The sequence below is a fragment of the Paenibacillus vulneris genome, assembly GCF_039543185.1.
GTDB classification, from domain to species: domain Bacteria; phylum Bacillota; class Bacilli; order Paenibacillales; family NBRC-103111; genus Paenibacillus_S; species Paenibacillus_S vulneris.
Map to the genome: position 1 here is coordinate 57,672 of NZ_BAABJG010000029.1, position 115,343 is coordinate 173,014.

General features: G+C 49.4%; 112 protein-coding genes, 1 pseudogene and 1 riboswitch (1 of these 114 only partly in view). Of the genes and pseudogenes, 86 read left to right on the forward strand and 27 right to left on the reverse strand.

The annotated features are described in order from the left end of the window. From ABEA66_RS25085 to ABEA66_RS25115, 7 genes are all read left to right on the forward strand, one after another. Positions 1-972, forward strand: the 3' portion of a protein-coding gene (locus tag ABEA66_RS25085) for an ABC transporter substrate-binding protein (protein WP_345591833.1). Its footprint begins 345 nt before the window's first position; only the last 972 of its 1,317 coding nucleotides appear in the window; its start codon lies beyond the left edge, outside the window; it ends in the stop codon at positions 970-972. Positions 973-1,260: 288 nt separating this feature from the next. Continuing rightward, a complete protein-coding gene (locus ABEA66_RS25090) occupies positions 1,261-2,712 on the forward strand; it encodes a PTS mannitol transporter subunit IIBC (protein ID WP_079914673.1) in 1,452 nt (483 codons plus the stop codon). 67 nt (positions 2,713-2,779) lie between these two features. Further along, positions 2,780-4,828 (forward strand): BglG family transcription antiterminator, encoded by a 2,049-nt coding sequence (locus tag ABEA66_RS25095; RefSeq protein WP_345591836.1) that lies wholly within the window; start codon positions 2,780-2,782, stop codon positions 4,826-4,828. Positions 4,829-4,850: 22 nt separating this feature from the next. Continuing rightward, positions 4,851-5,288 (forward strand): PTS mannitol transporter subunit IIA, encoded by a 438-nt coding sequence (locus ABEA66_RS25100; protein WP_345591837.1) that lies wholly within the window; start codon positions 4,851-4,853, stop codon positions 5,286-5,288. Continuing rightward, complete coding sequence (locus ABEA66_RS25105) at positions 5,285-6,445, forward strand: mannitol-1-phosphate 5-dehydrogenase (protein ID WP_345591838.1); 1,161 nt, start codon at positions 5,285-5,287, stop codon at positions 6,443-6,445. Before ABEA66_RS25100 ends, ABEA66_RS25105 begins: the two co-directional genes overlap by 4 nt. Before the next feature lie 2 nt (positions 6,446-6,447). Then, positions 6,448-8,178 carry a phosphoenolpyruvate--protein phosphotransferase gene (gene ptsP, locus ABEA66_RS25110; RefSeq protein ID WP_345591840.1) on the forward strand — a complete coding sequence of 577 codons (1,731 nt, stop codon included), beginning with the start codon at positions 6,448-6,450 and terminating at the stop codon, positions 8,176-8,178. Positions 8,179-8,184: 6 nt separating this feature from the next. Then, entirely contained in the window at positions 8,185-8,448 is a 264-nt protein-coding gene (locus tag ABEA66_RS25115) for an HPr family phosphocarrier protein (protein ID WP_345591842.1), read from the forward strand. Between the two features lie 142 nt (positions 8,449-8,590). On the opposite strand, the gene ABEA66_RS25120 is transcribed toward ABEA66_RS25115, so the two are convergent. The 4 genes from ABEA66_RS25120 to ABEA66_RS25135 all read right to left on the reverse strand — a co-directional run bounded on the left by ABEA66_RS25120 (position 8,591) and on the right by ABEA66_RS25135 (position 11,795). Continuing rightward, on the reverse strand, positions 8,591-9,346 hold the full coding sequence (locus ABEA66_RS25120; protein ID WP_079914678.1) for an amino acid ABC transporter ATP-binding protein: 756 nt from the start codon (positions 9,344-9,346) through the stop codon (positions 8,591-8,593). 24 nt (positions 9,347-9,370) lie between these two features. Next, the gene (locus ABEA66_RS25125; RefSeq protein WP_345591845.1) at positions 9,371-10,084 is read right to left on the reverse strand and encodes an amino acid ABC transporter permease; all 714 of its coding nucleotides are present in this window, start codon (positions 10,082-10,084) and stop codon (positions 9,371-9,373) included. A 13-nt stretch (positions 10,085-10,097) separates the two neighbouring features. Further along, on the reverse strand, positions 10,098-10,805 hold the full coding sequence (locus ABEA66_RS25130; protein ID WP_345591847.1) for an amino acid ABC transporter permease: 708 nt from the start codon (positions 10,803-10,805) through the stop codon (positions 10,098-10,100). A gap of 111 nt (positions 10,806-10,916) precedes the next feature. Beyond that, complete coding sequence (locus tag ABEA66_RS25135) at positions 10,917-11,795, reverse strand: transporter substrate-binding domain-containing protein (protein ID WP_345591849.1); 879 nt, start codon at positions 11,793-11,795, stop codon at positions 10,917-10,919. A gap of 270 nt (positions 11,796-12,065) precedes the next feature. Here ABEA66_RS25135 and ABEA66_RS25140 point away from each other — a divergent pair, with 270 nt between their 5' ends. Beyond that, entirely contained in the window at positions 12,066-13,238 is a 1,173-nt protein-coding gene (locus ABEA66_RS25140) for an acyl-CoA dehydrogenase family protein (protein WP_345591851.1), read from the forward strand. Positions 13,239-13,379: 141 nt separating this feature from the next. Here the strand turns inward: ABEA66_RS25140 and ABEA66_RS25145 are convergent, their stop codons facing one another. Then, entirely contained in the window at positions 13,380-13,556 is a 177-nt protein-coding gene (locus ABEA66_RS25145) for a hypothetical protein (RefSeq protein ID WP_345591852.1), read from the reverse strand. Positions 13,557-13,669: 113 nt separating this feature from the next. On the opposite strand from ABEA66_RS25145, the gene ABEA66_RS25150 reads away from it, so the two are divergent. Both ABEA66_RS25150 and ABEA66_RS25155 read left to right on the forward strand, forming a co-directional pair. After that, positions 13,670-13,972: an ArsR/SmtB family transcription factor gene (locus ABEA66_RS25150; RefSeq protein WP_079914683.1), complete on the forward strand. Its 303-nt coding sequence runs from the start codon at positions 13,670-13,672 to the stop codon at positions 13,970-13,972. A gap of 146 nt (positions 13,973-14,118) precedes the next feature. Continuing rightward, complete coding sequence (locus ABEA66_RS25155) at positions 14,119-15,330, forward strand: MFS transporter (RefSeq protein WP_345591853.1); 1,212 nt, start codon at positions 14,119-14,121, stop codon at positions 15,328-15,330. Positions 15,331-15,383: 53 nt separating this feature from the next. Here ABEA66_RS25155 and ABEA66_RS25160 read toward each other — a convergent pair whose 3' ends face one another. Together ABEA66_RS25160 and ABEA66_RS25165 are read right to left on the reverse strand one after the other, a co-directional pair. After that, positions 15,384-15,785: a type II toxin-antitoxin system death-on-curing family toxin gene (locus ABEA66_RS25160; protein WP_345591855.1), complete on the reverse strand. Its 402-nt coding sequence runs from the start codon at positions 15,783-15,785 to the stop codon at positions 15,384-15,386. Further along, complete coding sequence (locus ABEA66_RS25165; protein WP_079914686.1) at positions 15,785-16,048, reverse strand: AbrB/MazE/SpoVT family DNA-binding domain-containing protein; 264 nt, start codon at positions 16,046-16,048, stop codon at positions 15,785-15,787. The genes ABEA66_RS25160 and ABEA66_RS25165 overlap by 1 nt, the downstream gene beginning before the upstream one ends. Before the next feature lie 376 nt (positions 16,049-16,424). Between ABEA66_RS25165 and ABEA66_RS25170 the strand changes: the two genes are divergently transcribed. The 5 genes from ABEA66_RS25170 (at position 16,425) to ABEA66_RS25190 (ending at position 20,810) form a co-directional block, all read left to right on the forward strand. Beyond that, positions 16,425-16,970, forward strand: coding sequence for a 50S ribosomal protein L25 (locus tag ABEA66_RS25170; RefSeq protein ID WP_345591859.1), 546 nt, complete (start codon positions 16,425-16,427; stop codon positions 16,968-16,970). Positions 16,971-17,100: 130 nt separating this feature from the next. Beyond that, positions 17,101-18,075 carry a diaminopimelate dehydrogenase gene (locus ABEA66_RS25175; RefSeq protein WP_345591860.1) on the forward strand — a complete coding sequence of 325 codons (975 nt, stop codon included), beginning with the start codon at positions 17,101-17,103 and terminating at the stop codon, positions 18,073-18,075. 159 nt (positions 18,076-18,234) lie between these two features. Beyond that, complete coding sequence (locus tag ABEA66_RS25180; protein ID WP_345591861.1) at positions 18,235-18,963, forward strand: glycoside hydrolase family 75 protein; 729 nt, start codon at positions 18,235-18,237, stop codon at positions 18,961-18,963. A 187-nt stretch (positions 18,964-19,150) separates the two neighbouring features. Then, complete coding sequence (locus tag ABEA66_RS25185; RefSeq protein ID WP_345591862.1) at positions 19,151-20,131, forward strand: CgeB family protein; 981 nt, start codon at positions 19,151-19,153, stop codon at positions 20,129-20,131. Positions 20,132-20,156: 25 nt separating this feature from the next. Continuing rightward, positions 20,157-20,810, forward strand: coding sequence for a polysaccharide deacetylase family protein (locus ABEA66_RS25190; RefSeq protein ID WP_345591863.1), 654 nt, complete (start codon positions 20,157-20,159; stop codon positions 20,808-20,810). On the opposite strand, the gene ABEA66_RS25195 is transcribed toward ABEA66_RS25190, so the two are convergent. Continuing rightward, positions 20,793-21,434 (reverse strand): polysaccharide deacetylase family protein, encoded by a 642-nt coding sequence (locus ABEA66_RS25195; RefSeq protein ID WP_345591865.1) that lies wholly within the window; start codon positions 21,432-21,434, stop codon positions 20,793-20,795. The genes ABEA66_RS25190 and ABEA66_RS25195 overlap by 18 nt on opposite strands. Positions 21,435-21,524: 90 nt before the next feature. Between ABEA66_RS25195 and ABEA66_RS25200 the strand changes: the two genes are divergently transcribed. The 4 genes and pseudogenes from ABEA66_RS25200 to ABEA66_RS25210 all read left to right on the forward strand — a co-directional run bounded on the left by ABEA66_RS25200 (position 21,525) and on the right by ABEA66_RS25210 (position 23,927). Further along, positions 21,525-22,505 (forward strand): CgeB family protein, encoded by a 981-nt coding sequence (locus ABEA66_RS25200; protein ID WP_345591868.1) that lies wholly within the window; start codon positions 21,525-21,527, stop codon positions 22,503-22,505. 47 nt (positions 22,506-22,552) lie between these two features. Next, positions 22,553-22,759 (forward strand): annotated as a pseudogene (locus ABEA66_RS36415) (polysaccharide deacetylase family protein); the annotation flags it as partial. A gap of 105 nt (positions 22,760-22,864) precedes the next feature. Beyond that, the gene (locus ABEA66_RS25205; protein WP_345591870.1) at positions 22,865-23,119 is read left to right on the forward strand and encodes a polysaccharide deacetylase family protein; all 255 of its coding nucleotides are present in this window, start codon (positions 22,865-22,867) and stop codon (positions 23,117-23,119) included. 97 nt (positions 23,120-23,216) lie between these two features. Beyond that, a complete protein-coding gene (locus ABEA66_RS25210; protein ID WP_345591872.1) occupies positions 23,217-23,927 on the forward strand; it encodes an RQC-minor-1 family DNA-binding protein in 711 nt (236 codons plus the stop codon). A 103-nt stretch (positions 23,928-24,030) separates the two neighbouring features. Here ABEA66_RS25210 and ABEA66_RS25215 read toward each other — a convergent pair whose 3' ends face one another. After that, a complete protein-coding gene (locus ABEA66_RS25215) occupies positions 24,031-25,164 on the reverse strand; it encodes a DUF4261 domain-containing protein (protein WP_345591874.1) in 1,134 nt (377 codons plus the stop codon). A gap of 241 nt (positions 25,165-25,405) precedes the next feature. On the opposite strand from ABEA66_RS25215, the gene ABEA66_RS25220 reads away from it, so the two are divergent. The 7 genes from ABEA66_RS25220 (at position 25,406) to ABEA66_RS25250 (ending at position 34,303) form a co-directional block, all read left to right on the forward strand. Next, a complete protein-coding gene (locus ABEA66_RS25220; protein ID WP_345591876.1) occupies positions 25,406-27,196 on the forward strand; it encodes a PrpR N-terminal domain-containing protein in 1,791 nt (596 codons plus the stop codon). A 244-nt stretch (positions 27,197-27,440) separates the two neighbouring features. After that, entirely contained in the window at positions 27,441-28,322 is an 882-nt protein-coding gene (dapA, locus tag ABEA66_RS25225; protein ID WP_345592305.1) for a 4-hydroxy-tetrahydrodipicolinate synthase, read from the forward strand. Between the two features lie 38 nt (positions 28,323-28,360). Then, the gene (locus ABEA66_RS25230; RefSeq protein WP_345591878.1) at positions 28,361-29,527 is read left to right on the forward strand and encodes an iron-containing alcohol dehydrogenase; all 1,167 of its coding nucleotides are present in this window, start codon (positions 28,361-28,363) and stop codon (positions 29,525-29,527) included. A gap of 127 nt (positions 29,528-29,654) precedes the next feature. After that, positions 29,655-30,941, forward strand: coding sequence for a four-carbon acid sugar kinase family protein (locus tag ABEA66_RS25235; RefSeq protein WP_345591880.1), 1,287 nt, complete (start codon positions 29,655-29,657; stop codon positions 30,939-30,941). Continuing rightward, positions 30,938-31,945, forward strand: coding sequence for a 4-hydroxythreonine-4-phosphate dehydrogenase PdxA (gene pdxA / locus ABEA66_RS25240; protein WP_192703407.1), 1,008 nt, complete (start codon positions 30,938-30,940; stop codon positions 31,943-31,945). The genes ABEA66_RS25235 and pdxA overlap by 4 nt, the downstream gene beginning before the upstream one ends. Positions 31,946-31,988: 43 nt before the next feature. After that, the gene (locus ABEA66_RS25245) at positions 31,989-32,939 is read left to right on the forward strand and encodes a phosphoglycerate dehydrogenase (protein WP_345591883.1); all 951 of its coding nucleotides are present in this window, start codon (positions 31,989-31,991) and stop codon (positions 32,937-32,939) included. A gap of 80 nt (positions 32,940-33,019) precedes the next feature. After that, positions 33,020-34,303: an MFS transporter gene (locus ABEA66_RS25250; protein ID WP_225948288.1), complete on the forward strand. Its 1,284-nt coding sequence runs from the start codon at positions 33,020-33,022 to the stop codon at positions 34,301-34,303. A 45-nt stretch (positions 34,304-34,348) separates the two neighbouring features. Here the strand turns inward: ABEA66_RS25250 and ABEA66_RS25255 are convergent, their stop codons facing one another. The 3 genes from ABEA66_RS25255 to ABEA66_RS25265 form a co-directional block, all read right to left on the reverse strand. Beyond that, positions 34,349-34,747, reverse strand: coding sequence for a hypothetical protein (locus ABEA66_RS25255; protein WP_079914703.1), 399 nt, complete (start codon positions 34,745-34,747; stop codon positions 34,349-34,351). Continuing rightward, the gene (locus tag ABEA66_RS25260) at positions 34,744-35,355 is read right to left on the reverse strand and encodes an ImmA/IrrE family metallo-endopeptidase (RefSeq protein WP_345591887.1); all 612 of its coding nucleotides are present in this window, start codon (positions 35,353-35,355) and stop codon (positions 34,744-34,746) included. The genes ABEA66_RS25255 and ABEA66_RS25260 overlap by 4 nt, the downstream gene beginning before the upstream one ends. Before the next feature lie 92 nt (positions 35,356-35,447). Next, entirely contained in the window at positions 35,448-36,452 is a 1,005-nt protein-coding gene (locus ABEA66_RS25265) for a hypothetical protein (protein ID WP_345591889.1), read from the reverse strand. A 496-nt stretch (positions 36,453-36,948) separates the two neighbouring features. Here ABEA66_RS25265 and ABEA66_RS25270 point away from each other — a divergent pair, with 496 nt between their 5' ends. The 6 genes from ABEA66_RS25270 to ABEA66_RS25295 all read left to right on the forward strand — a co-directional run bounded on the left by ABEA66_RS25270 (position 36,949) and on the right by ABEA66_RS25295 (position 40,676). Beyond that, entirely contained in the window at positions 36,949-37,320 is a 372-nt protein-coding gene (locus tag ABEA66_RS25270) for a hypothetical protein (protein ID WP_345591892.1), read from the forward strand. 519 nt (positions 37,321-37,839) lie between these two features. Continuing rightward, positions 37,840-38,268: a phage tail terminator family protein gene (locus ABEA66_RS25275; protein WP_345591894.1), complete on the forward strand. Its 429-nt coding sequence runs from the start codon at positions 37,840-37,842 to the stop codon at positions 38,266-38,268. Continuing rightward, a complete protein-coding gene (locus tag ABEA66_RS25280) occupies positions 38,265-38,453 on the forward strand; it encodes a hypothetical protein (RefSeq protein WP_192703400.1) in 189 nt (62 codons plus the stop codon). The genes ABEA66_RS25275 and ABEA66_RS25280 overlap by 4 nt, the downstream gene beginning before the upstream one ends. After that, the gene (locus ABEA66_RS25285; RefSeq protein ID WP_345591897.1) at positions 38,454-39,770 is read left to right on the forward strand and encodes a phage tail sheath family protein; all 1,317 of its coding nucleotides are present in this window, start codon (positions 38,454-38,456) and stop codon (positions 39,768-39,770) included. It begins immediately after the preceding gene. Position 39,771: 1 nt separating this feature from the next. Further along, entirely contained in the window at positions 39,772-40,236 is a 465-nt protein-coding gene (locus ABEA66_RS25290) for a phage tail tube protein (RefSeq protein WP_079914710.1), read from the forward strand. Between the two features lie 20 nt (positions 40,237-40,256). Further along, positions 40,257-40,676, forward strand: a complete 420-nt coding sequence (locus ABEA66_RS25295) for a phage tail assembly chaperone (RefSeq protein WP_079914711.1) — start codon at positions 40,257-40,259, stop codon at positions 40,674-40,676. Positions 40,677-40,697: 21 nt separating this feature from the next. On the opposite strand, the gene ABEA66_RS25300 is transcribed toward ABEA66_RS25295, so the two are convergent. Then, positions 40,698-41,288: a hypothetical protein gene (locus ABEA66_RS25300; RefSeq protein ID WP_345591900.1), complete on the reverse strand. Its 591-nt coding sequence runs from the start codon at positions 41,286-41,288 to the stop codon at positions 40,698-40,700. A 16-nt stretch (positions 41,289-41,304) separates the two neighbouring features. Here ABEA66_RS25300 and ABEA66_RS25305 point away from each other — a divergent pair, with 16 nt between their 5' ends. The 15 genes from ABEA66_RS25305 to ABEA66_RS25375 all read left to right on the forward strand — a co-directional run bounded on the left by ABEA66_RS25305 (position 41,305) and on the right by ABEA66_RS25375 (position 54,298). Beyond that, positions 41,305-43,182 carry a hypothetical protein gene (locus tag ABEA66_RS25305; protein WP_345591902.1) on the forward strand — a complete coding sequence of 626 codons (1,878 nt, stop codon included), beginning with the start codon at positions 41,305-41,307 and terminating at the stop codon, positions 43,180-43,182. 72 nt (positions 43,183-43,254) lie between these two features. Next, positions 43,255-43,992 (forward strand): LysM peptidoglycan-binding domain-containing protein, encoded by a 738-nt coding sequence (locus ABEA66_RS25310; RefSeq protein ID WP_079914713.1) that lies wholly within the window; start codon positions 43,255-43,257, stop codon positions 43,990-43,992. 13 nt (positions 43,993-44,005) lie between these two features. Then, complete coding sequence (locus tag ABEA66_RS25315) at positions 44,006-45,004, forward strand: XkdQ/YqbQ family protein (protein ID WP_079914714.1); 999 nt, start codon at positions 44,006-44,008, stop codon at positions 45,002-45,004. Then, a complete protein-coding gene (locus tag ABEA66_RS25320) occupies positions 45,001-45,345 on the forward strand; it encodes a DUF2577 domain-containing protein (protein ID WP_079914715.1) in 345 nt (114 codons plus the stop codon). Before ABEA66_RS25315 ends, ABEA66_RS25320 begins: the two co-directional genes overlap by 4 nt. After that, the gene (locus ABEA66_RS25325; protein WP_079914716.1) at positions 45,342-45,746 is read left to right on the forward strand and encodes a DUF2634 domain-containing protein; all 405 of its coding nucleotides are present in this window, start codon (positions 45,342-45,344) and stop codon (positions 45,744-45,746) included. Before ABEA66_RS25320 ends, ABEA66_RS25325 begins: the two co-directional genes overlap by 4 nt. Then, positions 45,739-46,818: a baseplate J/gp47 family protein gene (locus ABEA66_RS25330; protein ID WP_079914717.1), complete on the forward strand. Its 1,080-nt coding sequence runs from the start codon at positions 45,739-45,741 to the stop codon at positions 46,816-46,818. The genes ABEA66_RS25325 and ABEA66_RS25330 overlap by 8 nt, the downstream gene beginning before the upstream one ends. Further along, positions 46,811-47,395: a putative phage tail protein gene (locus tag ABEA66_RS25335; RefSeq protein WP_079914718.1), complete on the forward strand. Its 585-nt coding sequence runs from the start codon at positions 46,811-46,813 to the stop codon at positions 47,393-47,395. Before ABEA66_RS25330 ends, ABEA66_RS25335 begins: the two co-directional genes overlap by 8 nt. Next, a complete protein-coding gene (locus ABEA66_RS25340; RefSeq protein ID WP_079914719.1) occupies positions 47,392-47,673 on the forward strand; it encodes a ketopantoate hydroxymethyltransferase in 282 nt (93 codons plus the stop codon). Before ABEA66_RS25335 ends, ABEA66_RS25340 begins: the two co-directional genes overlap by 4 nt. 3 nt (positions 47,674-47,676) lie before the next feature. Then, positions 47,677-50,172, forward strand: coding sequence for a hypothetical protein (locus ABEA66_RS25345; RefSeq protein ID WP_345591911.1), 2,496 nt, complete (start codon positions 47,677-47,679; stop codon positions 50,170-50,172). An 11-nt stretch (positions 50,173-50,183) separates the two neighbouring features. Beyond that, the gene (locus ABEA66_RS25350) at positions 50,184-50,660 is read left to right on the forward strand and encodes a hypothetical protein (protein ID WP_345591913.1); all 477 of its coding nucleotides are present in this window, start codon (positions 50,184-50,186) and stop codon (positions 50,658-50,660) included. Between the two features lies 1 nt (position 50,661). Further along, positions 50,662-50,847: a hypothetical protein gene (locus ABEA66_RS25355; RefSeq protein ID WP_345591915.1), complete on the forward strand. Its 186-nt coding sequence runs from the start codon at positions 50,662-50,664 to the stop codon at positions 50,845-50,847. A 270-nt stretch (positions 50,848-51,117) separates the two neighbouring features. Then, entirely contained in the window at positions 51,118-51,588 is a 471-nt protein-coding gene (locus ABEA66_RS25360; RefSeq protein ID WP_179136297.1) for a phage holin family protein, read from the forward strand. 38 nt (positions 51,589-51,626) lie between these two features. Beyond that, positions 51,627-52,253, forward strand: coding sequence for a glycoside hydrolase family 73 protein (locus tag ABEA66_RS25365; protein WP_345591920.1), 627 nt, complete (start codon positions 51,627-51,629; stop codon positions 52,251-52,253). 256 nt (positions 52,254-52,509) lie between these two features. After that, complete coding sequence (locus tag ABEA66_RS25370) at positions 52,510-52,899, forward strand: GntR family transcriptional regulator (RefSeq protein ID WP_079914725.1); 390 nt, start codon at positions 52,510-52,512, stop codon at positions 52,897-52,899. A gap of 64 nt (positions 52,900-52,963) precedes the next feature. Continuing rightward, positions 52,964-54,298, forward strand: coding sequence for a DUF5808 domain-containing protein (locus ABEA66_RS25375; RefSeq protein WP_345591923.1), 1,335 nt, complete (start codon positions 52,964-52,966; stop codon positions 54,296-54,298). Between the two features lie 8 nt (positions 54,299-54,306). Here the strand turns inward: ABEA66_RS25375 and ABEA66_RS25380 are convergent, their stop codons facing one another. Further along, positions 54,307-55,497, reverse strand: coding sequence for a GGDEF domain-containing protein (locus tag ABEA66_RS25380; protein WP_345591925.1), 1,191 nt, complete (start codon positions 55,495-55,497; stop codon positions 54,307-54,309). A 160-nt stretch (positions 55,498-55,657) separates the two neighbouring features. Next, complete coding sequence (locus ABEA66_RS25385; RefSeq protein ID WP_345591927.1) at positions 55,658-56,332, reverse strand: hypothetical protein; 675 nt, start codon at positions 56,330-56,332, stop codon at positions 55,658-55,660. A gap of 206 nt (positions 56,333-56,538) precedes the next feature. Between ABEA66_RS25385 and ABEA66_RS25390 the strand changes: the two genes are divergently transcribed. The 12 genes from ABEA66_RS25390 to ABEA66_RS25445 all read left to right on the forward strand — a co-directional run bounded on the left by ABEA66_RS25390 (position 56,539) and on the right by ABEA66_RS25445 (position 70,831). After that, positions 56,539-56,931 (forward strand): YkvA family protein, encoded by a 393-nt coding sequence (locus tag ABEA66_RS25390; protein WP_345591929.1) that lies wholly within the window; start codon positions 56,539-56,541, stop codon positions 56,929-56,931. 211 nt (positions 56,932-57,142) lie between these two features. After that, positions 57,143-57,829, forward strand: coding sequence for a class D sortase (locus tag ABEA66_RS25395; protein WP_345591931.1), 687 nt, complete (start codon positions 57,143-57,145; stop codon positions 57,827-57,829). Positions 57,830-57,901: 72 nt separating this feature from the next. Beyond that, positions 57,902-57,992: riboswitch (cyclic di-GMP riboswitch) on the forward strand. A gap of 10 nt (positions 57,993-58,002) precedes the next feature. Then, complete coding sequence (locus tag ABEA66_RS25400) at positions 58,003-58,806, forward strand: transglutaminase-like domain-containing protein (RefSeq protein WP_345591933.1); 804 nt, start codon at positions 58,003-58,005, stop codon at positions 58,804-58,806. 233 nt (positions 58,807-59,039) lie between these two features. Next, positions 59,040-62,582 carry a collagen binding domain-containing protein gene (locus tag ABEA66_RS25405; RefSeq protein WP_345591935.1) on the forward strand — a complete coding sequence of 1,181 codons (3,543 nt, stop codon included), beginning with the start codon at positions 59,040-59,042 and terminating at the stop codon, positions 62,580-62,582. A 207-nt stretch (positions 62,583-62,789) separates the two neighbouring features. Next, positions 62,790-63,611 carry an ABC transporter ATP-binding protein gene (locus ABEA66_RS25410; RefSeq protein WP_345591937.1) on the forward strand — a complete coding sequence of 274 codons (822 nt, stop codon included), beginning with the start codon at positions 62,790-62,792 and terminating at the stop codon, positions 63,609-63,611. A 104-nt stretch (positions 63,612-63,715) separates the two neighbouring features. Further along, the gene (locus ABEA66_RS25415) at positions 63,716-64,651 is read left to right on the forward strand and encodes a FecCD family ABC transporter permease (protein WP_345592307.1); all 936 of its coding nucleotides are present in this window, start codon (positions 63,716-63,718) and stop codon (positions 64,649-64,651) included. A gap of 2 nt (positions 64,652-64,653) precedes the next feature. After that, positions 64,654-65,667 carry a FecCD family ABC transporter permease gene (locus ABEA66_RS25420; protein WP_345591939.1) on the forward strand — a complete coding sequence of 338 codons (1,014 nt, stop codon included), beginning with the start codon at positions 64,654-64,656 and terminating at the stop codon, positions 65,665-65,667. A gap of 20 nt (positions 65,668-65,687) precedes the next feature. Further along, on the forward strand, positions 65,688-66,596 hold the full coding sequence (locus tag ABEA66_RS25425; RefSeq protein WP_079914736.1) for an iron-hydroxamate ABC transporter substrate-binding protein: 909 nt from the start codon (positions 65,688-65,690) through the stop codon (positions 66,594-66,596). 364 nt (positions 66,597-66,960) lie between these two features. Continuing rightward, positions 66,961-67,749 carry an amino acid ABC transporter substrate-binding protein gene (locus ABEA66_RS25430; protein ID WP_345591942.1) on the forward strand — a complete coding sequence of 263 codons (789 nt, stop codon included), beginning with the start codon at positions 66,961-66,963 and terminating at the stop codon, positions 67,747-67,749. A 72-nt stretch (positions 67,750-67,821) separates the two neighbouring features. Then, entirely contained in the window at positions 67,822-68,481 is a 660-nt protein-coding gene (locus ABEA66_RS25435) for an amino acid ABC transporter permease (protein ID WP_345591944.1), read from the forward strand. A gap of 14 nt (positions 68,482-68,495) precedes the next feature. Next, on the forward strand, positions 68,496-69,242 hold the full coding sequence (locus tag ABEA66_RS25440; RefSeq protein WP_318781072.1) for an amino acid ABC transporter ATP-binding protein: 747 nt from the start codon (positions 68,496-68,498) through the stop codon (positions 69,240-69,242). 275 nt (positions 69,243-69,517) lie between these two features. After that, the gene (locus tag ABEA66_RS25445; RefSeq protein WP_345591951.1) at positions 69,518-70,831 is read left to right on the forward strand and encodes an ABC transporter substrate-binding protein; all 1,314 of its coding nucleotides are present in this window, start codon (positions 69,518-69,520) and stop codon (positions 70,829-70,831) included. Positions 70,832-70,953: 122 nt separating this feature from the next. Here ABEA66_RS25445 and ABEA66_RS25450 read toward each other — a convergent pair whose 3' ends face one another. Beyond that, complete coding sequence (locus ABEA66_RS25450) at positions 70,954-71,748, reverse strand: DUF6597 domain-containing transcriptional factor (RefSeq protein ID WP_345591953.1); 795 nt, start codon at positions 71,746-71,748, stop codon at positions 70,954-70,956. Between the two features lie 130 nt (positions 71,749-71,878). Here ABEA66_RS25450 and ABEA66_RS25455 point away from each other — a divergent pair, with 130 nt between their 5' ends. The 5 genes from ABEA66_RS25455 to ABEA66_RS25475 all read left to right on the forward strand — a co-directional run bounded on the left by ABEA66_RS25455 (position 71,879) and on the right by ABEA66_RS25475 (position 76,427). After that, a complete protein-coding gene (locus tag ABEA66_RS25455) occupies positions 71,879-72,328 on the forward strand; it encodes an SRPBCC family protein (RefSeq protein WP_079914742.1) in 450 nt (149 codons plus the stop codon). A gap of 552 nt (positions 72,329-72,880) precedes the next feature. Then, positions 72,881-73,057: a hypothetical protein gene (locus ABEA66_RS25460; RefSeq protein ID WP_179136333.1), complete on the forward strand. Its 177-nt coding sequence runs from the start codon at positions 72,881-72,883 to the stop codon at positions 73,055-73,057. A 304-nt stretch (positions 73,058-73,361) separates the two neighbouring features. Further along, the gene (locus tag ABEA66_RS25465) at positions 73,362-75,344 is read left to right on the forward strand and encodes a methyl-accepting chemotaxis protein (protein WP_345591956.1); all 1,983 of its coding nucleotides are present in this window, start codon (positions 73,362-73,364) and stop codon (positions 75,342-75,344) included. Between the two features lie 76 nt (positions 75,345-75,420). Next, on the forward strand, positions 75,421-75,696 hold the full coding sequence (locus tag ABEA66_RS25470; protein WP_345591958.1) for a GntT/GntP/DsdX family permease: 276 nt from the start codon (positions 75,421-75,423) through the stop codon (positions 75,694-75,696). 554 nt (positions 75,697-76,250) lie between these two features. Beyond that, the gene (locus tag ABEA66_RS25475; protein ID WP_179136333.1) at positions 76,251-76,427 is read left to right on the forward strand and encodes a hypothetical protein; all 177 of its coding nucleotides are present in this window, start codon (positions 76,251-76,253) and stop codon (positions 76,425-76,427) included. A 413-nt stretch (positions 76,428-76,840) separates the two neighbouring features. Here the strand turns inward: ABEA66_RS25475 and ABEA66_RS25480 are convergent, their stop codons facing one another. Next, positions 76,841-77,248, reverse strand: a complete 408-nt coding sequence (locus ABEA66_RS25480) for a hypothetical protein (RefSeq protein ID WP_079915108.1) — start codon at positions 77,246-77,248, stop codon at positions 76,841-76,843. A gap of 298 nt (positions 77,249-77,546) precedes the next feature. Continuing rightward, positions 77,547-77,861, reverse strand: a complete 315-nt coding sequence (locus tag ABEA66_RS25485; RefSeq protein WP_345591962.1) for a sensor histidine kinase — start codon at positions 77,859-77,861, stop codon at positions 77,547-77,549. Positions 77,862-78,141: 280 nt separating this feature from the next. On the opposite strand from ABEA66_RS25485, the gene ABEA66_RS25490 reads away from it, so the two are divergent. Further along, positions 78,142-79,482: a gluconate:H+ symporter gene (locus ABEA66_RS25490; RefSeq protein WP_345591964.1), complete on the forward strand. Its 1,341-nt coding sequence runs from the start codon at positions 78,142-78,144 to the stop codon at positions 79,480-79,482. A gap of 270 nt (positions 79,483-79,752) precedes the next feature. Here the strand turns inward: ABEA66_RS25490 and ABEA66_RS25495 are convergent, their stop codons facing one another. Next, positions 79,753-80,853: a PRK06851 family protein gene (locus ABEA66_RS25495; protein ID WP_345591966.1), complete on the reverse strand. Its 1,101-nt coding sequence runs from the start codon at positions 80,851-80,853 to the stop codon at positions 79,753-79,755. A gap of 187 nt (positions 80,854-81,040) precedes the next feature. On the opposite strand from ABEA66_RS25495, the gene ABEA66_RS25500 reads away from it, so the two are divergent. The 5 genes from ABEA66_RS25500 to ABEA66_RS25520 all read left to right on the forward strand — a co-directional run bounded on the left by ABEA66_RS25500 (position 81,041) and on the right by ABEA66_RS25520 (position 86,470). Continuing rightward, positions 81,041-81,712: a FadR/GntR family transcriptional regulator gene (locus ABEA66_RS25500; protein ID WP_079913771.1), complete on the forward strand. Its 672-nt coding sequence runs from the start codon at positions 81,041-81,043 to the stop codon at positions 81,710-81,712. 360 nt (positions 81,713-82,072) lie between these two features. Next, positions 82,073-83,395, forward strand: a complete 1,323-nt coding sequence (locus ABEA66_RS25505) for an ABC transporter substrate-binding protein (RefSeq protein WP_079913770.1) — start codon at positions 82,073-82,075, stop codon at positions 83,393-83,395. A gap of 66 nt (positions 83,396-83,461) precedes the next feature. Beyond that, positions 83,462-84,394 (forward strand): carbohydrate ABC transporter permease, encoded by a 933-nt coding sequence (locus ABEA66_RS25510; protein ID WP_345591970.1) that lies wholly within the window; start codon positions 83,462-83,464, stop codon positions 84,392-84,394. Then, on the forward strand, positions 84,394-85,230 hold the full coding sequence (locus tag ABEA66_RS25515; RefSeq protein WP_345591972.1) for a carbohydrate ABC transporter permease: 837 nt from the start codon (positions 84,394-84,396) through the stop codon (positions 85,228-85,230). Before ABEA66_RS25510 ends, ABEA66_RS25515 begins: the two co-directional genes overlap by 1 nt. Before the next feature lie 37 nt (positions 85,231-85,267). Then, on the forward strand, positions 85,268-86,470 hold the full coding sequence (locus tag ABEA66_RS25520) for a trans-sulfuration enzyme family protein (protein WP_345591973.1): 1,203 nt from the start codon (positions 85,268-85,270) through the stop codon (positions 86,468-86,470). Positions 86,471-86,635: 165 nt separating this feature from the next. Here the strand turns inward: ABEA66_RS25520 and ABEA66_RS25525 are convergent, their stop codons facing one another. Then, a complete protein-coding gene (locus tag ABEA66_RS25525) occupies positions 86,636-87,532 on the reverse strand; it encodes an AraC family transcriptional regulator (RefSeq protein WP_345591974.1) in 897 nt (298 codons plus the stop codon). 194 nt (positions 87,533-87,726) lie between these two features. On the opposite strand from ABEA66_RS25525, the gene ABEA66_RS25530 reads away from it, so the two are divergent. From ABEA66_RS25530 to ABEA66_RS25560, 7 genes are all read left to right on the forward strand, one after another. After that, entirely contained in the window at positions 87,727-88,902 is a 1,176-nt protein-coding gene (locus tag ABEA66_RS25530; RefSeq protein WP_345591976.1) for an MFS transporter, read from the forward strand. Between the two features lie 210 nt (positions 88,903-89,112). Further along, positions 89,113-90,561 (forward strand): M14 family zinc carboxypeptidase, encoded by a 1,449-nt coding sequence (locus ABEA66_RS25535; protein WP_345591978.1) that lies wholly within the window; start codon positions 89,113-89,115, stop codon positions 90,559-90,561. 51 nt (positions 90,562-90,612) lie between these two features. Beyond that, on the forward strand, positions 90,613-91,737 hold the full coding sequence (locus ABEA66_RS25540) for an N-acetylmuramoyl-L-alanine amidase (protein ID WP_345591980.1): 1,125 nt from the start codon (positions 90,613-90,615) through the stop codon (positions 91,735-91,737). A gap of 147 nt (positions 91,738-91,884) precedes the next feature. After that, on the forward strand, positions 91,885-92,166 hold the full coding sequence (locus ABEA66_RS25545; protein WP_079913764.1) for an ArsR/SmtB family transcription factor: 282 nt from the start codon (positions 91,885-91,887) through the stop codon (positions 92,164-92,166). A gap of 67 nt (positions 92,167-92,233) precedes the next feature. After that, the gene (locus ABEA66_RS25550; protein ID WP_345591982.1) at positions 92,234-93,424 is read left to right on the forward strand and encodes an MFS transporter; all 1,191 of its coding nucleotides are present in this window, start codon (positions 92,234-92,236) and stop codon (positions 93,422-93,424) included. A gap of 169 nt (positions 93,425-93,593) precedes the next feature. Next, complete coding sequence (locus ABEA66_RS25555) at positions 93,594-94,103, forward strand: RNA polymerase sigma factor (protein WP_345591984.1); 510 nt, start codon at positions 93,594-93,596, stop codon at positions 94,101-94,103. Further along, on the forward strand, positions 94,096-96,099 hold the full coding sequence (locus tag ABEA66_RS25560) for a TolB family protein (protein ID WP_345591986.1): 2,004 nt from the start codon (positions 94,096-94,098) through the stop codon (positions 96,097-96,099). The genes ABEA66_RS25555 and ABEA66_RS25560 overlap by 8 nt, the downstream gene beginning before the upstream one ends. A gap of 87 nt (positions 96,100-96,186) precedes the next feature. Here the strand turns inward: ABEA66_RS25560 and ABEA66_RS25565 are convergent, their stop codons facing one another. Next, positions 96,187-96,981: a YheC/YheD family protein gene (locus ABEA66_RS25565; protein WP_345591988.1), complete on the reverse strand. Its 795-nt coding sequence runs from the start codon at positions 96,979-96,981 to the stop codon at positions 96,187-96,189. A 186-nt stretch (positions 96,982-97,167) separates the two neighbouring features. On the opposite strand from ABEA66_RS25565, the gene ABEA66_RS25570 reads away from it, so the two are divergent. The 5 genes from ABEA66_RS25570 to ABEA66_RS25590 all read left to right on the forward strand — a co-directional run bounded on the left by ABEA66_RS25570 (position 97,168) and on the right by ABEA66_RS25590 (position 101,865). Continuing rightward, entirely contained in the window at positions 97,168-98,394 is a 1,227-nt protein-coding gene (locus tag ABEA66_RS25570) for a phenylacetate--CoA ligase family protein (RefSeq protein WP_256865542.1), read from the forward strand. Next, positions 98,391-99,365, forward strand: coding sequence for a 2,3-diaminopropionate biosynthesis protein SbnA (sbnA, locus tag ABEA66_RS25575; RefSeq protein ID WP_345591992.1), 975 nt, complete (start codon positions 98,391-98,393; stop codon positions 99,363-99,365). Before ABEA66_RS25570 ends, sbnA begins: the two co-directional genes overlap by 4 nt. 12 nt (positions 99,366-99,377) lie before the next feature. Then, a complete protein-coding gene (locus ABEA66_RS25580; protein ID WP_345591994.1) occupies positions 99,378-100,349 on the forward strand; it encodes a 2,3-diaminopropionate biosynthesis protein SbnB in 972 nt (323 codons plus the stop codon). A gap of 213 nt (positions 100,350-100,562) precedes the next feature. Next, a complete protein-coding gene (locus ABEA66_RS25585) occupies positions 100,563-100,937 on the forward strand; it encodes a hypothetical protein (RefSeq protein ID WP_345591996.1) in 375 nt (124 codons plus the stop codon). Between the two features lie 40 nt (positions 100,938-100,977). Next, positions 100,978-101,865 (forward strand): YitT family protein, encoded by an 888-nt coding sequence (locus ABEA66_RS25590; protein WP_079913789.1) that lies wholly within the window; start codon positions 100,978-100,980, stop codon positions 101,863-101,865. A 104-nt stretch (positions 101,866-101,969) separates the two neighbouring features. Here the strand turns inward: ABEA66_RS25590 and ABEA66_RS25595 are convergent, their stop codons facing one another. After that, a complete protein-coding gene (locus ABEA66_RS25595; protein WP_345591998.1) occupies positions 101,970-102,971 on the reverse strand; it encodes a pectinesterase family protein in 1,002 nt (333 codons plus the stop codon). Positions 102,972-103,198: 227 nt separating this feature from the next. On the opposite strand from ABEA66_RS25595, the gene ABEA66_RS25600 reads away from it, so the two are divergent. Beyond that, the gene (locus ABEA66_RS25600; RefSeq protein WP_079913756.1) at positions 103,199-104,203 is read left to right on the forward strand and encodes an AI-2E family transporter; all 1,005 of its coding nucleotides are present in this window, start codon (positions 103,199-103,201) and stop codon (positions 104,201-104,203) included. A gap of 158 nt (positions 104,204-104,361) precedes the next feature. On the opposite strand, the gene ABEA66_RS25605 is transcribed toward ABEA66_RS25600, so the two are convergent. The 5 genes from ABEA66_RS25605 to ABEA66_RS25625 form a co-directional block, all read right to left on the reverse strand. Beyond that, positions 104,362-106,986, reverse strand: a complete 2,625-nt coding sequence (locus ABEA66_RS25605) for a winged helix-turn-helix domain-containing protein (RefSeq protein ID WP_345592001.1) — start codon at positions 106,984-106,986, stop codon at positions 104,362-104,364. Between the two features lie 212 nt (positions 106,987-107,198). Next, positions 107,199-109,115 carry a hypothetical protein gene (locus tag ABEA66_RS25610; RefSeq protein ID WP_345592003.1) on the reverse strand — a complete coding sequence of 639 codons (1,917 nt, stop codon included), beginning with the start codon at positions 109,113-109,115 and terminating at the stop codon, positions 107,199-107,201. Between the two features lie 237 nt (positions 109,116-109,352). Then, positions 109,353-111,044 (reverse strand): DUF4179 domain-containing protein, encoded by a 1,692-nt coding sequence (locus tag ABEA66_RS25615; RefSeq protein WP_345592005.1) that lies wholly within the window; start codon positions 111,042-111,044, stop codon positions 109,353-109,355. Next, positions 111,025-111,594, reverse strand: a complete 570-nt coding sequence (locus ABEA66_RS25620) for an RNA polymerase sigma factor (RefSeq protein WP_079913753.1) — start codon at positions 111,592-111,594, stop codon at positions 111,025-111,027. The genes ABEA66_RS25615 and ABEA66_RS25620 overlap by 20 nt, the downstream gene beginning before the upstream one ends. A gap of 374 nt (positions 111,595-111,968) precedes the next feature. Next, on the reverse strand, positions 111,969-113,138 hold the full coding sequence (locus ABEA66_RS25625) for an oxalate decarboxylase family bicupin (RefSeq protein ID WP_345592008.1): 1,170 nt from the start codon (positions 113,136-113,138) through the stop codon (positions 111,969-111,971). A 215-nt stretch (positions 113,139-113,353) separates the two neighbouring features. Here ABEA66_RS25625 and ABEA66_RS25630 point away from each other — a divergent pair, with 215 nt between their 5' ends. The 3 genes from ABEA66_RS25630 to ABEA66_RS25640 all read left to right on the forward strand — a co-directional run bounded on the left by ABEA66_RS25630 (position 113,354) and on the right by ABEA66_RS25640 (position 115,327). Then, complete coding sequence (locus ABEA66_RS25630; RefSeq protein WP_345592010.1) at positions 113,354-114,088, forward strand: SDR family NAD(P)-dependent oxidoreductase; 735 nt, start codon at positions 113,354-113,356, stop codon at positions 114,086-114,088. 62 nt (positions 114,089-114,150) lie between these two features. Beyond that, complete coding sequence (locus tag ABEA66_RS25635) at positions 114,151-114,813, forward strand: ThuA domain-containing protein (protein WP_345592012.1); 663 nt, start codon at positions 114,151-114,153, stop codon at positions 114,811-114,813. Between the two features lie 313 nt (positions 114,814-115,126). Further along, positions 115,127-115,327 (forward strand): PspC domain-containing protein, encoded by a 201-nt coding sequence (locus ABEA66_RS25640; protein WP_345592014.1) that lies wholly within the window; start codon positions 115,127-115,129, stop codon positions 115,325-115,327. Positions 115,328-115,343: the final 16 nt, after the last annotated feature.

The following is a 115,343-nucleotide window of genomic DNA, read 5'->3' on the forward strand; positions in this document are numbered from 1 at the left end:
CTGGGTGTGTTCGAGGACCTGACGCCTCTGGCGAAAGCAGATGGGTTTGACTTAGGCCGGTTTGACCAGCAAGCGCTCGAGACCATTAAAACCATTTCTAACGACGGGAAGCTGTATGGCCTGCCTTACAACAGACAGTTTAATGCTCTTTATTACAATAAAGACATTTTTGATAAATTCGGAGTCGAGTATCCGAAGGATGGCATGACCTGGGAAGAGGTAATCCAGCTGTCCAAGAAGCTAACAAGGACGGTAGACGGCGTTGCATATCGCGGGCTGGATCCGGAGAGCATCCAAAGATTGAGCTTCCCTTTGTCCTTAAATATAGTGGATGCTGCGACAAATAAAACAACTATCAGCGATAACTACGACACGTTTAAAAAACTGTTTGAACTGGGCAAGGATGTATACGCTTTACCAGAGAACAAGCCGCCTAAATGGGGGACCAGCACAAACGATTCTTTTATCAAGGATAAAACAGTCGCCATGACGGCCACCGTCAATATGTTCCCTTACATCGCGCAAGCTCCTGAATTCAATTGGGATGTTGTCCAGTATCCGAGCTATAAGGATAAGCCTAATGTCGCCGGGATGTACGACTTACACATCATGTCCATCAGCAAAACGAGCCAGCACAAGGAAGAAGCGATGAAAGTGCTTGAGGTTCTGTTTTCGGATGAAGTGCAAATGATCGCTACGAAAAAGACCGGACGCATTTCGCTGCTGAACGATCCGAAATTCCAGCAGGCTTACGGTGCGGATATGCCTATTTTGAAAGGGAAGCATCTGGAAGGGATCTTCAAGAGCAAGCCTGCGCCTGCGCCGCGGCTATCAACCTACTATTCCAAGGCTGTCAGCATTCTCGAAAGTCACTTCAGACAATATGTTGACGGGGCAAAGGATACGAATACGGCGCTTCGTGAAGCCGAAGATGAGATTAATAAATACGTTCAATCGCAAACCGGAAAGTAATATGGCACAGCTAATCCATACTTCATATCCTCGGGAAAATCTCCCGGGGATTTTTTCTTTGCACAATAATGGGGAGTTCAATCTGGAAAATGCAACATAATTCTTGATCTCTTAGGAAATAGTAAGTCATGACTAAGCTCCGGCACCGCATTTTCATTGAACATTTTACTCTTTTAAACCGCTAAATTAAAAATTTGTCAACATTGATGATGACGAAAGGTGATTTTGATTTTATTGATCATGAAAGCGTACATCATATACCATTAGCTCATAACGAAGTAGGAGGTTATGACAGTGAGCGCATTGACAAATGACCAGCAACAGTCTTCAGTTGACGTTCGCGTACAGGTTCAACGCTTTGGGCGTTTTTTAAGCGGTATGGTTATGCCTAATATCGGTGCTTTCATCGCTTGGGGATTAATTACCGCATTATTTATTCCGACAGGCTGGTTTCCAAATGAATATTTGGCTAAGTTAGTCGGACCTATGATTACTTATCTGCTTCCACTGCTCATCGGTTACACGGGCGGGAACATGGTTCACGGTACGCGCGGCGGTGTCATCGGTGCGGTGACGACGATGGGCGTTATCATCGGTACGGACATTCCAATGTTCATGGGAGCCATGCTCGTCGGGCCGTTCGCGGCTTGGGTATTGAAAAAGTTTGATAAATCCATCGAGGGTAAGGTTAAGTCCGGCTTCGAAATGCTGGTGAATAACTTCTCCTCAGGGATTATCGGCGGGATTTTGGCTGTGCTTGCCTATGCGGTTGTAGGTCCCGCGGTTCAGGTCGTAAGCAAAACTTTGGCCGCAGGTGTGCAGATGCTTATCAATGCCGGCCTATTGCCTCTTGCGAATGTGCTGATTGAGCCGGGCAAAATCTTGTTCCTTAACAACGCCATCAATCACGGCGTACTTAGTCCTATTGCGGTTGATCAGGCCGCTACGACGGGCAAATCGATCTTGTTCATGCTGGAATCGAATCCAGGACCAGGACTTGGTATTCTGCTCGCATACTGGCTTGTCGGACGCGGCTCGGCTAAGCTTTCCGCTCCGGGCGCAGTGATCATACATTTCTTTGGCGGTATTCATGAGATTTATTTCCCATACATTCTAATGAACCCGCGCTTGATTTTGGCGGTTATCGCCGGCGGCGTAACAGGTACATTCACCTTCTCCTTATTTCATGCAGGTCTTGTGGCTCCTCCGTCACCCGGAAGTATTTTTGCCTACATTGCCATGGCGCCAAAGGGCGGCTTGCTGTCCATCTTTACCGGGGTTATTACGGCAACCATCGTCTCTTTTGTAGTGGCTGCTCTGCTCTTGAAAACAAGCAAGCAATCGGCGGATGAAGAGGATCTGGAACAGGCTAAAGCAAAAGTACAGCAAATGAAGCAAGCTCCAAACGCATCTGTACCCGCTGCTGCAGCTGTGGCGGACCATGCAGTTCAAGTGAAACCAGCTTCGGAAGTTCATAAAATCGTGTTCTCCTGCGATGCGGGGATGGGTTCGAGCGCTATGGGGGCTTCTATGCTAAGAAAGAAGCTGAACCAAGCCGGTGTGAATGTCACGGTAATCAACACAGCGATTAGCGAGATTCCAAGCGACGCTGATATCATCGTGACGCACAAGTCGCTGACAGACCGGGCACGCAAACAGGCTCCGCAAGCGGAACACATTTCGATCGATAATTTCTTGAAGAGCCCGGAGTACGACGAGCTCGTAGAACGATTAAAATAATGCCCAAATTAAGACGTCGGCTTCAGTGCCGGCGTTTATCTCCATTCTACTGATAAGGAGCATAGGCATGAGCCAGCATCACCGGCATCGTCAAATCGTGGATTTACTCCTCAGCCGTCATGAGGAGATCACCGTCGGAGAAATCGCCTCGGAAATCGGTGTAAGCACGAGAACCATTCACAGGGAGCTCTATGAGCTGGAGACAAGTCTGGCTGCATTCGGACTGACGCTGCTCAAAAAAACCGGCAAAGGCATTCAGCTCCAGGGAAAGCCTGAGCAGCTTGATGCGTTAAGACGAAGACTACAGGGCGAAGCCATGCTCGAAAACTCGGCACAGGAGCGCAAACTCTTTATTTTGTGCAAGCTTCTTACGGAAGAGGAGCCTGTAAAGCTGTTTACCTTATCGCACGAGCTGCACGTCTCTACACCGACCGTTACGAACGACTTGAATGAGCTTGAGGATGTGATCCGGAAGGCGAACCTGCTTCTTGTGCGTAGAAGGGGATATGGAGTGGAGTTAACCGGAACGGAGGCCAATAAGCGAAAGCTGATCAATCAGCTGGCAAGGCAATATCTGGATGAATCCGATATGTTCGGGAAGCATCCTCCCCCGCCCCAGTCTGCAGAAGGGAAGCTGCTTGAACTTATCGGCAAGCCTTACTTTGCCAAGGTGGAGGCTGCACTGTGGCATGCTGAGGAATCCGGCCTAAGTGAGCTTGGAGAAGAGGAATATACGCATCTGCTGCTCGGGATATCGGTCGCTATCGCCCGAATCAAACAGGGAAAGCAGGTAGCACTCCAAGCCGAGCATGCCTCCATTCGCCGCAGTGAGCTGCTTATCCGCATCATTCAGGAGCTAACGGAAGCGATACCTGTAGAATTTATAACAGCGGAGATAGCCCATCTATCCACGCTGCTTGAGCCTGAAGAGACGGTACATCCCAATCAGCTGCTTCCGGCTGAAGAGCTGAGCTATATGGAAATCGTATGGCGGCTGATCCGCAATATGGAGGACCGCATGGGCATCCGATTCAGCGAGGACCGGTCGCTTCGGGACGGGTTGCTCCATCATCTGGAATCTGCGATTACCCGTCTCCGTTCGAAGGGGAGTATACGCAATCCTTTGCTTGGGCAAATCAAGAGAGATTACGAAGAGCTGTTCGCGGCCGTTCGTCAGGCGATGGATGAGACCATGCCGGAGCTCTTCGCTCCGGATGAGGAAATCGGATTTCTGGTTATGCATTTTGGAGCTTCCATCGAAAAGCAGAAGCAATTTCGCCGCAACGTCAGAGCGATCCTGGTCTGCACGAGCGGGATCGGAACGTCCAACATGCTGGCGGTTCGCCTTTCCAATGTGCTTCCTCAAGTCGTTATCGCCGGTCAGGCCTCGTGGTTTGAAGCGGCCCGCATACCGGAAAGCGAGTACGATCTGATCATTTCCACCGTGGATCTGCCGCTGCAAGACGATCAATATATCAAGGTAAGCCCGCTGCTAACGAAGGAAGAAGCAGAAAGGCTGCGTTTGTTTATTCATAATGTAACGCTTCAACAGGAGAGAGAAAAAGAGACTCCGCGCGAAAGGATAGAAGAAGATCAGGTAGCTTCGCATAAGCTTCAACGGCTTGAACGATATACGGATGAAATCAGGAAGATTATCGACCAATTCAAGGTTTATTATCTGGAGCAGAAGTTCAAGGTCTTATCCGAAATGCTTGCGGCCATGTGTGAATATGTCAAGCAGTCCGGCACGATTGAGGAAGTGGAGCCGATTGTCGAACTGCTGCTGCAAAGGGAACGGCAGAGCAGCCAGATCATCCCTGACCTGGGCATTGCGTTGTTCCATATAAGGAGCGATAAGGTCAAGGCGCCTTCTTTTACATTGTTTCGGCTGCAGGAAGATTTGAAGCTTCTAGAGCCTTCCCCCGCGGGTGTCAGGCAGCTGCTTCTGATGCTGGGTCCGAAAGAGCTTTCCAAGGAAAGCTTGGAGGTGCTTAGTGAAATAAGCTCCTACCTGATCAATCCGGAAATGATCGAGCTGCTCAAAACGGGTGAAACAGCGGAGATCAAACAATTTCTATCGAGAGAGCTGGCTGTTTTTGTGGGAAATAAAAAATAAACGGATAATGGAGAGATCTACTATGAGCATACTGTCTGCAAACAAAGTGAAACTAAACGCACAACCTAAAGACAAATTCGAAGCGATTCGCATGGCTGGCCAGCTGCTGGTCGATGCTGGTCATACCTCGGCAGGTTATATCGAAAAAATGCTTGAGCGCGAGGCCACGCTGTCCACTTATATGGGCAATGGGCTGGCCATTCCGCACGGTACGCAGGATTCCAAATCGTTGATTCATTCCACAGGCTTGTCGATTGTACAAATTCCGCAGGGTGTCGATTTCGGAGACGGAGAAAAGGCAACGCTCGTTATCGGTATTGCTGCCGCCGGCGGTGAGCATTTGGACATTTTGACCAATGTAGCGATGGTTTGTTCTGAAGAGGAAAATATGGAGAGTATTCAAAAAGCGTCCACAGCTGAGGAAATTATCGGTATATTCGAAAGCGGGATGGAATCATGAGAGCTCTGCATTTTGGCGCCGGGAACATTGGCAGGGGCTTCATCGGGCTAGTATTGTCCCAAGCGGGTTATGAGGTTTGCTTCTCCGATGTGAACGACAGCTTGGTGGAATTGCTGAAGGAAAGAAAAGCATATACCGTTCGTTTGGCGAACGCTGCACAAGATTCGTTCCATGTATCGAACGTGACGGCGATAAATGGTAAGAATCTGGAGGATGTCGCGGAAGCCGTCGCACAGGCCGATCTTGTGACAACGGCGGTTGGGGTTAACATTCTTAAACATATTGCTGAAGGAATAGCAATAGGGCTTGCTAAACGTGCAGAACGCGGTGCCGCCCCGCTCCACATTATCGCCTGCGAAAATGCGATCGGAGGAAGCACTCAGCTTAAAGAGCATGTATACAGCCATTTAAGCCCGGAGCTTCAAGAGATCGTAGGGAAATTCGCTGCTTTTCCGGATTCGGCGGTTGACCGCATCGTTCCTATTCAGCACAATGAGGACCCTCTCGAAGTGAGGGTGGAGCCATTTTATGAATGGGTCGTGGATGAATCGAAAATGCTTCCGGGCTTTCATCGAATCGAAGGCGTACATTACGTTTCCGAGCTAGAGCCTTATATTGAGCGTAAGCTGTTTACAGTTAACACAGGGCACGGCTTCGCGGCTTACCTCGGATATCTGCAAGGCTACGGTACCATTCAAGAAGCGATGGCAGATTCCGAAATTGCGAAAAATGTAAGGAATATCATGGAAGAAACAGGAGCGCTGCTTATCCGTAAATACGGGTTTGATCACGGGGGGCATGAGCAGTATATTGAGAAAATATTAGGCCGTTTCTCCAACCCTTATTTGACGGATCACATCGAACGTATCGGCAGATCGCCGATTCGCAAAATATCCCGTAACGACCGTTTTGTTCGTCCGGCCTTGCAGGCTTTCGAGCTTGGTCTGTCCACACGGTACCTAACAATGGGCATTGCCGCCGCGCTTCTGTTTGACATTGCGTCCGACCCGGAAGCTGCGGAAATTCAGAAGTCCTTATCCGAGCATGGCTTGGATCAAACCATTACGAGCTATACTTCGATCGATAAGGAGCACCCGCTGCATAAAGCCATTATTATTCATTATGAACAGTTAAAAGCGGGTGTTAAGGAGGTATGAGCATGACTGAAATGGTAACCAATCGTCTGTCCGGTATCGCTGCCTCACCGGGTATTGCTATCGGCAAAGCATTCCGCCTGCGTCAGGAGCAGTATGTTCCTGGGGCTGACAAGGCAGCCGATGTACAACGCGAGCTAACGCTCTTTCGCGAGGCGGTAGAGCGCGCAAAGCAAGAGCTCGAACAGATTCGCAGTATGACGGAAGCTCGAATGGGTGCGGCGAAGGCGGAAATTTTTGAAGCGCATCTGATGCTGTTAGAGGATCCCGATTTGATCGATGCCATCATTGAGAAAATCGAAAACGAGGGTGATAACGCCCAATATGCGCTCCACGAGGTTTCCACTGTCTTCATCGAGGCACTGAGCGCAATGGATAATGAGTTGCTGCGGGAACGTGCGGCAGATGTGCGCGACGTATCAGGCCGTATAATGAGCCATTTGAGGGGAATCCCTCATGCATCGGTATCGGCCATCCATGAGCCGTGTGTTCTTGTTGCGGAGGATTTGACCCCTTCGGATACGGCGCAGTTAAATCTTGATTATGTGCTCGGGTTTGTAACCGAAATCGGCAGCCGCACCTCGCATTCGGCGATTATGGCGCGTTCCCTTGAGGTACCTGCCATCGTGGGGGCAGGCGAGGCAGCGGCACTCATCGAAACGGGAACGCCGATCATTATGGACGCTGTGGGCGGTACCGTAATCGTCAATCCGACCGATGAGGAGCTAGCGGCGTACCAAGCGAGCAAAGCGGCGTATGACGAGCGTAGACGCGAGCTGCGCAAGCTGCTGGATCAGCCGACTGTTTCGCAGGATGGCCACCATGTAGAGCTGGCGGCCAATATCGGCAGCGTGGAAGATTTGCAGAAGGTGCTTGAGAACGGAGCGGAAGGCATCGGCTTGCTGCGGACGGAATTTTTGTATATGGGCCGTAGTGCTCTTCCCAGCGAAGATGAGCAGTTCCAGGTATATAAACATGTGCTGGAACGAATGAAGAACAAGCCTGTTGTCATTCGTACGCTGGATATCGGCGGCGACAAGGAATTGCCGTATATGAAGCTTCCAGCGGAAAGCAATCCGTTCCTTGGACTGCGCGCGGTGCGTTTATGCCTCAGCCGACAGGATTTGTTCCGTACCCAGCTTAGAGCTTTGCTGCGTGCAAGCAGCTTCGGCAATTTAAAAATCATGTTTCCTATGATTGCGGTAAGAGAAGAGCTTCTGGAGGCGAAGCGGCTGCTGCAGGAGGAAAAGGAGAAGCTGATTGGCGAAGGAACAGCCGTATCCGATATCATCGAGATCGGAATCATGATAGAGATTCCTGCCGCGGCATTGGCTGCCGATCACTTAGCCAAAGAGGTCGACTTTTTCAGCATCGGCACCAATGATCTGATTCAATATACGATGGCCGCCGACCGCATGAACGAGAACGTGGCGTATTTGTATCAGCCGTGCCACCCTTCTGTGTTGCGATTAATCCGTATGGTGATTCAAGCCGCGGAGAAAGAAGGCAAATGGGTCGGTATGTGCGGAGAAATGGCCGGGGATGAAACGGCGGTTCCGATTCTACTTGGAATGGGACTCCATGAGTTCAGCATGAGCGCAGGGTCCATTTTGTCGACGCGGGCTCTCATCAAGCGGTTAAACCGCAGAGAGTGGGCTGATTATACGGAGCAAATAATGGCGATGAGCAGTCATGAGAGTATTCTTCAATTCGTACATCAAAAGACCAAGGAGTAACCAGATATGATAACTCAAACTTATAAAGTACTGAATCCATCCGGTTTCCATGCACGCCCTACTAAAGAATTTGTTCAGGCAGCCAGCACGTTCCCCTGCAAGATCAACGTGATTAAAGGGGACAAGAAAGTGAACGGGAAAAGTTCTCTTAGTATGCTGACCCTGGGCATTCAGCAAAATGATGAAGTAACGCTGGAAATAGACGGCGAGCAAGAAGAGCAAGCATTAACCCAATTGGGCGGACTGCTTACGAAGATATTCGAGGAGTAGCATGCTTGCAGGTTTTGGAAAAGTAGATCCTTGTCCACACGACAAACTGTACCCTATAGAGTAGACACATAAAGTAGTCTGCCTATAGGGTACTTTTTCCTGCTCGCTGGAAACTATCAGCCTATCCAAATCTGTAGCTCACTTAAATGTCATAAGAGTAATCCGCCGGCAAAACTCTCCTTAAGAACTGTTGGGTACGTTCTTCTTTTGGACTTGTAAATATGTCCTTCGGCGTCCCTTGCTCCACGATGCTTCCGCCATCCATAAAAATAACCGTGTTAGCCACATCCCTGGCAAAGGACATTTCGTGAGTAACCACTAGCATCGTTGTCCCTTCCTTCGCAATGTTTCTCATGACGGTTAATACTTCCCCGACTAATTCCGGATCAAGCGCAGAAGTAGGCTCATCAAATAGAATGATGTCAGGATTTAGTGCAAGGGCCCTCGCAATGCCAACCCGTTGCTGCTGGCCTCCTGATAATTGGCTGGGATACGCGTTGTATTTGTCTGAAAGCCCTACTTTATCGAGCATGGCCCTGCCGATTTCATCCGCCTCCTGTTTAGGTACCTTTCTTCCGATAATCAGTCCTTCGGTCACATTTTCTAACGCTGTTTTGTTGTTGAACAAATTATAATTTTGGAATACGAAAGCGACCTTTTGGCGAATGTCGTGAATTTGTTTTTTTGTTGCTGTTCGAAGGTTCACATCGACATTTCCAAACACGGCGTGCCCCTGGTCGGATCTTTCCAAAAAATTAATGCATCGGAGTAAGGTGGTTTTACCCGAGCCGCTGGGACCAAGGATGACGACCACGTCGCCCTTATCTATTTTTAGGCTGACTCCCTTTAAAATCTCCTGTTTACCAAATGATTTATAGACATCCCGAATCTCTAACACGTGTGTGGCCCCCCTTGCTCATTCTTAGGCATTTACCGTTTTGTAGGTTCTCAAATATTTCTCGTACCGCTTAAATCCGTATTCCACCAGACTGCAAATAATCAAATAGATAAGAAAAATATCGATATAAGCCTCTACGTAGTTGTAGCCGACGTTGGCCGCTACTTTAGCTTTTAATGTAATTTCTTGCAAGGACATCGCATAGCCCAAAGAGGTAGCTTTAATGAGATTGGTTGTCGCAGTACAAATATTGGGTAATGCCACGACCAAAGCTTGTGGAATGATAATCCTTCTAAAAGCTTGCACGGTAGTTAATCCGACAGACAAAGCGGCTTCCAGCTGCCCCTTGTTGACCGTGTTGATGGCCGAACGGAATACCTCGATCAGCGTAGCTGTCGTGTACAAGGAAAATACGATGAATGCGTACCAGATAGGATTCACTTTGTAAATGTCAACTTGAATATGAAGCTTGGCAAATAGATTAGTTAGCAATAAGGGCACGCTGCTGTAGATAATAAAAATTTGGACGATGATAGGTGTTCCTCTTACAAAAGAAACATAGATCTGAGCGAGCCGGTGCAAAACCGGGATTTTGTTAATTCTGGTTAACGCCCCCATAAAGCCTAGTGGAGCCGCAATCAGCAGCGCGACCACTGTAATGGCTAGCGCAGTAGGAGCACCGGATAATGCTATAAAAAAGGTTTTCACCAAAAATCCCCAATCGAGCCCTTCCGACACGTTCTCCACCTCCTTATACGGTTTTTAGAGCTTGTTTTCCTTTGCTGAATACTCGTTCCAGCTTCGAGAACAGCTGCTCAATAGCAATGGAAATTACCCAGTAAATCAGGGACAAGGCCAAATAAATTTCTAACGCATGAGCGTTGTAATTGCTTGAAATAATTAAACTTGCTTTCCCGATGACATCGATCAATCCAATCGTATACGCCAAGGAGCCTTCCTTAATCAGCGCTAGCAGGCTGTTGCCAAAATTGGGCAGTGCCACTACAAAAGCCTGGGGAAAAATGATTCTCCTGTAAGCCTGCGTGCTGCTCAATCCTACACTTACCGCAGCTTCATACTGCCCTTTATCTACAGATTCATAGGCGGTTCGGATGACCTCGGACATCGCTGCCGCGAATTGAAGCGAGAACGTAATAACCACAAATACCGATTTATCAATGCTGTTCAAGTCGATGCCAAACTGATTGAATAGGAACGGGATTCCGTAATACGTTAGAAATAGAAGCACAATGGACGGCGTGCATCGGATTATAGTGGTGTACCCATGAGCCATTTTACTAGCCCAGCGATTCTTCCCTATTTTTGCCGCCGCTAGAAGGAAGCCCAGAAGGGTGCCGAACAATACAGAGAAACCGGTAACCATAAAGGTTACTTTTAAAAACGGAATTAACACGGGAATGGAGTCAAAGATATATGTTGCATCGAAATACTGGTTCATGGTTCACCTTCATTCTGGCTTATGAATAGGTAAAAGCATTAATCGAAAAAACTTGCCACTCAAGTGACAAGCTTTTATTTGACTTTGGGAAACTGGCTAGGCAATAGGCCATTACCTTTTAACGGCATTTAATACCTCGAACAAATCCCGGCCATAAAATTTGGTGCTCAATTCATTGAGCTTCTTGTCATTTTTCAGCTTTTTAATAGCCTCATCGTAAGCATCTGCGAATTCCTGTTCCTTCTTATTGAACAACGGCCAGGTTTTGATTACGGCGAACTCATTGTAGACAATCTGATCCTTGAACTTATAATAGGGGCCGTCCGGCTCGGTGACTTGCTTTTGGAAAGGACCTTCAATCATGACTCCTCCGTCCACGCGCCCTTCATTTACCCATTGAACTACATCCACTGTGAACGAATCGCCGGCTTGCAATTTTACTTTATTATTAGGATTCGTCTTGTTGTATTCGTCAATAATGGTATATTGCGCGTTATTTGCGGCAATAGGCGCTAGCGTAAATCCGGCTGAAGCGAAATCCGACAGGTTTTTAATGTTTTCATTCTTTTTCTTCAATACAAGTCCGGTGCTGCTTAAGCCCAGAAATTCTTTGGGGAAAATAAATTTTTTGGTTCGCTCCTCTGTCCAAAAAGCATTTTTAATACCCACTTGATACTTACCTTGTTCAACGCCTAATAATAAGTCGTCGCTGGATGTTCCGACGAATTCGAATTTGTATTGAGGGAGTAATTGGCTTACTAGCTTCATAGCTTCGACATCATATCCCGTTGGATTGCCCTTGTCGTCCGTGTAGCTTATAGGCTTGGAAGCTTGATCATACGCTATTTTGACGACTCTGGCTTTGGAGTCTTTAACATCCGATGAGCCCTTCGATGCGTCTGTGGAAGCCGTTGTGCTTGAACCGCATCCCGCCAGTAGAGTGACCAACGCTAAACTAGTGACAGCCATAGATAACCATTTTTTTCTCATCACGCAAATCTCCTTTGAAATGATCTATAAAGTTTGTTAGAAACCCGGTAGAATGATAAACCAACGTGAACCTTTTTTTGATGAACCAAATATTAACACAAGAAAACCAATCAGTAAAGTAGGAATTAAAATAGATCAAAGGTGTCTTTCATTCTTGACAAATAACCGGCATTGGAAATAACATAATACTAAATAAATCCAATCGGAATTATATGATATTTTGGATCGTTAGGCAAGAGGGTACTTTTATCGCATAGAGGGGGAATCAGGATGAATTTATTTATACGGCGGGATATTCAACAAGAATGGCTGAACAAGCTATACGAGAAGGAGGCTGATTTCAAAAATAAAGCCGCGCGAATCGATGAGGAGGGGCTCTTCCCTACGGAAAATATAGTAGATTTAATCGAACTGGGCTACACCCGGTCGACACTTCCAAAAGCTTATGGCGGGGAAGGGCTAAACGTATATGATATGGTACTGCTCCAGGAAACAGTCGCGAGCTTCGATGCCTCTACTGCCTTAGCTATTGGGTGGCATTTGTCCGTGATCGGGGAGCTGTTTGAGAAAAAATTATGGTCGGATCGAGACCTGAATTTTATAGCTGAAGAAATTGCCAAGGGGGCCTTAATCAATCGAGTTGCCTCTGAGGCGCAGACAGGAAGCCCGACAAGAGGCGGCCGCCCCGAGACCAAGGCCATAAAAAAAGGGAACCATTGGGTGATCTCGGGACGTAAGGTGTTTACATCGCTTGCTCCTATGTTAACTTATTTTCTTGTTTCGGCATGGATAGAGGAAACGGAGACGATCGGGTACTTCCTGGTACATAAGGATTTAGAGGGACTTAGAATTGATGAAACTTGGGATACCATTTCGTTACGGGGAACAGGCAGCCACGATCTTGTCCTGGAACAAGTCACTGTCCATGAGGATCTGCTTGTTGAACCGGATATTCTTGGCAGAGGAAAAGAAGTGAACGGCTGGCTGCTCCACATTCCGGCTTGTTATCTGGGCGTCGCGCAGGCTGCGAGAGACTATGCGGTCCGGTTTGCCAATCAATATTCGCCTAATAGTATAAGCGGGCCGATCAGTCAGCTGGCTAACATTCAACAGCTGATAGGCGAAATGGATCTTGAGCTGATGAAAGTAAGGCATTTTTTATATAGTGCTGCCGAAGCCTACGATGATTTATCGCGAAGACCGTTCCTCACGAACGAGCTCGGCGCGGCCAAACATGCAGTCACCAATTCGGCGATTGCTGTTGTGGACAAAGCGATGAGAATCCTGGGAATCAAAAGCATCCACCGCAGCAATCCATTGCAGCGATACTATCGGGATGTAAGAGCCGGCTTGCATAATCCGCCTATGGATGACGCTACCATACAAAAGATTGCCTTATCGGCCATCGAGCAGGATAAGTTAAAAGCCGCGGCACGAGTATGAAGCCTGGTTTCTGCCTTTACGCCCGAACATCCACACCATGACGCGGCGGATCACTGATTTGCTAAACTGCAGTTCGTTCCCAATAAATGCGAATAGCATCGACGATTCAGTCGGTGTTTTTTGCATTTCGGGACATTACCGTTAGTTTTTTTCCTTCTGGATAATGTTCAAAATAAACTGTTCCTTCCAATCTTCTGCCTGTGCAGGGTCCATTTTTTCAAGGAAAGCATCTGTGCTCCAAATGTGTATGGTCAAGGTCTCATTATTCGATTCGAGGTCGTTATTCAAATCATTAATAAGTCTTTGATACTTCCTCATCCAGAATATCCCTCCCCATTTCTCCAAGGTTTGTACCAAATAATACCATAACAGGGCAAATAATAAAGTTAAGAAACCTTGACAAATCGATAATTCCCGATATGATTATATGTATGAATCCCATCGAAATTTTCAAAGCGTTGTCCAACGAGTCGAGATTGCAAATTCTACAGTGGTTAAAGGAACCCGAAAAACATTTTAAGCCCCATGAAGGGATTGATATGAGAAAAACCGGGGTATGCGTCTGTCAGGTTACTGAAAAATTAAATATGACCCAATCCACGGCGTCCCAGTATTTGTCCATTCTTCAACGGGCAGGTCTGATCAAGGCAGAGCGCATTGGCAAATACACCTACTATACAAGGGATGACGAAAAGCTGCGTGAGATTGCCGCATTTCTGAACAATGAAATATAAGCAGGGCTAAACTGAATGCTCATCTTGAGAATTCAGTTTTATTTAAGAAAAACGTATCGACATATCACGATATGTTTTTGTATGGTTCAACACATCGACAATTTATAATATATAGATGTGAATATAGTAAAGGATGGGTGATTTTTTTGTCTAGTACATGGAAGGTTTATTTTTTAGCATTGGTTAGCTTTTTAGTGGGGACGTCCGAATATGTGATCTCAGGTGTCCTGGATAAGATCTCGGACTCGATGGCAATTTCGATTACCGCGGCGGGACAGCTTGTAACTATTTTTTCATTGGTATATGGGCTGTGCACACCGGTTACAATGGCCCTGACATCAAAGCTGGATAGAAAGAACCTGCTGGTAGGAGCATTGGGAATATTCATCTTAGCCAATGTGATGTCCTTTGCTTTGCCTGGATTTGGACTGTTTATTATATCCCGTGTGATCATGGCTTTGGGAGCGGGAGTGGTGGTGGTTACAGCCTTGGATATTGCAGCCAAAATTGCGCCTGCAGGTAAGCAGGCAAGCTCAATCGCTACGGTCGTTATGGGATTTACGGCATCGTTAATTATTGGCGTTCCTCTTGGGCGAATGGCTGCTGCTGAATACGGATGGCGATCGGTATTCGGTTTCATTGCTTTAGCGGGACTGGTAGCCGTCTTTATTCTTTTCTACACCATTCCTCGAATTAAAGGGGACGCCCCCGTACCTCTAACGCAACAGTTAGCGTTGTTGAAAAACAAAAAGGTTGCAGTTGGCTTATCTATTACCCTCTTTTGGTTAGGGGGATATTCAATAGCTTATACGTACATTTCTCCCTATCTTCTTAACGTTGCAGGGGTGAATGAGGGGATGTTAAGCGGGGTTTTATTGGCATTTGGTATTGCAAGCTTAATAGGCTCCAAAACAGGGGGCTACAGCACAGATAAATGGGGGGTATCCACCACATTACTCGGCGGAATGACTGTGCACGTCGCGGCTCTCATTTTGCTTTCGCTGGCGATTGCTGTGTCAGCTAATATGTTCGTCATTGCCGCACTGTTGATCTTATGGTCTTTCTCGGCATGGTCTACCGGTCCTACGCAGCAATATAATCTGGTTCGGATTAAGCCGGAATACTCCGGGATTATGCTGGGTCTCAATCAATCTATGCTGCAGCTCGCGATGGCGGCAGGTGCAGGGATAGGAGCCATTGCCGTTGAGCAGGTATCCTTATCCTCGATCACATGGTTTGGAGCCATTGGTGTAGCTATCGCAATCCTTGCGGCTCTAAGCTTGAACAGCATGATGAAAGAAAGCAAGGGAGCTAGGCAAACATATCAGGGTGTGCAGGAACAGCCTGTTCAAGAATGAGCAGATAATTATAAAAAAGAGACATCGGCCTTCCAGGGCTGGTGTCTCTTGGTTTATTCTAACATCCTGCAGCTCCTTTGAATCATCTCAGTGAGCTCTTGAAAATCAAACTTATGATTTACCATATCTACAGTAAAATTCTCCGCGTCTTTGCTGCCCATTATGAAATGACTGCCATTATACCGCAAGAAGATGACCAGGGCAGTAAAAGCCGTTCGCTTATTTGCGTTTTGAAAGGGATGGTTTTGACCGAGGGATTCAAAAAGCGCAGCCGCTTTCTCATAAAGGGTTTCATAGGCATCTTTGCCAAAAGCTGATGATTGCGGGCGTAACACAGCGGATTCCAATAGACTGTTGTTTTTTACACCAATATGTTCTCCGGGACTATATTTTTGTATCATAGCAACGTTAATAGCTATAACCTCTTGGACGGTAATAAACCGGGTTTTGTCCATTATCTATCTTTCAGTCCTTTTAATGTTTCGTCATACTCCTCCATAACTTTGGAAAGGGTATCTAGAAAATCAGTGCTGATTCCAGTCGGCAGATTTACCTTATTGATTTTTTTAATAACGATTTCCCCATCATTTTCATGGACTTCAATACGGACGGAATCACCGGCATCCAATCCGAGTTGTTTAAGAGCGTCTGTCATCGTTAAGCCCAAGCTGTTTCCAAACTTCGAGACTTTGCGTTCCATTTCTATCACCTTGCTCATATTGTAATCAACTCCTTATCATATTATTCAACTGTTATAACAATTATACATTATTACATGATATTTTGAAATGAATGGATAACCGGGTCATATCCAATTACGAGCATAATAGAAGTATGAATTTTACATATCTAGATCAGATCGACAAAACAGGATATCTATGATATGGTAAAAGTATCCCATAGGCATTCTACTCTTTCGGAGTAGGGTGCCTTGGTGCATATTTATGGGAAATTTACATTAAATGTCTTGTAAATCGATTCGATAGGACATGGAGGTGGTGATGCTATGTTTCTCTTTGCAGCCCCGTTAAGGGGATATTGGATGACCGTGGGCAGCAGGCAAAGATCATTTGATGAGAAGGAGCGAGCATAGCATGACTACAAGGTTTCAAGCGGAACCCCGCGTACCGTTAAATTCTTCCGGACTTCGGGAACTGCGCAGATCCGGACGTCTGCCGGGCGTTATTTTCAGAAAACATGCGGAGAATGAGCGGATTCATATTTCGGCGACCCAGTTTCAAAAATGGCTGAAGCAAGGCGGGTCAGGATTTATTGAGCTGCATTTTGAAGGAGAAGGCTCGTTGACCGTACTGCTGGAGGATTTCCAGCGGGACCCGGTGACGAGGGATTTATTGCATGTTGATTTTCAGCAGGTTCAGATGGGCGAGCGCATTCGCACGAAGATTCCGGTCAAGTTCAAAGGAACTCCTATCGGAACAAAGGAAGGCGGCGTCGTGCAGATTCAATGCTCGGCTGTCGAGGTAGAGGCATTGCCTAAGCATTTGCCGGATGTAGTGGAATTGGATATTAGCACGATGGGCATTGGAGAAACCTTATACGTCAAGGACGTGGAGTTTGCGTCTGAGGTGACAGTGATTTCCGAGGCTCACGAGTTCCTGCTTTCCGTCGTTAAGCCTTAGCTTTCGTTATACCATGTAAAAAAGAGATCACGTCGTGCTTGCGATTTGCTTGCAGGCACGATGTTTTTGTTTGAACGTAAGGTCTTGTCTGATACGACAAGGATTGATATAAAAGCGTGGAGGGAATTATATGTCAATGATAAGAGTCGGGATCGTGGGTTATGGCAATTTGGGCCGCGGGGTTGAAAAGGCCATTCGGCAAAACCCGGATATGGAGCTTGCAGCAATCTTCACGAGACGTCAGCCCGAGGACATGGCCTCGACAGGGCTAATCAAGCACATCTCTGAAGCTGAACAATACATAGGAAAGATCGATGTCATGATATTATGCGGCGGTTCTGCAACGGATTTACCGGAGCAAGGCCCGTACTTCGCTTCCATGTTTCATACGGTGGACAGCTTCGACAGGCACGCCAAAATTCCTGAATATTTCGATGTGGTAGATGCATCGGCAAGAAGAGGCGGGCATGCAAGTGTGATTTCAACGGGTTGGGATCCGGGCTTATTTTCATTAAACCGTCTGCTCGCTGAGGCGGTGCTGCCGGAAGGAAACGAGTATACGTTTTGGGGAAAAGGCGTGAGCCAGGGGCATTCGGATGCGATTCGCCGAATTCGGGGCGTCGACAATGCGGTTCAATATACGATCCCCAGCATGGATGCGGTGGATAAGGTAAGAAGGGGGGAGGATCCGGTACTGACCGCAAGGGACAAGCATTTGAGAGAGTGCTATGTTGTAGTGGAGCCAGGAGAAGATTTGTCCCGAATTGAACATGAAATTACCACGATGCCGGATTATTTTGCTGATTATGAGACTCGGGTGAACTTTATTAGTGCAGAAGAGCTGCAGGAAAAGCACTCCGCCATGCCTCATGGCGGACTTGTTCTCAGAAGCGGGAAGACCGGTGACAACAGCAAGCAGATTATCGAATTTGGACTCAACCTTGCCAGCAATCCCGAATTTACGGGAAGCGTGTTGGTAGCCTATGCCAGAGCTATCAGCAGATTTGCGAAGGAAGGCTTTACAGGGGCAAAAACTGCATTCGATATTCCTTTCAGCTACTTATCCCCCAAATCGGGCGAGCAGCTTAGAAGGGAATTGCTGTAAAGCGCTCGGTATTTCCCCACCCTTATAAATAGAAAAAACATCATGGAAATGGTGTTTTTTCTATTTATAAGCCCCTTTTTTCATGCACGCTGCGAGCTTATAGGAACCATGCGCACCAAATAAAAATAGTATAGGCAATAAAGGTTCTTACCGGAAGGAATGATCCATATAAAAAAATTTAAGCCTGCAGCTGTTAAGGTGCGTAGAATCGGCGTCGTGCTGAACCGATTTAATAAAAAGGTATTCATTTATACGATTCCCGGGCATAAACCTCCGGCATTTTTCTACCGCAGCATCATGGACATTGACGCAGATGGATCCCCCCGCGCCTACAATCCCCAAAATACCGGGCTTGACGATTTGAGCCACGCTGGCAGACCCGGCCATTGGGTAGGGATTGTTACACACAACGGCAAGCCTTCGGGAAGGCCGGTCATACAAAAACGTACGGATCCCGCCCCTGGCTTTTATGTTTCCCAAACAGCCCTAAGTGATTTTAACAAGCGCTTTACCGATCCGAACGCTTATGTGAATTCGGAGAAAATACCCTTTATTGTTTTGCCCCAAAGAAGAAACTTTGGTGCAGTTTTGGGTGACATGGCCGTAGTTTATAACATAAAGAATGGAAGATTGGCTTTTGCTGTTTACGCGGATACGGATGTTGGTATTGGTGAAGGCTCCATTGCATTAGCTAGAGTGCTGGGCATCAACTCGAATCCAAGAACGGGCGGAACAGGAAATCAAGAGAATGTATTCTATTTAGTTTTTCCGAAGTCCGGAAGGGGAAATGGGCACATACCTACCCGAAGGGAGATTATAATAAAGACACAAAGGCTGTTCAGAGAATGGGGCGGGATTCAGCTTTTAAAAAAGGTACAGCAATGCTAGTTAAACATAGTATCGCCTATCGCCAGCCGGGCTTCGAAAAGCCGGCTTTTTTGTTGCCCGAATTTAGGCATCGCCCGCAGCGAACGGACAACTTTCCTTTGTATTCTGCACGCATAATCTATTTTATGGTCAAGGCTTCCTGGATACAGGCAATGACCGCGAAATATAACAACAGGGGGTTCCGACTTTGAGGGTACTTTTTTTAGAAAGCCACCCCATGTGGATTCATGGCCTTCCCAATGGCTTCCGGGATGCGGGACACCTGGTGAAAGTGTCTGGTCCTCTCACGAGAAAAAAGCTTCCTCGCTTAATAGCGGATTTCCGGCCGCATTTGATCATTACTTTGGGTTGGACGGAAGAACACAGCCCCCTTAAGCGCAAATGGATTCGGCACTATGTTGGCCGATCCGGCATTCCGCATGTCTACTGGGCAACAGAAGATCCTACGCATCACCATACGTTCACCCTCCCATACGTAAAAGCGGTCAAACCGGATTTTGTCTTTACCATCTGCCGTGACATGGTAAAGAAGTACGAGAAAATGGGCATTCCCGCTGCTCATTCAGATTTCGGCCACCACCGGAACGTTCATAGGAACGGGAGGGAGCATGCCGGGTTTCGCAGCAATATCGCCATCGTAGCCAACGGCTATTCTCGAATATTACAAAAATATCCTCGCCATTTTCGCATCAAGTCCTTGACCACTTTGATTCGTCCGCTGGTAAAAAGGAAAATCAGGGTCGATTTCTGGGGAAGGCAGTGGAATGAAGTCAAGCCTGTACTAGGCATTCGGATTCCTGAGAAGTGGATTCACGGTTATTTGCCTTATCAAGAGGCATATAAGGTTTACAACTCTGCGAAAATTATTATTGGTCCGCAGAACCAATTAAAGCAAGTAACGCAAAGAACTTATGAAATCCTCGGGTCGGGAGGATTCTTGATTACAAGCGATACACCGGAAATACGACGGCTCTTTAAGCCGGGAAAGCACCTTGTTGTCTCACGCTCTCCGGAAGAAACGGTACGGCTTGTCAGATATTATCTCAAACACCCTGACAAAAGGGAACAAATTAGAAAAGCCGGCAAGCAGGCTGTCGCCAAGCATACGTACAAGCATCGTGCCATTCGGATGATACTTGAGCTAAAGAAACGAAGCATTCTAAAATAACAAGGAAAGAAAGAGAAGATCACCCGTGAAGATAAATCGCGTTATCTACAATGTGCCGACCCGTAAACGGATCCTCGCCTTAACCTTCAATATGGCTTACGGTCATCGGGTCCCTGTCCAATTACTTTCCTTATTAAAAGCAAGAGGCGTAAAAAAAGCGACATTTTTTGTCACTGGGGAGTGGGTACAGCTCAACCCTGGTATTGCCAAGCGAATACAGCAGATGGGTTTTGACATTGCTTCCCATGGACATCGTCATGAGGATTACACCTCTCATTCGAATGCTTGGATAGAGCGGGATGTGAAAGCTGCCAAGCGGGCTATTGTTAACGCAACCGGAGCCAAGACCAATATGATTCGCACGCCAAGCGGCGACCTCGATTCGCGAGTTATTAAGAAGCTGCTGAGCATAAAGCAAACGATTGTTCATTGGGACACGGATTCGTTGGATTGGAAATACAAGAATGTAAAAAAAATCGTTCAGCGGGTGCTGCCTAATATACATCCGGGTGCGATCGTATTGCTCCACGGCTGTGACCCATGGCCCCAGACGTTGAAAGCCTTACCCATTATTCTGGATGGAATAAAAAAGAAGGGTTACACATTGGTAACCGTGAATGAACTGCTATCTGGGATTCGTCCTAAAACGAACCGAAAAAAATCATTTAACGCGCGATGAACCAGAACCGGTTCGCCCGTTTATGAGCTCGGAAACCGTGACGAACCGGAATCCTTTGGCTCTTAATCGGTCTATCATTATCGGAAGGGCCTTCGCCGTTTGGGTTGCAGAATCGCTTGCATGCATAAGAATGATGTCCCCGGCCTTAGTCTGAGAGAGTACCCGCTTGGCAATGGCATCAACCCCTGGATTGGTCCAGTCCAGGGAATCTACACTCCAATGGATCGTTCGATAGTTTAACGTTCTTAGTTTTTTTACAACCTTGGCATTGATACTGCCGTAAGGTGTCCGAATCAATCGGGTCCGAACCCCTGTCACGTTTTTTATGATCCTTTCCGCTTTTTTTACCTGGACCCGAATCCAATCTTCGCGGTGTTTGGTATAGTCTTGATGCAAAAAACCGTGCGAGCCGATTTCATAGCCTAGGGAATGAATTTTACGTGCTAATCGGGGATGTTTGGCTGCCCAGGGGGCCGACAAAAAGAAAGTTGCGTTTTTCACGTTTTTTTGCTGCAGCACCCGCAGTACGGTCCATGGTACCTGGTTCCCCCATCCGATATCAAATGTGAGCGCGATATATCGCTTATTTGTCGGGAAACGGTAAAAAGCATCACTATCGCCCAAACGGATCTCCTCCTAAAAAGTTATTCATTCGCATTATATTCCGAAAGCGGGGAAGCCTGACTGTGTGGCGGCCTGCAAAGGGGAGTGACTATGAAAATTCTCTTTTTGGAAAGCGGGCCCATCTGGTCGAGGGGGCTCCCTGATGGATTGCGTGATTTGGGTCATAACGTAAAGATTTCAGGTCCCTTGACCAAGAAAAAAATAGCTTCATTGATTTCCTCCTACAAGCCGCAGCTGCTTATGACTGTGGGTTGGGGCCCTGAACAAACAAAGGAAAAGCAGCGGTGGATGCGCCAATACGCCAGCATTTCGGGTATTCCATTGATCTATTGGTCAACGGAGGATCCCAATTTCACAGCAGAATTTACACTTCCGTTGATCCGAAGAATGAAACCGGATTTTGTATTTACCATTTCCGCCCGGACAGCCGCATATTATCGGAAGCTTGGTATCCGCGCGGCTCATCTCGATTTTGGTTTTTCTCCTAGTATTCATCGAAGGGTAAAGCCGCTTAAAAAGTATAGACATAAAATTGCCGTCGTAGCGAACGCCTATCCTCAAGTCTTAAGCAGATATCCGAAGCATTTTCGGCGAAAGGCATTGAATCTTCTGATACGTCCGCTGCTTTCTGCAGGGATTCGGGTAGATTTCTACGGGTCAGATTGGGAGAAGATGAAGCCTTACTTGGGTAAAACCATTCCACGAGGCTGGATACATGGGAAGCTGCCTTACCAAAATGCGAATCAAGTTTATAGTTCATCGCAAATCATGCTGGGTCTGCAAAATTACAGGGATATGGTAACCCAGCGAACCTATGAAATATTAGGTTCAGGGGGGTTCCTTCTTACCATCGACACACCGGGGGTAAGACGGGTCGGTAAACCGGGACGCGATTTTGCAGTGTCGACCTCGCCTAAAGATACGGTGCGGCTGGTACATCATTATCTAGAGCACCCATCAGCTCGAGAACGCATTCGTAGGCAAGGGAACCGTACGGTTTATAGGCATAATTACACGAATCGGGCAAAACGTATGCTATCGATTCTTAGGAGGACGGGCTTATTAAAGTAGCTTATCTGACTTTTGACGATGGTCCTGCCCGCTATACAGGAGCCATTCTGGATCAGCTAAGGGAGCATGGGGTTAAGGCGACCTTTTTTGTCCTTGGCAACCGTACTCCCAAAGGAATTCGCTTGTATAAAAGAATGGTACAAGAAGGCCATGCCATCGGCAATCATACGTTTTCTCACAATTATCCGGTCATTTACAGCTCTATATCGGCATTTCTAAAGGATTTCCGTAAGCTGGAGTCCCTATTGCAGCGACAAGTACATGTAAAGCCGAAGATCTTTCGATTTCCAGGGGGGTCCCAAAACGCAGTGAACCCGTTGTATGGGAATAGGGCCCAGATGACCAAGGTGAACCAAGTCATGACGAGAAGAGGATACCGGTATTTTGATTGGAATGTCGAGTCCGGCGACTCCGAAATCCCTCGTCCCACCACGGAAGCTATGATTCGCAATGTACTGCGCGGCAGCAAAAACAAACGTAAAATCATCGTCCTATTCCATGATTTCAATCCCAATACGCCCAAATGCCTGCCGGCTGTAATCAAAGGGCTGAGAAGGCAAGGCTTTAGATTCCAGGTACTGTCTAAAAAATCATTTACCGTTCGTTTTCGGTAATCAGGAACTTGAAAGTTTTTTTACCTTTCTGTGGTATTATGGTTCTAATACTTTGAATAACAGGACTGATACCAAAATGAAGCGAAGCCGCAGGACGTTGCCAGAAACGGAATACCGCGCTATTTTGCGGGCAGCAGACGATATCATTGCCCAAGGCGGAAGGACGTTGCTTGCCAAAATATTGAAAGGCTCGAAAGAGCGGAAAGTATTGGAGCTAGGACTGGATCAAAACCCTTCTTATGGTTTCTACAGAGATCTTACGTTGGAGCAGATCATGGACAAAGTGGATACTATGATAGACACGGGATTTTTGGGGACGGAAAGACAGGGTAAGCTGTCCATGATCATTTTCACACCGTATGGATGGGCTGTCGAACGAGAACAGCGCGCCCAAGAGTTTTTACAAGAGTGGGATCATTGGCTTGAGCATAACGTAACACCGGTCAGTATGGAATATTTGAAAGAACGGAACCGGGGGATGATGCTCCTGTTTCTGTATAAAGTCTTGTGCTCCGCTAATAAGAAATACATTCCTTACTTGAGATTGTGGGAGCAGGTGGAATTCAAGAAGGTTCAGAGGGAGATTCGGCATGTGATTGAAGCGTTGGAGCAACGTGAGGGAATGAATGACAAGCAGTGGGGCCAGTTGGTGGGTGAGATGGCCCAATCCTTGCTCCTTCGGTCCGACAATCCCATTATATTAGCATGCGGGAAGTGTGGGAATCCGTTCCTGTTGGACGAGTCGAATCCGGATTATTACACGAGCGAAGGACTGCAATTTCCGCAACGGTGCCCTCAATGCCGCTAGCACGAAGCTTATTCAAATAAAGATGATGTTCAGCCTGCACGGTCTGGAGCGAGCGAAGGGAGTACGGGGGATCGAAATCCTCCGCCTCCCTGACGTCTCGGGATTAATATTCGATTTTGAGGCTCTCTCCGTCTACATATACGCCTTGGGAACGGGTAATCGGCAGCTTGTGCTCCGCTGAAAAGCCGATGGTTTCCCCGTCCCTTAAAGTGACGTTGCTTTCCACGATATATGCGGAAATATTGATCAGAAAATCACGCAGATCGGCAGGAGAAGCCTGACTGTCCAGCACTTCGATCTCTTCCTTGCCGAATGGCCGCAGTCCACAGGTATATCCATTCATTCCTGAGTCCGTTCTGACAAGACCAAAGTGAACCAGATTCAATAGAGGAAACATATCATCTGACTTCATCAGCTCAGCCATTTCCACATAAAGCTCCGGCTGGAATACGGTACCCGACGAATAGAATCCGATTGCGTTCGGAAGCTTCAAGCAGCTGGCCGCAAGCTTGGTATACAGCCTGCCGCTATCCAACGGAGAGCCGGAGCGGGTAAATACAGCCAGAATGATTTGGGCCACATGGGTTTTGGTAACGTCAGCGGCCTCCCGCCAGAGATAGTTGCCTCCTGCATAATGCTCTGCCTCCCCGTCTGGAATTGGAGCATCCACAAAGCTTATAGCGGCAGTGAAGCCGTCCGTTTCAAAAACGAGGATTCCTTCCTTTTCTTCCTCAGGGCCCTCACCTTCCCCTGATGCTGATGAACAAGAGATATTCCAATCCTTCATCAGGTTCTCTTTGACCTGATCCAGATCGCATTCCGGAGAGTTCAGCAGCACGAACCCGTTAAATAAGCCTCCGGAGGGCTCGTCCTGAGACTCCGCAGCGTCCTCTTGCGTTTGAGCCGCCTCGATTGCTGCCGCCTGCTTCATCCAATACTCGCGGATCATTTCTACCATAGCTATAGCTTCCTGCTTCGCAGTAGCGGGGTCATAGGGCTGCATCTCGCTGAAGATATGGCCGCAATGCTCCGTATCCGATGGATGCTCATAGCCGCCGCAGACACCAAGGAGCCATTTTCCCAGCCATGTTTTTTTGTACTTGAAGATGTAGTAGTGCATACCATGCAAATCGAATTCAGCTGCAATTTCAATTTTGCTAGGTTTTTGGCCGAGTTCTCGTTCATCCGACAGCCAATTGATCATAGATTGCATAGCGGCTTGCTGCTGGGATGTCATTTAATCCTCTCCCTGGTCAAGTTAAGTTCTCTATTCTTGTATATACTAGCAGCAGTTGGATGTAAATGGGACTAAAAGATTAACCTTCTTTCCCGTGTTGATCGCAGGATCTCTGATGGAATCGTTGCAATAAGCCACACCAAATTGACACTATGGAGTTGAATCAGTATATTTTAGCTATAAAGTGAACGAGAATAAATTAATGTATCGTTTCCTGCGAGGTTTAGAAGAGGGGCATTCTATGAAAAAAATAAAGGCATTGGTCATCGCGCCCTACCGCGGGTTGGTGGAGCTGACCTCCAATCTCAAAGATCAACTGGATGATTTTGAAGTAACGGTGATACAAGGCGATTTGTCGGAGCCTTTGCCTGTTCATCAATATGAGAAGGAAGGCTATGACGTCATTATTAGCCGGGGCGGGACGGCCAGGCTGATCCGTAAGCTCAGCTCACTTCCGGTAGTAGAGATCAAAATATCCGGCTTTGACATTCTGCGGCTAATCACGCTGCTGAAGGAATACAAAATTCCTATTGAAATGATAGGATTCCCTAATATTATCGAGGCGGTTGTCGCCGTATCACGGCTGCTGGATGTCGATATTCCCTATACGATCATTAACGAGCAGGATGATGTGAACGAGGTCCTTGAGGCGGCACGGAGCAAAGGGGCACTTGTGATTGTCGGCGGGACGAATACGGTGCGGCTGGCCAAGGAGCAAGGGCTTCAGGGCATTCTGATCACGTCCGGTAAAGAATCCGTGCTGGAGGCGTTCGAGAACGCGAGAAATGTGTGCCAGGCCGTCAGTTGCTACAAAGCTGAGGGGCAGATGCTGAACTCGCTCGCTCAAGGTGCGGAACAGGGGATGGCGGTGATGCAGACCGGCGGCAGACTGCATTATATGAATGCTGCGTTCCGGGATATGCTGGGCATTCGCCACGATCAAGATGCGGATGTCATAATGCGGCAGAGGTTCCCCAAATTGCTGGCTCTGATGCAAAAGTCAGGCGGCAAGGTTGGTGAAGCCTCCTCCTTTGAGCTGTACGACATGACGTTCCGTCATAAGCTTACTTTGATCCGGGGGGAAGGGGAGCCGGAGGCTGCGTTTAATCTCTATGTGCGTCCGGTAACGGATAACGAGAACGATATTCAGGTTCGGCGGTTGGAGCCGTTTATCGAGACGTTTCCTCATCTGATTCGGGCCCGCTCCGATTTCCAGGAAGCACTTGCCTCAGCTGCGGAAAGGCTGCAGCGGGTACGTCCTCTCGCCGTATACGGAGAGCAGGGAACAGGAAAACGGATTTTTGCAGGCACGGTATGGCGGCAGCTGCATCCTGAAGGAGGCGAGCTGCTGGAGGTGAATGTTATACGCGGCTCCGAGGAAGCCTTCATGCACTTGAAGCATCTGCTGGGAGAGGCTCTGCCTGGCAGCATGATCTATTTGCGCGGTGCGGAACGGCTCTCGCCCAAATACCAGAGAAGGCTGGCGGAGTCGGTTCCCCAATGCGCTGCATACCTGATCTGCTCCTTCGAGAAGGCGCCCGGGCAGCTGCGGGAGGAAGGGCTTCTGGAGCCGGAGCTGCTCTCGCTGATCGAAGGGGCAGCCGTCGAGATGAAGCCGCTCCGAACAAATCCTCAGGAGCTGGAGGAGCTGATCCGTATTTTTATTTCGGAGAATAACGAGAAATACGGCAAGCAGGTTGTCGGCATTCGTCCTAAAGCGCAGGAAGCGCTCTACGAATACCCGTGGAAGGGCAATCTGATAGAGCTTCGAGATACGGTGAAAGAGCTGGTAAAAGCGGCCGAAGGCGAGTATATCGACGAAGAGCTTCTCGCCGTGCTGGAAAAGCAGAGAATCGGGCAAGGCCCGGCAAGCGGCGCCCGAACGATTAATCTGGATCAGCCTCTGCAGAGTATCCAGAAGGAGATCATTCAGCTGGTGCTCCAGGAGGAGAACATGAATCAGTCCCGTGCAGCCAAAAGGCTCGGGATTAATCGTTCAACGCTGTGGAGAATATTGAAGGATCCGATATAAAACATTAGAAGTGTGGTGTGCATTAAGCCCTATATCCAGTCCGGATGTAGGGCTATTTGTGTTACAAATCGCAACTATACATGTTGCACAATGCAACAATAAGAAAGTATATGATGCAATATACAATAAAATTGTTGATATTTAAAACTATATTATTTATAATTCATTACGAAAGACATATTGATGATAACTGTTGTGAAATAAAACGTTTTTATAGGATGGGAAATAGAAGGAGGCCTTTATGGTGGAATTAAAAGGGATTATTCCTGCTATGCTGACACCGCTTACGGAAGATCAGAAGGTTAACGAGCCCGTGGTACGCCAGTTGACGAACCGGCTTATTGAATCCGGGGTTCATGGGATTTTTATTCTCGGAACGAACGGCGAATTCCATTTGCTCTCTACGGAAGAGAAGCTGGCTATGGCTCGCATCGTGATAGAAGAGGTAAAAGGCAGAGTTCCCGTGATCGTTGGTACTGGGGGCGGGACGACGGAGGAAGTGATTGAGCTTTCCAGACAGATGGAGCAATTGGGAGCCGATGCGGTTTCGATTATTACACCCTTCTTCATAGCTCCTTCACAAGAGGAGCTCATCGTTCATTATACCCGAATCGCCGAATCGACGAAGCTGCCGATCGTGCTGTACAACATTCCTTCAAGAACCGGTGTAAACCTGGAGCCGGAGACGGCAGCCGTCTTGGCCAAGCTTCCTAACATTGTCGGTATTAAGGACAGCAGCGGCAATTTCGCCAATATCGAGAATTACATTAAGGCAACCCAAGGCGAAGCTTTTACCGTCTTCGCAGGCACGGATTCGCTGATTTTGAAAACATTGCTTGCCGGCGGCGTGGGTGCGGTGGCCGCGACAGCCAATATGCTTCCTGAAACCGTTGTATCGATCTACAATCACTGGCAGAACGGCAATATCGAAGAAGCACAGAAAGCGCAGGAAGCGCTTCAGCCGCTTCGCGATACTTTTGCTCTGGGGACGCTCCCATCCGTTTTGAAAAAGGCCGTAGAATTGAGCGGTATTCCGGTAGGACCGCCGAAATCGCCTGTATCCGTTGTTTCGGGAGAGGCGCTGAAGAAGGTTCAGGCTATGGTGGATTCCTATCAAAGCCGTTAAATCTCAGTTGTTTCAAATCCATCCAAGGGGTTGAATTCATGAAAACGCTGTACCAGTTTCAAACCGCAGATCATATTATCGCAGGACGAAACTCGCTGCAAAGCGTGGGAGAGCATCTGCACCTTACCGGCGTCGATGTGAAATCGGTGCTTATCCTTACACAGCCTTCAATTAAATCATTAGGCTTTGTCGATGCCTTGGTCAGCCAACTGGCAGCCAAGGGCGTGACTGCCGACGTTAATACAAACATTTTGCCGGAACCGACGGTAGAGAACATTGAGCAGGTGTTTGCCGGCATGGCGGACAAAGCTTACGATGTCTTGATCGGGTTCGGTGGGGGAAGCGTTCTCGATTCCGCCAAAATTTTGGCCGTTCTCGCTACGAACGAATGCTCCATCCGCGACCTGCTCGGAACGGATTTGGTCAAGAAGCCGGGAATCCCGACGATTCTGATTCCGACCACCTCAGGTACGGGGGCGGAGGTTACTCCGAACGCTATCGTTACATTGCCTGACGAAGAGCTGAAGATAGGCATCGTCAGCAAGCATATGCTTCCAAAGGTCGTCTTCCTTGATCCGATGCTGACACTGGGATTGCCAAAGCCGATTACGGCGGCTACCGGAATGGATGCGTTCACCCATTCGCTCGAATCCTTCATTTCGAATAAAGCGAATCCGATCAGCGATATGTTTGCGCTGGAATCGATTCGTCTGATTTCGTCCAGCATTGTGGAAGCTTATCAGAACGGAGCTAACGTTGATGCCAGAGAAAAGATGCTGCTTGGCTCCATGTACGGCGGGATGGCATTGACGGCTGCGGGTACCGCAGCAGTTCATGCATTGGCCTATCCGCTCGGCGGCAAATTCAAAATCGCCCATGGCGTAGCCAATTCGATGCTGCTTCCGCATGTGATGGAGTTCAATATGGATGCGATTGAGGAGCGGTTATATCAAGTGGCTGAACCTATGGGTATTCAGGTGCAAGGGTTGACTTCCTCACAGGCCGCGGCCAAAGTGGTCGAGCGTATCGTCGAATGGACGACCGTTCTGGAAATACCGCAGGATTTGAGCAGCTTCGGAGTTAAGCCGGATGACGTACCTGAGCTCGCCGTATCGGCGTCCAAAGTAACCCGCCTGCTGAATAATAATCCAAAAGAGCTCAGCCTGCAGGACATGGAAGCGATTTACCGCAAATTGCTGGCATAACTAGATACAACGAAACGAAGTCATGGAAAATAATGCGGCTTCAGGCTACTGATCAGGAAAATTGGCATGAAGTGGTCGCAGCTTGGAGCCTGCATTTCCTATTTCCATGATAAAGGAGTGAACGGGCATGAGAATATCTGTCATTTCGGATGATTTGACAGGTGCGAGCGACTGCGGCGGTCAGCTGATCCGCTATGGCTTCCAGGTATCCGTTATTTTGGAGCCGCAAGCGGAGGGCTTAAGAAGCAAGGATGCCGTCATCATCGATACGGACAGCCGATCCGTGACTCCCGAGGAGGCGTACGGCAGGGTGAAGGAAGCCTGTGAATCGCTTCAGGGCGAGCCGTTCGATATCATTTATAAAAAAATCGATTCCACAATGAGAGGGAACATCGGGCAGGAAATCAATGCGGTATATGATGTGTTCCGTCCGGATCTTGTTGTCATCGCTCCGGGCTTTCCGCAGAACGGACGTACCATTGAGGAAGGCGTCATGTACCTGGGCGGCAAACCGCTTCATGAGACCGAAGTGGCGAGGGACCCGAAGACTCCGGTCCGCGACTCGCTTATCACGCGGCTCATTCAGGAGCAGGCAGGCAGGGAGGTCGGGCACTTGTCCCGCGGCGATCTGCAGCAAACGTCGGAGCATGTGGCTGCCAAGCTCGCTTCGATGCAGGAGCGGGGCGTCGTGTACGTAGTGGCGGATTCGGCGGACGTCTCCGATCTGGAGCGGCTTGTCCGGCATATGCTGGGCACCGGTAAGTCGGTCATCTGGGTAGGCTCGGCCGGACTTATGAATGTGCTGCCTCTGGCTTATGGGCTCGAGCCGGAGCCGAAGCCGGTTACGATCCCGGCTCATGAAACGCCGGTCCTCCTTGTTGTAGGCAGCGTAAGCGCTATCGGCCGCAAGCAGCTGGAACGGCTGCTTCAGGAGCCGGACGTGGCCGGAATCGAGATTCGGTCGGAGGAGATCATCCGGGAGGAGGCTTCCAGAGAAGCTGAATGGAGCCGTGTGCTGCTGGAAGCGGAGGCCGCCCTGAAGTCGGGGCGTCATATCGCGCTGTATTCCTCCAACGATGTTGATCGAACGCAGCGGCTCGGGCAGGAGCTCGGCTACAACATTGTCGACATCAGCAATCGGATTTCTCGAGTGCTTGGGGAATGGGCGATGGCGCTTGCAGATCAATATGATCTGCGCCGCATGTTCCTGACAGGCGGCGATACGGCACGCCAAGTATTCCAGCAGCTGAAAGCGGATGAGTTCCATCTGCTAGATGAAGTCGAATCGGGGATTCCTCTTGGAGCCGTTCGTATATCGGGGAAGGATATCTATGCCGTAACCAAGGCAGGAAATTTCGGCTCGGAGTCAGCTATGATCAAGGCTGCCCGCAAGCTGCAAGGAGGAGAACTATGAAGCCAATTATCGGAATTACGATGGGAGATGCGGCAGGCATCGGCCCGGAGGTTATTGTGAAAGCACTCGGACATGCATCGGTTTATGACATTTGCCGCCCGGTGGTCATCGGCGATTACGGCATTTTGCAGCGTGCCGTTGACGTTACGGGAACGCCGGTCCAGCTTCGCCGGGTTGAGCGGGTAAGCGAAGGGGCCTTTGTTCACGGCACGATCGACTGTCTCGACATGAATCTGCTTCCGGCGGATTTGCCGTTCGGTGTGATGTCTCCGCAAGCCGGCGACGCGGCCTTTCAATATTTGAAGAAAGCGGTTGACCTCGCCAAGGAGCAGGAGATTCAGGCGATCTGCACAGCGCCGCTGAATAAGGAAGCGCTGCAAAAGGGAGGGCATCTGTATCCGGGGCATACCGAGATCCTGGCCGATTTGACAGGCACTGAGGATTATTCAATGATGTTGTCCTCGCCGAAGCTGAAGGTCATCCATTTGACGACGCATGTAGGCTTGATCAAAGCTATTGAGACGATCAACCCCGAGCGGACCTACAAGGTCGTCAAGCTGGCGCATGAGACATTAACCCGCGCTGGATATGCGAATCCGCGCATTGCGGTTTGCGGCATTAATCCGCATGCGGGAGAGAACGGTCTTTTCGGTAATGGGGAGGAAGAGGAGAAGCTGATTCCGGGCATCGAAAAGGCGGCCGCCGAAGGCATTCAGGTTACCGGCCCTTATCCTGCGGATACGTTGTTTTTCCGCGCTGTCCGCAAAGATTTCGATATCGTCGTCGCCTGCTATCACGATCAAGGCCATGTACCGATCAAGGTGCTCGGGCTTGAGGAAGGCGTTAATATTACGGTCGGCCTGAAAGGCGGCATCGTGCGCACTTCCGTCGATCACGGAACGGCCTTCGATATTGCAGGGAAAAACATCGCCGATGAACGCAGCATGCTCGCGGCGATCCAGGCCGGAGCGGATTTGGCACCGAAGACGGAAGCGACCCGTTAAACATCATAGATTATAGACAACATAGAAGGAGAGCGAGTATTCCATGAAGGTTGTATCGACATCGCCGTCCTTCGCCAAATACTCTAATGAACCGATTGAATATTTGGAGAAGTACGGCATCGAGCTTCAGCATTTGCCGGAAGATATTACAGAGGAAGCGTTTATTGATGCGATTCAGGATGTGGACGCGGCTATCGTAGCCTTTAATCAGATTACGGAGAACGTTCTCGCCCGCGCGCCTCGCCTGAAGCTGGTGTGTAAGCATGGCGTCGGCGTGGATAATATTGATTTGGAGGCGGCGAAGAAGCATCAGGTTTGGGTGACGAATGTCCCAAGCGCCAACAAGCATGCGGTGGCCGACTTCGCATTCGCCCTGATGCTGTCGCTGGCTCGGCAAATTCCGCTGGCGAACGAGCTGACGAAGAAGGGTGAATGGCCTCGAATCTTCGGCTCCGATGTATATAATAAAACGGTAGGTATTATCGGGCTCGGCAGCATCGGCAAGGAGGTCGCGAGAAGAGCGGACGGCTTTGATATGAACGTATTGGCGTATGATCCATATCCGGATCATGCCTTTGCAGAGCAGCATGGAGTGTCCTTCGTCACGCTGGACGAGCTGCTCAGCCGAAGCGACTTCGTTACCCTTCATATCGCGCTGACGGAAGAGACCAAGCATTTTATCGGTGCCGATCAGCTGAAGCGGATGAAAGAAAGCGCTTATTTGATCAACGCAGCTCGAGGTGGGATCGTTCATGAGGAGGCGCTGTATGAAGCGCTGACTGCCGGGACGATAGCCGGGGCGGCATTGGATGTATTCGAGCTTGAGCCGCTGAAGGAGCATCCGCTGTTCGCTCTGCCTAACTTTATTGCTCTGCCTCATATTGCCGGCTATACTAGCGGGGCGGTGAACGCGCTCGGCATGACTTGCGTTCGCAATATCGTGAACGTCCTGGTGAACGGGCAAAGACCTGATCACGTTATGAATGGGTTGTAATTCGTCAACATCAGTCCATCGGATTGCCATCTTCATACATTATTCTTTTACTACATCATCTAGAGACGGAGAGATACATCTTGCAAACACTGACTAAGAAATCCAATGTGCGCTGGGTCGTCGCCATTCTTATGTGGGCAGCAATAGCGATCAACTATATCGATCGAACAGTACTCTCGGCCGCAGCGCCATACATTACGAAGGAATTCGGACTGAATGCCGCCCAAATGGGCGTCGTTCTTTCCGGCTTCTTCTGGTCCTACGCGCTGCTGCAGGTTCCTTCCGGCTGGGTGGCCGACCGGATCGGACAGAAGAAAACGCTCGGCTTCGCCGTTGCCTGGTGGTCGCTATCTACAGCGGTAACCGGTCTTGCAACCGGCTTCAAGTCCATTCTTGGCTTTCGTGTCGCTCTAGGCGTCGGGGAAGCCGCGGCTTATCCGAGCAATGCGGGCATCTCGTCCAAATGGTTCCCGGATAAGGAACGCGCGACGGTAGCGGGAATTTTTGATAGCGGATCCAAATTCGGCGGAGCTATAGCGATGCCGCTCATCGTTTGGCTGATCGCCATGTTCGATTGGAAGATGACCTTTCTGATCATCGGGGGACTCGGGATCGTTTGGGCAATCGTCTGGATTCTGTACTTTAAGGAAACGCCGGAAGAGCATAAGGGCGTTAACGAAGCGGAATTGAAACATATCCGGGAAGGACAGTCCAAGCAGGAGGGACTGGACACCGAGCAGCCGATGAAATGGTATCAGCTGCTGAAGTATCGTAATATTTGGGCGATGTGTATCGGGTTCTTCATGATCAATTACAATTCCTACTTCTTCATTACTTGGCTGCCGACGTATCTCGTCAAGGAAAGAGGCATGGGCCTGATCGAGATGGGCTTCATGGCGTCGCTGCCGCTGCTGTGCGCGATGGTTGTCGAGGTTATCGCCGGATGGCTGTCCGACCGCATTTATGCCAAGGGGCTGTTGTCGCTGACGGCGACACGCAAGCTGTTCCTTGTCATCGGATTGCTGATGGCATCGTGCATCGGCTTCGCCGCTTTCGCTCAATCGGCCGTGCTGGCCGTGGTGCTCCTCTGTATCGCCAAGTCGGGTACCACAGTGGCGGCATCCCAGGTGTGGGCGCTGCCGAGCGACGTGGCTCCGAAAAATATGACCTCGGTCGTTGCAGGTATGCAGAACACGGTATCCAATATGGGCGGCGTCGTCGGACCGATCATCACCGGCTTTTTCGTAGCGACTTACGGCTCCTTTGTACCGGCTCTGCTGTTCTCCGCGGCGCTGATCGTTATCGGTATTTTGAATTATTTGTTCCTGTTAGGCAAAGTGAAGCCTATTCAAGCAGAACAATAAAGATGGGACGGAAGAGGCGCGGTTTACGCGTCTCTTTTGTGTTTTTTATGATAATACATAGAACGGCCTTACCTGCATTTGTAATACCTGCTCGATATCGTCGATTTGAATAATGAACTGTTCGATGTCCTCATATTGAAACACCAGCATATCGCGTTCCTTCATCTTTTCCATACGCTCCATCACACGAGTGAGCGAGATACCGATATGCTTTGGTTTATCAAAGCTCATCATCATGTCGTCAATTCCGATGGCAATGCTCATTAGATCTTCAAGAAAATCCTCCGAATAGTGACGGCGAAACGGGACGTCTAAGGGAATATACACCGCAGGCTTGTCCCAGAGCATCTTACCGCGGGGAAACCGCACAATAAGCTTCATAGGAACCAGGCAAACGCCGTCTAGTCCCTGATGTTCTTCATAATAGACTCGGATTTTTGTCATAGGATCCCCCACGATTTCTCTCTAATTAGTCTTTGCCGCCCCATTTCAGCCTGCTTTTGCCTTATGTAATCGGTCGTAATATAGCTGGTGTCCACCGTACGATCCCGCAGCTCCTTATCTATTTGCGCAAGGCAGAGACGATTTAGGATTTGATTAAGCCGTTTCTGAACGAACCGGATCGGAAGACAAAAGGCTTCGGCCAGCACCTTTTCAAATGCGCCCCAGCTGTACACATCATGTATAAACTCGTGCAGCATAAAGGCCGGCATGGCAGCATACAGCTGGAACTGCGCCGCTTGCTGCTCCTGAAGCTCTATAAACGTTTCGGGCATTCCATATTGATCGCCGCAATGGCGGACGATGTGCCCGAGCTCGTGAAAGAAATTTTCGCGCTGTTGTTCTTTGCTTAGCAGGGCGTGCAAATAAATTAAGGCAAAATTGCTGCTCCAGATCACTTTGGATTCGTGAGGGTGAAGCTCTACCATAGCACGAAAAATAGCTGCGATATGATCTATATCCATATCTGCCGCGTAGCAGATTCCATGTTTTTGATATATGAAGGAAATCCATTCTTCTGTTTCAGTCGGTTTGTATAAAGAAAGATCCATATATTTACCTCCTAACAGAACGTATGTTCTATTTTATTTGATAAAGAAAAGCCCTGTAGGGGCTTTCCAAATTAGCAGAGGGCAACAATAACCTAGTGTTCGCCGTTAAATTTCTCGAATAATTTCCGTTTGGCTTCAAACTCCTTGCGTTCTTGCTCGGTAAGAGGAGCCGGTTTCCCATTATAGGCCGCCTGGCTCAGATACTCTCCGGATTCCTCCGTCACAATCCCCAAGGCGCCTATAGGGTTACGAGTTGACTTTCCTGGCCGCTTCCCTTCCTGAAGGGTATGCTGCAAGCCATGGATGTTGTTATACAGCTTGTTCATATAGCGTTTCATATAGATGACGTCTTTGAGAATGTCTTCGACATATTCCGCTTCGACGCCCATATTTTCAAGAAAATCGATGTAATCGTCGGTTTCTTTCATAAGATCGCGGGCAGCCTCCAGCATGCGCCGGGTCACATCCGGATCATTCCCGGAATCTGCCGCTTTATTGTAAGAGGGAGAAGCAGCGTTTTCTGTTCGAGGAAACGGGCGTACGATTTGACCTTTATCGTCAAGATAATTGGCAAAATGGATTGTTTCGCTTCCCATAGTGACTGAAGGCGACTGCGGGAAAAAGCGGGAACGAAGGGAACCTATCAGCTGCAGAGCGGACTCGGGATCCTCTTTAAGCTTATCGAAGGGATAGTCATAATGGTAGGCTTCCCTTAGCTCATCTCCCATAGATTGAATTTCGTGCAACAAGTCTTCTTGAATTTCTTGGTGCTCGTTGTAAAACTCCATGAAATCCATCAGCTTGCGAGTCAGATGAAAGGCAAATCTATATTTTTCGGCCTCCCGGAGAGCATCCTTCACTTCCGTGGGGGCTTTATCTATGTAGGCGGCCATAACCAGAGCATCGGGGTCACCGCCTGTGACTTCGGCCAGAGCGCGGGTAATTTCCTCCGAGGCTGGGGGTTTATTGCCGTTTTTGAGCTTGCTGATATACGACTTTGTAATATCGATATCGCGATTTTTAAGCCTCAAGACAAGCTCTCCAAGGCTTAGCTTGCTTTCTTCTATATAACGGGATAACAGTTCATGGTATTTCACGGGTCTCAATCCCCTCTCTATCTTTATATTAGTAAAAGTTGACCAAAAATTCAACGGTATCACTAAAAAGTGATGAACAATCGTTGACTATAAAGTGACACGGTGGTACTATTTGGTCAATGGTTGACTGAATAGTGTCATCCATTGCTAAAAAGTGATTGATAGAAAGGGGGGAGACCAATTTTGAGATATCAGCAAATGTACTTCGTCGGTTATGCGGGCTGGGTGAAAGATGTGGAGAATGCATGACAGCAATACGAAAAAGCCGCCTGGCGGGGCGGCTTAGACGTTAGCTATGAAGCAAGATGCTTGTTTTTAGTATAGCTGTTAGTGGACAAGCTGGCAAGGAAGCGATTCCTTGCAAGAAGCTTTTGGAAGCAAGGAACCCAAGGTGTAATTATTTTGAGGCAAGCTTGGATTCGCCAAGAATAACTGCCTGTTTGTTTTTCTACAGGAAAGTACTTATTTCTATTTCATATGAAGAAGGGTGAGAAGCATGTTGCTTATGAAGAATGAAGCATTTCCGGCAGCAACGGTAAAGGAAATCAAGATCGCGAAGGAATATCTCAAGCAATACAAAGACAGAAAGAAGAAGCTGGAGCTATTTGACCAAAATCCCCCTGCTAACGACATGCAAAAACATGTTCAGCAATCTATGCTGCGGTTCACCAGCTTAATAGAAAGAGCCGTAGAGCAAATTGCGGACGAGAATATCAGGGCGGTTGTGACCTTTCGCTATATCCAAGGCCATACCCGCGCGGCGACTATTCTCAAATTCAGCGGGTGGAATTACTGTGATAAAACCATTGACCGCAAATTGGATGAAGGGGTCGTCTCCGTCGCCAATACGCTTCTCTATTTGGAATGAGGATGTCCAATTCATGTCCAAAACATGTCAACAAAATGTCTACGGTCAGGATGTACATTAGGTTCATAGAGCTACGGCTCGGGTGATTCCTACTGTACCCTGATCATCGGAGGACTCGGTCATGCTGTGGGTGGACATGATATTCCACCTTAGACGCTAGTCGTCGATGGTGTGAAGATGAGGCGGGGTTAGAAACCCCTTGGATCGCCGAGAAACACTCCGGGTTGCAGCAGCAATCACCAACACCATGAATGAAGGAGGTGTGGCATCTTCGAGCACATAGGATAGCGGATAAGGCAATTGGAGATGAACGATTGCGATAGCAGTCCGTTCACGAGGTTTCGAATCAAGAGCCGGCCGGCTGCCTTTCTAACGGAAGTAACTAGCAGCCCTATTGTTTACAGGGAAAACACAGACGAGCTTCCCAAGGGAGAGACGGCGGTTTCGGTTCAAAGCAAGGGATTCTAGCAGCGTTCGGACTGAGCTGGAACCATTATCCAACGCATTTGAGGTGGATCTATGAATTTTGAGGAAATGAAACAAGCCTTACTACAGCGGCTGCAGTCCCTGGGATTTAATCTCCCCGTTTACGATGAATATCCGGATCAGAATTGGCAGAAGCCTGCTTTACTACTTCATTTAGTGAGCAGCAAGCAAGTCAAGGAAGTCAATGGGAGGTATCGATATCCTACTTTGTTCAGGATCGAATACTACCCGGATCCGGCAGACCGGAACAGCCCATTAGGCTATCATGCGATGGCCGAACGGTTGTATGAGGAGCTGGAAACCATCGAACGGGAAGGAACCAAATACCGGGGATATGATCTTCATCATGAAATCGCGGAGGATTCGCTCCGATTTTATATCAGCTTCGATATCCGCATGATGAAGCAGAAGCCGCCTGCAGTAAAAATGATGCATTTAGAACAGGAGGAACGGTACAAATGAGTACAAGAAGTAAAAGTGATGAAGCTGCGGTATCCACATATACCAAGCAGCAGTTTTTGGAATCGAGCCGGTATACGGCGCAGCAAAAAGATGTGCTGAACGCCTTACTGCAGGAGGATGCAGCTTACACCATGGAGCAAGTAAAAAAATATATGACGGAGTTTTCAAGAAAGGTGGCTAACTAAATGGCTGGAGGAACATGGACAACGCAAAATAAAGATCGTGCAGGGGTATACATTGAATTTGTCGGTGAGGGGAAACCGGTTGGAGCCATAGGGGACCGCGGCGTGATGACCATGCCTTTATCGCTTAGCTGGGGACCGGCGAAGCAAATGCTCAAGATTCAAGCTGGCGAGGATGTATCCAAGCTGCTCGGATACGATGTGACGGCATCGCAGCTGCTGCTGGTTAAGGAAGCGCTGAAGCGGGTCAAGACGGTCCTTGTCTACCGCTTGAACGAAGGAGCCAAGGCGAAAGCAACGCTAGGCACTCTAACGGCAACTGCCCAATACGGCGGATTGCGCGGCAACGATATCTCCCTGGTTATCCAAAAGAATTTCGACGACGAAACCAAATGGGATGTGAAGACGCTGCTTGCGGGGAAAATCGCAGATAGTCAATCGGTCACCGATGCGGCTGGCCTCAAGTCTAATGACTGGGTTGCATTCAGCGGAACCGGTGCTTTAACGGAAACGGCAGGAACTGCGCTGGCCGGCGGTACGGACGGTACGGTGACCAACCAGGACCATATGGACTATTTGGCGGCTGCCGAGCTGGTCGACTTCCAAACGATGGCTCTCCCGTCAACGGACAGCACCCTCAAATCGGTATACACTTCCTTCGTGCGCCGGCTTCGGGATGATGAAGGCAAGAAGGTCCAGGTCGTGCTGGAAAACTATCCAACGGCGGACTATGAAGGCGTCATTAGCGTCAAGAACGGCGTTATTCTCTCGGATGGGACAAGGCTGAAGGCGGCACAAGCTGTGGCATGGGTTGCTGCTGCAACGGCCGGAGCGCAGGTGAACGAATCGCTGACCTATGATGCTTACGATGATGCTGTCGACGTGGAGCCCCGCTATACCAACGAGCAGATCATCACAGCCATCAATAATGGGGAATTTGTGTTTACGCCAAGCCAAGGGAAAGCCAAGGTGGAGCTGGACATCAATACCTTTACGGGCTTTTCTCCGGCCAAAGGCAAGGAGTTCCGCAAAAATCGGGTCATTCGCGTGCTCGACGGCATCAACAATGACTTCAAACGAATCTTCGAATCGTTCTTTATCGGAAAAGTGGACAATAACGCGGATGGCAGAAATCTACTGCGCGGCGAATGCAATTCGTACTTGAGCACATTGCAGGGAATCAATGCGGTTCAAAACTTCGATTCTCAAAGCGACGTAGTGGTGCTGGAAGGCAATGAGGCGGATAGCGTGTATGTGGAAGTTGGAGTACAGCCGGTCGATTCGGTTGAAAAAATTTATATGAAAGTGACGGTGCAATAATATGTCTTTCTTAAGAGCGAGCGATACGATTTCCGGTCAAGAGGGCCGGGCTTATGCCACAATTAACGGTCAGGTGGAAGAGATGTTCTACATCAAGAAGCTTGAGGGCAAGGTCGAAAAGGAAAAGTCTGAGGTGAAGACTCTGGGACGACGCGGCACGCAGCATAAGGCTAAGGGCTGGAAAGGCTCAGGCAGCATGACGATTTATTACATCACCTCGGTGTTCAGAGAAATGATGCTGGATTATATCAAGCAGGGCAAGGATACCTATTTCGATGTGCAGGTGATCAACGAGGATCCGTCCTCTTCCGTAGGAAAACAAACGGTTGTCCTGAAGGGCGTGAATTTGGATAGCGTCATTATGGCGCTGCTGGACACGGGCTCGGATGCTTTGGAAGAGGAAGTAAGCTTTACGTTTGATGATGTGGATATTCTAGACCAATTCGGAAAGCCCGTTCTGGGTTAATTAATGGAGGGTATTAAACAATGAGCGATTTGAGCGTATTCTATGCACAAAATGTTAGCGGCTTGACGGAGGAACTGGTTGTTTCGGAACGCTTTAAGGACAAGGACGGGAAGCCGGTCCCTTGGAAGCTGAGAAGTATGACGGAGGAAGAGAACGAATCGATTCGTAAGTCGGCGACCAAGCGCGTTCAAGGAAAGAGAGGTGTGGCAACGCAGGAAACCGATCCAACGGAATATATGGTGAAGCTGGCGGTTGCCAGCGTCGTATTCCCGAATCTGAAAGATGCCGAGCTGCAAAAATCCTATGGCGTCATGGGCGCAGAGAACCTTCTCCGGAAAATGCTGTTGGCAGGGGAGTATGCGGCGCTGATTGAAAAAATCCAGGAGCTTAACGCCTTCGACAAAAATATGAACGAGCTGGTCGAAGAAGCAAAAAACTAGTTATGGAGGGGGACGGTGAGGCTAATTATGCTTACTACGCCCTCCATGAATTAAACATTTTACCGCATGATCTAATGAACATGACTTCCCGTCAAAGGGCCGTGATCTATGCCATGATTGATATTCGAATCGATCAGGAGAAAAAGGCCCAGGCGAAGAAAAGCAGGTAGCCGCAGAGCGGCTTACTTGTGCAAGAAAGGAGGGAGAGCCGCTGGCAACAATAGGAGCATCGTTGAAATTGGTTAAACAATTTTCACAAGCGTCAACAATATCCAAATCGGGTATGGGCACGGTTTTCAATTCTACTGTATTGTTGAAACAATCTATACAGGCTAATATCAAGATCACTGTTGCCAACGCTGCCAATGCAGTAAAGACTGCGAATATCACAAATGCAAAAATTTCAAATGTGGCGAATGTGGCAAAAGTTGCGAATGTGGCAAATGTAGCAAAGGTTGCAAATGTCGTTAATGCCGCGAAGGCTGCGGGTGCAGCTAATCCCCCAATGAACCCAGCACCGGCAATGCCTAAATTATCAGCTGGAGGATTAACAAATATATTACGCTTATTGACGTTAATCGTCCAAACGGCCAGACTGTTTAAGCTTTCCAATACCGGAGTAAAGCAAATGCAGGAGGACCTAAAGAAAATCGCCGAGCTGGAGGAAAAGGTTAATCAGCTGCAGGATAAATTGAACGGTAAGGGCAAGCAAGGCGGGGGGGCCGGGGGCGGGCTTTTGGACAAAATCAAAGGGTTGGCCGGCCAGTATTTAAACTTCGATACGTTCAAAGAGCTCGGAGGAAAAGCCCTGTCCGGCGGAATGGAGCTGCAGAAGCTGCAAGATACGTTTAAGGCAAGAACCGGTGACGATCAAGTAGGTACTGCGATGTTTCAAAAGTTCAAGGCGGATGCTGTCAAGTCGGGTGTGGACGTCAATGAATTTTTGAAGGGAACGTTATCATTCTTTCCTCAGACCAAGAACACGAATCAACTTGAGAAAATCAATAATTTGGCGCTTCGCCTAAATGCATTCGATAACGAGGGTAAAGGACTGGGGGATAACATCTCCGTACTGAAAGAAGCGATGAGCGGAAATACCGCTTCGCTGGCAGGGCGTTACAACATGTCCGAGGCAAGCATTAAGGCTTCAAAAATTGAGGATCTCGGAAAAGCCGGCGATTTGAATGGTTTTATAAATGCTTTTGATAAACTGCTTGAAAAGGAAAATATGGGAAAGAAAGCACTTGAAACGATGTTAGCGACACCGGCCAAGCAAGTGGAGGCGTTGGGTAACCATTTCCAAACATCTCTCGCCACTGCTGGCCAAGGGGCATTACAAGCTCTGCAGCCTCTGCTCGCGACACTCAACACGGCATTCCAGGAAGGGAAATTTGACCCGTTTTTTAACGCACTACAAGCAGGCTTGAACGTAGTTGCTTGGCTCGTAACGTCTTTAGTGGACAGATTCCTGCAAGTATCCGATGCCATTCAAAGTAATTGGTCCACTGCCAGCAATATTATCCTGGCCGTTGCTGCAGCCATTGCTACCATGCTCATTCCTGTACTATGGGCCGCGCTTGTTCCCATATTGGAGCTGGCTCTCGCAAGCTGGCCCATCCTATTAGTAGCTGCTGCTGTAGGAATATTGGTTTATTATCTTTTAAACTGCGGCATTACTGCAGAGCAAATTGTCGGTGTTATAGTAGGGAGTTTCATGGTGCTATATGGAGTAGTATGGAATATTGTCGCCATGCTATGGAACGTTTTCGCGAGCTTTGGAGAAGGTCTAATCAATATATTTATAGACTCGACTTATTCCGTGAAAAAACTGTTCTACGATTTAGCTGTGACATTTGGCGGCTTCCTAATAAGCATGGCTCAGGGTGTTGAAGATTTCGCGGGCGGTTTTATGACAACCATCCTGAAGGGTATAAATGGAATTTTGAAAGGCTTTAATTGGCTGGCAGATGGAGTAAACAGCATGTTCGGACTCAATATCGGCCAAGCCAAGCTCTTTGATGAGAATAACATTCATGCCATCAGCGATAGTATGAGGGATATGATGGACCAGCTTGAGAAGCCTGTCAGTGACAAGGACGTAGCTGTCATAGGACGGATGGATTACAAGGATTTGAAGAACGAATTCGATTTTGGCTATAGCAGCGGAGCGACCCTTGTCAATAAGCTGTCTTCACTGCAAGGCTCCCTTGACCCTAACAAGCAAACCTCTATCCTGGACGGTTGGAACCAAAAAAACAATAATATCGACAGGGTTGGCGTCCTCGGCCAGATCGATGATACGGTTGACGTAACGAGCGAGGATATCAAGGTGATGCGAGACCTGGCGGAAATGCAAAATATCCAGAACTTCGTTACTTTAACCCCTACGGTTCAAGTCACAACGGGAGATATTAATAATCCGACCGATGTGAATGAGATGATTCGCCGTATTGAGGACGTTATGGTAAGAGAAATTTCTAACTCAGCCCAAGGAGTATATGGGTAATTAAGTAAAAAGTGCACCCTCCAGGGTGCCTTTCTTTTTTAATGTAGGAAATAAAGGAAAGGAGTACAGCTATTGAACAACTACAGAATATCGCTGAGCTGGAACAATCAAGCGGAAGGGTTCCAATTACCCGTAAATCCCGAGTCGTTGGATGTCAAAGAAGAAGGGCAGGGGAAAACCTACAATATTGTCGGCAGGGGCGGAGGCACGGATGAGACTCGGGCAGGCGAGATCAATGTCATCAAAAATCCGAAGCTGAAGGAAGTCAGTTTCAGCAGCTTTTTCCCCAATCAGTATTACCCGTTTGTCAATGAAGAGGTCACGTTATTTGTGCCTATGTATTATGTTAACCTGATCCGAAAATGGATGGAGAGCAAGCACCCCATCCGATTTATTTTCGCGGGAGATTACAATGCTTTGGCCAAGGCAAGCGGCGTTACGGGATTATCAGACCTCAACTTCCCTGCATCTATTGAATCCTTCGAATGGAAGCAATCGGCAGGATCCTCCGGCGATATTGAATACACCTTGAAGCTTAAGGAATATGTATTTTATTCAGCACGCGGTGTAAGCACAGTGGAATTGGAAAATGGAGAAACGGCAATAGTGCAGCAGCAGCCGATGCGCCCGGACGAGCGGGTTAAACCGGAGACGTACACTTTAAGGGCGGGGGAACAGCTGAGGGAAGTAGCAAAACGTTTGTTTGGTGATGAAAATAGATGGACTGAGCTTCAAGCATTTAACGGAATTACAAACGATAAGGTTATGGAACTACCGGCAGGTACGTTGGTAAGAATTCCACAGTACTAGGAGGTGGTCATAGATGTTAGAGATTATCCTGGATAATCGGGACGGTCATTTGTGGGATGTCTCAGGAATCATTTCTGATGCGACCTATAAGACAAGCCGAAAGGGCAGCGCTTCTACTTTTGAGTTTACACTGATTAAAGGCGGCTGGTACGAGGATAAGGACTTTAAGTACAACGTCGGCGATATAGTCCGCGTACGCAAGGATGGCGTCAAAGTATTCTATGGGTACATTTTTGTGATTAGCAGCGGCCGGGACGAGGAAGTCAAAATTACGGCATATGATCAAATGCGATACCTGATGGTCAATGATTACCTTCTAAAATCCGACATGACGGCTACGGAGGTCGTACAGCATTTTGCAGATAAATACCAGTTGAAAACAGGCACGCTGATCGATACCGAGTATAAGATTCCGAAGATATCGGAGGATGGCGTGAAGACGATGGATATTATTTGCAAGGCTATGGACAATACGCTGCTCGGAACCGGCAAACAGTTCCTGCTTCTGGATGACTTCGGCGAGCTGGTTATCCAAAACGTTGAGGATAGGGTGCTTAATCTATCCCTAGGTGACGGAAGTCTTCTGTACGATTACAAGCAAAAAGTAACCATCGAGAATTCATACAATATGGTTGTTCTCGGCCGGGACAATAAGGAGCTTGGAAAGCGCGAGCTATTTATAAAACAGGACAGCAGCAATATCGCCAAATGGGGACTGTTGATGCTGTACCAATCGGTGGACGAGAAGATGGACGATGACCAGGTGAAGAAGTCGCTGGCCAACTTGATGAATCTTAAGAATAGAGTGGGCAGAAGCTTTCAGGTGGAGGCTATTGGGGATATTCGCGTAAGAGCCGGCAGCTATTTATCTATTAACATTGCGGAAGAGGGGATTAACATGAGGTTTTTGGTCAATGAGTGTACGCATAAATTTGAAGGCAGCGACCATTCCATGTCACTCGACCTGTTTGATATCAGAATGGATGACCCTAAGGTGGTGATTGAGAAATGAGATTATTAGATTTAATCAAGCAGGCGGGGGCCGATGCGGTTCATGCCGGATATCCCGTCTCCATATTTACAGGAAATGTAACACAAGTAAATCCTCTAGAAGTGAGCTTCGATCCGCAAAGAGAGCCGCTTACGGAGGATTTTTTGCTTGTTCCGGAAAGCCTTACCCCTCTGCAATTGGATTTGAAGCATACGCATTCCATTAATGGGGGAAATACGGAAGAAGCCCTTGCCGAACCTATCGTCATTCGAAAAGGATTGGAAGCAGGCGATGTGGTGCTCCTGCTTAGAATGCAGGGCGGGCTTAAGTTCATCGTTCTGGATAAGGTGGTGGAGGGATGATTCCGCAAGGCGGCATATTAGGCAAGGTGACTCAAACCGTACGGCAGCCCGGCAGGACCTACCGGATCGATCCGGGTTTGAAGAGGATCCTGGGTATGGTAGATGGTTTGGAAGCCGTAAAGCAAGCGGCATTAAAAATACTGGCGACGGAGCGGTTTGAACATATCATCTATAGCGGAAATTACGGCAGTGAATTTTCCAATATTCCGGGACGCAGCCCGTCCTTTGTTCAAACCGAGCTGAACAGGCGAATCCGGGAAGCATTATTGCAGGATGACCGGATCAAAGACATTCAGCACTTTGAAGTCGAGATAAACGGGGATGACATTACGGCTTCCTTTACGGTTGTTTCACTGTATGGGAGTGTCGCATTAACCAAGGGGGTTGGAGAAAGTGTATGAGCATCAAACATTTCAAGCCATTTTAAATAGAATGCTGGACCGGATTCCTTCGGATATAGATAAACGGGAAGGCAGCATCATTTATGATGCGCTGGCACCGGCCGCATGGGAACTGGCAGGATTGTACACCGAGCTGGACATTAACCGTAATCTCTCCTTTGCCGACACAGCGGCAGGAGATTATCTGGAGCGTCGTACGCTGGAATTTGGAATTGAACGCAAGCCTGCTACAAAATCTCTTCGCAAAGCGTTGTTCTATGGCTCGGGCAATGCTCCCTTCGACGTGCCTATCGGCAGCCGATTCTCAGGCAGTTCACTGAATTACACCGTCATTCGAAAGCTTGCGGCCGGTGCTTTTGAATTGGAGTGCGAGACGGCGGGAGCGGCTGGAAACCAATACTACGGTACACTGCTGCCTATTAATAATTTATCCGGGCTGGCCAAAGCAGAGCTTTCGGAAGTGCTCGTGCCCGGCGAGGATGTGGAAAGCGACGCTTCGCTACGGAAGCGGTACTTTGCGACCCTGAACGAGCAGCCCTTCGGAGGCAATGTTGCCGATTATAAGAAGAAGATCGGGGATATCCCGGGCATAGGGGGAGTCAAAGTATTTCCGGTGTGGCAGGGCGGAGGGACGGTGAAATGCACTATTATTTCTTCCGACTACAGCTCACCGTCTCCCATGTTGGTTAACGATGTCCAGACCGCTATGGATCCAACCGTTAACAGCGCGGAAGGGCTTGGGTTTGCCCCTATCGGACATAAGGTCACCATAGCTGGAGTTGAGAATGTCACTCTCAATCTAGAAACAAGCCTTACGTTAGAAAATGGCATGACATTGGGACAAGTTCAAGCTGAAATCGAAGCGGTGCTCGAAGCATACTTGTTATCCTTGCGGCAAGCGTGGATGAGTGAATCACAGCTTGTTATCAGGGTCAGTCAGATTGAGGCGCGAATTCTGACCGTACCTGGTGTTACGGATGTATCCAATACGATGCTTAATGGAGCCGGTGCTAATCTGACATTAACGAGCGAGCAAATTCCGGTGCTTGGGGTGGTGAGCTTGTTTGTCTAAGCTGATTCATTACTTACCTGAGTTCTATGAGGAGATAACCGATTTCGCGGAGCTTGCTACAACGGAAGATGCGGAGCTTGACGCTCTAGCCGAAGCCGTTCAAAGGCTGCTGGATGACCAATTCGTAGATACGTCCAGCATCCAGGCTATCAAACGCAGGGAGCAAATGCTGGGGATTCGAGCTGACTCAACGACAGAGTCCCTGGATTTCCGGCGCAGAAGACTGATCAACCGCTACTCCACCAAGCCCCCCTTTACTGCGCGTTATCTACAGACCCGATTGGATGTACTTGCCGGCGAGGGGCGTGCCACCGTGGAGATCGACGAGCAAAATTATATTCTCAAAGTAACATTTGACGTTCCGGACGCCGCCTATTTTAAAGAGATCGAATATACGATTCATACGATTAAACCGGCTAACATTGTCTACCATCAATCGACCTCGTTACTCGATACTATCGTGTTACAGGAGCATGTGAGTGCTACGCCACTAATTCGCGGAACCCGGTTAGGGAGCGGCTGGAAGCTGGGTCAAACGCCATTTGCAGTAAAAGGGCAGGAGGTGCAGTTAGTATGATACCGACGACATATTTGTCTGAACTGGCTTCATTTACGAATAATCGGATTGCCAAGGTTGTTGTGAATGAGAGCTATGCGATATCCAGTTTTTCTATAAAGCAAGTGACGGCCGGCACGGTTGAAATGGAGTATGTTATCCCTTACGGCTCCGTAACGGAAGTGACGCTTATCGAGCTAAAAAGCCAAGATGACGCCGTCATTAGCTCCAACGCCGTCTATGTGCCGATTACCAGCGACACGATTATAAAGCAAACGATAGGAATCAAGGAGGTATAGAACGTGACGTATAACGCAAAAACGAATTGGAAATTTGAGGAGATTGTGACGGAACATGATATGAACCGTTTGGAGCAAGGGATTAAGGATGCTCACGCGGAAGGAATTGATAGTCCTGAGCCGACGGCTCTGAATTTACGATATGGTACCCAGGTCGTCCAGTCTGACAGGGTAGCTCCATATAATGTTACTGGTTTTAAGGGGCGTACATTGGTCAATTTGTTAGGGAGAGAAGGTAACTATGAATATAATGTTTCCAGTATCGCAACAGCCGGGTTAACTATAGCAGCAGACACCGGTAATAAGGTTTATGGGAACCAATCGTTGAAGATGACCCTTAATAATAACACTTATGGAAACATAGCTCATGCAACAAACATCAATGATTTTTCAAAGTCATACTTAATCGTAGGTGATTTGAAGAATGGGAATTCTTCAACGGGTTTAAGTCTTGGATTTATTGCTTACAATGCCGATCTCCAGTTTGTTGGTTCGAAAATGTCTTCCGTTGTTTCCAATACTACTGGATTTAGCAGCTCTTATGCCCTTTGGGCAGGAAATGACTTTCAAAATACTGCATTTATCGATGCGGTGGTGACTATCACAGGTGCGAACGGTCAATATGGTTATGTTGATGGACTGCGAGTATATGAAATTACGGTTGAAGAAAGAAATGCCATAAAAAGCGGTACCTTATCGGTTGACGAACTCGCTGCAAAATATCCCTATGTCGATGATATGAAGTCGATTACGAACCCATATGTAGTAAAGTACGGGGAAAATTTGTTGCCACCTTTTAATGAGTGGGACCTACATGCAAATGCAACAATAACAGAACCTTATAGGCTAACTTTGAACTCCACAGCATCTGGTCAAAGAAGCGGATATAAATTTACTCCTGTTAATGGGCAAAAGTACACTTTAAGTCTGACTAATTTTACTTCAAACATGAATATTTACGTTGAATTCAACGATGCTCGAGGGAACCTAATCTCAGCACCAAATTTAAGTGATTTACCTGCTATTTTTGTTGCTCCTAACAACACTGCATCCGCCACAATTTGGTTTGATTGTAAGGCTGCTGGGATGTTTATATTTGATCGACCTTTGTTAAACTTAGGCGACACGGTAAAACCATTCAAGCCGCGTGAAGACAATTACTTGTTTTTCCCTAGTCAATGGTGCTCTAATGTTGACGGCTCTGTGGCTGATCAATTATATCGAAGGGGATCGGATTATTATAAGTTCACGAAATTTAAGACGCTTGATTTGGATGGCAGTCTGGATTGGACATACTTTGTATCTCAAGTAGGGTTCAAACTCATAAAAGCCACAATTAAAGGTGCGATTGGGTCTAATATCGATTTAACAACTCACACAGCTGTGAAGTACGATGGTAAAATACTTAAATCAGTCGATTCACCTGGAGTTAATGCAGCGTCAGACAGAGCTTATTTAGATGGTAATTCTTTACTTTATCTCTCTGTTGCAGACACAGACAGCGGTTGGGGAGAAGGATACACACCTTCCCAAGATGAGATGCAGGCGTATTTTTATGGATGGGTCATGGGATATGATGATAATGGAACATTTGTAACTCCATATAACGGTTCAGGTAGTAAGAGATGGAGAACCATTGCTGATAAATCAAGTGGTGGAATTTCAACATTACCAACAACTGCAGCTGGTTCTTGGTACGTTCCTTATAAACTTCAATATCAACTCGCTCAGCCTGTTCTAGAGAAGATCATCCCAGAAGGAGAGATTACGCTTCATGAGGGGTTAAATCAGATTGAGGTTGGTAATGGGATGATTGTTAGGGAGAAGGTGAGTTCAGTTTATGTGCAAAGTGATAACGCCTATTATATTAATCGATCAGATTTAGGCAACTTGCTTAAAAATAAAATTAACCGCTTAGTTTCTTTAAATCGAGGGGTATTAAATGATACGAGCTATATTTATTACCCGTCTGGAGTTATTGGTATATTACTTCCCAACTATGACCCATTAGCAGCCTACACTGTTACTTACCTTGCTTTAGACCAATACAGCTTAACATGCAATATCCAAGCAATGCAGGGCCAGTATGATGCGAATCTTAAAACGAATGTCGGTACCCTATCAAAAAGTCACGCGGATATTGTAAAAAGGGTCAGTGTGTTGGAAACAACAAAGGCAGGGAAGGTTAAATCTCAATGGATTACACCAACGTTGTTGAATGGCTGGTCTGTCGAAACATCGGTTGGCTATATGAAAGATGAGCTAGGCTATGTTCATCTTAAAGGCAGAGTGACCGGCGGACCTGAAAATACAGATATTTTTATATTACCTTCTGGTTATCGACCCACCCAATATATTATTGTTCCCGTCATTATGTATGATGGAACAAATTATTTTTCGGGTAGAGCAACTGTTTATCCTTGGGGTATGGTTCGTTTTATTGGTTCAAAACTAAATTGGAATTCCCTTGATGGAGTAATATTCTTAGCGGAACAATAAAGGAGGATAAAATGAAGAAAGAAGCAATCATAGTCGATATAAATGGATATTTCAAAGATGTAACGCTTGTCGCCGCTGATGTGACGGGCGTTTTTCCTATCTATAAGCAACCTGAACTGGTTAATTCCGTAGACGATCACACAGCCGGAGAACTGACAGAGCAGTCGGATCTGGAAGTCATTGGTTACACTGTAGCGATTTCGGTTCCAGTTGGGTTGTACAAGCCTCGATTTGATTTGGTTGCTTGGGAACAATCAAAACAATCGACCGGAACGGAGGGTGACGGGGAGTCAAAATTAATACAAACCCTAACGTTTTGGGTAGAAGGGATAACTCCCGAGGAGTTGGCAGCCATCCGAAACCAACAACCCTCTGAAACGGATACTGAGAAAATAACAAGGCTGGAAGCAGAGAAGGAAGATTTGAAAGCTAGACTTGGAGACATGGAGCTCGTCATGGCTGAGATTCTAACGGAGAGGGGGAAATAACATGGCAATGGCTATGGAGAAGATTCGCATTATCGCAAATGCCTGCTTGATTCGCTATGACACTGGTGAAGGTTCCATAATTCAAATTGTGGATAGCTACAAGATGTCCATTGAGGATTCGGATTTGGTGGCTGAACAAATTCGTACAAAGCGTCCAGAAATTCAAGTGACACGAAGCCCTGCATAAGCAGGGCTTGAGTCTGTCGAGAAACCTAGTTTTGCGAGAACTTTGCTAAATATGGAGGTGGGGTATTCCTCGGAAGAGTTTACGTCCGCCTTTGAAACTCGTGAAAATACCACTAAATCTGATCCCTTTCACGGGTTTCAACAGCGGCTGGAGGGGCATACCCCACCGTAGTATATTAGCAATAGTTCAAGCCTTATAGGTTTCTCAACAATCTGAAGCCCTGCATAAGCAGGGCTTTCTTAAATCCAAATGGAAAGAAGGGTGTATAACATGAAGTTACTTCATTACACTACAGGCGCCTTGGGCGCTTATTTTATGACGTGCTTTCAGTTCCTTTATGGTGATGAGCCTGTAAAATACCTTGTTTTAACACTGTATGTGCTGCTTATTGTTATGGATTGGATAGCCGGGTACAGGGCTTCATTGAAAGATGGATCCTATGCTTCTGAATATGGCATAGATGGTGCATTTAGATCCTTATTTCTCCTATTTGTTCCTGCTGCAGGCCACTTGGTCGATCAAATCATAGGTATGCCGATGGTTGCTTTTGGTTTTCTAACTGGAGCGGCTGGCTTGCATATTTGGAAGAGTATGACCGCAAATACGGTCAGGGCGGGGTGGGACAAATGGGTTCCGGTTTGGGTGATGAACGCGGTGGCTGATGAAATCGAACATAAGATGGCTAGAGCAGCCAAAAGAGTAGAAGAGAAGAAGAAGTATTTGGATGGTGATGAATCATAGACAGGCACGAATTCATCTCCACTATCGCCCCCATTGCCGTGAAGCTGCGCAGGGAAGGCTCACCCCTATTTCCTTCGGTGCGGATAGCCCAGGCAATGCTGGAAACCGGCTGTGTACTGCACGAATGGAACAATCTCGTTGGCTTCAAAGTCGGCAGCGGACAGCCTAATGCCTACTGGCGTGGTCGAAGTGTTAGCACAACAACATGGGAGGTATATGACGGTATTAAAGTAGAAGGAGTGCAGGCAAATTGGCGCGCTTACGATTGCATTGAGGATTGCTTTAAAGATCAAGACTTGTTATTTAACTGGAGCCGGTATGACCGGGTTCGGGCCGCTGGCTGCCCGCAGGATCAGACGAATGCACTATATTTGTGCGGGTATGCTACGGATCCGATGTATGCCTCCAAATTGAACAGTCTCATTACCAGCTGCGGGCTTGAACATTTTGATAAGGAGGCGGAAGAGCTGATGCTAGATGCTGATGTAGCCAATACGATTATCAACACATGGATGGGGCCTGGCTGGCAAACATGCATGGACGATAAGGCGGAAGCCGCGTCGAAAGGTGATGAAGCTGCAGCGGCGCAGCACCAGCAGCAGGCAGATTATATTCATTGGCTGGCGAATCAATTACGAAGGGCCTCAGGGCAGCCAGAGGAATAAAATATCCATTCCACTGTTCGTTATTCACAGGTTATACACATTATAAACAGGCCCGAAACCTATACTGTGCATAACTTTTGGCAAAGATATAAACATATCCACAATCCTATCTATTCACAATTCTGACTTTACAGAACAAAGGTAGATAAGTGGGTAAAGAACTCAACCAGATGAAGGGGGTCATTTCTGCTATTGCAAAATTTAAGTATTATTTGTATTATAATATATAATACAAAACTCGGAGGTGATGAACCCTATGCTTATCTCCTTGCAACTAGACAGCGAAACTCCTCTATATGAACAGCTGCGCAACCAAATCGTGATCGGTATTGCGACAGGGGAGCTTGCGGCTCAAGAGAAGCTGCCGACCGTTCGTCAGCTGGCCGATGATTTGGGCATCAATACGATGACGGTGAACAAAGCCTATTCGATCCTGAAGCAGGAAGGCTATATTGTCATTGACCGGCGGCATGGAGCTAAAGTAAGTCCCAGGATGCCAGAGGACGCTGAACCATCCGCGCAATTGGAAGCACAGCTTCAATTAATTATTGCGCAAGCAACGATCCAAGGGATGGACCAGTCGCGGTTCCAGATGTTATGCTCACAGATTTTTTCCAGAATGACTTACCGGCCTTCCAACGTATAAGAGAGAGGAGAGGATTACCATACTCACGGCGATTTTATGTGGCGCAGCCATTCTCATTTTCATTGTGGTATTAACAACTTACAAGCCCCAGGCTAAATACAGCAAAGGCATGCTGTTTGCCGTTACTTTGCCCGCTCACGTGATGGACGATGCGGATATACGGGGGATTCAAGCGAAGTTCAACAAGCGGCTGAACCGAGCAAGTATAGGAATGGCCGCGTTTATAATTCCATTGGCGCTGCTCCATGATTATTCCGCATACCAAGTGATTTATTTTTTTGTATGGCTTGTTACATTCTTTTTATGGACATCCGTTCTATTTCGTCATGCTTTCCGGGAAACACTTGCATTAAAACGTGAGAGGGATTGGTTCGTCGGCGCCAAACGGGTGCTTCGAAGCGATCTGCGTGTGGCGCATTTAAAAAACCAGCGTTCCGCGCCCCTATGGCTGTTTGCGATTCCTTTTGCCATGGCTATCGGTATGCTGCTTTGGGGAAAAGGCGATCCGAATCTGCTGGGCATCACCCTAAGCGTGTCCATCCTGACTCTCCTATTCTTTCTCGCTACACTCATGATGCGCAGAACCAAGGCGAAGGTATACAGCGCAAACAGCGAAGTGAATCTCGTCTTGAACCAGGCAAGGCGCCGGTATACGTCTTACTTGTGGTTGGTAATAGCGGTTGTTGAGAATATTCACTTTTGGCTTATTGGCTTGTTTATGACTAGCAGCAATGAACCGATGGAGGGTGTATGGGTCACAGTTACCTTGCTGTTTATAGCGGTTCCTGTAGGGGTCATCTTGTATGTGTATCGCAAGATTGCATCCTTGGAGCGGGAAACATTGGAACAGGACGGCAAAATAATCTATACGGACGACGACGAGTATTGGAGCAATGGATTTACGTACCATAATCCTCAGGACCGGAGTATTTTGGTTCCGAAGCGGGTCGGGATAGGGGAAACGGTGAACACGGGCACTTGGGCTGGAAAAATTATCGTGGGAGGAAGCATCGGGATGGCGGCTGCTGTCATCATCGGAGTCTCGTTCATGCTGATCCGTTCCGAGCTGACCCCGCCTGTCCTAACCGTGACCGACGGGCAGAGAATCCAAATCGATTACCCGATGTATTCTTATGACTTTCAGCTGGCAGATATTAAACAAATGGACCTTGTAGATACGGTTCCTTCCGGGATCAAAACGAACGGGGAAGCGACGGATAAGCAGGCCCGCGGCCATTTTCGCCTCAAGGAGCTAGGCAATGCAAGAATGTATATTTTCAAAAACAATCCGCCGTATATTCGGATCAAGCTGGATGAGGGCTACATTTTCTATAATGAGAAGGATCCGTCACAAACGAAGCAGCTATTCGAGCAAATTCAGGGACAAATAAGAAAGTAATAGGTCTTTTAATCGATCGGCTGCACTTGCGTGCCAGGCTCTTCCACTCGGCCGCGATACCAGCCGTTTCTTCCGTTATTTTTGGCCATGTAAAGGGCTTTGTCGCAAGAAGTGTACAGCGTCTCCGGCAATGTGCGCGGCTCGGGAACGACAGTGAGAACTCCCATACTAATGGTGTATTTCATCGGTAAATGAGAGCTCATGGGCCCATTAAGCGTCTCTTTTATCTGCTGGGCAACCTCGTTGGACCGGGTTTCGTCTTTGCCGGGCAGCAGAATGCCAAATTCATCGCCGCCATAACGTACGAACAAATCGTCCGGACCAAGAATCTGCTTGATTCGGGCAGTAAGATCTTGAAGCACTTGATCCCCGGCGTTATGGCCGTAAGTATCATTAATGGCTTTGAACCAGTCGATATCGAACAGCATATAAGATAGCGGCTGTTTCCTCTTGGCATAATCGTTGAGATACTGAACTGCATGGGAAGTGAACGTTCGACGGTTCAGCGTGCCTGTCAAATCATCATAGCTTGCGAGGCGGATCAGCTCCTGGTCCGCTTTTTCTTTTAGCAGCAGAATAAATCCCGTGTTCCCCAAAATCATCACGATGTAGAGAGCCAGGAACGCAATCGTCTGAAAAATTCCGGGGGTAAACAGGCTGCTCTTTGGAGGGGCAAGCAGAGCAACGGTTCCTCTAACCATAGAGGAAGCAATAACAAAAAGATAAAGGTATCCCATAATCTTCATAAGCAGGGTATGGGCTTTTACGATGACCAGCCGGTAGACGGGGAATACAATAGCCGCAGTTATAAAAGAGGAGTACGCGACTCTCCAATTTTCTTTGTTATACAAGAGCACTATCAGCTGGAATCCAAGGATGCTTAGGACCGTCACGATAAAATATATCTTTCGAGTCGCTGGGCGAAGCTCTTTTTGCAGACTCATAATGGCTAAGATCTCGAAGGACGCTCCAATAAACAGGATGGAATTGGCAAGGGATATCGACAGCAAGTCGGGAATTTCTCCGCGGAATGCCTGAAGAAACCAAGTCGCGGTCTGAGCGCATTTGGCTAAAAAGAAGGCTTTGACGGTAACCTCTTTGGCGTGATCATGCCAATAAGCGCTTATGAGGATTAAGGTAAATAAATGTCCGATGCCTAGAGCGATAAAGATTGTTTTTGCGTCCAAGAGCCAATCCATTAGGAGCCACCATCTTTTGAGGGGAAATGTCCAGCCATTTGAGTATAACAAAGTCCGGGACTCTTATATACCTTTGTTTCGGGGCGGCTCCGCAACGGAAATGGATATCCCGACAAAAAAAGACATCCCTATGGATGTCTCGCAGCATCACTTATTTCGGCTACAGCTGGATGGTCCCATTCGCAGACCGCGCCGATTCCTGTAAATGATAGGTTACCGCAGAGGCGGCTGCTTTCGCTTTGAATACCGTACTCATATCGAAAATGAGCAGCTTCGCCGGTTCTCCGGGAAGTCCATACTGTATGGCCAGATACCGGCCTATCCTTTTCGTTGCTTCAGGAGTGAGATAGCCGTAGTTGTTGGACAAAATGGATTGCGTCACCGCAGCGGCCCCTGTGATTTTATATAGCGGCAGCTCAAAATATTTGTTTTTCCAATCTATAACAACCTTATCCGGTGTAACATATATTGCGGTCATCGCGGTCTGCGGAATCTGTGGAATGCCGTACTTATGAAGGCATGAAAAGCTGCTGTGTGCCCCCATTCGATACTGCTTCCCAAGCCGTTTGTTGTTCACATAGGTCATGATAAGCCATATGGCGAGAGCAATGATGAACAAACCTTGGACGACAGGGAAATCGTCGACGATAGGAATTCGAAGGCCATCCTCAATGAATCGCGACAGGACGAACGCAGCCGCAAACAAGATCGCTGTGATGATAAGGTTTTGCTTGAACCGCCCATTCCATTGGATAAGGGATAGGAGGGTTTTGAATATAAACAGCAGGAAGAAAAAAGAGAATAATCCTAAAAAGACATGAATGATAGAAAACATGATACAAACATCCCTTCGGATCCTTGGTGACATTATACTCATAATAGCAGGTTGATAATAATTGGTAAACGCTTCCTGACGGGGTAATGGATAAATTAGTTGAAAAAGAAGGAAATAGGGCGGTGGGTGTAGAAATGGAGCGTATGCTGGACCTGCGCTATGTTCGTATAAGGGTCCGGCTGATTGAGAAAAGGATGTGATCGGAAATGGAAAACTCCAAATACGAAAAGCACTATTCGGAGCAAGGATTCTGGTCCAAGCTGAAAAAGCATGCGAAGGATGCCGGGTCCAAAGTCGTTTACAGCGGGCTGCTCTTATACTATGCGCTTCAAAGTCCTTCTACGCCGACAAAAGCGAAGATTCAAATTTATGGTGCGCTCGGCTATTTGATCCTGCCGGTCGATATCGTTCCGGATATACTGCCTGTCGTAGGCTATGCGGATGATTTGGGCGCTTTGATGCTGGCCATTGGTGCCGTTGCCATGAACATAGACGATTCCGTTAAGCAAAAAGCCAAAGAGAAGCTGAAGGATCTTTTCGGAGACGATGCCGTCAACCACCAGGACATTATAGATATCGACGCTCACATCGTAGAATAGAGGATACTAAACAGGAAAGAGCACCGCACAGTGCTCTTTTTGCATGTGTAACGAATGTATTCAGCAATGCGTTTGTTAGTATACGAGTGATAGGATCCGATAGTCTGCCGAAACGGAAGCTGATAGGTTTCAGATTGGCTTCCCTTTTTTACCAAATAGAAAATGTTTATAATGAATGAGATAGATCCAACCATCACCGGAGGTAGAAGCCATGAGGATCAAAAAAATCATTTCCGCAGCGTGCATTGTCGTTGGAATTGCTGTGATGGCCTACCCGACGGTGAATGACCGTTACGAGAGCTATAAGCAGCAGCAGATTTTAGAGCAGTGGCAGGAAAGCTTGCAGTATCTAGATCAAGCCGGTTCAGATCCGGAGCCGGAGCAGGAACCGGTAACGGTTTCTTTGCCTGCGCCCGTTCCATTGAGTACGGATATGGTAGAGGTCCAGCCCGCGCCATTGAAGGCGGAACCGACCCCAGTCCCTCTATCTATCGGGCAGAAGAATGTGGAGGGCGTCCTCAAGATCGATAAGATCGACTTGAAGCTTCCTATCATCAAGAACGCAACGGCGGCGAATCTGAAGCTGTCGGTTGCCAGTATGGCGAATACAGGCAAGCCGGGTGAAATCGGCAATTATGCCATTGCGGGACATAGGAATCTTACGTACGGCAAAAATTTTAACCGCTTGGATGAAGTGACCGAGGGCGATCTCATAGAGGTAGATACGGGGAGCAAGCAGTATCGCTATAAGGTAGAAAGCAAGCAATACGTACTTCCCGAGGAAGTATGGGTGCTGAAAGGAAACGGCAAAGATCGGCAAATTACGCTAATTACTTGCCATCCTATGGAAAATCCGACACATCGCATCATAGTTAAAGGAAAATTGATAGAAGAGTGAGCATTTAGAACTAGAGAGGAAACAAATGGTATGCTATACTCATAGATAACCAAATAAGTTTTCGGTGCTTTCCACCGATAAAGGCAAACTCAGCGAAAGCTGGAGACGCAAAGCTATAGGGCCTTCCCTGGTCAATCTACCAGGATGGCAGCCAGTTACCGAAAGGAGAGTCTATGTTTCGTACATTAGGAGCATTGTTGCTGATTGCTGCGCTATTTCTGACTATGGCGCCTAAAGAAACCCATGCCGCTGCCGGACAACCCGTCCTGGATAAAAGCTCTCTGAGCAACGGGATTATTAAGGTCCATTATGCGGATCCGGAGCATAAGGCGCTTGTGCGTGTAACCAAGGGCGATGTCCAAATGGACTATAACCTGGTGGACGGGGCCTCCTATCCTCTGCAATTGGGTGACGGCAGCTACCATGTACTGGTTGCGAAACAGATTTCCGACAACAAATATCAAGTGATTTTGCAGGAAAATGTCGACGTGAAGACGGTGAATGAGCAGGCCGTGTTTTTGCAGTCCATATCTATAGCGAGCTGGAACGAGACGACCAAAGCTGTAGTGGAGGCAAAGAAACTAGCCGCGCATGCTGCAACCGATGAAGATAAAGTCAAAGCGATTTATGCTTTTTTGACGCAAAACTACAAATATAGTGAGAGTAAAGCGCAAACTGTAGACACAGGCTATATCCCTGACTTGGATAAGGTATACGAGGAATCCGGCGGAATATGCTTTGATTATGCTGCTACCTTCACGGCAATGGCCAGAAGCTTGGGAATCCCGACCCGATTGGTAATGGGATACGAGGTCCATGCCCCCGAGGTGTATCATGCGTGGAATCAAGTATATCTCAAGGATCTTCAAGAATGGGTCATTATCGACACCACCTATGACGCGTCCCGTGTACAAAGCGGGCAAGAGACAACCATGATAAAAAACAGTGCCGATTATGTTGTTACTGAGATCTATTAAGTAACTTCCATTCGCCTAGCCGGCGGGAAATCGCAGCCTGAAGAATCTGCATTTGATGCGGGTTCTTTTTTTGTGCAATCGAATGGCGGCCTGTTGTTCAGAAATTATTCAGATCGGTGATTTACAATGACTTCGGCAATGAAACCAATAGAAGGATTTATGAAATTAGACTACGTGAAAGGGGTGATAAGAAGGGTTTCATTCATAGTAAGGACGAGGGAAGGGAAAAACATATGTGGAGGAAAAAAACCAGTGCGCTGCTGATCGCTCTATTGTTTGTTATCCAGAGCCTATCGGGAGTCGGTTGTTTGACTCAGGCCTTTGCCTCAGGCACTATTACCGGCAACATCATCAACAGCGTAACCATGACGGTATACGACAAAGCAGGACAAGCCGTCACCGGCAATGTATACGAGCAGGGCTCCAAGGTCCGATTGGATTACACCTGGTCCTTGCCTGACAACCATGGTTACCACAGCGGGGATACCTTTGCCTTCACGCTGCCGCAAGCGTTCTTGCTCTTCAATGATATCAGCGGGCCATTACGGAACGGTGATGAAGACATAGGAACGTTCAAGGTCAGCAAGGACAGTCACCAAGTGCTCATGACCTTCAACAGCTATATCGAAAGTCATAGCCAGGTGCGGGGGACCCTCACCATTGACACGCAATTCGACATCAAGACAGTAACAGGAAGCACGACGCAAGTTATTAAAATTCCGGTTCAATCCGGAGAGCAGGTATTTACGCTTATCTTTAAGCCTAACGTCACATCGACCATCGGAAAAAGCGGTGTTCCTCAAGGCTTTAACCCTAAGAACATCGATTGGACGATTGATGTGAACAAGTCGCTGGATTCCGTGCAGCATGCGGTTGTCACCGACCCTATGCCGGCAGGCCTGGCGGCACCGGTAACGGTTGCCGTTTATAGCCTGAATGTAAACCTGGACGGCTCGGTAACCCAAGGCTCCTTGGTTGACGCCGGCAAATACAAGGTGGACACGGCAGGAAATGTTCTGCAAGTAAGCTTTACGGATAACCCGATCCAAAGTGCATACCGGATACAGTACACGACTCCGATCACGGATTCCGGCGTAAGAACGTTCGTGAATACGGCAACGTTTGAAGGAAGCAACAAGCCGGCCTCTCAAGCTGAGGCGACGGTGACCATCCAGCGCGTGAGCGATCTGGACAAGCATCCTTCCAAGTATGACCAGGCTGCACAAACGATCGATTGGGCCATCCAGTACAACTACAACGAGAAGTCCATAGCACAATCAGAGGCCTATTTATTCGATTCTTTCAATGACTCGCAAGAATTGGTTACCGGCTCTTTCCACGTATATCCTGTAACGTTGGATGCTACCGGCAAGGAGCTTCTGGGCACGGAGCTGCCTGCCTCGGAGTATACGGTAAGCCCTGTAGCTGCCGCCGCGGGTAAAGCAGGCTTCAAGCTGCAGTTCAAGAATCCGGTGACATCGGCCTACAAGATTACGTATCAGACGAAAGGCGTCAACCGTGTGATTGACGATACCACGATAACGAACAATGTTTATTCGGGCAGCGGGACTTCCGCAAATCCGTCCAAGCAGGATATCAAGCAAGCGGTTATCGTGAAAAGCGTTGGATCCGTGGATTATGCCGCCAAGACCGTCGCATGGAAGCTCACCATTAATGGCGACAGTCAGCCGATGAGCAGCATCAAGGTGACGGACACCTTCCCTAAAAAAGGGCTGCGCCTCATTCCTGATTCGCTCGTTGTGAAAGCCAAAGACGGCACGGTGATTCCGGCAGCCCAATATGCTGTGGACAGCAGCGTTCAACCGGATCAAGGGTTCATATTGAATTGGAAGGACCCTCTTACAGAGCCTGTCACGGTAAGCTACACGACGGAATTCCATCCTGATTGGATCAGTCCTGCGGGGAGCACGATTAGTTTTATTAATGAAGCTCAAATCGACTGGATGGACGACGCTTCAAACGCAAGGACGAAAAAGGTTACCGCAACCTTCACTCCAAGAAACGAAGTGAAGCAAAACGGCTTCAAGAATGGTTCTTATAATGCTTCGTCCAAAGAGATCACGTGGACGGTAGGTGTCAATTACAATGGGAAAGCCGTTGCGGATGCCGTGATCGAGGATCTATTGGAATCGAAGCAGAAGCTGGTTGAAGGCTCCCTTAAGCTGTATAACATGACGATTCCTCCGAACGGAAACCCGTCGAAGGGGACGGTAGTCGATAGCACGTATTACAGCTATACGGTTGATAACAGCAACAAGCTGGTCGTGAAGTTCTTACAACCGATCTCGACTCCGTATTATCTTGTCTTCAATACAAGTCTTGATGGAGAGCTGATAAGCAGCAGTGTCAGCAACACAGCGCAATTGTTCGACGGTACGAATCCTGTTTCCGGCAAGCTGACCGCTTCCGTAACTATCCCTCGAGGGGGAGAGTACGCAAGTAAAAACGGTAAGCAGGACGGGGACAAAATTAACTGGACGATCTACATTAACCGCGGGCAATCAACCGTTGCCGATGCCAAAATCATCGACACGCCTACGGATAACCAGCTGCTGTTACCGGATACCTTCCACTTATATGCCACAACGGTTGCGGCTGACGGAAGCCTGACCAGGTCGGCGGAGCTAGTGAAGGGAACGGATTATACGGTTGTCTTCCATACCGATGCTAACGGGAAGCAGACATTTGAGCTAAGCTTCAAGAACGAGATCCGTTCGGCTTATATTTTGGAGTATCAGTCGCTCATCGTTGCCAAGGATCAGGAAACGGTGTCCAACAAAGTCAGCTTCAGCGGCAACAACGTAAGAACGGTGACCCAAGAAACGACACAAGATATTGTGGTCGGTGTCTCCAGCGGGTCGGGTACAGGCAGCGGTAAGAGAGGCTGGCTGACCATTGAGAAGACAGATTCCGCTGATAGCCGGTTGCATCTAAGCGGCGCGACGTTCGACTTGTATCGGAAATCGGGCTCAGAATTACTGTATATTCAAACCCAGACAACAGATGCAGCGGGAAAAATCATATTTCCTAACCTGTACACCGGGGATTACGCCATAAAGGAAAAGGCGGCTCCAGTGGGATATGTTTTGGATACAACGATACATTTTGTAACTGTAGACTCTACAAATAGTAACATATTGCGCATATCGAATGTGAAGACATCAACTCCGCCGGTAAAGCCGCCAGTTGATCCTCCGGTGAAACCGCCGGTAGATCCTCCGGTAACACCACCGGTGACACCGCCTGTGACGCCTCCGGTGAAACCGCCGGTTGATCCACCGGTGACGCCTCCAGTAACACCGCCAGTAACTCCTGGCGGCGGATCGTCGGATTCCGATTCCGGTGACTCGTCGGAGCCAACAAAGCGGCCGGATTCTACCGGGACGCCGGGTTCCTCAGGACCTGGATCGACAACGACGCCGGAAGCTTCAGCGAAGCCAGATCCTGCATCGACACCTGGAGAAAAGCCAGGCACAGAACCAAAGCCAGAGACTCCTGCAACGCAGGAAGTGCCGAACCAGGATATGGCGATAGAAGGTAATATCAAGGTACCTCTGGGAGGCTCCCCGACTAGTGATGGGGATAACAACCAGCCGCAAGGGAACGAAAAGGCAGCGTTAAATGCGGATGGAACGCCTGTAGAGACACTCCCCGTAACCGGGGAAGCCAGTCATCTATACGTGCAGCTGGCAGGCTTCCTATTGATAATCCTGGGCGCAGCCCTAGGCCGGAAAAAGGTATTGAGAAGCAAATAAGTCAGTTGATTCTAGTATGGCATAGGTATGCCTGGCTGGGGTGCCCCGGCAGCGCATAGATCAAGAAGAGGCAGCGGCCATTTCCCTGTATCTGGTGGGGAGATGGCCGCTTTTTTTCTGTTGACAATCCAAATCCTTGAAGTTACAATCATTAACGATAATGATTCTCATTTTCATACATTATGAAACGTAAGGAAGGCAAATGAGATGACCTCCGAGGCGAAAGAGTTATATACCCAGAGTTTGGATATTGCATATGACGATCGACTGATCGTGAACGACTTGAATTTGTCGATCCCCATCGGCAAAATTACAGCGCTTGTTGGCTCCAACGGATCCGGCAAGTCCACTATTTTGAAGACCATGGCGAGGATTACCCACCCCAAGAAGGGACAAGTATGGCTGGACGGAAAGTCCATCCACGAGCAGCCGACCAAAGCAGTGGCGAAGCAGCTCGCTATCCTGCCTCAGAATCCTACGGCTCCTGACGGATTGACCGTGAGCGAGCTTATTTCCTATGGACGGTTTCCGCACCAGAAGGGCTTCGGCTCCCTCGGCAAGGAAGACTGGGATGTCATCCAGTGGGCGCTGGATATTACAGGGATGACAGAGTTCGCCGATCGTCCGGTGGATCAGCTGTCCGGCGGGCAGAGACAGCGCGCCTGGATTGCCATGGCATTGGCTCAGAAGACGGACATATTGTTCCTTGATGAGCCGACCACGTTTTTGGACATGGCTCACCAGCTGGAGGTGTTGAAGCTCCTCCAGAAGCTCAACGCCGAGGAAAAGCGAACGATCGTCATGGTGGTCCACGATTTGAACCATGCGGCCCGCTATGCCCACCACATGGTCGCGATTCAGCAAGGCCGCGTCGTCAGCGAAGGGTCGCCGGAGCAGGTCATGACGAAGGACGTCCTTCGTCAAGTGTTCGGGATCGAGGCGGATATTTTAACAGATCCCCGTACGGGCGTTCCGCTCTGCCTGCCCTTTGAGCTGTTTATTAAAAGCAAAGGAACGGCTGCGACATGAATCCAGGCTTCTTACATAGGGTGTTCAAGCAGAATCGGACCCGGGTGAAGGGGTCGGTGTTTGGTATTGTCCTGCTTTTATCGATTGCCGCTCTCGCATGCTCGATGTTTCTGGCCATCTCGTTCGGCGCGAAAGAGATGACCATCGGAACCGTATGGACCGCCGTCGCTCAATATAATCCGGCCTTGACGACGCATCAGATTATTCACGAGCTGAGGCTCCCCAGGGTGATTGCTGCCGCTGTCATGGGTGCAGCCTTTGCCGTTGCCGGAGCTTTAATGCAAGGCGTCACGCGCAACCCGCTGGCGGATGCGGGGATTCTTGGAGTCAATGCGGGTGCGACGTTCATGGTGGCACTTAGCTTTGCATTTTTTCCGAATGTACCGTACACCGCCTTGGTGCTGCTGTCGTTTGCGGGAGCGTCCTTGAGCGCCCTGTTTATTTTTGCGCTCAGCTCTACGACGGCCGGAGGCTTAACTCCTCTAAGGCTGACCATTGCGGGCGCTGTCGTTGCGGCCTTGCTGCACTCTCTCAGCTCCGGGGTCGCTATCTATTATCAGTTAAGCCAGGATCTGGCTTATTGGTATGCGGGCGGCGTAGCCGGCGTCAAATGGTCACAGCTTAAGCTATTAGTGCCCATCATTACGGTGACGATCCTTTGGACGCTGCTGATGAGCCGATCCCTATCGTTAATCTCCTTAGGAGACGAGGTGGCCGTTAACCTTGGGGTCAAAACGAAGCGGGTAAGGATCTTAGCCATGATAGCAGCCTTGATTCTGGCCGGAGTTTCCGTATCGGCTGTAGGCTCAATCGGTTTTGTTGGCCTCGTGATTCCGCATATTTCCCGCAGGCTCGTTGGCGTCGATTATCGGTTCGTTATTCCGGTGTCCGCCGTACTGGGCGCGGTCCTGCTGGTATTTGCCGACTTGGGAGCACGGATGGTCAATCCGCCAAGAGAGCTGGCTATCGGCGTGATGGTTGCTCTTGTAGGCGTTCCCTTCTTCCTTTATCTGGCCCATAAAGAAAGGAGGAGCTTATAGCCATGCAGCACCTGCGCGCAAGAGAGAAGAAAGCGGTGACCGTCGGCTTTATCTTAATCCTCATTTGTTTAAGCGCGGTCATTATCAGCTTAAACACAGGCTCGATTCGGCTGTCTCCGTCAGCGGTGATCCAAACGCTGATTGGACGGGGAAGCCCGGACGATACGATGGTTTTGTTCGATTTTCGGCTGCCGCGTATTTTAATCACCATGCTGGCCGGTATCGGGTTGGGCATCTCCGGCGCCATTTTGCAAGGGCTCTCGCGCAATGCATTGGCGGACCCCGGTATTCTCGGCATTCATGCCGGCGCTTCGCTAGGCCTTATTGTTTTTGTGACTTATTTTAATACGATGACGGGTGCGATCGCGCTTTTGATCCCGTTATTCACGTTTGTAGGAGGCATGATAACGGCGGTGCTCATTGTTCTGCTGTCATATGACCGCCAAAAAGGCTGGCTGCCGGTCCGCTTAATCTTAATTGGAATCGCCATATCAGCGGGCTTTAGCGCGGCTACGCTCTTCTTGTCGTTAAGTCTTGACGATAAGACATACGCCTTTGCCTCCAGGTGGTTGATCGGCAATGTCTGGGGGAAGGATTGGGTCCATGTGTATGCGCTGCTTCCGTGGGTCGTAATCCTTGTGCCTTACGTGTTCTCACAATCCAAGCAGCTGAATGCCTTATCGCTTGGCGATGAGCTGGCTGTCGGGATTGGGGCTTCGGTACGAAGACAGCGGCTCCTGCTGCTGACCGCCGCGGTCGCCTTATCGTGCGCCAGTGTGGCGATGGTAGGGGGCATCGGGTTTATCGGCTTGGTAGCGCCCCATCTGGCACGCCGCCTGGTGGGTCCGATGCATCAGCATATTTTGCCTATCTCAGGCTTGATCGGTCTTGTCATTCTGGTAGTGGCCGATACGATCGGAAGGTCCGTCTTTCAGCCTAACGCGATTCCGGCAGGCGTCGTAGTTGCCGCTGTCGGCGCGCCGTACTTCCTTTATTTACTCCGTAAGACCAAATAATAGCCCAATAAGGAGACGTTATGAAAAAGACACTATGGGTATGCAGCCTTATTCTTGTTCTGATTTTATCTGCGTGCGGCACCAATGCTCCCCAGCCAAACAAGGAAGCAGCCGGGGAAAAGCCCGCCGAAAATAAAGAGCCGCGGATTGCCTCGTTATCTATCCATTTGACGAATCATCTGCTGGCTCTCGGCATCACACCCGTCGGTTCTGTTGTAGGCGGGGACCTAAAAACCTTTTTGCCCCATGTCGCTGATCGTCTGAAGAATACGAAGCAGCTGGGGGTTGCGACGGAGCCGGATATGGAGGCCTTGCTCGCCTTGAAGCCGGATGTTATTTATATCGATAAGCAGTATGCCGGAGACATCGCCAAATACGAAAAAATCGCCAAAACCGTTTCCTTCGACCTGGACGAGGGAACCTGGAGAGATACGTTAAGAAAGGTCGCCAAGCTCGTTAACCGCGAACAACAGGCGGAAGATTTCCTCAAAGAGAATCAAGCCCAGGCGGAGCGGGTCAAAAAGCTGATTCAAGGCAAAATCGGCGATGGTACGGTTATGGCGGTACGCGTGACGGCCAAGGAGCTGCGGGTGTTTGGGTTTAGACGACCGATGGGGCCGATGCTGTTCGAGGATTTGGGTTTGAAGCCTGCCAAAGGGGTCGAGAAGATCAGCAAAGACAAGTCTTATGAGGTGATCTCGCAGGAAGTGCTCCCTGATTATGATGCGGATGCGATCTTTGTCATCGTCAATAATGAGGACGGGGCCAAAAAATTGTACCAGCAGCTGCAATCCAGCCCGATCTGGCAGGGGCTAAAAGCGGTGAAAGCCAACCATATCTATCCGATTCCCGATCAGCCATGGCTGGACTACTCGGCGATGGGAAATAAAATGTCCTTAGATTACGCGGAAAACATGTTTTCGAAATAAGTTTGGAGAAAGCACCTGGCAGGTGCTTTTTTTAATCGCATGGGAAAATTGTAAAGCTAATGGTTTCATGCTGCTTTTCTTACCAACGGTCATTTTACTTTAATATTTGGGTGCGGGGCCTCTTACCAAAATCACATGTCCATCATCCCGAAGATGCCGAGAGTACCTGCGAGGTGCTCTCTTTTTCTATACGATCTAGGTATTATTCCCTATAAAAGTTCACGAAGATTTCCTATTCATTCTATGGAATAATCTTACTAGCTCAACAGCTATCGACACTATTTGTGAATCTATGATATCATTTAGTTCTTGATAAAGTGGTAACGTAGTAAAGTAAAATTAGTAAAAGGTGGTTCTTAATAGGATGAAACGTTTAGCAGCTATGGCCTTGGTACTTACCGCGGCAATATCAATCTTTACAGGATGCTCCGCTGGGAAGGAAGCCTCTTCCGCTTCGGGGGATAACAAGAAACTGGTTATTGGTATCGACGACAAGTTCGCGCCTCTAGGCTTTAGAGATGAGAAGAATGATATCGTCGGTTTTGATATCGACTACGCGAAAGCGGCAGCAGAGAAAATGGGGACAACCGCCGTTTTTCAACCGATAGATTGGAAAACGAAAGAGTCGGAGCTGAGCAGCGGCCGGATCGACTTGATCTGGAACGGATACACCATTACCGATGAGCGTAAGGAAAAGGTATTGTTCACCAAGCCTTATTTGAAAAACGCTCAAGTAGTTGTCACTTTGGCCAAATCGAATCTGTCCAAGCTGGATGACCTGACCGGCAAAGTCATAGGGCTTCAATCTCTTTCCTCTGCGGCGGACGCTTTGGATGAAAGTCCGCTCAAGTCCAAGGTGAAAAATGTGACGGAATACGCGGACAACGTGCTCGCCCTAAACGATTTGAAAATCGGCCGCGTGGATGCGGTAGTTATCGATGAAGTTGTCATTGACTACTATATGTCGAAGGAGAAGGGCACCTTCAAGCTGATGAATGAGTCGCTGGCTCCTGAAGAATACGGAATCGGCGTGAAAAAAGGCAACGAAGCGCTGCTGCAGAAGCTGCAAAAGGCGCTGGATGAGATGAATCAGGACGGCACCGCAGCGAAAATTTCGCAAAAATGGTTCGGCGAAGATAAAGTATTGAAGTAACACTTCGGATGAAGATAAGCGAGAACGGATTTCTTTCGGGGAATCCCGTTTTGCTTTTGGGGGAGTTTTTCTATGTCTTTGGATAAATGGATCTCAATGATTAAACCGATGCTGGAAGGCGCTCAAATGACGGTCCTCCTGTTTCTGATTGCGATCGTAGTATCGATCCCGCTGGGGTTCCTGCTTACGTTAGCGGTCAAAAGCAGCAGCAAGCCGTTATCCTGGCTCGCTCACACGTATATTTACGTCATGCGCGGTACGCCGCTGCTGCTCCAGCTGCTGGTCATCTGCTTCGGTCTTCCGATGATCCCGGGAATCGGCGAATATTTGGTGCTGGACCGGTTTACCGCAGCCTGCGTAGGCTTTATTCTGAACTATGCGGCGTATTTTGCGGAGATTTTCCGCGGGGGCTTGCTGGCTATCGATAAGGGCCAGTACGAGGCCTCCCAGGTGCTTGGCTTCAGTAAATGGCAGACGCTGACGCGGATTATTTTGCCTCAGATGGTTCGGGTCGTCCTGCCGTCGGTATCGAACGAATCCATCACGCTGATCAAGGATACCGCGCTGCTATATGCCGTTGCGGTTCCCGACCTCTTGCACTATGCCCAGACCGTGGTGAACCGCGACTTTACGATCGTTCCTTTCTTTGTCGCAGGTATCATTTATTTGATCATGACGCTTCTGTTAACCGTATTGTTCAAATGGCTGGAAAGAAGATTTAAATTTGAATAAAAGGACTGGCTGATGTGGCTATCATAGAAGTATCCAATCTTACGAAATCCTACGGCACTCTGGACGTGCTGAAGCAAATGTCGTTTCAGGTCAACAAGAACGATGTCGTTGCGGTCATCGGTCCTTCCGGCTCGGGAAAAAGTACGATGCTCCGTAGTCTGGTCCATCTCGAAGAGATCAACGGCGGTACGATCAAGATCCATGGGGAGACGCTGGTCGATAACGGAGTCTACGCCAAGCCCCAGGAGATCAAACGGATCACGGCTAGGATGGGAATGGTATTTCAGCATTTCAATCTGTTTCCTCATCTAACGGTCAAGCAAAATTTGGAGCTGGCCCCGAGAATCGTCAAAGGGGAGTCCGCCTCGGACATCGCCAAGCGCAGCTCGGAGCTGCTCGCCAAGGTCGGCCTGTCCGGCCGCGAGTCACAGCTTCCGTCGAAGCTTTCCGGCGGGCAGAAGCAGCGTGTCGCTATTGCCCGGGCCTTAATGATGAATCCGGACATTTTGCTGTTTGACGAGCCTACCTCGGCATTGGACCCCGAGCTGACAGGCGAGGTGCTGCAGGTAATGAAAAATCTTGCCGAAGAGCACATGACGATGATTGTCGTTACTCACGAGATGGGGTTTGCCAAGGAAGTGGCTAACCGGGTCATGTTCATGGACCAGGGAGAAATTATTGAATCCGGCTCTCCGGAGCAAATTTTCGTCCATCCGCAGTTCGACAGGACCAGGGCATTCTTGAATCACAGCCTGAAATAAGGGATAAGCGCGGGCCTTCGGGCCGGTGCTTTTTCTTTTGGTGCTGAGCAAGATGAAAGCGCATCCAGAGAATGAATAGAATTATGATATTTTTGGATAGCAATCTGTTATCTCCTCTCCTTTATGATGAGAATGTGCCATGTATGCAGTGGTTGGGGTTCTCAAGCCAGGCAAGGTCTGTTTTCACAGCCTTCGTCCGCCGGGATGGACTCACGGAGCCGTCTGGAAGCCTCCGACGGAGAACACCTGATGAAGTAAAGAGGGGAGTCTATATCATGACAAAAAGAAAACGCTTACTATTATCTTCGCTGATGGCCGCTGTTTTGTTAACGACAGCAGCATGCGGCAGCGGTGGAGTAACGAAGGAATCCGAGCCTGCCAAAGGTCAGGACAATGTAAAACGCGAGCCCGTCGAGATAACGTTTTACCGCCCGAATAACGGAACGACGGAAGAGCAGTTTATGGATTTGATGGGGAACGCGATCAAGGAGAAGTTTCCGTTCGTTACACCGAAGTTTATCCCTTGGGGGAATGGAACGAAGATGGAGGAGGTTATCTCAGCCGGAGTGGATATGGACATTATCCTCCTGTCTATCGGCTACTACCCTCAATTTCAGAACCTGAATTTGTCAACGGATTTGACGGAGTACATCAAGAAAACCAATTACGATACGAGCCGTCTGGAAACGACGACCTTCGATTTTATTAAGCAGTTCGGCAGCGGAGGCAGGATCGACTCGCTTCCGATCTTTACTACGGCTGAAGTCCTGATGTACAACAAAGATATTTTCGATAAATTCGGGGTGCCTTACCCTAAGGAAGGCATGACCTGGGATGACTTGTACGAGCTGGCGAAGCAGGTATCGCGTACGGACGGAGGCGTTCAATATTACGGCTTCCTGACCTCGGTCAGCCATATGCTGAACACCAACCAGCTGTCGCTGCCGTTTGTTGATGCTAAGACGAATCAGCCTGCGATAAATACGGAGCAGTACAAGCGAATGGCTGAAAATTTCGCGCGTTTTTACAATATTCCGGGAGCGGAACTACCGAAGGAAAAGTACGGTAAAGAAGCGGATATGTTTACAAAGGATAAGAACCTTGCCATGTACGCCTACTTTAACAGCACTATGGTCAACGCCGCGAAGGATATGAATATGGATGCGGTGCCTCTCCCGACCTTTAAGGAAGCTCCGGGAGTCGGATCTCAGATGTACTCGACCTTCGCCAGCGTTTACAGCAACAGCAAGCATAAGGATGTCGCCTTCGAAATATTGGCGTACCTGACATCGGATGAAATGCAGGTGAAGTTTGCCAAGGATGGCACCGGAATGCCGATTGTTAAAAATATAAAGCTGCTCGATTCGTTTGGTCAAGACTTGCCGCAGCTGAAGGGCAAAAATATTAAAGCGTTCTACCCGGCTAAACCGGCGCCTGTATCGCCCAGAACGATTTATGACGACCTGGCGTCCAAATATGCTGTTACGGCGCTTAGGGAGGTCGCACAGAAGGTCAGCGACGCAAATACCGCATTCCGGAAGGCGGAGGAGCAAGCCGCCAAGGATATTCAAGCAGCTATGAAAAAGTGACAAATGCTTGGACGTCCTCCGGCATGGAGCGACGCTTGCAAGGTTCGTGGCTTGGATAAGAAATCCCCTTAACCTGCTTCTATGGCGGCCGGTTAGGGGGATTCTTTCGTTCAATCATTTAATTAAGCCTGCTTCGCATAGGCCTCCGGGGTTTTCCCGACAGTAGCCTTGAAGTCTTTGATGAAATGGGATTGATCATAGTAGCCCAGCTTGAGCGAGAGCTCCAGCAGATCCAGCTGCTGCCCCCGGTCCATGGCTTCGGCCGCATTTTGAAGCCGGTATAGCTTGATGACGGTTTTGGGGCTGAGACCGACGTATTGCTCGAACAGACGCTGCAGCTTTCTTTTGTTCATAGCGAAGCATTCCGAGACCTGCTCTACCTTGGTGATCTCACGCTCCAGCGCAATCCGGTCAACAATCTGGTTGACCAGAACGACCTGTTCATCCTGCTCCGGCAGCTTCGGCCGAAGAAGGTCTTCCAAGAGCTCAACCATTCTTGTTTCATCGCTTTGGGACAGGAGCAGCTCTTCTGCCTCCCGGGCCTCGATCCCCAGCATGTCGTGGACAGCCATAGGCTGCTGAAGGGCTTCGGACACCGGCTTCTTGATGAAGGGATAAAAGCCGCCGGGCTTGAATTTGGCTCCCACGACACAGCCTTTTCCTTGAAGCAGAATGGAGTAGGTTTGCTTCGCGGCTGCGTAGACGGCCGAACGGCCGGATTGGAAGAGCAGGTTCACGCAGGGATTCGGAACTACGCTCTGCAAATAGGGCTCCTGGCCGGTTAAATCCCAGCTGGCAATCCAGTAGTGCTTGACGAAAAAACCGATATCTTCCGAAGGCGTGTAACGGTTGAGAACATATTTTGCCTTGTCAAAATTCAGAATGCCCATGCTGGGCTTCGTTTCGTGCCTCTTCATGATACGCTCACTCCTGTTCACGTTATGCTGCGGATGGGCAGGCGGGCATGTCGCGTTTTTACAATACATGAATGCTTGGACAAGCTATAGTTATATTAAAGCATATTACTTCGTATAAAGGAGTGGGATGATGGAACTGAAATACGAATTTTATATCGGAGCTTCCCCTGAACAAGTGTGGGATATCCTTGTGACGCCGGAAGGAACGCGCAAAATCTTTTTTGGCAGCGAGCTGCAATCGAGCTTTCAAGTCGGGGAGCCCTTTCAATATGTAGGTCCCGGCAATGATGGGGATGAAACCGTGCACGTGTATGGGACGATCCTCGCGTTTGAACCGAACCGCCTGTTCAGCGTCCTTGAGCATCCGGGGCCGTCCTATTATCCTAACCATGCCGAATTGGAATCGAGGATTACGATGACGCTCGAGACGGTCGGAGAATGCACCAAGCTGACGCTGGTGAACGATCAATGGAGTGAGAACCATCCGTCGTTGAAAAATACGTCCAGCAGCTGGTGGATGATCCTGAGCAACATCAAGACATTGGCCGAGACGGGGAAGACGCTGAATTTGGGCTGGTAGGTAAGGCGTCCTTAAGGACATTTGTCTGTTGAGAAACCTAGAAAGTATAGAAAAAAGGTGTAGGTTCCCCGGTGAGGTATCCCCTTCCGGCCGCTGTTGTTCTCGGAAAAATTTTGATTATATTCGCTTTTTACAGTGGGTATTTTCCGAGAACAAAGGCGGACGCTAACGCTCCTACAGGGGATACCCCACCTATACCTTTCCCCATTTTTCAGGACAAGCAGATTTCTCAACAGACTCCAGGCGTTCATAAGAACGCCTTTTTGTTGTTTAAAGAAGAGGTGAGCGGCGCTGCATCATCGCTCGTGTAGAAGGAAATGCAGTGGAATTAGCAGCGAGAAGAAGGAAAGACGCGTTAATGCGGTGAAGAACTTAACCACGATGAGAATAGGCCAGTATAGATTCGTCCCAGTGGCATTGTTTGTCGCTTTTTCGGAGATTTTGGGGTATTTCCGGTTTTGGGTGGCCAAACGCGGTTTTTCTCGAAAAAAACGGTTTGATATACTTAATAGAATAAACTAGAGAAACCATATCAAACAGGGAGTGACACAATTGAATCACGAGGAGCTGCTGGGACGTCGGAGCGAAATTTTAAAACGCCATATTGGGAATTTGGTTCATAAGAGCAATCAGCATGGCTTGACCGAGCAAGAAACGATTTTTTTAAAGGATATCGTCAAGGAATTTCACCGGAATAAATATGAAATGAACGCCAGCCGGAAAAAGTAACCCTGATTTTCGATAAAGAGAGTCTGAACGCGATGAAGCGTCAGGCTCTTTTTTTTTACTCTACTTGGGATTTATATCCAGTTTTACTGCATTGTTTTTTAAAAAAATATTTATTTTCTTCAATTGTATAAAGGATTGAATTACTTTGACCGATATAGGTCTGTAGACTTATATGCGCAAAGCCCGGCGAAATTCCCTTTACGCCCAATAACATGCAAATCTTTGTAACAAACGGAGCGCAGGAGCTGGGGCTGCGAGAGCAAGAACCGCTTAAAACCTACAACATGAGAGAGGCTGATGTCAATTGAAAGAGAAAATCCGCAACTTATTCCGAAGAAATTTTAAAACGAAGCTGATCATAACATTCCTGCTCGTATTAATCGTCCCTTCTTTAATATTAGGTATTTTGTCCTATAATCAGGCCAAGCTCGAAATCGAAAGGCAGATCGTAGACAGTGCCAACGATAATGTTCAGCTGGTCGATTCTATCATCAATAGTTTTATTCAACCGAAAATGAATGATGCGGACTATTTGGCGAAACAGATCAATGCAGCGATGTACAAGGGAGAAGAGAGTCCGGCCATTCGGCAAAGCTTTGAAACCTATTTGGCAATGCATGCCGAGGTGGCCAGCATGAGTCTAGGTACGCAAACGGGGCTGTATGTCCGTGTGCCTAAGCAGGAGGTGAAGGCGGATTTTGATCCGCGCACAAGAGACTGGTACAAGGAGGCGATGGCTAACAAGGGCAAGGCGATTATTACAGAGCCCTACATCTCTGCTGTGACCGGCGAAGTTATTGTGACGGTTGCGAGGGCGACAGACGACAGCTCCGGTGTGGTGGCGGTAACGCTGAGCATCGAACAGATCAAGAAGCTGGCTTCAACTGTAACCGTCGGAAGAGAAGGCTATGTCATGCTGCTGGATAAAGCCAAGAAATATATCGTACACCCGTCCATCAAATCAGGGGACCCGGCACAAGAGGAAGCTTATGAACGTCTGTATCAGAACGAATCGGGAGAATTCGAGACCAAGCTCGGGGGCTCGGAGAAAAATCTGTACTATACAACTAACGAACTCGTAGGGTGGAAGATCGTAGGGGTGATGGACTCGGAAGAAGTGCTTCAATCCGCTAGTCCGATTTTCAATATTACCCTCTGGACTATTGTTACATGCTTATTGATTGGAGGATGCTCTATCTACTTCGTCTTGAGAGCGATCATTAAGCCGATTCAGGAATTAAAGGGTCATGCGGTGAAAGTGAGCAACGGAGTGCTGAAGGAGACGATCCGTATTCAATCTAACGACGAAATTGGCGATCTCGGCCGCGCTTTTCACGAAATGCAGCATCATCTCCGTTCCTTAATCCAGGATGTAGAAGCGCGCTCGGAAATGGTTGCGGCTTCCTCGGAGCAGCTGACGGCCAGTTCCCAACAGACCAGTGCAGTAACGGAGCAGGTGACTTCGGCTATACAAGAGGTGGCAGGCAGCGCCGAGAAGCAGATGGGCGGCGTTGAGCATAATGCCCAGTCCCTTCAGGAAATTGCGAACGGTATTGCCCGGATTGTAGAGAGCGTGAACGAGCTGTCCGCCCTTTCCAAGCACACAACCGTGCAGGCAGAGGAAGGGGAGGAATCGGTGACGCAGGTGGTGGAGCAAATGTACTCGATTCACGAATCCGTACAGAAGTCGGACCAGATGATCCGGTCGTTGTATGATCGTTCCAAGGAAATCAGCTCGATCTCTGAGGTGATCGGCGGCATTGCACGGCAAACAAATTTGCTGGCACTGAATGCAGCCATAGAAGCGGCCCGCGCAGGCGAGCATGGCAAAGGCTTTGCGGTCGTAGCCAACGAGGTACGCAAATTGGCGGAGCAATCTCAAGTCTCTGCGGCCCAAATCTCCGACTTGATCGAGGAAATTCAACGGGAAACGAAGGAATCGGTCGAGAACGCGGAGAAAGTGACCAAGGATGTAGAAGGCGGGCTGCAGATATCCAACGAGGCCATTTATAAGTTCGAGCAAATACTGGGCAGCATGAAACAAACAGCCCCTCATATTGACGAGGTATCAGCCATTACCGCGCAGATTTCCGCCGGAGTGCAGGAGGTCACGGCGGTCGCGAATGAGCTAGCTCTTATTGCGAAAGGGAATGCGGCGACGTCGGAGGAGGTTGCGGCATCGGCGGAGGAGCAGCTGGCGTCGATGCAGGAAATTTCGGCTTCCGCGCAAAATCTGGCTTCTTTGGCGGAGGAGCTCAAGGCGTTGATTCAGAAGTTTACGTACTAAGGTTATTTACACAAAAGGCACGGACCCTGCGGTCTGTGCTTTTTTTGTCGTTGTAGAATATAAATTTTGGGGGGACATGGCTACCGGAGCGGGGACGGTCTCGGCTATTACGGCGGCAGGCATTGTGGGGCCGCTCGTTCCTACGTTCCATGTGGACCCTGCGCTGATGGTGCTTGCCACCGCTTCCGCCAGCAATACGATTACGTATGTGAACGATGCCGCGTTTTGGCTGTTCAAGGAATATTTCAATTTATCGATTAAGGATACGTTCAAGACATGGGGCTTGCTTGAGCTGACGAACTCGGTGGTCGGCTTGCTTATCGTTTTATTTTTGAGCTTGTTCATTCATTGAGAAAAAAGAAGGGAAGCTTCATGGCAGCTTCCTTGTGTGTTAAAGCCTGAAATCCGAAAAATTTGCTTGGTACCCCGGTGGGGTATCCCCTTCCGGCCGCTGTTGTTCTCGAGAAATCTTGATTATATTCGGTTTGGCGGGAATTTCTCGAGAACAAAGGCGGATGCTACCGCTCCTCCAGGGGATACCCCCCTACACCTTTCACCATTTTCAGGACAAGCGGGTTTCTCTACAGACTCCAGGCGTTCATAAGAACGCCTTTTTGTTGTTTAAAGAAGAGGAGAGCGGCGCTGCTGCATCGTCGCTCGTGTAGAAGGAAATGCTGTGGAATTAGCAGCGAGAAGAAGGAAAGACGCGTTAATGCGGTGAAGAACCTAATCTCGATGAGAATAGGCCAGTATAGATTCGTCCCAGTGGCATTGTTTGTCGCTTTTTCGGAGATTTTGGGGTATTTCCGGTTTTGGGTGGCCAAACGCGGTTTTTCTCGAAAAAAACGGTTTGATATACTTAATAGAATAGACTAGAGAAACCATATCACACAGGGAGTGACACAGTTGAATCACGAGGAACTGCTGGGACGTCGGAGCGAAATATTAAAACGCCATATTGGGAATTTGGTTCATAAAAGCAATCAGCATGGCTTGACCGAGCAAGAAACGATTTTTTTAAAGGATATCGTCAAGGAATTTCACCGGAACAAATATGAAATGAACGCCAGCCGGAAAAAGTAACCCTGATTTTCAATAAAGAGAGTCTGAACGCGATGAAGCGTCAGGCTCTTTTTTTGCTATTATAGACTTTATAATTTCGGGGCTCCCCGTAAAGTACCTGAATCAGCTTCGAAGCCAAGGCCCATTATTTTAAAAAAAATTATTTATTTTCTTCAATTGTATAAAGGATTGAATTTATTTTGCCCGGTATAGGTCTGAAGACTTATATGCGCAATGCCCGCGGCTGCCGGTCGTAACAACTAAAACTGTTTCAAAAATAAATGAATGAATAAAAAAATACCGCTCCTTTACCGGTTTGTAGAAACCAATAAGTGAGCGGTATTTGTTGGTTTTCTGTTGAACTATCGCGATGAGCTCGCGATTCGTCGATTTTACTTTACAAATGTTGAGTAAGTACGCTTTCTTCGTGCTATTTAATTTAAATTAATATAATAGCTGGTCGTTGAAGAACTGGCAACAAACTGAACGTACCCTGAACCAATATTATTAAAGTTTGCATCATATGCGGTAACTACAACCCTATAAGATTTCCCGGGTACAAATCCGGTAATATTTCTATCAGTCGCAGTCTGACTACCAAATTCAAAAGTATAATTATCAGTTAGATTAATAGCAGCGAAGTCGTATCTATATAGATTAGGAACTGACTTCCAGGAAAAATTAATAGAAAATGCGGCTAGCTGAGCATTCGAAACTTGATTAGCAGCTACTACACTTGCAATGGTTGAAGAAGCAGCCTGATTATTATCTTGAGCGAAAGCTGGAACAGCAGAAGCAAATAAAAGACACGTTGCGAAAGTGGATGCGATCAGTTTTTTCATAGCTAAAACACTCCTCTTTAATAATTTTTTTCGTCTCACAAAACTACCAAATTGAGGAATTAATTTTGATAATAACTCCTTCAATGTTAGTATTTGTTAGTACATATATAATATAACATAATATACAAATATTTCAAGTATAATTATAGTAATAGTACACAATCACCTTTCGTGTGAATAAGCAACTTCTTCGCTTATTGACAAATTTACACATAACTTATCCATAGACGATGAAATCATAATTTCCTAAACAATAGAAAAAGAACCGCGCAGATGCCCATTCTGCGCGGTTCTTTTTCTATTCCGGAAGACTTGTCCTGAGACGTCCGATCTCATCTCCGCTGGACACCTCCACCGCTGCAGAGAAATTCCCGCCCTCAACCCGTCGCATATTGTGCTTCAGCTGCTTTAAAGGCCTGGTTATCGCTCTGGACATTAGCACCGACAGTACGGCGATCAATACCGTAGCCAAGGCGACGATGATGTATAGCGCGAGACGAACGTTTTGAATCCACCAGGACTTCTCGGTAAAAGGCACGACGCCGATAATTTTCCAGCCGGTAGCCCGCGAAGTATAGAAGCTGACCATCGTTTCAACGCCTTCATAAGGCAAGATCAGATGTCCGCTCTCCTGCTTGAGGCTGTCCGCGCAGATTTGGGGGTTACCTTAAAGTCACTGAATCAGCTTTGAAGCCAAGTCTCTATTGTGGGGTTAGTTCTGTTTTTGGATGGGTCATGAATGGCCAAGCCAGCCTGCTCATGTCCTCCGAGCTGCATAAAATAGGTAGGCTATTCGCAAACTAGACGTCGGAAGGTTTTTACAAAAAATGCAAAATTAGCAGAAGGTTTGCCGCAAAAATTGACATCTAGGCACAACTGGAGGAGGAAGCAGGATGACCTGGCTAGTGGAAGCTTTGCCTTTAATTTGGATAGCTCTCGGTGTCGTCATGATGCTGGTTCTGAATATCACGTTCAAGCTGAACAGCGTGCTGGCACTGCTTATCGTATCGGTGATCGTCGGTATACTGGAAGGAGAGCCTTTAGACAAACTGGTGCTGTCCATCCAGAACGGGTTTGGAAGCACCTTGGGAAGCTTGGCCCTCATCATCGGCTTCGGGGTCGTTATCGGGAAGCTGATGGTCGATTCAGGAGCCGCCCAGCGGGTAGCTACGACCATCTTGAATAAATTCGGCAAAAAAAATGTGCAGTGGGCGATCATGCTGTCCGGCCTCATCTTTGGAGTGTCGATGTTCTATGAGGTGGCTTTCGTTATTCTGGCTCCGCTGGTCGTTAGTATTGCGATTGAAGCGGAGGTCGCCTTTCTTCCTCTCGGCATGACGATGGTAGCTGCGGCAACCACGGCGCACAGCTTATTCCCGCCGCAGCCGGGGCCAACAGCCCTTGTATCCGCCTACCATGCGGATATGGGATTGGTTTACATTTACGGCATCATCGTGGCCATTCCGACGATTATCTGTTCAGGCATTCTTTTGCCGAAGCTATTGAGAAATCTGGACAAGCCGGCGCCCCCCATGCTGCAAAAGCCTAGAGTGTTCACCGAACGGGAAATGCCCGGCTTCGGAATCAGCTTGTTCGTGCCGCTTATTCCGGCCATCATTATAACTGCCGCGACCCTGCTCAAGCTGTTTCTGGATCCCAAGAGCGAGGCTTTTCTTATCATCAACTTCCTGGGAAGCGCGGTCATCAGCATGCTCATCGCCGTCATTGTCGGGATCTTTGCCTTCGGGCTAAACCGAGGCAAAAAGATGCCGGAGATTATGGCCTCGTTCGCCGATGCCATCGGGTCGGTTGCCATGATCATCTTCATCATCGGCTCCGGCGGCGCATTCAAGCAGGTTATTTCCGATTCGGGCGTCGGCAATTACATTGCGGCCTTGATGCAGAATTCGGTCATTTCCCCCTTTATAATGGCGTGGATCATCACGGTCATTCTGAGGCTGGCTACCGGAGCGGGGACGGTCTCGGCTATTACGGCGGCAGGCATTGTAGGGCCGCTCGTCCCTACGTTCCATGTGGACCCTGCGCTGATGGTGCTTGCCACCGCTTCCGCCAGCAATACGATTACGCATGTGAACGATGCCGCGTTCTGGCTGTTCAAGGAATATTTCAATTTATCGATTAAGGATACGTTCAAGACATGGGGCTTGCTTGAGCTGACGAACTCGGTGGTCGGCTTGCTTATCGTTTTATTTTTGAGCTTGTTCATTCATTGAGAAAAAAGAAGGGAAGCTTCATGGCAGCTTCCTTGTGTGTTAAAGCCTGAAATCCGAAAAATTTGCTTGGTACCCCGGTGGGGTATCCCCTTCCAGCCGCTGTTGTTCTCGAGAAATCTTGATTATATTCGGTTTAGCGGGAATTTCTCGAGAACAAAGGCGGACGCTACCGCTCCTCCAGGGGATACCCCACCTATCACCTTTCGCACTTTTTCGATGATAGGTCTTTCAACACCAGTGAAGCTTCTAGACAGCTTCCCTATTTGACCGTTAATCGCTCAAAACCGTAAACTCGGAAATCTCCTGCAAGATCCGCTCGCGAATGCGGTCCACAACCCGGAAATCCATAGCCTGCACATAGATCCGCTCCAGCTCGTCATGAAGAGCTTTGGCTTCAGCCAAATGCTGCGTGGACTGCTTCATTTGAGCGGTATACCGCTGTTTGATGCTGCCCAGCACTTCGGCGTTAGCTTCATCCGTCCCCGGCTTGATGCAGCGGAGATACATATCGATGATATCGTCCCCGGCGCGGTCAGGGAAATATTCATGCGGAGCCGTGCTGTCAAAAACAGCGAAACCAAGCTCGCGGACAATGATCATGTCTAGGCTGTTCGGATCGAAGCCGCAATGATAGATTTCAATGTCGAAGCCGCGATCGATGGCTGCAGCCGCCAGCTTTTTCAGCATAGTGGATTTGCCGGAGCCAGGACGTCCCTTGAGGAAAAAGCGTCGTGGCAGCCCTTCTGTCAAATTAGGGACGAAGTCGACGGCTCCTGCAGGGGTAGCGGCTCCCAGAAACCGGTGATCGACACGGCTTTCCTTCTCCAGCTTACGGTCACCGAATAAAATATCCTTATATTCCTCTGTCAGCTCATCGGCTGCGGCAAAATCCATCGTATCAATATACACCGCTTCCCACTCATCATGAATCCTCAGAGCTTCAGCGAATCCGGCATAAGCGCGCTCATAAGCTTGCTTGATTTGGCCGTTCAAGGCCGCGATCGTCTCTTGTTGTGCCCTCAGCTCAGCGGCATTCCAGGCTTCCCCCAGATTGACGTACTGCTCCACAGCACCCGGCAGCTTAGGCTCAATAACGTGAGGGGCGGTTCCATCGACAATGCCGATTTTGAGTCTAGGTACGATCAGCCCATCCAGGGAATCGCTGTCCGAAGCACAGTGGATCAGGTGAATGTCGTGCCCGTTATGAACCAGGTGATCGCCGATGAAGCGAATCAAGCTCGACTTCCCGGTTCCCGGTCCTCCTTTTAGAATATAAATCCGGTCTAGTCCTTGCAATGAGGAGTCAAATAGACTCGAGAAGCCGCGGGCCGTATTGCCGCCTGCAAAAAAGTGTAGGATAGTCCCTTTCATTACCGACACACCTTTCTAGGCTAATGTCTTGGTTGCCTAATTCATCGTATTAGGGAGGGGATAAAAAGGTGCGGCTAATTTGCGTTAGTCACAAAATAACGAAACAGCGGCTTCTTTTCCTAACCATAATTGCTATAATGATCTAAAATGCTGCTGTCCATGGGTGGAGGAAAGGGAGAGACGACGCATGAAAAAAATAAACAAGCTCAGGATGCATGAGATGGTTGCCGATGAGCTCAAAACGTTCATCAGGGAGCGGGGCCTGAAGCAGGGAGACAAGCTTCCTTCGGCTGAAGCCATCATGAAGCTTTTGGGAGTCGGACGCTCTTCACTGCGGGAAGCGCTCCGTTATCTGGAAGCGACCGATGTGGTCGAGGTGGTGAACGGCAAAGGAATCTACGTGAAGGATACCGCCCATTACCAAATGTCCGCCAAAATTCAAATCGAGGACGAGAAATCCGCTTTGCTGCAGCTGATGGAGGTACGCCGGGCGTTAGAGGTGCTTGCAGTCCAGCTGGCGGCTCAGCGCGCGACACAAGAGCAAATCGAGGAAATGCAGGATTACTTGTACGAAATCGAAGTGACGGAAGGGCCGGGAAGCTCGGCGGCAGATATGAAGTTTCACCAGGCGATTTATAAGGCTGCGGGCAATCCCATTTTGCAAAGTCTGGTCGAGTCCGTATGGGAGCTGTTCTCGGTGTTCTGGAATGCGCCCCTGGGACGGCAGGAAATATTCAACGACAGCTTTCCGTTCCACAAGACTTTATTCGACGCTATTGTTGAACGGAATCCGACAAAAGCATGTGAGGAGCTTCATAAACTGATGGACAGCATGGAACGGTCGATCCGCGGTGTATAATACATGTTATCTTAAGTTACATCATTATTCTGCATAATTCGATAAATCGCTTCCAATGCATAAAAATGAGTCAGGAAACATAACAAAATGCTATTGACTTCATCCCACCCCCATATTATGATTTGGTTAATTAGCTGTCCTTAACCTGTCATACAGGTAGATAGGTTAATGGAGACTGGAATATGATCATTTGGAAACCTCAACATCTCTGAAGCCTGAGGTAACGAGCTGCAAGCTTGCTATCTGACAGGTATACAGGTCATCTCATGGGAAAGTGCTTCTGTAACAATTCAGCGGGGGACTATATCAGACTCAAGTCTTGTATAGCAAAAGCAAATAAACCAGTGGAGGTTGGTTGTTGTGAAGGGGACAAAACGATGGTTAGCCGTTTCACTGATTCCAGTATTGGCGGCCGGGGCCCTAAGCGGGTGCTCCAGCGGCGAAACGAAGGGATCGACGGATGGGGGCGGAGGCTCCGGAACCGTCACATTGAAGATGATTGAAAGCTTAACCAGTCCGGCTCGAACGGATGTCATCAAGAAAATGATCGCCAGCTTCGAATCCGCAAACCCCAACATCAAGGTCGAGCTCATCTCGCCTCCGCTAGAAAGCGCAGATAACAAAATCTCCACGATGCTTGCCGCCAAAGAAGATCTCGACGTACTGGAAGTACGGGACGTCACCGTGAAGCAGTTCGTCACCAACAAATGGATTGCCGATTTAACCTCTTATACCTCCTCTTGGAGCAGCTACAAGGACCTCAACGCCAACTCACTCGCCATGGCAAACTACATTGACCAGAAGCCCTATTACATACCCTATGGACTATATCAAAAAATGCTGTTTTACCGAAAAGACTGGTTCGATCAAAAGGGTCTGACCCCTCCGAAAACGTGGGACGACTTGAATAAAGCGGCCAAGGCGTTGACCGATCCGGCGAACAATCGCTTCGGCTATTCGTTCCGTGGAGGGTCCGGTGCGGACGGCTATATTGTCGATCTGCTGCGCGATTACAATGGAAAGAACGTCAATACGGACGATGCGATGTTCCTGAAGAGCGGGGCCACCATCTTCAGCACGCCGGAGGCCAAGCAGGGGATGCAGCTGTACGTAAGCCTGTATAAGGAAGGCTCGCCGAAGGATTCCGTCAACTGGGCGTTTGCCGAGCAGGTGCAGGGCTTTGTGTCCGGAGCTACCGCGATGCTGATTCAGGACCCGGACACGATTGATCCGGTGAAGCAAAAGCTGAAGGAAGGCACATGGGCAACCGCACCGATGCCGACAGGTCCGACCGGAGCATCCCACTACAAGGTAGGGGCCGCAGGCTGGGGTGTCACCTCTTATTCCAAGCATCCTAAGGAAGCGTGGAAGCTCATCGAATTCATCTCCAGTCCGGAGCAAAACGCTGTCTTCACTAAGGTCGCGGGGGTTATCCCGATTCATAACAGCGCCTCCGTCGATAAATATTTCAAGGAAGGCGCCTACAAGCCTTATATCGATATGGCGAACGATACCGCCCACTACATCCCATACAAGCCGGAGACGGATTACAAGGGCTTCGGCGAATGGCGTAAAATCGTCCAGCAGGACGCGCAGGCGGTCCTGCTCGGACAGATGTCGATCGATGACGCTCTGAAAAAATGGGACGCTTACTGGATTAACGAGAAGAAGCAGGGGAAATAAGACGCATGATCCACCGGCGGGCAGACCTCGTGCTGCCCGTCACCTCTATCATGGGAGGGACCTCGGATGAAACAACGCATTGCGCAGCCGTTACGGGAGGGAGGCAGACCGTTTCGGCTGAACCGTACGCAGACCTTTATTTTCTTATGCCTGCTTCCCGCCTTGCTCCTCGTCTTCGGCTTCACCTACTTTCCTATCCTGAAGGGCATCAGCGTAGCCTTTCAAAATTATTCGCTCTTCAACCTGACCGATGTCCATTATGTCGGGTTCAAAAATTTTGAAACCGTGCTAAGTAATGCCCAGTTCAAAACCATCCTGAAAAATACCGCTTTATGGGTTGTTATATCGCTTATCCTGCAGTTTCTGATCGGCTTCATGCTGGCGCTGTTGATGCGCAGAAGCTTTCCGGGACGCGGGGTATATCAAGGGTTTGTTTTTTATTCCTGGGCGTTATCCGGCTTCTTGATCGGCATTATATGGCGGTGGCTGTTTAACGGACAGATCGGCGTCATTAACGACCTTTTGCTGAAGCTTGGATTGATTACAGAGCGGATCGGATTTCTGTCCGACCCGAAATGGGCGATGTTCTCCGTTATCATAGCGAACATATGGTACGGGGTGGCGTTCTTCGCCATTATGCTGCTGGCAGCGCTGCAATCCGTGCCGTCAGAGCTGTACGAAGCGGCGGAGATGGATGGGGCGAGCGGCTTCCACCAGCTGTTCCAGGTCACGATTCCGTATATTATGCCTACGATTATTTCCACGACAGCGCTGCGCGTCATATGGATTTTCAATTTCCCCGACCTGATCTACGGGATGACCAACGGCGGCCCGGCGGGCTCCACTCATATTTTGACGACGTACATGCTGGATAAAATCGTCTTCTCGGGAGACTACGGACAAGCAAGCGCCATAGGCATCCTTTGTATCGCCATTCTGGTGTTGTTTACGACCTTTTATTTGTTCGCGACGAAAGCGGAAAAAGCGGGTGATTTCTAATGAACAAACGATTGTCATTACCCGGAAAAATAGGAAAAACCATCGTTCTTGCCGTCTATCTAGTGTTTATGGTATTTCCGTTATATTGGATGGTCATTACGTCGCTGAAGCCCAGGAACGAGATATTTACGCTGCCGCTGCAGTATTGGCCAAGGCAAATTTCCTTCGAAAATTATGTGCAAATCTTCAAAATATCCAAATTCCACATCTATATCGGCAACAGTCTTGCCATTTCTCTTACTTCGGCGGCTATCGTATTGGCAGTGACGATTTTGAGCGGCTATGTTCTGGCCCGGTTTACCTTCCGGGGGAGCCGGCAGCTGATGCTGGCTTTTTTCGTGACGCAAATGGTACCGTTGTTTATCGGCTTCAGCACCTTGTATTGGATGATGTCGCGGATGGGGCTGTTGAACAAGCAGGGCGCTTTGATTCTCATGTATACGGTCGGGCTCGTCCCGTTCTGTACGATTATGCTGAGGGGCTTTTTTCAGCGCATTCCGGCAAGCCTGGAAGAGGCGGCTATGGTGGACGGCTGCTCCCGAATGAGCGCGCTGTTCCGCGTAATCGTTCCGATTATGATGCCGGGGATATCGGCTACGTTTATTTTTGCCTTCGTGCAGAACTGGAACGAGCTGTTCATGGCCATAATGTTTATTGATAAGGAAAACTCCAAGACGCTGCCTGTCGCGATGAATTCGTTCATTACCAAGTTCGATATCGACTGGGGCTCCATGTCGGCCGCAACGGTGCTGTCCGTCATCCCGACCGTCATTCTGTTCGCGATTTGCCAGCGCTTTATCGTCGAGGGGTTGACGCAAGGAGCGGTGAAGGGTTAGCCACAGCGGTGAAAACTATCTGAAGGGAGAATTCCCATTGGACTCTAAGCAAGGAAGAACGGATAACGGGAGTAACGGACCCCGCGGTATTATCGATCCGAGCACGCTTGTTGCTCATGATCCGCATGACGAGAAGCACCAGGGTGCGGTTGTCATGCCCATTTACCAGAACAGCCTGTTCACCTTCTCCACTTATGAGGAATTCGATCAGGCCATGGCAGGGGATGACGACATCCCTGTCTATTCACGAGGTCATAATCCGACCGTGCAGCAGCTGGAGAGGCGTTTGGCCGCTCTTCAGGGCGGAGAGAAGGCCCGCTGCTTCGCATCAGGGATGGCGGCGATTTCGACGGCGATCCTGTCCCAGGTCCGCTCCGGCGACCATGTCCTCTGCGTAGACCAAGCCTATGGGCCAACACGCGAGCTGCTGAGCGTATTTCTTACGCAGTATGGCGTAGAGACGACCTTCGTCGACGGGACGTCTATAGAGGCATTTCATGCTGCGGTTCGGTCCAATACGCGGGTGATGTATTTGGAGAGCCCGACGACGCAGACGTTCCGGCTCCAGGACCTGCGCGCTTGTGCAGAGCTTGCTCGCAGCATTGGAGCGGTCACGATCATCGATAATACATGGGCGACGCCATGCTTTCAAAATCCGTTCGAATTCGGCATCGACCTCGTCCTGCATTCCATCAGCAAATATATCGGCGGTCACAGCGATATTATCGGCGGCGTGCTGATCGGGAGCGAGTCCATGCTCCGCCGGATCAATCGCAGCGAATATCTGCTGCTCGGAGGCATCATGACGCCTCATTCGGCGTCCTTGACCATGCGAGGCTTGCGGACGCTGCCTCTGCGTATGGAGAAGCTGGAGCAGAATGGGATCGCGGTAGCACGGCATCTTGAACAGCTGCCCTTCGTGAGGAAGGTCAACCACCCGGGACTCCCATCATACCCACAGCACGAGCTGGCGAAGCGGCAGATGCGCGGCTTCAGCAGCCTGTTCTCCTTCGAGACCGACCTGCCGCCGGAAGAAATGAAGGCATGGGCCGGGAGGCTTACCTATTTCCGGATTGGCGTCAGCTGGGGCGGGTACGAGAGCCTGGTTACCGTAGGGCGATCCGTTCCGGGCCGCGGGTCTGTCCAAGGCTCGATCGTTCGGCTGTATATCGGTCTGGAGCATCCGCAGGTGCTTATTGAGGATATCGAGCAGGCGAGTCAGGGGTTGGGCGGGGGATAGGGACATTTATAAAAAGGACTTGAAGTTTAGGCGGGTTGACAAAAGATGATTCCTTTACTGCACAGGAGTCATCTTTTTTGCGTTCCCATTGATATCTGTGGTTATTGTAATAGGTATAAAGAGCGCTTTGCCGTTGATCAGAATTTTGTAGTTGCGAAGGTTTAATTAAGTAGATAGAGGACCATATGATTGCTGCAATTGTTTGATATCGCTGACGGGAGGCATTCCAAACATTCTTTTATATTCACGGCTAAACTGAGAAGGACTTTCATAGCCAACTCTAAATCCTGCCTCAGCTGCATCTATCGCTTCTGATAATAAAAGACGCCTTGCCTCCAGAAGCCGGATCTTTTTTTGATATTGCAGAGGACTCATTGCGGCCACTTCTTTGAAATGGCGAAATAGCGACGCAGGACTCATATGAATGGAATGCGCTAACTCTTCGATATGAAGAGGGGCAGCATAATTGTTTTTGATCTGATTAATTACTCTAACGATACGCTGCATGTTGCTTCCATCCAGTGCAATCTGTCTGAGATACCCTTGCTCACCCTTCAGAACCCTATAGTAGATTTCCCGAATGATCAACGGCCCAAGAATTGGGACATCTTCCGGTGTTTCTAGCAGATGGACGAGTCTTATTACAGCATCTATTATGGATTGGTTCGTTTCCGTAACGAATATGCCTCTTCGCATTTCCCTCTTTTTCATTGATTCGGAAGATGACTCTTTTAAAATATCAAAGATTTGCATGGGCTCCAGCTTAAGACGTATGCACAAATACGGATTTTCAAGAGAGGCTTCTGTAATTTGAGCAGAGATCGGCAAGTCGACTGATACAACTAAATAATTGGAAGGTCCATAAGAGTAACGTTCTTGTTCGAGCATAACGACCTTTGAACCCTGCGTGACAATACAAAGCGCCGGCTCATGAACCCTGAGTACGGGCAATGTAGTTGTAGAACTGCGAATCAATTCTAGCGAGGAAATAATCGTTGAATGCACCCCGTCTTGCGCTGTGAATTTTTCAATAAGATTGGACAATTCGGCACGTTTTTCCATCCACCTTCACATCCTTCAAGCATTTTTGTTTTTTTATCATAACTCCAACTTTCATAATATCTCAATGCTATTGATAGGATTAGGCAATAATGTGCTTCAAATAGTCTACGAGAATGAAAGGAATCTGTGTAAAAATGAAAGCAACCTAGGGGATAGCACTAGAAACGACTAAAGAGATATTAAAGGAGATTGAAATGGATAAAAGAATATGGATTTTGGCCATTGCCTCGTTCGTAGTAGGTACGGTCGAGCTCGTCATTGCTGGAATCATTGATATGATCGCCCAAGATCTGAATGTCTCTGCAGGTACCGCAGGCCAATTGATTACTGTCTATTCACTCGTATTCGCTTTTGGCTCACCATTACTCATCAACCTTACCTCTAAAGTTGAGCGCAGAAAATTATTGACTGCTGCCATGCTTGTCTTTTTCGCAGGAAATATGATATCGATAGTTAGCCCTAACTTTACAATTCTTCTTATTTCGAGAATTATACTTGCAGCAAGCTGCTCGATTGTTGTTGTTCTTTCTATCGTTATGGCTTCAAGCATCGTTGCACCCGAATTAAGAGGCCGCGCGATCGGTGTTATTTTTATGGGGATAAGCGCATCCCTTGTCATCGGCGTCCCTCTTGGCACATTCATCGGTGATATCTGGGGGTGGCGCTCAACTTTTGCTTTGGTCGGGGCTCTTACCTTAATCGTGGCCTGGGCAGTCAATCGATATCTTCCACAGGTTGCTCCGCGTCCAGGAGTCCCGTTGCGAGATCAGCTTCGAACGCTTAAGGATTCTAAAATCTTATCCGCTCATTTGATCTCGATCTTACAGATGACTGGCCAATTCACAATCTATGCTTACATTACACCTTTTTTGAACGAGACGATGGGGCTGTCAACAAACATGATTAGTCTTGTCCTGCTTGTATATGGATTAGCAGGGATAGCAGGAGGATGGATTGGAGGTTGGTCCTCCGATAAACTTGGCAACGGCAAGACAATGATCATCACTCTCCTGCTGCATGCGCTAGCGATATTCTTATTGCCTTATTCTACGGGTTCAATCTTTCCGTTACTCATCGCCGTCATCGTCTGGTGTGCATTTAATATGGCGCCAAGTCCCGCTATTCAAAGCTACCTAATACAGACAGCTCCGGAATCTTCGGATATCCAGCTAAGTTTTAATACATCGTCTTTACATATAGGAGTTGCAGCAGGCTCTATCGTTGGGGGATTGATTTTAAACTATTATTCTGTAACAATGAACACTTGGGTTGGCGGACTGATTGTTATCTTGGCTACCCTGTCAGCCATTTTCTCCTTAAGTAAAAATAGAATTAAGGCATCGACCGCACACAGCAGACGTTTATTTTGACAATGCTGTCTTGGCTTTCAACTAACGTTGGCCGGTGCTATTTCGTTTCGTATTCCCTCCCTCTCTTTCTCTCTACGATAATCATCAAATGACAAAAATCGACCAGATTATAGTAATTCCGCTATGAATCTATTAAAATGAATCTGCTGATCAGGGAATTCCTCCCACGGAATACAGATCATACGTCGATGATAATAGGAGAGAGAAGGCTTGAAGACAGAGAGAAAGTCAGGCACCATGCGTAAAATGGCAGCAGCCGTACTGGGGATCAGCCTTATGTTGGGCGGCATAGGTGGTGCTGCAGCCGCGGCTTCAGATTCGCCCCCGGCGAACAAAGAAATAGTGTACCCTTATCAGGAGTACACATACGAATTAATGTCCGAGCAGATCGACAAGCTGGCAGCCGCTTATCCCGGATTAATCGAAGTCAGATCGATAGGGACGACTGATTTTGGACGCGACATTAAGGCGGTTAAATTGGGGAAGGGAGAGGCTTCCGTCCTGATTGACGGGTCTCAGCACGCCAGGGAATGGATGGGCACCAACCTCATCCTTTATATGATTGACCGCTACGCTTACGCCTACGAGAATAATATGAAGTACAATCAGTATGTGGTCCGGGAATTGCTGGATCACTGCTCGATCTGGTTCGTTCCGATGGTCAATCCGGACGGCGTCACCCTCCAGCAGAAAGGGCTGGGTGCTTTTCCCGAATATTATCATGACTATCTGCTCAGCATGAACGGCGGCAGCGATAACTTCAAACGCTGGAAGGCCAACGCAAGCGGAATCGACATTAATCGGCAGTATCCTGCGATGTGGACCGGTATTGTCAATTCTCCTAACTATCCGATGTTCAAAAATTATAAAGGCTCTGAGCCCGCGGAAACGGCGGAAGCGACGAGCATGATTCATTTTACATACCAGATGGATCCGGAAATTGCACTCTCCTATCACACCTCTGGCGAAGTGCTGTATTGGTACTTCAACACGCTGCCTGAGCACATGGCCCGGGACAAGAAGATGGCGGATAGCATAAGCGCTATGACGGGCTACAGTCAGGTCAAGCCGGTCAAGGATCCTTCCGGCGGCGGCTTCACCGATTGGTTTATTGCGCAGTTCGGACGTCCCGGCTTTACGGCCGAGCTGGGTCCTTACCAGGAAGAGACCGAGCTGCCGCTCTGGACCTTCACCGATATTTGGAACGAAAATCAGGAAATCGGGCTGTATCTGGCCTCCGAGGGATACAAGCTGTGGCGGGAGCGCTATCCGATAGAAACGATCGACGAAAACCTGCAGCTGCTGGAACCGGCACAGCTCTATAATCGTCCTAATGAGTCATTTCCGGTTGGCGGCGAGCTGGGCAAAGTGAAAGTGAAGGCGGATGCCCGCCTTGGGGATTGGTACCGTGTCCCTACCTGGCTGGGTCCGAGATGGATTCATTTGAACCAGACCCCTATTATTAAAGGAGCTAGCGAGAAAACGGAAGAGCGTATACACTTAAATAGTCCGGCTACCGTGTACAAATACCCTGGTCAAAACAATGCTGCAGTGCTTGGTGAATTGAATCCGCAGGAAGTGCAAGCTCTGGAGCGTTGGAATGATTGGGTAATGATTCGAACCTGGCTGGGGGACGGATGGATTCGGGTACAAAAGTAATTGAATCGATAGATACAAAGCAAATCGAGCATTAAACAGGGGTGGGAAGGCATGTCATTCGCAATTCGCGGCAAAATCGGTTGTATCGTTCTGGCTATGATGCTTTTATGGAGTTGGGTGATGCCTGCATCGGCTGACGCCAAGACGCCTAATGAACAGGTGGTATGTCTGGACCCGGGGCATCAGCTGTATGGCAACAATGCTTTGGAGCAGGTAGCCCCCGATTCCAAGGAAATGAAAGCGAAGGTGACCTCGGGAACGAGGGGGATCAAGACGAAGAAGCCGGAATACGTTCTGACGCTGGAGGCTTCGCTGCTGCTTAAGGACAAGCTGGAAAAGCTGGGTTACCCGGTCGTCATGACTCGGGAGACACATGATGTCGATATCTCCAATGTGGAGCGGGCACAGAAGTGCAATGAAGCGCAAGCGGATTTGGCTGTACGAATCCACGCCGACGGAGACAATTCCCCCAAAGCGCAGGGGATTTCTTTGCTGTACCCGGCATCAGGCAGAGGGACGCAAGCTGTAACCGATCGGAGCAAGGACGCAGCAAGCATCATCCTGGGGGAGGCAGTAGCTTCAACAGGAGCCGTATCCAGAGGCGTTGTGCCGCGTTCGGATTTGACGGGCTTCAACTGGTCCACCGTGCCCTCCGTTCTTGTCGAGATGGGCTTTATGACCAATCCGGACGAAGATGAGAGGCTATCGGATGCCAACTATTTGAATCAGCTAACGGACGGAATTGCGGCAGGAATTAATTTAGCCCTCGCTGTCCGGGCGGATGAGCCGGAAGTAGAAGGGCAGTCCCGGGTTTTTTTGACGGCATCCAGCAATCCGTTATATGAATTGACGGACGGACGCATGGTCCGCAGCCAGATGGCGCTGTCACCCCAAGCCTTGCAGGTCGCCGCTGCTAAAGGCAGCTGGGGAAAAGTAACCACCTGGGCCGGTGAGAAGTGGGTGTATTTGGGGCAGGCGGCCATTCCAGTTCAAGAAGCTGACAAGCTGGCTGACGTAACGGAAGATACGCCGTTTTATCGAAGCCCTTCGGATTCGAGCCCGGCGGGACGGTTATCCGCCCAGCAGATCCATGTGCTTGCCCAATGGAACGAATGGTATTTGATCGATACCTGGATGGGCGGCATGTGGATACCGGCAGGGGAAGCTGCCAAGTAAGTGCATTGGACAACAAGGAGCCGCAGCCGTGGCTCTCTTTTTGCGTTCAATGCTTCATAAAAAATGACTATTTACATCTGTCGAAAACTGTGATACCTTATATTTCAATACATATAGAAATAATGAAATGGCAAAGGTGAGATTAGAATGGTCGAGGATAATGCAGAGGTACGGCAGGCCGTTAAAGTCTACAAGGCGCTTGGGGAGCCGACACGGCTCAAGATTGCATTGCTGCTGACAGAGGAAAGGAATCTGTGCTGTTCGGATATTATGAGCAAGCTGGAATCCGTAGCCGGCTCAACGCTGTCTCATCACCTGAAGCAGCTCACAGACTGCGGACTGCTGGATCTTCGCAAAGACGGTACCTACATCTATTACAGCGTGAACCGTGAAATCGCACAAAAATACGCGCCTTTTTTGCTGGAGTAATTTTTTTTAAGTATTATTTCAATATTTATAGAAATATAAAAATAAGAGTGGAGAGAGGAGCAATACAATGGGATCCTATCTTTGGAAAATTTATATGCTTGCGGCCGTCAGCTTCCTGGTCGGCACCTCGGAATTCATTATTGCCGGAATACTGGATAAGGTGGCTGCGGATATCGGGGTGCCTGTGTCCGCCGCAGGGCAGCTTATTACCGTATTTTCGCTTGCCTATGCGTTTGGGACACCGGTATTAATGGCAGTAACCTCCCGCCTGGAACGGCGTAAGCTGCTGCTTTATTCGCTTGGCGTCTTCGTTCTCGGCAATGCCATCGCCGTGATATTACCGGGCTTCACATTCCTCGTCGCCTCAAGAATCGTTTTGGCGTTAAGTACCGGCGTATTCGTGGTAACCGCGTTGACGGTAGCCTCCAAGCTTGCACCCGCCGAGAAGCAGGGGAGCGCTATTGCCACACTCGTTATGGGCTTCTCCACCGCGCTGATTGTCGGTGTTCCGATCGGCAGAGTCGTGGCGTCCTTCTACGACTGGAGGATGGTGTTCGGAGGCATTGGTGTGCTCGCCTTGCTTGCTATGCTTGCCGTATCACTCACCATTCCTAAGTCGGAAGGCGAAGAGCCGGTGCCGATCGGCAAGCAGTTGGCCCTGTTGAGAGAGCCGAGAATTGCGGTAGCGCTGCTGATCACATTTTTCTGGATCGCCGGTTATGCGATTGCTTACACCTATATCTCTCCGTTCCTTCTCACGGTGACCGGCATGAGCGAGCAGGGCGTGAGCATCGGGCTATTCGCATTTGGCATCGCCAGCTTGCTCGGCTCCAAATTCGGGGGCTACAGTACGGACAAATGGGGAGTCCCCCGTACGCTGATCGGAGGCATGCTGGTTCATGCGGTAGCGCTGGTTCTCATCTCCGTTGCAGGCCAATCCCAGGCTCTTATGCTCCCGCTGCTCGTGCTGTGGTCCTTCGCCGCCTGGTCTTCCGGGCCGACCCAGCAGTATAACCTGATTCAGCAGGCGCCGGAGGCATCGGGGATTATGCTTAGCTTGAACAGCTCCGTGCTGCAGCTGGCCATGGCGGCAGGCGCCGGAATCGGCGGAGTTGTCGTGGAGCAAGCTTCCCTTACGTCTATCAGCTGGATAGGGGCGGCCGGTGTGACGGTCGCAGCTGCGACAGCCGCAGCATCCTTAGGCCTATCGCGTTCAGAGGCGCGCAAGGCGGAGAAACGCAAGCTTCAGCAAATATAACATACCGGGACCGTCCGAAAGGGCGGTCTCGCTTTTTTTTGCCGCTATTGTGCCTTCAATCCTGCTTAACCCGGGAGGACTGATGTGGTACGCTGAACATGATTTGGATGTTCCCGGTTACCTTTTTCGTTCGGCTGCGTTGTTATGGATGTGAGAGGAGGAGCCATGATTGAAACAGCCTTTTGTCTTCATATATGACGGATGCTTTAACGATATATACCGCTATGTCTACAGCAAGGTGGGCAATAAGTGGGATACCGACGACATAGTGAGCGAAATTTTTCGCAAAGCCTTTGAAAAGTATGAATCCTTGCAGGACCATTCCAATGCCAGAGCATGGCTCTTCACCATCGCGCGCCATACGGTCATTGATTTTTACCGAAGAAGGAAGGATGTGCCGACGGGCGAGGAGATGGAGCGGGTGGCTTCCCAGGAATCGTTCGCTGCTGAAGTTGAGCAGGAAGAGGAGCTGGATTGCTTGCAAAAAGTGCTGGCTTTTCTGCCGGAGGAGGATCGTGAGCTTGTAAAGCTCAAATATTTTGCAGGGCTTAAGCATCGTGAGATCGGAGACGTCTTGAGCAAATCGGAAGAGGTTATTAAAATGCGCGCATTTCGCCTGCTCAAGAAAATGAGTATCCTTGTCAAAAACTGCCTGGAGGGTGTGAAAGCAAATGGATGACAGCCGGTTGGAACCGTCGCTGCAAGCTCTAAAGGACCGCATTCCGGTAAACGAGGAGCTGAAGCAGCGGCTCAGACAGGAGTTCGTTAAGCCCAAAAGAAGAAGGTTCGGCCTTCGCCGGTGGGGAATAGCCGCGGCAGCGGCGGCTGTACTCATAGGCATCTGTACGTTTACGCTGCAGGGCCCCGAAGGGATTCGGAGCGTAGCAGCCCAATCGCTGCAGGTGCAGAATCAGATTTCGTTTGTCGATATCGGCTCGGGAAGCCCGCTCGATTTTACGGAGTACAAGGACACGGTGTACATTCCAATTGCGGGTAAAGGTCTGTTTGCCTACGACAGCCAAGGATTCCATCAGCTGCTTGCCCGGGAAGTGAGCAGCGCCAAGATCGATTCGAACGGCAAGCGCCTCATTATCGCTTCCGAGGGCGATTTGGCTATCTATGATTTGGCTGCCGGACAGTACCGGGTGTTACTGAAGCAGGAGAACGACATTTATTACGAACAGCCCTCCTGGAAGGATGAACGCTCCGTCCTCTATGTGAAGAAGGTTACACAGCCGGGCCCGGAGCATGGCTTTATGGTCAAGGAATCCGGCATTTATGAACTGAATCTGGACACCATGCAGAGCAAAAAGCTGGGCGACGGATCAGCTCCGTCTTATGCAAGCCAGGAACAGGCTATCGTATTTGAGAAAAGAGTGGGCGACAAGCCGCAAATCATCCGCAAAGAGCTGCAAGGCGGGCAGGAAACCGTTATTGATAACGGACGGTTCCCAGCGGTGTCCCCAGGCGGAGAATACATTGCCTATGTGAAAACGGAGGAAACCAGCCGGGAGCTTCAGCCGGGTGCATCCGTTGAGGATCGTGTCGATCAGGTATGGATCGCCGATGTAAACGGTGCGACGAAGCGGTCGGTGACCAGTAATACGCCTAACGAAGCCGTGGATGAGCAGGAATGGGTCAGCTCGCTGCAGCCGGGCGGTATCCCTCAGGTGCTTGTTCATTCGGGTTTGTTCAGCTATTACAACCCGGTGTGGAGTAAAGAATCGGATAGTCTGTACGTTCTCAAGGGACGGAATGTGGAAGGACAAGGCATAAGCGTGATGCGCATCGATCTTTCTGCCGCTTCCTTACAGACCGAGGAGGTCGTAAGAGCCTTTAATCAGGCGGCCATTCTCCGGGACGATGCATTTCTTCGAAGCCTGCTCGCCGGAAATCAGGAGTGGATGACGACCTCCAACCCTCATCAGATCAGCTTTTCGATCATAGGGACAGGGACGGAGAACCATCAACCGTATGTCGATGTGGAGGAAACACGGGCATATACGGCGAACCCGGATTACTCGGTAGGGTATTCCCGGTATTATATGGTCCCGTCGGACAAAGGCTACCTAATTGAAAGGGTAGACAGCACTCCGGGAGGAGACGGCGTGCTCATAAGCGAGCAAAGGGATGGAACGATTGTGGTGGAGAGGGCGAACGGGGAGCGGGAAGCGCTGTTCTCCAAAGCGGCGATTCCGCAGCAGCTGCGCCCGGCGGGAGACTTCCGCATTGCCTCGCTTGCCTATACGACGAAGCAGAAGCAGGTTGTGTTTACGATTCAAGCTCTGCAGGACCCTTCCCATAACCAGCAGGCTTCTGTGAAGGTTGTCCAATACGATATAGGCGCGAAGTCGTTTAAGGAGCTGGCCCATATTCAAACGATAGCCGGTCTGGGCAACGTGGGCGTGGAGAGCATTATGGTCTCGCCGGATGGACGTTATGCTGCGCTGGATCTTTTCTCCGATGATGCTCCACATCTCCGGTCCCATATCGTTCTGCTGGATATGGAAAAGAAGGCGAGCATACCGCTTGAGGAGCGGATGGTCGATACGAGCGTGGAAGGAACCCATACGTACTATTGGGAAGGTGATAAGCTGCACTTTATGCTGACCAGCAGCGGACAGCAGCTTCATTATGTATGGAATGCATCTACGGGAACGATCGGACGGCCCTGATAAATTACTGCCGCAAGGGAGTCAGCCATGAATAATGGTTGGCTCCCTTTTTGCCGGTTTAACGGCGGAATCCGCAAAAATGCGGGATTATCGGCGGCTTGAGGGGGCTTTTTGAGCCTTGAGGCATTTCAGGCGATACCGTTTGCCGTAGGCTCTTGCATAGGCTACTATTTTGCGGAGCATGGATGTATCCGGTACTTTGGTGAACGGACAAGGATCTGGACGGGTGTTCACCTCCAAGATCCATGGATACCATCGGTGATCGATGGCGATATCAAGCCCGAGCTCTTTCATCGCGGGATAAGCGCGGCTAAACTGGGCGGCGGTCAGATAAGCCAGACGGTCCATATCGGCAAGAATTCGGGCGGTCTGCTTCTTTCCGGCAGCCGGCACGAGCAGCGACCGCGGCATGAAAATCGTACCGCCTTGGCTGCCATTGCTGACGATTTTACGGGGATGGGCAACCCGCGCAATGGTCCCGGTCCGTTCCCACCTGCCGGCCGGATTTTTTTGGATCACTACGCGAAAATCATAGGGGCGTCCCCGGTATCTCAGCACGTGAATTCCTTTTTGAATCAGATAGCTCCGCTTCCCTATGTGCTTGCTAAGAGACAGGTACATGGCTTGAAACGTAGGGAAGGTGAAGGCCTGTACTCCTTTTTGATACCGATAGCCCTTCTTTAATTTGTCCACTCGCATCACCCCGATACCCAAAGACCCTGATTCGGGCTTCACGTAGACCATGCGGTAGCGATTGAGCATCTCATCCAGAAGCTTGCGCGAAAACCGGCGAGTGATCGGGACGTGACTTGCCAATCTCCGGTCCTGCAGCACGACCCGGGTCTTTTCCCATTTGCTGGATATGAACGTTATTTTGATCAACGGTTGAACCCTCATTTCTGAGCTAATGTGACTTGCGCTATATCATACGGTGGTGGATGTACAGAGGTGATTGCAGCTGGCTTTTCCCCATCGCAATGGGCTGATGGACGAACACGGGTTGCCAGGGGTGCATACAGTAAGTATGAATCTTGGGGCAATATGCTGTGAGGAAAGGGGAGGAGGCGGGTGTCAATCCCTGAAGAGCTTCGGCTGACTTTAGAGCGAATGAAACGGCAGTACCCTTGGTATGCTGCTGCAGCCGGGGAGAGGATGAACGCTGGCGAGTGGGAGGAGCTGCCGCTGGTTACGGCGGCGCTGTTGGAACAGTATTACTACAACGATCAGAATCCGCTGTCCGAAAGGAGTGATTTGTACCGTTATCGAACGTCCGGAACTAGCTCCAATCGCCGCAAAACGATCTATTACTCCGAATCGGATGAAGAAGCTTATATGAAGATCAAGCTGGATGTTTTCCGCCAACTGGTCGGATACGGCGGGTTCCGCAGAGCTTTGGCCGATATGGGTACGGGCCATGCGGAAGCGACTGCGGTGGAAGTATTCCGCCGTCTCGGGATGGAAGCGGAATCCGTGTCATTTCGTCTGCCGATAGAGGAGCACTTGGCGCGGCTAGAGCAATTTCAGCCTGAGGTGCTGTATACGATGCCCTCCATTCTGGAGCGTATTCTGCTTGCATCGGACAATCCGAAGTCCTATGGAATCCGCCACGTCATTCTTGTAGGCGAGATGGCTTCGCCGGTGTGGATCCAGCGTGCGGCTGAACGATTGGGCTTGAATGTGCAGCAAATTACCGATACGTACGGTTCTATTGAGATAGGAACTATTGCGTACTTTTCTCATGAGCATGGAAGATATTTGTTCACGGAGGGTTTGCTCGCGGAGGGGGTTGCCGCCGAGGCTGTCGGGGATGGATTGGAGCCGTTGACAGAACCGGATGAGCAGGTGCTCGTGCTTACTTCGACCGTCAGGGAATCGTTTCCTGCCATAAGGTATGTGACGTATGATGTCGTACGCGATTTACGTCCCATTCTGGTCGATGGCGTCTCGCGGCAAAGCTTTCAAAGTATAGTGAAGCGAATCGGGCCTGATTTAAAGCACGGAGAGAAAATTAGCATCTACGATATCGAAGATGCCGTTTTTCGCCGTCTGAGCACGGCCAGTGTACGCGTGAAAGTAACAGGGAACTCACTTGCCGTCTATATATACAGCCCCCATGCGGAGGGGAGCGTTCTGGAGGGCATTCGGGCCGATCTGGAGAATCGCATTCCGGAAATTGGAGCTATGATTCGCGCGGGAATTTTGCAAGGCATCCAGGTCATTGGAGCGGACTTCGACGACTCGGATCATCGGGGCTCCGTCAAAAACAAAAAAATAAGCTATGAGATCGAGGGATGAAGATGGAGCTCGAAGGAGGCATAGCCGAAACAATCGGGGGCACCCCGCTCATCCAGCTGCGCAAGTTGTTCAGGGACGAATCGTTTTGCGTATTCGGGAAGATGGAGTGGATGAACCCGGCCGGGAGTGCCAAGGACAGACCGGCTCTATTCATGCTGCGCGAAGCCATCCGGCGGGGGGAGGTCACAAGCAGCAGTGTGGTGATCGAATCCAGCTCGGGCAATCTGGCGATCAGTCTGGCCCAATTGTGCTGTTATCTGGGGCTGCGCTTTATTAGCGTTGTCGATCCTCGTACCACGGAGCAGCATAAGCGGATGATTCGCGCTTTCCACGGAGAGATTGATTTGGTGTCCGAGCCGGATCAGGCAACCGGAGAATTTTTGCCCGCAAGGCTTCGCAGGGTGGGAGAATTGCTGAAGCAAATACCGAACAGCTACTGGACGAATCAGTACGGCAATCCGGACAATTACCTCGCGCATGCCGAAACGACGATGAAAGAAATAGGGGATCAATTAGGCCCTATCGATTATTTGTTTTGCGGCGTCAGCTCCTGCGGTACGATCCGGGGATGCATGGAATATATCCGCAGCCGCCAGTGGACGACGCGCATCATTGCGGTGGATGCGGCAGGCAGCATGATATTTGGCGGTCCCAAGGGTCCGCGTAAATTTCCCGGCCTCGGCTCAGGAATTACACCGGATTTGTATCGTCCCGATATGGCCGATCATGTAGTCTATGTATCGGATCAGGACTGCGTTAAGGGCTGCCGCGATCTGGTCCGTCAGGAGGCCATTCTGGCAGGGGCATCCTCCGGCGGCGTGATAGCCGCTATCCGCCAATGCAGAGGCATGATACCGGAGGGCTCGGTATGTGCTGCGATATTGCCGGATCGTGGCGAGAGATACTTGAACACGGTTTACAATGACGAGTGGATTCGAACGGAGCTGGACCTTCATCCGGATTCTGTGTAGGAGGGACAATACATGCTGTATTTGCACGACGGCCACATCCGTGAGATAGGGGTCGACTGGGGTAAGCTGATTGGATTGATAGAGGAGGTCATCCGGTTAAAGGATGCCGGCCGTACGGCACATCCGTTGAAGCCTTATCTGCGGTTTCCCGATGAGCCCGCGAACCGGATTATCGCGATGCCTGCGTATGTAGGCGGAAGCTTCGACATTGCCGGCATCAAGTGGATTGCCAGCTTTCCGGGCAACCGTCTGCAAGGGCTTCCTCGTGCTCATAATACGATTCTGCTGAATGACAGCTCCACGGGCAAGCCGCTTGCCTTTATCCATAGCGGTATGCTGAACGCGATTCGTACGGCGTCCGTCAGCGGGCTCATGCTTCGCGCCTACCTTGCAGCTCGAAGACAGGACTCGTTGCGAGTCGGCATTATCGGCTGGGGGCCTATCGGCCGGCTTCATTTGGAGATGGTTAAGCAGGTGGTTGGCGATAAGCTGGAGCGGGTCGCTTTATTTGACTTGAATGGAATCGACCCTAGCTCGGTGCCGATAGATGTTCGGGAGATGACAGTCATTGCCGATGACTGGCGTACAGTATACCGCAGCTCGGATATATTCGCTACATGCACTGTAGCATCCGAGCGGTATATTGATGAGGCGCCGCCGCCCGGAGCGCTGCTGCTGAATGTATCTCTGCGGGATTATCAGCCTGCCAGCGCAGCCCGGTTGAAGGCGATCATCATTGACGATTGGAAGGAAGTATGCCGTGAGAATACCGATGTGGAGCAGCTTCATCTGCAATATCAATTGCAAGAATCCGATACGCGCTCGATAGCGGACGTGGTATGCCGGAATGCTTTATCTGAATATGATGCGGAGGAGCCGATCTATTTCAATCCGATGGGCTTAGCCGTATTTGATATTGCCATAGCCCAGTATTATGTGCGGGAGGCTGTCAGGTCCGGAATAGGGATACCCCTGGAGGAATGAATCAGCAGGAAGAACGATAGACGGAAGGTTGCCGTAACAGAGTATAGGGGAAAAAGCGGCGCATGCAAGCGCTTAGCTCGATCCTATACGGTTGCTGGCAACATTTTTTTTTACAACAAGAGGCAAATCGGTATATTATTAAGATAGTGTTATTTCTCTAATCCAATTCTAACTACTCCTATAGGATATTCAAATACGAAAGGAGGGGGCAGCATGTTCATATCTCGGCGGAGCCGCCAGTGGATCATCCTGGTTTGGTTTGTCGTATGCTTCGTTCTGTTCCCATTAACCCCTCCCATCTCACAAAACCTGACATTCGAAGAAAACATGTTGAGCCAGTTCAACGAAACGCCTGCTTTCATGCGGGTCGTGCCCGAAGCCACCAAGATTTCGATTCCCGTTCTGATTCCTCCGGTACCTTGGTTCGACAAAGAGCGTCCCGATCCATGCTACCTGCTATTGATAGTTACCTTTGTTATTTTCCTGCGATCCAAAATACCCAAAATACTTAAGAAGGCCGTGCTGGCCCCTCTGAAATATACCTCGGATTACGTGGGCATCGCTTATTCCAACCTAACCGCAAAGTAGGAATGAATAAGTGTAAGAAGAGGGGATTTCAATGACGAACATGCCATTATCACAAGAACAAATTGCAGCACAGCATCAAAAAGTAACCCGCACTAAATTTCTGCAGCGCATTTTTTTCATGGTATTCGGATCGGCAATATTCTCGGTAGGTCTGGAAATTTTGCTTGTACCGAACCATATTATTGACGGGGGTATCGTAGGGATATCGATTATTTTATCGCACCTGCTGAATATTCCGTTAGGCGTTTTTCTCGTACTGCTCAATCTGCCGTTTCTGATGATAGGATACAAACAGATTGGGAAAACCTTTGCGATATCGACCTTATTCTCGGTTCTTATTATGTCTATAGGCAGCTCCCTGCTGCATTCGATCAAGCCGTTCACTATGGATCCGCTGCTTGCGGCCGTCTTCGGCGGTATCATTCTCGGTATCGGCGTAGGCCTTGTCATCCGTTCGGGCGGTTCCCTGGACGGGACGGAGATTGTCGCTATCCTGTTCAGCAAAAAAACACCGTTCTCCGTAGGCGAGATCGTCATGTTCTTCAACCTGTTTATTCTTAGCAGCGCCGGCTTCGTCTTCGGCTGGGATCATGCGATGTATTCCCTGATTGCTTATTACATTGCGTTCCGGATGATCGATATTACGATTGAGGGTCTGGATCAATCCAAATCCGTATGGATCATCAGCGATGAATCGGAAAAGATCGGGCAGGCGATCACCTTCCGCCTTGGCCGCGGCGTAACCTACCTGAATGGGGAGGGCGCCTTTAGCGGGGATGACAAGAAGGTCATCTTCAGCGTTATTACACGTCTGGAGGAAGCGAAGCTAAAATCGATTGTGGATGAGCATGATCCGAATGCATTTCTCGCTATCGGTAACATTCACGACGTGAAGGGCGGACGCTTTAAGAAAAAGGACATTCACTAATAAAAAAGGCAGCTCCAGGAGGCTATTGGCCTCTTCGGGGCTGCTATTTTTTTCAACCTGCGGGGCGGAATCCCCGTTCAAGCCTGCGCCGTCAGAATCAGAGGTTAGACCGAAGCGGGATTCCAGCCATCTCCGCCAGCCAATACCTTGTCGACAGCGTAGGCTTGGGCTTCCTCTGCCGTCAGCTGCTTCGACCAGCTAACCCTCTGTTCGGCCGCGGCTCCCGGGCCTTGGTTGCGATACTCGCAAAATGCACTCGTTTGCTCACTCTCCGGCTTGTTCCAATTATCCCATCCGGCCGCGTGAATATGCTCACCCATCCAGCAGTGCAGGAAGGCGGCTTTGGCATAGTTTCTCCATGGTCTGCCCAGATAGACGGATTGTGCCGGAGCGTCGCTGGTAAGACGGCATTCATGGAACACGTAGCCGAAAGGAACCTCCTCCGGGGTAGAGGGAGCCGTCAGCCAGCCGTGAACGGAATCCGCAGGGAACTCCTGCGCATCTTCTTCACCCAGGCGCCGTTTGGAAAAAATTTCGCATTGGCGAAATACGGCTGTAGCCGAGCCGAATATGAAATCGACATCGCCTTCGATGTAGCACTGCTCATAATACTGCCGCACGTTTCTGCGGGGATAGCCTTCACGCGGTCCGCCGAAATGCGCTCTTTTCATGGGAGCCGGAGGCAAAGGTCCGGTAAACAGCGTATCCTGATGGCCGAGAAAGCGGCAGTTTTTGAACACCGCCCGGTCTCCGTCCACATAGGCTGCGAGAGCTTGACCGACAAGGGCGCCGCGTCCGGACGAATTCTCAAACGTAATCCGTTCCGCTGTGAAATCGTCGGCTCCAACGAAAAAGGAGTAGGAGTGAAATGTTTCATAAGGCTCACCGTTCGGGAATGCTTTTCTGGCATAATCATCGAAAGTAATGATCGTGTGCTCCGCGCTTTCACCTATGAGGTGGACCCCAGGCTTTTCCACATGAATCTTTTCTTTGTAAACTCCAGGTTTTATATAAATGACAACTGGCTCGGAGCGGTCGTCCGGAATACGGTCCAGTGCTTCCTGAACCGTGCGGAAATCTCCGCTTCCATCGGATGCTACTATCATGAACGCCTCACCTTTTTCAATAGAAATAAGTAAATGTTATGCATCCAGTTTACCAGATCGAACGTAAATACAATAGAAGTATTCATAGAGACAGGCTGGGAATTACGGGATAGGGCCGCTTGGATTTTTTATTCCAATTCGATGCAGCTTCCTCTTTTGGAAGGCATTGCTATAACGGTTTTCCTTGCTGTACACTAAGATAGGGATACTGGAATGGAGATGAATCGATGGACAATGTGAGGCGCTTTTTTGCAAATTTAACGGTAAGACGATTTTCCATTCTTGCGGTTGTCTGCCTGCTGCTGTTTAGTATAAGAGATATGCTGAACATGGTGCTGCTAACCTTTTTAATCGCTTTTGTCATGCATAGCCTGCAAAAGGTCGTATCCAAAAGAATCAGCAAGTATGTTGTGGTGAACAGCAAGGTTATTATTATTTTGCTGTATCTGATCTTTGTCGCTACGATAGTTTTTGCGCTCATTCATTATGTACCGAAGGTATTTATTCAAATCAAGCAGTTGAAGGACAGTCTGGTTGCCTTTACGGCTCTGCCTGCACCTGAGGACGAGTTTTCCCGTTATATTTACAAAACGCTGAAGGATTTGAACCTGCAAGCTTACGTCAAGCAGGGCTTCGAGTACGTGCTTCGAATCAGCAATTGGGGGACGACCTTCATTTTGTCGTTAATCTTGAGTCTGGTCTTCGTTCTGGAGAAAAGCCGCATTGCTGCATTCACATCCCGGATGAAAACAAGCAAATTGTCCTGGCTGTACGAGGAACTGGAGTACTTCGGCAAAAAGTTCATCCTGTCGTTCGGCAAGGTGATCGAAGCCCAGCTGTTGATTGCAATCTGCAATACGGTATTTACGGTTATCGGACTGTGGATTCTAGGCTTCCCTTACTTGTTTGCGCTGTCCATCATGATCTTTCTTCTGAGCCTTGTTCCTGTGGTGGGTTTTGTGGTTTCTTTGGTTCCGTTATGTCTGATCGGGTACAATATCGGCGGACTGACGATGGTGATCTATGTTGTTGTTATGATCGCCGTCCTGCATGCCTTGGAAGGATACTTGCTCAATCCGAAGCTGATGTCATCCAAAATGAACCTTCCGATGTTCTATACCTTCGTTGTTCTTGTCTTCTCGGAGCATTATCTGGGGGTATGGGGATTGATTCTGGGGATTCCGATCTTCGTCTTTTTGCTCGATATACTGGATGTCAATACGAAAGAATGAGCTGAAAAAAACTGCTTTTCGTTTCCTGTGAAAAGCATTAAAAAAGGCAATCCGTACGTAAGTGGGTTACGACGGGTTGCCTTTTTTAGCGTGATAACTGCGCACATCACCTGAATCAGCTGCGCAGCTGTGTTAAAGCCGCAGCGGGTAGAGCCCGCTTAAGCTTCGTCGTCCTCCTGCAGCAGCAGCTCCTGCACCGCTATCAGAGCCTGAGTCCGGGAGGAGACTCCCAGCTTCTCATATAGCCGTGAAAGATACACCTTGACCGTCCCCTCTGATAAAAAGAGCTCTGCGGCGATCTGCTTGTTAGTGGCTCCCTGCCGGAGCAAGCGGAGCAAATTCAATTCGCTGCGGCTTAAGGACACGTCCGAAGCAGAGGAGGCTTGGGCTGCCGGACGTTCCCCGTTCGGGAACAAACTTAAAAGCATGGCGACGTAAGCCGCGGAGACTGGGCTTCTGCCCCTGCCGGCTTCCGATTGAGGCGGACCTTGCTTGGCATAGAGGGACAACAATTCCGCCATCGGTGTCCCCTCATCCAGAAAGCTGCGGACATATTGGTTTTTTTCGCCGATTAGAAGCGCTTCATGAAGATGGCTCAGAGCATCGCTGCGATGTCCCCTCTGATATTCAAGAAGCGCCTGCAGATTGCTGATTTCTAACAGACTCGAGACAAGCTGCTCCCTTTCGCATTGAGGCTTGAGCAGTTCGAGCAGGCGAAGGGCTTCCTTCTCCTTGCGCTGCTTAGCCAGCAGCCGGACAAAGGTGACATAGTGGAATTCCCGGCTGAAGGTAGGTCTGTCCTTGACGGACAGTTCGAGCGGGGCAAGCTCCTTCCTGGCTTTGGCCAGTTGTCCTTCCCTCAAATACAGACGGGCTTTGAACGCTCTCAGCAGGTTCATCCAATGCATCCAGTTGGTGCCGAATTCGCTGCGTGCCTTTTCCATTACTTCCTCGATGATGGAGTGGGCCACGTGAGGCCTGCCTTCCGCTGCATGAAGCAGAGCCTGCGTAATGCGAAGCGGTACGATCAGACCGGGTGTTGCCTTGGTTAAGGCAGCCCCTTCAACGAAGGAGGCCGCTTCGCGGGAGCTGTCCAGCTTGTTCCACTCGTAATACCCTTCGGCAAGCGACTGCTTCACGTACAAATGAATGAGCGAATGCTGCCAGCCATGCGACTCCAGCACCCCCATGAACAGCTTGCCGACCGCTTCGGTTTCGCTCGACAGCTGTCCCTTGAGGCCTAGGGAAGTCCTTCTTACCAGCGGCTCGGTTATGTTGTAGTTGAAGCCGTAGTAGATCGGATTGGCCGGCAGCATATCGTTCAGCAGGCTATCCTTGGAGGATAGCCACTTGTCGAATGCCCCGGTAGAAACAATTATGTTCGATCTCACGAACAGGATGCCGCTTTGCAGCTGCTTTCGTCTTGCCGTATCGTCTAATCCCAGGCATCCGGCCTCCACTGTATCCAGTACGGTATCGGAGCGCTGCAGCTGTCCTGTCAGCATGAGAACAAAGGAGTGCAGAAGCAGCGTTTCGAGCGACAGCTCGTAGGCGGCAGGGAAGCTCTCCAGCCAGCGAAGAAGGGTGACCACCTCACCCCGCTGCAGAACCGCAGGCAGATGCCGTTCCAAATAAAGCTCCGCCAGCGGATACGCTTCGGCAGCTAACGCATGATCGATAGCTTCGTCCATCCACCCCCGTTTGGCGTTCTCCATGCTGGCCCGCTTGTTGGATAAAAGCCACTGGCCGGGATCTGTTTTTTGCAAAAGCTCCCGCAGGTACCGGGCGAACAACGGATAGTAGCGAAACCATTGGTTATCGTCGTCCAGCGGGACCAGGAACAGGTTCAGCTGCTTAACGGTTTCGAGCATAGTGAGGTTGTCCAAGTCAGGGCATATGGCAGCGCATATTCGCAGATCCATCCGATCCAGCACGCTGGTGGCCAGCACAAAGCGATATACATCGTCCGGCAGCTTGGATAGGACCTCATGGAACAAATAATCCGAGATGCTGCGGTGGCTTCCTTGAAATTCCGCGATAAACCGGTCGTAGCCCCTCTCGGAGCGCAGCGCTATCGAGATCAATTGCAATCCGGTAACCCATCCTTCCGTTCGCAGCGCCAATTGTTCGATTTGCGGGCTGGACAGGTTCAATCCCGGCATGTTCAGGAAAAACCGTTCGGTTTCCTCTTGGGTAAACTGCAGCTGCAGGGCGTGAATATCGTGACGCTCCTCCCTAATCATCCATTTTGCAGTAGAGAAGGGCAGCTCCGTTCGCGTGGAGATCACTATATGCATGGCAGGGGGCAAGTAGTCTATGAAATACGAAAGACTATCATGAATCCGCTGCTCGTCTATCTGCTGATAATTATCCAGGATAAGAGAAAGGGGACCAGGCAGCGAATACAATTCGTTGATTAAGGCATCCAGAAAGGTGCTGATGGAGGCGCTGGGAAGAATATGAACCAGAGGCAGGAAACGACCGGCGCGGTCCGGAACGGCGGATGCAAGTGCATGAACGATATATCGCCAAAATCGGAGCCAATCATTATCCAGGCGATCCAAGGTCACCCAGGCGCTGTGCTGTACCCGGGCATGCGCCCATTGAGCCAGTAACGTCGTTTTACCGAACCCTGCAGGCGCACAAATCAGCGTAATCCGGCCCTTTACCCCTTCGGTAACTGAATCCAGCAGCCGGTCTCTTGGGATCAGATGATCCTTGAGAGCAGGGACGGCGATTTTCGGTTTTAATAAATTAAGTTCTGTGTCCGTTGTTGGAATCATAGGCTCCTCACACAATTTGACAGGATTCATCAGGGAATCAAGTCGGATCTATGTTTCATTATAACGGAATATAGGGAAAAAGGTCACTTGCAGGAAGAGGGTAAAATGGAAAGATGCAGGTGAAATCCACTGGAACCAGCTTTTTGGGAAAAACAGAAAGCACCGGGCCCTTTACGAAGGCCCGGTGCTAATTCAGATGGTATATGAGCTCGCTATACCGTTGCTTTTGAAATGTTCTGAACCGCCTGATCGCCTAAGCGTTCCTTAAGCTGCTGCAAATACAGGCTGCGCGGCTCCACATGCTGTCCGTACTGATCCCAGAAGCCGTCTTCACGGGGGCGCAGGTCATGCTGATTGGGCAAAAACGGGCGCTCCTTCGTTCCCGCGTGCCCTATCGCATAGTTTTGGGCAGTTGGAGGCTGCTGCACCGTGAGCTTGCCTTCCGTGTTCCAGGCGACGTAGTTCGCGCCGGCCCAGCCGTGTCCGCTTCCCATCCATCCGCGGTCGCGAATATAGATAGGGGAGCGAACATTATCGAATAACCCGCCGACCGACCAGCGATGATGGGGCTCGCTGGCATTATAATCGATGCGTGATTCGCTATCGAGGAACACGTTCGGCCCGCTGACTTTGGCATCGAAGACGAAGGCATGGCGCGCCGTTTCGGTATCGCAGCGCTGTACGAGCGCCAGCTGCCCCGTCACATGGAAGCAGTAGCGGCGTCCGCCGGTAATGATGCTCACCATATCGCGGACCGTGCAGTCCTGAACGGTCACCCATTTGGCATAGCGGTCGATCGTAACGAGAGAATGCTCCAGATGGTATCCTGTCACATCGCGAACCCAAGCGTTCTTGACATAATTTAACCTGACGAAGTTAACGGTATGGGACTCGTCCGCGCAATAAGTCGTGCTGCCGGGCTTTCCGTCCACTTGGGTGTCCGTAATGTCTGGATTGAAGTCGGAGTCAATTCTGAGCTGCTCCAGACCAACATGTTCGATGCGTCCCTTATCGTCATACATGAACAGCCTTCCGCCTCCCCAGCGGGCTTCAATCGCATTGGTGACCGGTGCATCCAGCGTAATCCGGTTGCCTTCAATGTCCGTAATAACGCGGTCAAACAGCAGCTCGAACGGTGCCCACTGCTTCGTCCCGCCGGCGTTCGGCCGAGGAGTGATGGTATCCATGTCGATCGCGCTGATCCAGTCCGCATTGCCGTACCGGATGACGGCAACTGTATCACCTATGGAGTAGCCACTGGCATTGGCAACATGAAAGGTCCTGGAGCCGGAAGGAACATACAGGTCCGTAATGTCCGTGCCGGTTTCTTCCACGATACTGGGTTCGCTGCCGAGCACCTGCAGCAGATCCCGTCGAGCTGCTCCGGTTCCGTGGAGAATGGTTCCGTCCTCGCCCTGTCCTTCCCCGCGAAGGACGACGCCGCTTTCGCGTATGTAGAGCGTGCCTGCAATACGGTAAGTCCCTCTCTGCAGCAGCAGTGCGCCGCGGAAGCCGTCTTCACCGATCGGCATACGGGAAATTTCGTCGATAGCTTGCTGAATGCGGGCCGTATCATCGCCTTCGTCGGAGGAAGGGCTTACAATTAAGCGTACCGGTACATCGGGAATAGGGACGCCGCCGCCCTTGTAGCCGCAGTTGGAGAAGTCGGCGATCCGGTTGCCTTTATAATCCGGAACATAGGTCATGCGCCCGTCAGCATCCAGAAAGGCGATCCGACTTTGCTCAGGGGACAGGCTGTCCTGATCCATGACCATAAACGCGAAGCTGTCATAGACAGGGACCTGTTCGTCCGAATGGAGGCAGATGCGGATTTCATATAAGCCGTCGGCAAGGGACGCGGTTTCGAACGCTGCCAGCTGTTCTTGGCCGGACGCCATTCTCAGTTCGGATGGGGTTTCCAATACACGGGAACCCGAGGTACAGACCAGCTCGAGTGCCAATCGAATGTCCGAATAAGCCTGTATCCGGATAGCTGGCGCAGCAGCCCCGGGCGGGAGGATAGCCTGATGGCCGATCTTCTGCAGGAGTGAAGGATGCTCCATTGTCCAGCTCGCGATGCCTGGTACGGCTGCATCCTCGTTCAATGAGGGATGGGCTTCGTTTAGCATTCGTACACTTCCTTTGTTATCGAATTGGTAGGGGGGCTAAAGAGAATCACAAATCACAGATTCTCTAAATAATCTTGGATTGATATTTTTTACATACCTTAGATCTTACAATGGGAGCACCGAACACTCAATGGGGTAACTTATGGTTTGCTGTCCATATTTATTTTCGGGTTGGGATGAATAGAGAAGAAGGGCCCGCCGTTATGGGGAGCCCTTAATTTTTCTTTCCGTATTCATTTATTCGATGGGTAATTGCCAGTTCACATCCCGATGTTCCTTCTGTATCAAGTTATAGCTTATAGTAAGCTCCTCAGGCTGGTGATCCAGTTGAGGGATAACGAGCGCTCCGCGAACGGTAACGAGACCGTTCTCGTCTCTTGAAGATGTTTTCTGCAGATAAGCATCGTATTCCACTCCCTTCTCATCCTTAACCTTCCACTCGTCCAGATTAACGATGCCTTGGGCATAAGCAGCCTCTACTTCAAGCACGCCGCCCCGGTCGCTGATCTCCTTATCACCGATTGTCAGCTTGGCGTCATCCTGTTTCCACACGAACTGCTTGAACTGTAATCGATTTCCACCACTTTCCAGGTTTACAGGCTCTTGGCTCAACTGAGCTGGGGTCAGCTTGGCATGGAAATCAGCCAATTCACTTGTATAGATGGAATGAAGCTTGAACGTAAGCTTGCCGTACTTATCGGATGGCAGCGGCGAGAACGAATGCCACAAGGTCATGGCACTCCCGTCACCTGTTCCCGAGATTCCGTTTACGATGGAATTTTTGGCGATGCTGAGCCCCGAGTCGAATAAGTCATCCCATGCGGCGGCCACACGGCCCTGCTCGTCGATAAGCTCATAGGACAGCTGATAGCTTTTCAATTGGTTGGCAGCGAAGGGATCCAACTTTACGGCGCCGGTGCTGTCCGTCTGTTTGGGGATCGCAGCTTCGATCCTCTCGTTAACTTCCGGGGATATTCTGGTATCCAAAGACAGCAAGGTGACGCTAGGAGCGAATATCGCACGTTCCAAGCCGATCGTCAGCCCTTGAGGAGTAGTGTACTGCTTGTCAATCTTGACGGTCTTGGTTGCCGCTTTCGCTTGCGACATATCAATAGGAATGTCAAATTGCCAATTGCCGCTCGTGCTGCCGATTTTCGTCCAACGAATCTCGGCTATCAAATTGTCCGGGACTTCTTTGCCGCTGCCGACGGCTTCCGTAAGCTCCTGCTTCACCATCAGAGAATGATCGTCTTTACTGGTAGTCCAACCGCCTCCCATCGGACCCAGCACCGGAACACCCGATTTATCCTTGATAACAAAATCCACATACATTCTCATATCGTTGGGATCGATGTACTGCCCGTCGGGACCTTTGGCTTCGGCGATAACGGCGATGCGCACCGGATCGGCCATAACCTCCTTGACTTCCAGAGTGATGCCCTGATCGGTCGTTTTTAAATCCAGCGGGTGAACGAAGCCTTTCTGTACGGCGTCTACCATGCCCTGATCCACTTGTTCCGTATTGTTGAAAAAGCTCTTCACATAATCGGCGAAGGTTGGTGATACGAAGGTGCCCAGCGACACGGCTACGGCCAAGCTGGCAACGGTAATCGTTATTTTTTTCACGATATCTACACTCCTTTTTTTCCAGTCCATCTTAAAGGCGGCGATAGCCTTTCCCTCTTCCGCAACGGGTTCGGCTGCCGGAACATAAGGGGCGACTTTATCCAGAATTTCAGCGGTAAAATCTGGCGGAACGTCCGCTTCATTCATCGCATCGTCAAACTGATCCCAAGCATCCAGATAAAGCTCCAGCTCCCGGCGGCATTCGCTGCAGGTCTCGAGATGCTTCTCCAGCCGGACGCTTTCCAAAGGGGAAAGCCGATTGTCCATGTAGGCTGTCAATTGGTTAGATTTCATGCACTTCATAGAGAAACGCCCCCTTCGCTTCGGGATCTTTCAAGCTTTCGCGCAATTTTTTGCGGGCGCGATACAATCGCATCTGCACCGTACTGACCGGGATAGAAAGGCGCTCCCCGATTTCCTGGTAGCTTAGAAATTGAATATACCGCATGATCAACACAGTACGGTAATCTTTGTCCAGCTCCATAATGTGGGACTCCAGCGCCTGCTGCCTTTCTTTCTCCAAAAAAACAGTCTCTGGTGTTGAGGTTTGAACGGGGTCAAAGTCGATCCCGGTCATTAGAGGAGTGCGTTTGCGCTTGCGAAGCTCGTCGACGCACCGATTGGCGGCGATCCGGTAAAGCCATGCCGAGAAGCTGTGCTCCGGCTTGTAATCGCCCAAATGGTTATAAGCGTTAATAAAAACCTCTTGAGCTATATCCTGAACTTCCGGCGAATTCCCGAGCATCCGCTGGAGGAGGGCAAACACTCTTACCTTATACCTTTCGATTATGGGACCGAACGCTTGTTTATTTCCTTGCAGAATCTGTTCTATTAATTGTTTGTCATCCTGCATGTTCACCCTCCTATCCAAAAAGGTTGCTGCGCAGCAAGGGTCCTTTTGGTTCGTTCATTTATGTATTACGAATTCCAGCGGAAAACCTTTCTCGCAGGGCGAAAAAAAAAATCAACTCCACCTTTCGTGGCTAGGTAAGGGGCACCGTATTTCTTTTTTAGTCCGGGCGCCTCAGCTGTAACGTACAAGCCCGGGGCTGTCCTATGTCAATGGAGGGCAAAAGGCTTCATGGCCGGCGCCATGCCTTATGTAATACAATACGATCAGCGATTGCAACCCTATCGTGTTTTATATTGGCCCATGCTTATTGTCACACGATCCGGGTACCCTGCAAAATAAAAATAGAGAGCCTGATCTCCAGGCTCTCCGCTTGTTCAATATTTCACTACCGGCCATTTCTCCTTGCGAAGCGAACGCATCAGCTCCGGAGAGGCGTGCAATGTTTCCCGAACCATCTGTTGAGGCGTTAGCGCCATCCACTGATTGAGCGATACGTCGGCGAACCGGCTGCTCTTGAACATCTCCAGGAACCATAGGCTTTGGTCGCCTGTATTCTGAATGTAGTGGCCGTAGGCGAACGGAACATAACCGACATCCCCGGCGCGGACGTCGAAGGTTCGGGCATTGCCGTTAGCGGCAAATACAGTCATGCGGCCCTTCCCTGTAAGATAGTACTGCCATTCGTCATTATTCGGATGCCAGTGCATCTCTCTCATACCGCCGGGCTCGATCTCTACCAGGGCGGCCGCGATGCGGGTAGAGATAGGGAAGTTGGTGGAGTCGACGATGCGGACCGTGCCGCCCGGTGTGCGGATCGGCTGTTGGGCATACAGGCGGTGTACGAAGCTCAGAGGTATGGTACCGTAAGGGTCTGGCACCTCTTGGTCCGATATCGGACCGGGGACCGGCGCTTGAAAGATATATCTTTGCTTGTTCGGAAGGCCGGCAAAGGCGCTTTCCGGGATGCCGAAATTGGCGGACAAGACGTCTCGCGGCGTATGGGCGAACCAGTCCGTGATGCTGAGGGTGTTGTTGTCGGAGAAGGTGCCGTCATCGAAGACCAGTAAAAATTCGCAGCCGCCCTCCAGACCCTGGATCGAGTGGGGAATACCCGGAGGAAAATACCATAGATCCCCCTGCTCGACATCCGCAATAAAGTTGCGTCCATCCTGATCGACGGCTGTAATTCGGGCGCGTCCGAGCAGCATCAGCGACCATTCCGCCTGCTGGTGCCAGTGGAGCTCCCGGACCCCTCCCGGGGTCAAGGCCATATTGACTCCCGAGATCGTAGTCGCGATCGGAAGCTCTCTCTCGGTTACCTCCCTTGCCCAACCGCCGTGCTCCAGCCTCATGTGCGTATCGGAAAAAGAGAATCTCATATTGGGGATCGTACCCGCATCGGTTGGAGGCGGAACGAGCATATCGGGGTTCTGCAGGTCGCGCATCACATCCCTGGGTCCGCGATCGACGGTACCGGTACCGTCAGCCCGTATAGGCTGGGGCACCTGCACCTCTCCTGAACGCTGAGGCGGTTTTTTGCTCATGATTATCACTCCTTTCAGTTTGTCGAAAAACCCGACTCCAGTGTTCCTAAAGTAACTTACTCATCTTTTTACCTTATGCCGGGGACGAGTTGATGTATGTCTGGATAAGAAGCGCAAAAAAGGACGAAAAAATACGGCCGCCCGACAAGGAATCTCATGCTGCTTGAGGAATCTTTTAATCAAGCAAGAGAGCATCCATAAAGGAGGAGAATGAATTGACCATAAACCAAACCGCATTCGTGACAGGCGCCGACCACGGGGTTGGACTGGGCTTGGTCCAAGTGCTGCTGGAACGGGGCTGGACCGTATTTGCAGGCCGATATGCCGCTAAGGAAGGGGAGCTGGATCGGCTTCGAGGTGCTTATAAGGAGCAGCTGCATGTAACGGATTTGGATATTGCCGATGATGATAGCGCCAGGGCGGCAGCGGCCCGGGTAAGGGAAAATACGGACCGTATAGACCTTCTGATTAACAATGCAGGAATTTTGGGAGATATCGATTCGACCGTATTGGATGAGCTGGATTTTGCGGAGATGCAGCAGGTTTTTAATGTCAATGCCTTGGGAGCGCTGCGGGTTACGCAAGCGTTGCTGCCTGTGCTGCTAAAGGGCGAAGGCAAGCTGCTGGCCAACATTTCCTCGGAAGCGGGCAGCGTCGGAAGCTGCACTCGCATCAATTGGTACGCTTATTGCATGTCCAAGGCCGCATTGAATATGCAATCGGCTCTTATTTACAACCAGTTCAAGAGCGAAGGACTTAAGCTGCTCGTACTGCATCCCGGCTATGTCCAAAGCTACATGCACGGGGAGCTGAACACCAAGGCTTCACTGACTGTAGGGCAGGCGGCCGCCAACATTATACGCACTATTGAGAATCATGCTTCGTACGAACCGATTGACGGCAAACCGCCGTACATTCATACGGCCACAGGGGAACGATTGGTTTGGTAATCATTTAAGGAGCCGGGGAACCGGAGCATTACGGCAATTCATGACAAGGAGGAGCCCCAGTAATGACAGCAGTTCAAAAGCAGAATGGGAAGGCCGTTATATTAGGAGATATAGAGAACAAGCAGTATCATCCGCTGGATCGTATCCAACAGGATCTCGTGGAGACGCTTGGTGATGATTTCACAGTCACCTTTACGGAAGATTACGAGGTTATGACCCCCGGACGAATTTCTTCAATCGATGTATTCGTTGCTTATACAGATAAGTGGGACGGGCCGGTAACGGACGCACAAGCGGCTGGGTTAACAGAATATGTGGCGTCTGGCGGGGGGCTGGTCGTGCTGCATACGGGGGTTTCCCTGAGTGCTCATGAGAAGCTTTTGGATCTAATCGGAGCCCGGTTCACAGGGCATCCTCCTTATCAAGGGCTGGATTTCGAAGCGGTCAAGGATGCAGCGGGCGAGCTGCATCCGATCGTGCGGGGACTGGAACCTTTTCGGTCGGAGGATGAGCCCTACCAGTATGCTTTTGCCGAGGGGGTAGAGAAGCAAGTTATTCTCCGGTACGTTATGGACGGTGAAAGCTACCCGGCAGCTTGGGTCAGGCAGGTAGGAACGGGGCGTCTGGTATCGCTGATGCCAGGGCATAATTCGAATTCACTGCAGCATCCAGAGGTACGTAAGCTGATTTTGCGAAGCTGCCTCTGGGCTGCCGGGAGATTGTAGCCGGACATTTCAAACTGGGTGTCCCTTGTGAAATTACGGCCGTGATAATAACTCCTAGTAGAATAACCATGTTGGTAAATAGACGAAGAGGCTCGCTTATGGAGATGCCTCTTTTTTTGTGCTGTATCAAGGGTTTAAAGGTTCAATCCGGTCCCAGGTCATAGGCTTCCCCCGTCTTAAGGCTAGGTTGCAAAACCGTCGCCGGTCCGTTTTGCCAAGTCCGGGTTCCGACTACAATAAAGACATGAAGAACAAGAGGTTGGCTTGAAGAACAAACGGCCTAACGAGAACTAAGGTAAAGGAGATAGCAGATATGAATAAATTGTTTCGTTCTACATCGAATCGGAGAGTAACCGGATTGTGCGGAGGATTGGGAGAATACTTGGGCATCAGCCCGACGCTGCTTCGGCTTATTACGATAATCGCCGCATTCTGCAGCTTCGGAACGACAATACTGGTTTATTTTATCGCCAGTCTGTTCATACCGAAACAGTCTTACGTTCATTATTACTAATAACGGATAAAATCGA

What these genes read in the sequence shown, in the direction of transcription:
- ABEA66_RS25515 (WP_345591972.1), top strand. Translation starts at nt 84,394, where the DNA reads ATGAACAAACGATTGTCATTACCCGGAAAAATAGGAAAAACCATCGTT.
- ABEA66_RS25610 (WP_345592003.1), bottom strand. Translation starts at nt 109,115, where the DNA reads ATGCTAAACGAAGCCCATCCCTCATTGAACGAGGATGCAGCCGTACCA.
- ABEA66_RS25285 (WP_345591897.1), top strand. Translation starts at nt 38,454, where the DNA reads ATGGCTGGAGGAACATGGACAACGCAAAATAAAGATCGTGCAGGGGTA.
- ABEA66_RS25260 (WP_345591887.1), bottom strand. Translation starts at nt 35,355, where the DNA reads ATGGATCTTTCTTTATACAAACCGACTGAAACAGAAGAATGGATTTCC.
- ABEA66_RS25620 (WP_079913753.1), bottom strand. Translation starts at nt 111,594, where the DNA reads ATGCAGGATGACAAACAATTAATAGAACAGATTCTGCAAGGAAATAAA.
- ABEA66_RS25140 (WP_345591851.1), top strand. Translation starts at nt 12,066, where the DNA reads ATGAATTTATTTATACGGCGGGATATTCAACAAGAATGGCTGAACAAG.
- ABEA66_RS25340 (WP_079914719.1), top strand. Translation starts at nt 47,392, where the DNA reads ATGATACCGACGACATATTTGTCTGAACTGGCTTCATTTACGAATAAT.
- ABEA66_RS25405 (WP_345591935.1), top strand. Translation starts at nt 59,040, where the DNA reads ATGTGGAGGAAAAAAACCAGTGCGCTGCTGATCGCTCTATTGTTTGTT.
- ABEA66_RS25150 (WP_079914683.1), top strand. Translation starts at nt 13,670, where the DNA reads ATGAATCCCATCGAAATTTTCAAAGCGTTGTCCAACGAGTCGAGATTG.
- ABEA66_RS25160 (WP_345591855.1), bottom strand. Translation starts at nt 15,785, where the DNA reads ATGGACAAAACCCGGTTTATTACCGTCCAAGAGGTTATAGCTATTAAC.
- ABEA66_RS25600 (WP_079913756.1), top strand. Translation starts at nt 103,199, where the DNA reads ATGGACAATGTGAGGCGCTTTTTTGCAAATTTAACGGTAAGACGATTT.
- ABEA66_RS25430 (WP_345591942.1), top strand. Translation starts at nt 66,961, where the DNA reads ATGAAACGTTTAGCAGCTATGGCCTTGGTACTTACCGCGGCAATATCA.
- ABEA66_RS25355 (WP_345591915.1), top strand. Translation starts at nt 50,662, where the DNA reads ATGGCAATGGCTATGGAGAAGATTCGCATTATCGCAAATGCCTGCTTG.
- ABEA66_RS25180 (WP_345591861.1), top strand. Translation starts at nt 18,235, where the DNA reads ATGATCCATATAAAAAAATTTAAGCCTGCAGCTGTTAAGGTGCGTAGA.
- ABEA66_RS25305 (WP_345591902.1), top strand. Translation starts at nt 41,305, where the DNA reads ATGCAGGAGGACCTAAAGAAAATCGCCGAGCTGGAGGAAAAGGTTAAT.
- ABEA66_RS25205 (WP_345591870.1), top strand. Translation starts at nt 22,865, where the DNA reads ATGACGAGAAGAGGATACCGGTATTTTGATTGGAATGTCGAGTCCGGC.
- ABEA66_RS25115 (WP_345591842.1), top strand. Translation starts at nt 8,185, where the DNA reads ATGATAACTCAAACTTATAAAGTACTGAATCCATCCGGTTTCCATGCA.
- ABEA66_RS25360 (WP_179136297.1), top strand. Translation starts at nt 51,118, where the DNA reads ATGAAGTTACTTCATTACACTACAGGCGCCTTGGGCGCTTATTTTATG.
- ptsP (WP_345591840.1), top strand. Translation starts at nt 6,448, where the DNA reads ATGACTGAAATGGTAACCAATCGTCTGTCCGGTATCGCTGCCTCACCG.
- ABEA66_RS25585 (WP_345591996.1), top strand. Translation starts at nt 100,563, where the DNA reads ATGTTCATATCTCGGCGGAGCCGCCAGTGGATCATCCTGGTTTGGTTT.
- ABEA66_RS25315 (WP_079914714.1), top strand. Translation starts at nt 44,006, where the DNA reads ATGTTAGAGATTATCCTGGATAATCGGGACGGTCATTTGTGGGATGTC.
- ABEA66_RS25275 (WP_345591894.1), top strand. Translation starts at nt 37,840, where the DNA reads ATGAATTTTGAGGAAATGAAACAAGCCTTACTACAGCGGCTGCAGTCC.
- ABEA66_RS25215 (WP_345591874.1), bottom strand. Translation starts at nt 25,164, where the DNA reads ATGACATCCCAGCAGCAAGCCGCTATGCAATCTATGATCAATTGGCTG.
- ABEA66_RS25370 (WP_079914725.1), top strand. Translation starts at nt 52,510, where the DNA reads ATGCTTATCTCCTTGCAACTAGACAGCGAAACTCCTCTATATGAACAG.
- ABEA66_RS25350 (WP_345591913.1), top strand. Translation starts at nt 50,184, where the DNA reads ATGAAGAAAGAAGCAATCATAGTCGATATAAATGGATATTTCAAAGAT.
- ABEA66_RS25615 (WP_345592005.1), bottom strand. Translation starts at nt 111,044, where the DNA reads ATGAAGTGCATGAAATCTAACCAATTGACAGCCTACATGGACAATCGG.
- ABEA66_RS25175 (WP_345591860.1), top strand. Translation starts at nt 17,101, where the DNA reads ATGTCAATGATAAGAGTCGGGATCGTGGGTTATGGCAATTTGGGCCGC.
- ABEA66_RS25200 (WP_345591868.1), top strand. Translation starts at nt 21,525, where the DNA reads ATGAAAATTCTCTTTTTGGAAAGCGGGCCCATCTGGTCGAGGGGGCTC.
- ABEA66_RS25255 (WP_079914703.1), bottom strand. Translation starts at nt 34,747, where the DNA reads ATGACAAAAATCCGAGTCTATTATGAAGAACATCAGGGACTAGACGGC.
- ABEA66_RS25280 (WP_192703400.1), top strand. Translation starts at nt 38,265, where the DNA reads ATGAGTACAAGAAGTAAAAGTGATGAAGCTGCGGTATCCACATATACC.
- ABEA66_RS25165 (WP_079914686.1), bottom strand. Translation starts at nt 16,048, where the DNA reads ATGAGCAAGGTGATAGAAATGGAACGCAAAGTCTCGAAGTTTGGAAAC.
- ABEA66_RS25550 (WP_345591982.1), top strand. Translation starts at nt 92,234, where the DNA reads ATGGGATCCTATCTTTGGAAAATTTATATGCTTGCGGCCGTCAGCTTC.
- ABEA66_RS25385 (WP_345591927.1), bottom strand. Translation starts at nt 56,332, where the DNA reads ATGTTTTCTATCATTCATGTCTTTTTAGGATTATTCTCTTTTTTCTTC.
- ABEA66_RS25320 (WP_079914715.1), top strand. Translation starts at nt 45,001, where the DNA reads ATGAGATTATTAGATTTAATCAAGCAGGCGGGGGCCGATGCGGTTCAT.
- ABEA66_RS25270 (WP_345591892.1), top strand. Translation starts at nt 36,949, where the DNA reads ATGTTGCTTATGAAGAATGAAGCATTTCCGGCAGCAACGGTAAAGGAA.
- ABEA66_RS25420 (WP_345591939.1), top strand. Translation starts at nt 64,654, where the DNA reads ATGCAGCACCTGCGCGCAAGAGAGAAGAAAGCGGTGACCGTCGGCTTT.
- ABEA66_RS25500 (WP_079913771.1), top strand. Translation starts at nt 81,041, where the DNA reads ATGAAAAAAATAAACAAGCTCAGGATGCATGAGATGGTTGCCGATGAG.
- ABEA66_RS25395 (WP_345591931.1), top strand. Translation starts at nt 57,143, where the DNA reads ATGAGGATCAAAAAAATCATTTCCGCAGCGTGCATTGTCGTTGGAATT.
- sbnA (WP_345591992.1), top strand. Translation starts at nt 98,391, where the DNA reads ATGAAGATGGAGCTCGAAGGAGGCATAGCCGAAACAATCGGGGGCACC.
- ABEA66_RS25640 (WP_345592014.1), top strand. Translation starts at nt 115,127, where the DNA reads ATGAATAAATTGTTTCGTTCTACATCGAATCGGAGAGTAACCGGATTG.
- ABEA66_RS25145 (WP_345591852.1), bottom strand. Translation starts at nt 13,556, where the DNA reads ATGAGGAAGTATCAAAGACTTATTAATGATTTGAATAACGACCTCGAA.
- ABEA66_RS25410 (WP_345591937.1), top strand. Translation starts at nt 62,790, where the DNA reads ATGACCTCCGAGGCGAAAGAGTTATATACCCAGAGTTTGGATATTGCA.
- ABEA66_RS25545 (WP_079913764.1), top strand. Translation starts at nt 91,885, where the DNA reads ATGGTCGAGGATAATGCAGAGGTACGGCAGGCCGTTAAAGTCTACAAG.
- ABEA66_RS25170 (WP_345591859.1), top strand. Translation starts at nt 16,425, where the DNA reads ATGACTACAAGGTTTCAAGCGGAACCCCGCGTACCGTTAAATTCTTCC.
- ABEA66_RS25510 (WP_345591970.1), top strand. Translation starts at nt 83,462, where the DNA reads ATGAAACAACGCATTGCGCAGCCGTTACGGGAGGGAGGCAGACCGTTT.
- ABEA66_RS25470 (WP_345591958.1), top strand. Translation starts at nt 75,421, where the DNA reads ATGGCTACCGGAGCGGGGACGGTCTCGGCTATTACGGCGGCAGGCATT.
- ABEA66_RS25435 (WP_345591944.1), top strand. Translation starts at nt 67,822, where the DNA reads ATGTCTTTGGATAAATGGATCTCAATGATTAAACCGATGCTGGAAGGC.
- ABEA66_RS25450 (WP_345591953.1), bottom strand. Translation starts at nt 71,748, where the DNA reads ATGAAGAGGCACGAAACGAAGCCCAGCATGGGCATTCTGAATTTTGAC.
- ABEA66_RS25295 (WP_079914711.1), top strand. Translation starts at nt 40,257, where the DNA reads ATGAGCGATTTGAGCGTATTCTATGCACAAAATGTTAGCGGCTTGACG.
- ABEA66_RS25100 (WP_345591837.1), top strand. Translation starts at nt 4,851, where the DNA reads ATGAGCATACTGTCTGCAAACAAAGTGAAACTAAACGCACAACCTAAA.
- ABEA66_RS25380 (WP_345591925.1), bottom strand. Translation starts at nt 55,497, where the DNA reads ATGGATTGGCTCTTGGACGCAAAAACAATCTTTATCGCTCTAGGCATC.
- ABEA66_RS25445 (WP_345591951.1), top strand. Translation starts at nt 69,518, where the DNA reads ATGACAAAAAGAAAACGCTTACTATTATCTTCGCTGATGGCCGCTGTT.
- ABEA66_RS25525 (WP_345591974.1), bottom strand. Translation starts at nt 87,532, where the DNA reads ATGGAAAAACGTGCCGAATTGTCCAATCTTATTGAAAAATTCACAGCG.
- ABEA66_RS25290 (WP_079914710.1), top strand. Translation starts at nt 39,772, where the DNA reads ATGTCTTTCTTAAGAGCGAGCGATACGATTTCCGGTCAAGAGGGCCGG.
- ABEA66_RS25560 (WP_345591986.1), top strand. Translation starts at nt 94,096, where the DNA reads ATGGATGACAGCCGGTTGGAACCGTCGCTGCAAGCTCTAAAGGACCGC.
- ABEA66_RS25400 (WP_345591933.1), top strand. Translation starts at nt 58,003, where the DNA reads ATGTTTCGTACATTAGGAGCATTGTTGCTGATTGCTGCGCTATTTCTG.
- ABEA66_RS25390 (WP_345591929.1), top strand. Translation starts at nt 56,539, where the DNA reads ATGGAAAACTCCAAATACGAAAAGCACTATTCGGAGCAAGGATTCTGG.
- pdxA (WP_192703407.1), top strand. Translation starts at nt 30,938, where the DNA reads ATGAAGCCAATTATCGGAATTACGATGGGAGATGCGGCAGGCATCGGC.
- ABEA66_RS25105 (WP_345591838.1), top strand. Translation starts at nt 5,285, where the DNA reads ATGAGAGCTCTGCATTTTGGCGCCGGGAACATTGGCAGGGGCTTCATC.
- ABEA66_RS25540 (WP_345591980.1), top strand. Translation starts at nt 90,613, where the DNA reads ATGTCATTCGCAATTCGCGGCAAAATCGGTTGTATCGTTCTGGCTATG.
- ABEA66_RS25135 (WP_345591849.1), bottom strand. Translation starts at nt 11,795, where the DNA reads ATGAGAAAAAAATGGTTATCTATGGCTGTCACTAGTTTAGCGTTGGTC.
- ABEA66_RS25495 (WP_345591966.1), bottom strand. Translation starts at nt 80,853, where the DNA reads ATGAAAGGGACTATCCTACACTTTTTTGCAGGCGGCAATACGGCCCGC.
- ABEA66_RS25605 (WP_345592001.1), bottom strand. Translation starts at nt 106,986, where the DNA reads ATGATTCCAACAACGGACACAGAACTTAATTTATTAAAACCGAAAATC.
- ABEA66_RS25230 (WP_345591878.1), top strand. Translation starts at nt 28,361, where the DNA reads ATGAAAACGCTGTACCAGTTTCAAACCGCAGATCATATTATCGCAGGA.
- ABEA66_RS25130 (WP_345591847.1), bottom strand. Translation starts at nt 10,805, where the DNA reads ATGAACCAGTATTTCGATGCAACATATATCTTTGACTCCATTCCCGTG.
- ABEA66_RS25415 (WP_345592307.1), top strand. Translation starts at nt 63,716, where the DNA reads ATGTTTCTGGCCATCTCGTTCGGCGCGAAAGAGATGACCATCGGAACC.
- ABEA66_RS25635 (WP_345592012.1), top strand. Translation starts at nt 114,151, where the DNA reads ATGACAGCAGTTCAAAAGCAGAATGGGAAGGCCGTTATATTAGGAGAT.
- ABEA66_RS25220 (WP_345591876.1), top strand. Translation starts at nt 25,406, where the DNA reads ATGAAAAAAATAAAGGCATTGGTCATCGCGCCCTACCGCGGGTTGGTG.
- ABEA66_RS25245 (WP_345591883.1), top strand. Translation starts at nt 31,989, where the DNA reads ATGAAGGTTGTATCGACATCGCCGTCCTTCGCCAAATACTCTAATGAA.
- ABEA66_RS25480 (WP_079915108.1), bottom strand. Translation starts at nt 77,248, where the DNA reads ATGAAAAAACTGATCGCATCCACTTTCGCAACGTGTCTTTTATTTGCT.
- ABEA66_RS25090 (WP_079914673.1), top strand. Translation starts at nt 1,261, where the DNA reads ATGACAGTGAGCGCATTGACAAATGACCAGCAACAGTCTTCAGTTGAC.
- ABEA66_RS25595 (WP_345591998.1), bottom strand. Translation starts at nt 102,971, where the DNA reads ATGATAGTAGCATCCGATGGAAGCGGAGATTTCCGCACGGTTCAGGAA.
- ABEA66_RS25530 (WP_345591976.1), top strand. Translation starts at nt 87,727, where the DNA reads ATGGATAAAAGAATATGGATTTTGGCCATTGCCTCGTTCGTAGTAGGT.
- ABEA66_RS25095 (WP_345591836.1), top strand. Translation starts at nt 2,780, where the DNA reads ATGAGCCAGCATCACCGGCATCGTCAAATCGTGGATTTACTCCTCAGC.
- ABEA66_RS25425 (WP_079914736.1), top strand. Translation starts at nt 65,688, where the DNA reads ATGAAAAAGACACTATGGGTATGCAGCCTTATTCTTGTTCTGATTTTA.
- ABEA66_RS25235 (WP_345591880.1), top strand. Translation starts at nt 29,655, where the DNA reads ATGAGAATATCTGTCATTTCGGATGATTTGACAGGTGCGAGCGACTGC.
- ABEA66_RS25625 (WP_345592008.1), bottom strand. Translation starts at nt 113,138, where the DNA reads ATGAGCAAAAAACCGCCTCAGCGTTCAGGAGAGGTGCAGGTGCCCCAG.
- ABEA66_RS25490 (WP_345591964.1), top strand. Translation starts at nt 78,142, where the DNA reads ATGACCTGGCTAGTGGAAGCTTTGCCTTTAATTTGGATAGCTCTCGGT.
- ABEA66_RS25455 (WP_079914742.1), top strand. Translation starts at nt 71,879, where the DNA reads ATGGAACTGAAATACGAATTTTATATCGGAGCTTCCCCTGAACAAGTG.
- ABEA66_RS25325 (WP_079914716.1), top strand. Translation starts at nt 45,342, where the DNA reads ATGATTCCGCAAGGCGGCATATTAGGCAAGGTGACTCAAACCGTACGG.
- ABEA66_RS25580 (WP_345591994.1), top strand. Translation starts at nt 99,378, where the DNA reads ATGCTGTATTTGCACGACGGCCACATCCGTGAGATAGGGGTCGACTGG.
- ABEA66_RS25590 (WP_079913789.1), top strand. Translation starts at nt 100,978, where the DNA reads ATGCCATTATCACAAGAACAAATTGCAGCACAGCATCAAAAAGTAACC.